At 73.5% G+C, this 114,792-nt stretch carries 95 protein-coding genes and 2 pseudogenes (1 of these 97 only partly in view); 42 read left to right on the top strand and 55 right to left on the bottom strand.

The window, feature by feature from the left end:
- From ACIQFX_RS27240 to ACIQFX_RS27230, 3 genes are all read left to right on the top strand, one after another.
- Positions 1–401, top strand: the 3' portion of a protein-coding gene (locus ACIQFX_RS27240; RefSeq protein ID WP_402468447.1) for a hypothetical protein. 4 nt of this gene lie to the left of the window's left edge; only the last 401 of its 405 coding nucleotides appear in the window; the start codon falls outside the window, past its left edge; its stop codon occupies positions 399–401.
- Positions 402–570: 169 nt separating this feature from the next.
- The gene (locus tag ACIQFX_RS27235; RefSeq protein ID WP_402468445.1) at positions 571–1,110 is read left to right on the top strand and encodes a winged helix-turn-helix domain-containing protein; all 540 of its coding nucleotides are present in this window, start codon (positions 571–573) and stop codon (positions 1,108–1,110) included.
- The gene (locus ACIQFX_RS27230; protein ID WP_402468442.1) at positions 1,107–1,634 is read left to right on the top strand and encodes a transposase; all 528 of its coding nucleotides are present in this window, start codon (positions 1,107–1,109) and stop codon (positions 1,632–1,634) included. The genes ACIQFX_RS27235 and ACIQFX_RS27230 overlap by 4 nt, the downstream gene beginning before the upstream one ends.
- Before the next feature lie 17 nt (positions 1,635–1,651).
- Here ACIQFX_RS27230 and ACIQFX_RS27225 read toward each other — a convergent pair whose 3' ends face one another.
- The 4 genes from ACIQFX_RS27225 to ACIQFX_RS27210 form a co-directional block, all read right to left on the bottom strand.
- Positions 1,652–2,065, bottom strand: coding sequence for a hypothetical protein (locus tag ACIQFX_RS27225; RefSeq protein WP_184931761.1), 414 nt, complete (start codon positions 2,063–2,065; stop codon positions 1,652–1,654).
- A 701-nt stretch (positions 2,066–2,766) separates the two neighbouring features.
- Positions 2,767–4,317, bottom strand: coding sequence for an MFS transporter (locus tag ACIQFX_RS27220; protein ID WP_402468439.1), 1,551 nt, complete (start codon positions 4,315–4,317; stop codon positions 2,767–2,769).
- A 91-nt stretch (positions 4,318–4,408) separates the two neighbouring features.
- A complete protein-coding gene (locus ACIQFX_RS27215; RefSeq protein ID WP_402468437.1) occupies positions 4,409–4,822 on the bottom strand; it encodes a RidA family protein in 414 nt (137 codons plus the stop codon).
- Complete coding sequence (locus tag ACIQFX_RS27210; RefSeq protein WP_402468434.1) at positions 4,819–6,018, bottom strand: acyl-CoA dehydrogenase family protein; 1,200 nt, start codon at positions 6,016–6,018, stop codon at positions 4,819–4,821. The genes ACIQFX_RS27215 and ACIQFX_RS27210 overlap by 4 nt, the downstream gene beginning before the upstream one ends.
- A gap of 138 nt (positions 6,019–6,156) precedes the next feature.
- Between ACIQFX_RS27210 and ACIQFX_RS27205 the strand changes: the two genes are divergently transcribed.
- Positions 6,157–7,779 (top strand): AMP-binding protein, encoded by a 1,623-nt coding sequence (locus ACIQFX_RS27205; RefSeq protein WP_402468431.1) that lies wholly within the window; start codon positions 6,157–6,159, stop codon positions 7,777–7,779.
- Between the two features lie 174 nt (positions 7,780–7,953).
- The gene (locus tag ACIQFX_RS27200; RefSeq protein WP_402468428.1) at positions 7,954–8,772 is read left to right on the top strand and encodes a PaaX family transcriptional regulator C-terminal domain-containing protein; all 819 of its coding nucleotides are present in this window, start codon (positions 7,954–7,956) and stop codon (positions 8,770–8,772) included.
- Here the strand turns inward: ACIQFX_RS27200 and ACIQFX_RS27195 are convergent.
- The 3 genes from ACIQFX_RS27195 to ACIQFX_RS27185 all read right to left on the bottom strand — a co-directional run bounded on the left by ACIQFX_RS27195 (position 8,769) and on the right by ACIQFX_RS27185 (position 12,470).
- Complete coding sequence (locus tag ACIQFX_RS27195; protein WP_402468426.1) at positions 8,769–9,260, bottom strand: DUF1772 domain-containing protein; 492 nt, start codon at positions 9,258–9,260, stop codon at positions 8,769–8,771. The genes ACIQFX_RS27200 and ACIQFX_RS27195 overlap by 4 nt on opposite strands.
- 103 nt (positions 9,261–9,363) lie before the next feature.
- On the bottom strand, positions 9,364–11,640 hold the full coding sequence (locus ACIQFX_RS27190; RefSeq protein ID WP_402468423.1) for a bifunctional salicylyl-CoA 5-hydroxylase/oxidoreductase: 2,277 nt from the start codon (positions 11,638–11,640) through the stop codon (positions 9,364–9,366).
- Between the two features lie 2 nt (positions 11,641–11,642).
- Positions 11,643–12,470, bottom strand: coding sequence for an enoyl-CoA hydratase family protein (locus ACIQFX_RS27185; protein ID WP_402468420.1), 828 nt, complete (start codon positions 12,468–12,470; stop codon positions 11,643–11,645).
- Between the two features lie 247 nt (positions 12,471–12,717).
- Here ACIQFX_RS27185 and ACIQFX_RS27180 point away from each other — a divergent pair, with 247 nt between their 5' ends.
- Positions 12,718–13,293, top strand: a complete 576-nt coding sequence (locus ACIQFX_RS27180; protein ID WP_402468418.1) for an ATP-binding protein — start codon at positions 12,718–12,720, stop codon at positions 13,291–13,293.
- Between the two features lie 118 nt (positions 13,294–13,411).
- Here ACIQFX_RS27180 and argF read toward each other — a convergent pair whose 3' ends face one another.
- The 16 genes from argF to ACIQFX_RS27100 all read right to left on the bottom strand — a co-directional run bounded on the left by argF (position 13,412) and on the right by ACIQFX_RS27100 (position 41,871).
- Positions 13,412–14,425 carry an ornithine carbamoyltransferase gene (argF, locus tag ACIQFX_RS27175; RefSeq protein WP_402468415.1) on the bottom strand — a complete coding sequence of 338 codons (1,014 nt, stop codon included), beginning with the start codon at positions 14,423–14,425 and terminating at the stop codon, positions 13,412–13,414.
- Between the two features lie 208 nt (positions 14,426–14,633).
- Positions 14,634–15,866 (bottom strand): arginine deiminase, encoded by a 1,233-nt coding sequence (locus ACIQFX_RS27170; RefSeq protein ID WP_376481964.1) that lies wholly within the window; start codon positions 15,864–15,866, stop codon positions 14,634–14,636.
- Between the two features lie 164 nt (positions 15,867–16,030).
- Positions 16,031–18,277, bottom strand: coding sequence for a hypothetical protein (locus tag ACIQFX_RS27165; protein WP_402468410.1), 2,247 nt, complete (start codon positions 18,275–18,277; stop codon positions 16,031–16,033).
- Positions 18,274–20,517 (bottom strand): hypothetical protein, encoded by a 2,244-nt coding sequence (locus tag ACIQFX_RS27160; protein ID WP_402468408.1) that lies wholly within the window; start codon positions 20,515–20,517, stop codon positions 18,274–18,276. Before ACIQFX_RS27160 ends, ACIQFX_RS27165 begins: the two co-directional genes overlap by 4 nt.
- Entirely contained in the window at positions 20,514–23,294 is a 2,781-nt protein-coding gene (locus tag ACIQFX_RS27155; RefSeq protein ID WP_402468405.1) for a hypothetical protein, read from the bottom strand. Before ACIQFX_RS27155 ends, ACIQFX_RS27160 begins: the two co-directional genes overlap by 4 nt.
- Positions 23,291–26,836 carry a tubulin-like doman-containing protein gene (locus ACIQFX_RS27150; protein ID WP_402468403.1) on the bottom strand — a complete coding sequence of 1,182 codons (3,546 nt, stop codon included), beginning with the start codon at positions 26,834–26,836 and terminating at the stop codon, positions 23,291–23,293. Before ACIQFX_RS27150 ends, ACIQFX_RS27155 begins: the two co-directional genes overlap by 4 nt.
- A gap of 21 nt (positions 26,837–26,857) precedes the next feature.
- On the bottom strand, positions 26,858–29,314 hold the full coding sequence (locus ACIQFX_RS27145) for a VWA domain-containing protein (protein ID WP_402468400.1): 2,457 nt from the start codon (positions 29,312–29,314) through the stop codon (positions 26,858–26,860).
- Complete coding sequence (locus ACIQFX_RS27140) at positions 29,311–29,757, bottom strand: Pycsar system effector family protein (RefSeq protein WP_402468397.1); 447 nt, start codon at positions 29,755–29,757, stop codon at positions 29,311–29,313. Before ACIQFX_RS27140 ends, ACIQFX_RS27145 begins: the two co-directional genes overlap by 4 nt.
- 230 nt (positions 29,758–29,987) lie before the next feature.
- Positions 29,988–31,460: a hypothetical protein gene (locus ACIQFX_RS27135; RefSeq protein ID WP_402468394.1), complete on the bottom strand. Its 1,473-nt coding sequence runs from the start codon at positions 31,458–31,460 to the stop codon at positions 29,988–29,990.
- Positions 31,457–33,904 carry a hypothetical protein gene (locus tag ACIQFX_RS27130; RefSeq protein ID WP_402468391.1) on the bottom strand — a complete coding sequence of 816 codons (2,448 nt, stop codon included), beginning with the start codon at positions 33,902–33,904 and terminating at the stop codon, positions 31,457–31,459. The genes ACIQFX_RS27135 and ACIQFX_RS27130 overlap by 4 nt, the downstream gene beginning before the upstream one ends.
- A complete protein-coding gene (locus ACIQFX_RS27125; RefSeq protein ID WP_402468388.1) occupies positions 33,901–34,731 on the bottom strand; it encodes a hypothetical protein in 831 nt (276 codons plus the stop codon). The genes ACIQFX_RS27130 and ACIQFX_RS27125 overlap by 4 nt, the downstream gene beginning before the upstream one ends.
- 194 nt (positions 34,732–34,925) lie before the next feature.
- Positions 34,926–35,651 carry a Crp/Fnr family transcriptional regulator gene (locus ACIQFX_RS27120; RefSeq protein WP_402468386.1) on the bottom strand — a complete coding sequence of 242 codons (726 nt, stop codon included), beginning with the start codon at positions 35,649–35,651 and terminating at the stop codon, positions 34,926–34,928.
- Between the two features lie 240 nt (positions 35,652–35,891).
- The gene (locus ACIQFX_RS27115; protein WP_402468383.1) at positions 35,892–38,420 is read right to left on the bottom strand and encodes a polynucleotide kinase-phosphatase; all 2,529 of its coding nucleotides are present in this window, start codon (positions 38,418–38,420) and stop codon (positions 35,892–35,894) included.
- Entirely contained in the window at positions 38,417–39,928 is a 1,512-nt protein-coding gene (locus ACIQFX_RS27110) for a 3' terminal RNA ribose 2'-O-methyltransferase Hen1 (RefSeq protein WP_402468380.1), read from the bottom strand. Before ACIQFX_RS27110 ends, ACIQFX_RS27115 begins: the two co-directional genes overlap by 4 nt.
- Before the next feature lie 88 nt (positions 39,929–40,016).
- A complete protein-coding gene (gene mmuM, locus ACIQFX_RS27105; protein ID WP_402468377.1) occupies positions 40,017–40,931 on the bottom strand; it encodes a homocysteine S-methyltransferase in 915 nt (304 codons plus the stop codon).
- A gap of 16 nt (positions 40,932–40,947) precedes the next feature.
- Positions 40,948–41,871, bottom strand: coding sequence for an LLM class F420-dependent oxidoreductase (locus ACIQFX_RS27100; protein WP_402468375.1), 924 nt, complete (start codon positions 41,869–41,871; stop codon positions 40,948–40,950).
- 249 nt (positions 41,872–42,120) lie between these two features.
- Between ACIQFX_RS27100 and ACIQFX_RS27095 the strand changes: the two genes are divergently transcribed.
- A complete protein-coding gene (locus ACIQFX_RS27095) occupies positions 42,121–42,450 on the top strand; it encodes a hypothetical protein (protein WP_402468821.1) in 330 nt (109 codons plus the stop codon).
- A 44-nt stretch (positions 42,451–42,494) separates the two neighbouring features.
- Here the strand turns inward: ACIQFX_RS27095 and ACIQFX_RS27090 are convergent, their stop codons facing one another.
- From ACIQFX_RS27090 to ACIQFX_RS27055, 8 genes and pseudogenes are all read right to left on the bottom strand, one after another.
- A complete protein-coding gene (locus tag ACIQFX_RS27090; RefSeq protein ID WP_402468372.1) occupies positions 42,495–42,980 on the bottom strand; it encodes a DUF6099 family protein in 486 nt (161 codons plus the stop codon).
- A 393-nt stretch (positions 42,981–43,373) separates the two neighbouring features.
- Positions 43,374–43,694, bottom strand: a pseudogene (locus ACIQFX_RS27085) (nucleotide pyrophosphohydrolase); the annotation flags it as partial.
- Positions 43,691–44,914 carry an ATP-binding protein gene (locus ACIQFX_RS27080; RefSeq protein WP_402468369.1) on the bottom strand — a complete coding sequence of 408 codons (1,224 nt, stop codon included), beginning with the start codon at positions 44,912–44,914 and terminating at the stop codon, positions 43,691–43,693. The gene ACIQFX_RS27080 and the pseudogene ACIQFX_RS27085, both read right to left, overlap by 4 nt.
- 55 nt (positions 44,915–44,969) lie before the next feature.
- Positions 44,970–45,401: a cell division protein SepF gene (locus ACIQFX_RS27075; protein WP_073906529.1), complete on the bottom strand. Its 432-nt coding sequence runs from the start codon at positions 45,399–45,401 to the stop codon at positions 44,970–44,972.
- Between the two features lie 212 nt (positions 45,402–45,613).
- Positions 45,614–46,837 carry a PLP-dependent aminotransferase family protein gene (locus ACIQFX_RS27070; RefSeq protein ID WP_402468367.1) on the bottom strand — a complete coding sequence of 408 codons (1,224 nt, stop codon included), beginning with the start codon at positions 46,835–46,837 and terminating at the stop codon, positions 45,614–45,616.
- Between the two features lie 112 nt (positions 46,838–46,949).
- A complete protein-coding gene (locus ACIQFX_RS27065; RefSeq protein ID WP_402468364.1) occupies positions 46,950–47,669 on the bottom strand; it encodes a GntR family transcriptional regulator in 720 nt (239 codons plus the stop codon).
- 125 nt (positions 47,670–47,794) lie between these two features.
- Positions 47,795–48,799: a proline racemase family protein gene (locus tag ACIQFX_RS27060; RefSeq protein ID WP_402468362.1), complete on the bottom strand. Its 1,005-nt coding sequence runs from the start codon at positions 48,797–48,799 to the stop codon at positions 47,795–47,797.
- A gap of 143 nt (positions 48,800–48,942) precedes the next feature.
- Entirely contained in the window at positions 48,943–49,857 is a 915-nt protein-coding gene (locus ACIQFX_RS27055) for a dihydrodipicolinate synthase family protein (RefSeq protein WP_402468359.1), read from the bottom strand.
- Between the two features lie 171 nt (positions 49,858–50,028).
- Here ACIQFX_RS27055 and ACIQFX_RS27050 point away from each other — a divergent pair, with 171 nt between their 5' ends.
- Positions 50,029–51,276, top strand: coding sequence for an arsenic transporter (locus ACIQFX_RS27050; RefSeq protein WP_402468357.1), 1,248 nt, complete (start codon positions 50,029–50,031; stop codon positions 51,274–51,276).
- A 404-nt stretch (positions 51,277–51,680) separates the two neighbouring features.
- Positions 51,681–52,610, top strand: a complete 930-nt coding sequence (locus tag ACIQFX_RS27045; protein WP_402468355.1) for a terpene synthase family protein — start codon at positions 51,681–51,683, stop codon at positions 52,608–52,610.
- A 63-nt stretch (positions 52,611–52,673) separates the two neighbouring features.
- On the opposite strand, the gene ACIQFX_RS27040 is transcribed toward ACIQFX_RS27045, so the two are convergent.
- Positions 52,674–53,942 carry a cation:proton antiporter gene (locus ACIQFX_RS27040; RefSeq protein ID WP_402468353.1) on the bottom strand — a complete coding sequence of 423 codons (1,269 nt, stop codon included), beginning with the start codon at positions 53,940–53,942 and terminating at the stop codon, positions 52,674–52,676.
- Positions 53,943–53,948: 6 nt separating this feature from the next.
- The gene (locus tag ACIQFX_RS27035; protein WP_402468350.1) at positions 53,949–54,419 is read right to left on the bottom strand and encodes a cation:proton antiporter regulatory subunit; all 471 of its coding nucleotides are present in this window, start codon (positions 54,417–54,419) and stop codon (positions 53,949–53,951) included.
- 252 nt (positions 54,420–54,671) lie between these two features.
- Here ACIQFX_RS27035 and ACIQFX_RS27030 point away from each other — a divergent pair, with 252 nt between their 5' ends.
- Both ACIQFX_RS27030 and ACIQFX_RS27025 read left to right on the top strand, forming a co-directional pair.
- A complete protein-coding gene (locus tag ACIQFX_RS27030; RefSeq protein ID WP_402468795.1) occupies positions 54,672–55,658 on the top strand; it encodes a HAMP domain-containing sensor histidine kinase in 987 nt (328 codons plus the stop codon).
- A gap of 38 nt (positions 55,659–55,696) precedes the next feature.
- Positions 55,697–56,368: a response regulator gene (locus ACIQFX_RS27025; protein ID WP_402468348.1), complete on the top strand. Its 672-nt coding sequence runs from the start codon at positions 55,697–55,699 to the stop codon at positions 56,366–56,368.
- Here ACIQFX_RS27025 and ACIQFX_RS27020 read toward each other — a convergent pair.
- The 3 genes from ACIQFX_RS27020 to ACIQFX_RS27010 all read right to left on the bottom strand — a co-directional run bounded on the left by ACIQFX_RS27020 (position 56,328) and on the right by ACIQFX_RS27010 (position 58,248).
- Positions 56,328–57,098 carry a hypothetical protein gene (locus ACIQFX_RS27020; protein WP_402468345.1) on the bottom strand — a complete coding sequence of 257 codons (771 nt, stop codon included), beginning with the start codon at positions 57,096–57,098 and terminating at the stop codon, positions 56,328–56,330. The genes ACIQFX_RS27025 and ACIQFX_RS27020 overlap by 41 nt on opposite strands.
- A 3-nt stretch (positions 57,099–57,101) precedes the next feature.
- Positions 57,102–57,674, bottom strand: a complete 573-nt coding sequence (locus ACIQFX_RS27015; RefSeq protein ID WP_402468342.1) for an RNA polymerase sigma factor — start codon at positions 57,672–57,674, stop codon at positions 57,102–57,104.
- Positions 57,675–57,822: 148 nt separating this feature from the next.
- A complete protein-coding gene (locus ACIQFX_RS27010) occupies positions 57,823–58,248 on the bottom strand; it encodes a hypothetical protein (protein WP_402468793.1) in 426 nt (141 codons plus the stop codon).
- A gap of 801 nt (positions 58,249–59,049) precedes the next feature.
- Here ACIQFX_RS27010 and ACIQFX_RS27005 point away from each other — a divergent pair.
- From ACIQFX_RS27005 to ACIQFX_RS26905, 21 genes are all read left to right on the top strand, one after another.
- Positions 59,050–60,528 carry a sugar transferase gene (locus tag ACIQFX_RS27005; protein ID WP_402468339.1) on the top strand — a complete coding sequence of 493 codons (1,479 nt, stop codon included), beginning with the start codon at positions 59,050–59,052 and terminating at the stop codon, positions 60,526–60,528.
- Between the two features lie 73 nt (positions 60,529–60,601).
- On the top strand, positions 60,602–61,918 hold the full coding sequence (locus tag ACIQFX_RS27000; protein WP_402468336.1) for a nucleotide sugar dehydrogenase: 1,317 nt from the start codon (positions 60,602–60,604) through the stop codon (positions 61,916–61,918).
- Positions 61,908–63,170, top strand: a complete 1,263-nt coding sequence (locus ACIQFX_RS26995; RefSeq protein WP_402468333.1) for a glycosyltransferase family 4 protein — start codon at positions 61,908–61,910, stop codon at positions 63,168–63,170. The genes ACIQFX_RS27000 and ACIQFX_RS26995 overlap by 11 nt, the downstream gene beginning before the upstream one ends.
- A complete protein-coding gene (locus tag ACIQFX_RS26990; RefSeq protein ID WP_402468331.1) occupies positions 63,167–64,585 on the top strand; it encodes a polysaccharide biosynthesis protein in 1,419 nt (472 codons plus the stop codon). The genes ACIQFX_RS26995 and ACIQFX_RS26990 overlap by 4 nt, the downstream gene beginning before the upstream one ends.
- Positions 64,582–66,102 (top strand): Wzz/FepE/Etk N-terminal domain-containing protein, encoded by a 1,521-nt coding sequence (locus ACIQFX_RS26985; RefSeq protein WP_402468328.1) that lies wholly within the window; start codon positions 64,582–64,584, stop codon positions 66,100–66,102. The genes ACIQFX_RS26990 and ACIQFX_RS26985 overlap by 4 nt, the downstream gene beginning before the upstream one ends.
- Positions 66,103–66,105: 3 nt before the next feature.
- On the top strand, positions 66,106–68,040 hold the full coding sequence (asnB, locus tag ACIQFX_RS26980) for an asparagine synthase (glutamine-hydrolyzing) (protein ID WP_402468325.1): 1,935 nt from the start codon (positions 66,106–66,108) through the stop codon (positions 68,038–68,040).
- A gap of 17 nt (positions 68,041–68,057) precedes the next feature.
- Positions 68,058–70,247, top strand: a complete 2,190-nt coding sequence (locus tag ACIQFX_RS26975; RefSeq protein ID WP_402468323.1) for a bi-domain-containing oxidoreductase — start codon at positions 68,058–68,060, stop codon at positions 70,245–70,247.
- Positions 70,244–72,208, top strand: coding sequence for an alginate lyase family protein (locus ACIQFX_RS26970; protein WP_402468320.1), 1,965 nt, complete (start codon positions 70,244–70,246; stop codon positions 72,206–72,208). The genes ACIQFX_RS26975 and ACIQFX_RS26970 overlap by 4 nt, the downstream gene beginning before the upstream one ends.
- Before the next feature lie 11 nt (positions 72,209–72,219).
- Complete coding sequence (locus tag ACIQFX_RS26965; protein ID WP_402468318.1) at positions 72,220–73,764, top strand: right-handed parallel beta-helix repeat-containing protein; 1,545 nt, start codon at positions 72,220–72,222, stop codon at positions 73,762–73,764.
- A gap of 1 nt (position 73,765) precedes the next feature.
- Positions 73,766–75,004: an O-antigen ligase domain-containing protein gene (locus ACIQFX_RS26960; RefSeq protein WP_402468316.1), complete on the top strand. Its 1,239-nt coding sequence runs from the start codon at positions 73,766–73,768 to the stop codon at positions 75,002–75,004.
- A gap of 7 nt (positions 75,005–75,011) precedes the next feature.
- Positions 75,012–76,223 (top strand): glycosyltransferase, encoded by a 1,212-nt coding sequence (locus ACIQFX_RS26955; RefSeq protein ID WP_402468313.1) that lies wholly within the window; start codon positions 75,012–75,014, stop codon positions 76,221–76,223.
- Positions 76,220–77,455 carry a class I SAM-dependent methyltransferase gene (locus ACIQFX_RS26950; RefSeq protein WP_402468309.1) on the top strand — a complete coding sequence of 412 codons (1,236 nt, stop codon included), beginning with the start codon at positions 76,220–76,222 and terminating at the stop codon, positions 77,453–77,455. Before ACIQFX_RS26955 ends, ACIQFX_RS26950 begins: the two co-directional genes overlap by 4 nt.
- A complete protein-coding gene (locus tag ACIQFX_RS26945) occupies positions 77,452–78,258 on the top strand; it encodes a glucose-1-phosphate cytidylyltransferase (protein WP_402468307.1) in 807 nt (268 codons plus the stop codon). Before ACIQFX_RS26950 ends, ACIQFX_RS26945 begins: the two co-directional genes overlap by 4 nt.
- On the top strand, positions 78,255–78,902 hold the full coding sequence (locus ACIQFX_RS26940; RefSeq protein WP_402468304.1) for a PIG-L deacetylase family protein: 648 nt from the start codon (positions 78,255–78,257) through the stop codon (positions 78,900–78,902). The genes ACIQFX_RS26945 and ACIQFX_RS26940 overlap by 4 nt, the downstream gene beginning before the upstream one ends.
- A gap of 3 nt (positions 78,903–78,905) precedes the next feature.
- Positions 78,906–79,931 (top strand): NAD-dependent epimerase/dehydratase family protein, encoded by a 1,026-nt coding sequence (locus ACIQFX_RS26935; RefSeq protein ID WP_402468301.1) that lies wholly within the window; start codon positions 78,906–78,908, stop codon positions 79,929–79,931.
- Positions 79,932–79,948: 17 nt separating this feature from the next.
- Positions 79,949–81,202 (top strand): DUF4910 domain-containing protein, encoded by a 1,254-nt coding sequence (locus tag ACIQFX_RS26930; RefSeq protein ID WP_402468790.1) that lies wholly within the window; start codon positions 79,949–79,951, stop codon positions 81,200–81,202.
- Between the two features lie 5 nt (positions 81,203–81,207).
- The gene (locus tag ACIQFX_RS26925) at positions 81,208–82,518 is read left to right on the top strand and encodes a hypothetical protein (RefSeq protein ID WP_402468299.1); all 1,311 of its coding nucleotides are present in this window, start codon (positions 81,208–81,210) and stop codon (positions 82,516–82,518) included.
- Entirely contained in the window at positions 82,515–83,462 is a 948-nt protein-coding gene (locus ACIQFX_RS26920; protein WP_402468297.1) for a glycosyltransferase family 2 protein, read from the top strand. The genes ACIQFX_RS26925 and ACIQFX_RS26920 overlap by 4 nt, the downstream gene beginning before the upstream one ends.
- Entirely contained in the window at positions 83,459–84,691 is a 1,233-nt protein-coding gene (locus tag ACIQFX_RS26915) for a polysaccharide pyruvyl transferase family protein (RefSeq protein WP_402468294.1), read from the top strand. The genes ACIQFX_RS26920 and ACIQFX_RS26915 overlap by 4 nt, the downstream gene beginning before the upstream one ends.
- Entirely contained in the window at positions 84,688–85,239 is a 552-nt protein-coding gene (gene rfbC / locus ACIQFX_RS26910) for a dTDP-4-dehydrorhamnose 3,5-epimerase (protein ID WP_402468291.1), read from the top strand. The genes ACIQFX_RS26915 and rfbC overlap by 4 nt, the downstream gene beginning before the upstream one ends.
- An 82-nt stretch (positions 85,240–85,321) precedes the next feature.
- Entirely contained in the window at positions 85,322–86,647 is a 1,326-nt protein-coding gene (locus ACIQFX_RS26905) for a glutamate-1-semialdehyde 2,1-aminomutase (RefSeq protein ID WP_402468788.1), read from the top strand.
- 12 nt (positions 86,648–86,659) lie between these two features.
- On the opposite strand, the gene ACIQFX_RS26900 is transcribed toward ACIQFX_RS26905, so the two are convergent.
- Positions 86,660–87,319: a phosphatase PAP2 family protein gene (locus ACIQFX_RS26900; RefSeq protein WP_402468288.1), complete on the bottom strand. Its 660-nt coding sequence runs from the start codon at positions 87,317–87,319 to the stop codon at positions 86,660–86,662.
- Positions 87,316–87,936 (bottom strand): TetR/AcrR family transcriptional regulator, encoded by a 621-nt coding sequence (locus tag ACIQFX_RS26895; protein WP_402468285.1) that lies wholly within the window; start codon positions 87,934–87,936, stop codon positions 87,316–87,318. The genes ACIQFX_RS26900 and ACIQFX_RS26895 overlap by 4 nt, the downstream gene beginning before the upstream one ends.
- Positions 87,937–88,036: 100 nt before the next feature.
- Between ACIQFX_RS26895 and ACIQFX_RS26890 the strand changes: the two genes are divergently transcribed.
- The 5 genes and pseudogenes from ACIQFX_RS26890 (at position 88,037) to ACIQFX_RS26870 (ending at position 93,035) form a co-directional block, all read left to right on the top strand.
- Positions 88,037–90,997: an AAA family ATPase gene (locus ACIQFX_RS26890; protein ID WP_402468283.1), complete on the top strand. Its 2,961-nt coding sequence runs from the start codon at positions 88,037–88,039 to the stop codon at positions 90,995–90,997.
- A gap of 145 nt (positions 90,998–91,142) precedes the next feature.
- Positions 91,143–91,694, top strand: a pseudogene (locus tag ACIQFX_RS26885) (NAD-dependent epimerase/dehydratase family protein); the annotation flags it as partial.
- Between the two features lie 223 nt (positions 91,695–91,917).
- Positions 91,918–92,055, top strand: coding sequence for a hypothetical protein (locus ACIQFX_RS26880; protein WP_402468280.1), 138 nt, complete (start codon positions 91,918–91,920; stop codon positions 92,053–92,055).
- Entirely contained in the window at positions 92,048–92,875 is an 828-nt protein-coding gene (locus tag ACIQFX_RS26875; protein ID WP_402468277.1) for an MBL fold metallo-hydrolase, read from the top strand. The genes ACIQFX_RS26880 and ACIQFX_RS26875 overlap by 8 nt, the downstream gene beginning before the upstream one ends.
- A gap of 19 nt (positions 92,876–92,894) precedes the next feature.
- The gene (locus tag ACIQFX_RS26870; RefSeq protein WP_402468818.1) at positions 92,895–93,035 is read left to right on the top strand and encodes a hypothetical protein; all 141 of its coding nucleotides are present in this window, start codon (positions 92,895–92,897) and stop codon (positions 93,033–93,035) included.
- Here the strand turns inward: ACIQFX_RS26870 and ACIQFX_RS26865 are convergent.
- From ACIQFX_RS26865 to ACIQFX_RS26855, 3 genes are all read right to left on the bottom strand, one after another.
- Positions 93,024–94,700 (bottom strand): SWIM zinc finger domain-containing protein, encoded by a 1,677-nt coding sequence (locus ACIQFX_RS26865; RefSeq protein ID WP_402468274.1) that lies wholly within the window; start codon positions 94,698–94,700, stop codon positions 93,024–93,026. The genes ACIQFX_RS26870 and ACIQFX_RS26865 overlap by 12 nt on opposite strands.
- A 477-nt stretch (positions 94,701–95,177) precedes the next feature.
- Entirely contained in the window at positions 95,178–96,497 is a 1,320-nt protein-coding gene (locus ACIQFX_RS26860) for a class I SAM-dependent RNA methyltransferase (RefSeq protein WP_402468272.1), read from the bottom strand.
- An 87-nt stretch (positions 96,498–96,584) separates the two neighbouring features.
- A complete protein-coding gene (locus ACIQFX_RS26855) occupies positions 96,585–98,636 on the bottom strand; it encodes an APC family permease (protein WP_402468269.1) in 2,052 nt (683 codons plus the stop codon).
- A 234-nt stretch (positions 98,637–98,870) separates the two neighbouring features.
- Between ACIQFX_RS26855 and ACIQFX_RS26850 the strand changes: the two genes are divergently transcribed.
- A complete protein-coding gene (locus ACIQFX_RS26850; protein ID WP_402468267.1) occupies positions 98,871–99,539 on the top strand; it encodes a potassium channel family protein in 669 nt (222 codons plus the stop codon).
- The gene (locus ACIQFX_RS26845) at positions 99,539–100,216 is read left to right on the top strand and encodes a potassium channel family protein (RefSeq protein ID WP_402468264.1); all 678 of its coding nucleotides are present in this window, start codon (positions 99,539–99,541) and stop codon (positions 100,214–100,216) included. The genes ACIQFX_RS26850 and ACIQFX_RS26845 overlap by 1 nt, the downstream gene beginning before the upstream one ends.
- A 137-nt stretch (positions 100,217–100,353) precedes the next feature.
- Here the strand turns inward: ACIQFX_RS26845 and ACIQFX_RS26840 are convergent, their stop codons facing one another.
- The 4 genes from ACIQFX_RS26840 to ACIQFX_RS26825 all read right to left on the bottom strand — a co-directional run bounded on the left by ACIQFX_RS26840 (position 100,354) and on the right by ACIQFX_RS26825 (position 104,939).
- Positions 100,354–101,100 carry a DUF3159 domain-containing protein gene (locus ACIQFX_RS26840; protein ID WP_402468261.1) on the bottom strand — a complete coding sequence of 249 codons (747 nt, stop codon included), beginning with the start codon at positions 101,098–101,100 and terminating at the stop codon, positions 100,354–100,356.
- A gap of 3 nt (positions 101,101–101,103) precedes the next feature.
- Complete coding sequence (locus ACIQFX_RS26835; protein ID WP_356905934.1) at positions 101,104–101,502, bottom strand: OB-fold nucleic acid binding domain-containing protein; 399 nt, start codon at positions 101,500–101,502, stop codon at positions 101,104–101,106.
- 57 nt (positions 101,503–101,559) lie between these two features.
- The gene (locus ACIQFX_RS26830) at positions 101,560–102,246 is read right to left on the bottom strand and encodes a response regulator (RefSeq protein WP_362566103.1); all 687 of its coding nucleotides are present in this window, start codon (positions 102,244–102,246) and stop codon (positions 101,560–101,562) included.
- A 146-nt stretch (positions 102,247–102,392) separates the two neighbouring features.
- Positions 102,393–104,939, bottom strand: a complete 2,547-nt coding sequence (locus ACIQFX_RS26825; RefSeq protein WP_402468256.1) for a DUF4118 domain-containing protein — start codon at positions 104,937–104,939, stop codon at positions 102,393–102,395.
- Between the two features lie 196 nt (positions 104,940–105,135).
- Between ACIQFX_RS26825 and ACIQFX_RS26820 the strand changes: the two genes are divergently transcribed.
- Complete coding sequence (locus tag ACIQFX_RS26820; RefSeq protein WP_402468786.1) at positions 105,136–105,540, top strand: YciI family protein; 405 nt, start codon at positions 105,136–105,138, stop codon at positions 105,538–105,540.
- A 193-nt stretch (positions 105,541–105,733) separates the two neighbouring features.
- On the opposite strand, the gene ACIQFX_RS26815 is transcribed toward ACIQFX_RS26820, so the two are convergent.
- The 4 genes from ACIQFX_RS26815 to ACIQFX_RS26800 form a co-directional block, all read right to left on the bottom strand.
- Positions 105,734–106,462: an ABC transporter ATP-binding protein gene (locus tag ACIQFX_RS26815; RefSeq protein WP_402468253.1), complete on the bottom strand. Its 729-nt coding sequence runs from the start codon at positions 106,460–106,462 to the stop codon at positions 105,734–105,736.
- A gap of 294 nt (positions 106,463–106,756) precedes the next feature.
- Entirely contained in the window at positions 106,757–107,521 is a 765-nt protein-coding gene (locus tag ACIQFX_RS26810; RefSeq protein ID WP_402468251.1) for a DUF3710 domain-containing protein, read from the bottom strand.
- A gap of 1 nt (position 107,522) precedes the next feature.
- Positions 107,523–108,035, bottom strand: coding sequence for a dUTP diphosphatase (gene dut, locus ACIQFX_RS26805; protein WP_366305517.1), 513 nt, complete (start codon positions 108,033–108,035; stop codon positions 107,523–107,525).
- The gene (locus ACIQFX_RS26800) at positions 108,035–108,619 is read right to left on the bottom strand and encodes a PaaI family thioesterase (RefSeq protein WP_367824398.1); all 585 of its coding nucleotides are present in this window, start codon (positions 108,617–108,619) and stop codon (positions 108,035–108,037) included. Before ACIQFX_RS26800 ends, dut begins: the two co-directional genes overlap by 1 nt.
- Positions 108,620–108,677: 58 nt before the next feature.
- On the opposite strand from ACIQFX_RS26800, the gene ACIQFX_RS26795 reads away from it, so the two are divergent.
- Positions 108,678–109,181 carry a DUF3093 domain-containing protein gene (locus ACIQFX_RS26795; RefSeq protein ID WP_402468246.1) on the top strand — a complete coding sequence of 168 codons (504 nt, stop codon included), beginning with the start codon at positions 108,678–108,680 and terminating at the stop codon, positions 109,179–109,181.
- A 113-nt stretch (positions 109,182–109,294) separates the two neighbouring features.
- Here the strand turns inward: ACIQFX_RS26795 and ACIQFX_RS26790 are convergent, their stop codons facing one another.
- The 4 genes from ACIQFX_RS26790 to ACIQFX_RS26775 all read right to left on the bottom strand — a co-directional run bounded on the left by ACIQFX_RS26790 (position 109,295) and on the right by ACIQFX_RS26775 (position 112,927).
- Positions 109,295–110,326 (bottom strand): hypothetical protein, encoded by a 1,032-nt coding sequence (locus ACIQFX_RS26790; RefSeq protein ID WP_402468243.1) that lies wholly within the window; start codon positions 110,324–110,326, stop codon positions 109,295–109,297.
- Positions 110,327–110,338: 12 nt separating this feature from the next.
- Positions 110,339–110,635, bottom strand: coding sequence for a DUF4193 domain-containing protein (locus ACIQFX_RS26785; RefSeq protein ID WP_003955561.1), 297 nt, complete (start codon positions 110,633–110,635; stop codon positions 110,339–110,341).
- Positions 110,636–111,030: 395 nt separating this feature from the next.
- On the bottom strand, positions 111,031–112,269 hold the full coding sequence (locus tag ACIQFX_RS26780) for a sensor histidine kinase (RefSeq protein ID WP_402468240.1): 1,239 nt from the start codon (positions 112,267–112,269) through the stop codon (positions 111,031–111,033).
- A 4-nt stretch (positions 112,270–112,273) separates the two neighbouring features.
- Positions 112,274–112,927, bottom strand: coding sequence for a response regulator transcription factor (locus tag ACIQFX_RS26775; RefSeq protein ID WP_017237674.1), 654 nt, complete (start codon positions 112,925–112,927; stop codon positions 112,274–112,276).
- Between the two features lie 366 nt (positions 112,928–113,293).
- Here ACIQFX_RS26775 and ACIQFX_RS26770 point away from each other — a divergent pair, with 366 nt between their 5' ends.
- Complete coding sequence (locus ACIQFX_RS26770; RefSeq protein WP_017237673.1) at positions 113,294–113,467, top strand: hypothetical protein; 174 nt, start codon at positions 113,294–113,296, stop codon at positions 113,465–113,467.
- 101 nt (positions 113,468–113,568) lie between these two features.
- Here the strand turns inward: ACIQFX_RS26770 and ACIQFX_RS26765 are convergent, their stop codons facing one another.
- Together ACIQFX_RS26765 and ACIQFX_RS26760 are read right to left on the bottom strand one after the other, a co-directional pair.
- Positions 113,569–114,369 (bottom strand): inositol monophosphatase family protein, encoded by an 801-nt coding sequence (locus ACIQFX_RS26765; protein ID WP_402468236.1) that lies wholly within the window; start codon positions 114,367–114,369, stop codon positions 113,569–113,571.
- A gap of 9 nt (positions 114,370–114,378) precedes the next feature.
- The coding region (locus ACIQFX_RS26760; RefSeq protein ID WP_402468233.1) for a ferrochelatase at positions 114,379–114,792 on the bottom strand (414 nt) is incomplete at its 5' end.

Raw genomic sequence — 114,792 nt, 5'->3', positions numbered from 1 at the left:
AGGACGAGGATCTAATTTCCCGAATCCGCGAACATCCCGGCGGCTTCGGACTCAATGGCACCTATCACTCAACGGCAATGTTCATTGCGGGATATGATCTTGCGCGTTCAGGTGGGATGCTGAGGGGATTTCACGAATGGCTTTCTGTTCGCGACGGTGAGCTATCCAGTCAACATTGGATAAGAAGGATTCTTTCTGAGGCGATCCCAGACTTCCGCTTCCAAGGATTCGAGCAGCTCCGACTGACCCAGGAGCAAGATCAGAGATCTGTGGAACATCTCCTCTCGTCTGTTCTCGAATTCCTCGCTGTGCGCGATGATCGCCGAGAGCTCCCGAAAATGTACGCCGCGTACCACTCTCTGATGTCCTCAGTGTATGACTATGAGGAAGAGCGCGAATAGGAAAATACTTGGGGCGTCGCCGTCTGGTGGCGCCCCTGCTGCCGTTTGATGACTTGGTATCGGTGGCGGTTCCCTGAGCCTTTTCCAACCTCACGCTACTGAACTTGATTGGGTGATGTCGGGGATGTTTGCCTGACATCGGCCTGTCGGCTGAGGTAGCTGTGGGGCTGTGAGGTACGCGCAGGGCGGCGGGCTGACCGACGCCGAGAGAGCCGCGCGGGAGCGGATCCGGCTGCAGGCCGTGGAACGCTTCGAGGGCGCGGAGAAGAACCGGGAAATCGCTGCCGCGCTGCGAGTGAGCGAGCGGTCGGTGGAGCGGTGGCGCCGGGCTTGGCGCGAGCGAGGCGAGGCCGGGATCCTGTCGAAGGGATCGCCCGGACGTCCCAGGCTCAGCTCCGTTCAGATCGCGCGGCTGGAGCGGGAGTTGGAGCGTGGACCATTGCCCCACGGCTGGGCCGATCAGCGGTGGACGCTGGCGCGAGTCAAGACGCTGATCGGTCGACTGTTCCACGTTTCCTACACGGTGGAAGGCACGTGGCGGCTACTGAAGCGGCACGGCTGGTCATGGCAGCAGCCCACCCGCCGGGCGATCGAGCGCGACGATGCGGCGGTTGACCTGTGGAAGAAAGAGGTCTGGCCACGGGTAAGAGCTGTGCGGCGGCGTGCAACGGCTGGATCGTCTTCGAGGATGAAGCCGGCCAGTCGATGACGCCGCCGCGCTCTCGCACCTGGGGACGGATCGGCCGAACCCCGGTCGTCCGGGTTCGCGGCCGAGGCTCTGGACGGGTGTCGATGGCGGGTATGACCTGCTACAAGCCGGGCGAGCGGTCCCGGCTGATCTACGCCATCCGCGAGTACCGAGGGCGCAAGGGCGAGCCGAAGGGCTTCGGCTGGCGGGACCTCCGCGACCTCTTGGTGCGTGCCCGCATCCAGCTCGGCGGACCGATCGTGCTGGTCTGGGACAACGTCCGCCTCCACCTGACCGCCGGGATGCGGGAGTTCATCGCCGCGAATGCCGCCTGGCTCACCGTGTTCCAACTCCCCACCTACACGCCAGACCTGAACCCGCAGGAGGGCATTTGGTCGCTGGTCAAACGCGACATCGGCAACCTCGCCGCAGCCGACCTGGGCCAGATCACCAGGGCCGTGAAGCGCAGGCTCAAGCAGATCCAGTACCGCCCGGATCTCGTCGACAGCTGCCTTGCGGGCACCGGCCTCATCACGGACGACTGACCGGCGCTGCGGATTCGTCAGTCGCCGTAGTACCGGTCGTAGGAGGCGGAGCGCTCCTCCACTGAGAAGCCCTCGAATTCACCGTCTGCCTCGAGCTCGCGCAGTCGATCCAGAGCCGCTGCCGCAGCAGGTGCACAGTTGGCCGAGAGGTGGGCCTTCGTCGCGTCGAGCCCGTGCCCGAGTAGGAATTCGATGTCGATCGAGCACGCTGCGTCGAAGCTGGCTTGCTTCGCACTCCAGATCAGGAGCACGTCGTCGACGTCGCCGCTGTTGAACAGATAGAAGCAGCAGAGCCTCATCAGCTCGGTGTCGCCCTCGCCCTGGGAGCGTCGCTCACGCGCCGTGTGCTCCCGGAGGAGTGTACGGATCTCGTCGAGGTCCGCGTCGACGGGACGCAGCCCATAGCGGCGCCAGCATTCCTCGACATCCATCACTGGTCTCCCTGATCGTCCGGCCCGGCCTGGTGCCTATCGGCCCCACCCATCGCCGGTCGGTCGGACGACGGCCCTCTGCCGGTCACAGTATGCACACCGAGGGCCGGCCCATGTGGGTCGGCGGTCACCGGCGCAGGTGACCGATGGCGCACGCCACCCGACATCACCCAATCAAGTTGAGCAGCGTGGATATGCGGTATCCGGACCAAATCGTCTCGGTCGTGGACACGAGCACCATCCTGCGGGCCAGCTGGGCCCTGGGCGGCGCGCAGCGGGACAAGGGCTCACGCCCCCGGCCCGACTTCCTCATCGAGGCGTGGAAGCCCCGTGAGCCGTCGAAGGTCACGTTCATGGTCTGCCGGGGCAACCGCCGGAAGCCGTCCAAACGCTCCGGCCGCACCCATAGCACCACGATCCAGCAGCTGGTCAAGGGATCAGAGCCGCGTCTGTACTCACCGCTCACGTGTGGGACTCCTCTGGGACTTTCCTGGGACTTTCGACTGCATCAAGCAGTACGACAGCGAAAGAAGGGAAAGAACGTTTTCCCAGGTCAGCCGCCTCACGCCGCGAATCTGCGCAGCTCACAGACCTCGCTGGTCCTTTCCGGGACATCTGAGTCCATTTCGCGGAGGTGTCACCGCCCTCGCGAGCGCCGGCCCCCGCCGACCCGTGCACGGGTCGGCGGGGGCCGGCTGCGTTCAGACGCCCGGTGGGCCCATGCCGCCCTTGAGGCGGTCGATGTCGGACTGGCGGACTTGGATGACGAAGAGGGCGACGAGGGCGCCGACGACGGCGAAGACGGCGGCGGTGACGAAGCCGGCGGAGACGCCGGAGGTGAGGACCTGGTCGGCGTAGGGGGGCGGGAGTTGGCCGGTCTTGGCGAACTGGGCCTTTTCGAGGGGGCCGGCCTGGGAGAGGAAGGCGGGGACCTGGACGTCGGCCTCGTTGCGGCTGGCGGTGCCGAAGACGGTGACCAGGATGGAGAGGCCGAGCGAACCGCCCACCTGCTGCATGGCGTTGAGGAGGCCGGAGGCGGCGCCGGATTCCTGGGGTTCGACGTTGGAGAGGGCCATGATGGTCAGGGAGACGAACATGAGGCCCATGCCGAGGCCGAAGACGAGGATGGGGCCGAGGATGCTGCCCAGGTAGGTGGAGTTCACGTCGGTGAGCGTGAGCCAGGAGAGGCCGGCCGCGGCGAGGATGGAGCCGGTCACCATGAAGGGCTTGGGGCCGTACCGGGGCAGGAGGTTGGAGGTGAGGCCGGCGCCGACGCCGATGATGGCGCTGACCGGGAGGAAGGCCAGACCCGTCGCCAGGGGGCTGAAGCCCAGGACCTGTTGGACGAACAGGGTGAGGAAGAAGAACATGCCGAAGATGGCGGCCGCCAGGCACAGCATGATGACGTAGGTGCCCGAGCGGTTGCGGTCGGCGAACATGTGCAGCGGTGTGATGGGCTGCTGGGAGCGGCGCTCGATCAGGATGAAGGCGGCCAGGAGGACGACGGCGGCGACGAACGAGCCGATCGTGTAGGGGTCGCTCCAGCCCTCCTGGGCGGCCCTGATGAAGCCGTACACCAACGCCACCATGCCGAGCGTCGAGGTGAGCGCGCCGGCGAGGTCGAAGTGGCCGGGGTGGCGCTCGGACTCCTTGACGTGGCGGGGCGTGAGGATCGCGATGACCAGGGCGATCGGGACGTTGACGAAGAAGATCCAGCGCCAGTCGAGCCATTGGACGAGCATGCCTCCGGCGACCAGGCCGATGGCGCCGCCGCCGGCCGAGACGCCGGCGAAGACGCCGAAGGCCCGGTTGCGTTCCGGGCCTTCGTCGAACGTCGTGGTGATGAGGGAGAGCGAGGTCGGTGAGGCTATCGCGCCGCCGACGCCCTGGAGGGCCCGGGCCGCGAGGAGTTGCCATTCGCTCTGTGCCAGTCCGCAGAAGAGCGAGGCGAGTCCGAAGAGCAGCACACCGAAGATGAAGACGCGTCGCCGGCCCAGGATGTCGCCGGCGCGTCCGCCGAGGAGCAGCAGGCCGCCGAAGGTGAGGGTGTAGGCGTTGACGACCCAGGACAGGCTGGTCGTGGAGAAGTCCAGGGCGCTCTGGATGTGCGGGAGCGCGATGTTCACGATCGTGATGTCGAGGACCACCATCAGCTGGCAGGACGCGATCACGAACAGGGCGATGCCCTTGCCGTCACCGCCCTTGCTCGGGGTGGCGGTCTGCGCCGGTGTCGTCGGCTTTGGTGTACTCATTGGGCGCCTCGGGCCTCGCCTGGTGAGTGAGCCGTGGGCCGGTCAGTCCACCTTTCGACACTAAGCCCGGCCCGTACGGGTCACCAGTTGATCAAGCGTGGGCGGGCTCGTCCAGGACGGCGAAGCCGTCGAGTTCGACGCGGGCCTGCTCGTCCCAGAGGCGTACGACTCCGATGACCGCCATCGCGGGGTAGTCGCGGCCGGCCAACCTGCGCCAGACGCGGCCGAGTTCGTGGGCGTGGGCGCGGTAGTCGTCGACGTCGGTGGTGTAGATCGTGACGCGGGCGAGGTCGGCGGGGGTGCCGCCGGCGTGGCGCAGGGCGGTGAGGAGGTTGCCGAGGGCGGTGGCGAACTGCTCGGGGAGCGTCTCCCCCACGACCTTGCCCTCGGTGTCGAGGGCCGTCTGTCCGGCGAGGAAGACGAACCGGGTGCCGGTGGCGGTGACGGCGTGGGTGAAGCCGGCGGGCGGGGCGAGTTCGGCGGGGTTGTGCCGGTGCAGGCTCATGCGGACGTGACCTCCTCGGTACGGGGAGCGGCGGCGCGGCGCGGTGCGGCGCCGGGTGCCCCGTCCCCATGGTCCTCCCGGTGGGACGCGTACAGCTCCTTGGCGATGATCGTGCGCTGGACCTCGGTGGCGCCTTCGTAGATGCGGGGGGCGCGGACCTCGCGGTAGAGGTGTTCGAGGAGGTGGCCGCGCTGGAGGGCAGCGGCGCCGTGCAGTTGGACGGCGGAGTCGACGACGTACTGGGCGGTCTCGGTGGCGAGGAGCTTGGCCATGGCGGAGCGTCGGGGCACGTCGGGGTCGCCGGTGTCGTAGGCGGTGGCGGCGGCGTAGACGAGGAGGCGGGCGGCCTCGGTGCGCGTGGCCATGTCGGCGATGCGGTGCGAGACGGCCTGGAGGTCGGCGAGGACGCCGCCGAAGGCGGGGCGGGCGGCGGTGTGGGCGAGGGCGGCGTCGAGGGCGGCCTGGGCCATGCCGACGGCGAAGGCGCCGACGCTGGGCCGGAAGAGGTTGAGGGTGTTCATGGCGACCCGGAAGCCCTGGTCCGGTGCGCCGAGGAGGTCGTCGGGGCCGACGGGGACGCCGTCGAAGGTGAGGGTGCCGAGGGCGTGCGGGGCGAGCATGTCGAGGGGTTCGCCGCCGAGTCCTGGGCGGTCGGCGGGGACGAGGAAGGCGGTGACGCCCCGGGCGCCGGCGCCGGGGGTGGTGCGGGCGAAGACGGTGGCGAAGTCGGCCTCGGGGGCGTTGGAGATCCAGCGTTTCTCGCCGTGCAGGTGCCAGCCGCCGTGTCCGTCGGGTACGGCGTCGAGGGCGAGGGCGGCGGCATCGGAGCCGGCGCCGGGCTCGGAGAGGGCGAAGGCGGCGACGGCGCGTCCCGAGGTGGCCTCGGGGAGCCAGCGGGCGCGCTGGGCGGGGGTGCCGAAGGCGGCGACGGGGTGGCTGCCGAGGCCCTGGAGGGCGAGGGCGGTCTCGGCCTCGGTGCAGGTGCGGGCGAGGGATTCGCGCAGGAGGCAGAGTTCGAGGGCGCCCGCGTCGAAGAGGCGGGCGAGGAGGCCGAGGTCGCCGAGGGCGGCGACGAGGGGGCGGTTGACCCGGCCGGGTTCGCCCTTCTCGGCGAGGGGCTTCAGGCGTTCGGCGGCGAGGGTGCGGAGCTCCGCACACCAGGTGGTCTGTTCCGGATCGAGCGAGAATGCGGGCATGTGGGCCCTCTCTGACGCCCTCGGGCGCCTTCGTCCCTGTGCCGTACGGCTTCCTTGTCGCGGACCGTTGACTGTCGTCACCAACACGATACGCTCGTGTGGCGTTGAGCGACCCCACCACGACAGGGGGACGGACTCATGGAGCTGACACCCTCGGCCCACCTCGACACCTTCGCCCGGGACCGGCTGCCACCGCCGGACCGCTGGCCTCGCCTCCTCTTCGACCTCCCGGAGCTCGCGTACCCCGACCGGCTCAACTGCGGGGCCGAGCTCCTCGACCGCACGGTGGAGCGGTTCGGCGCGGACCGGCCCGCCTTCCACGACGGCGAGGGCGGCGTCTGGAGCTACGGGGAGCTGCGGGACCGGGTCGACCGGATCGCCCACGTCCTCACCTCCGACCTGCGGGTCAGGCCCGGCAACCGGGTCCTGCTGCGCGGCCCCACGACCCCCTGGCTGGCCGCCTGCTGGCTCGCCGTGATGAAGGCCGGCGGGGTCGCCGTCACCGTCCTGGCCCAGCAGCGGCCGCCCGAGCTGGCGGTGATGGCGGACGCGGCCGGCTGCACCCACGCGCTCTGCGACGCCCAGGTCCTCGACGGCCTCCTCCAGGCCGGGATCCCCGGCCTCCGCGTCACCCCGTTCGGCGGCGACGGCCCGGACGACCTGCTGGCCCTCGCGGCCCGCCGCCCCGGCCCGTACGAGGCGGTGGCCACGGCCGCCGACGACGTCGCCCTCATCGCGTTCACCTCCGGCACCACCGGGCGGCCCAAGGGCTGCGTCCACTTCCACCGGGACGTCCTCGCCGTCGCCGACACCTTCTCCGCGCACGTCCTGCGCCCGCGGCCCGACGACGTGTTCGCCGGCTCGCCGCCGCTCGCCTTCACCTTCGGCCTCGGCGGGCTCGTGGTCTTCCCGCTGCGCGCCGGGGCGAGCGCGGTCCTGCTCCCCCAGGCCGGTCCCAAGCAGCTGCTGGCCGCGATCGAGCGGAACCGCGTCTCGGTGCTGTTCACCGCCCCGACGGCCTACCGGGTGATGCTCGACGAGCTGACCGACGGCACCGCCCCGGACGTGGGCTCGCTGCGCCGCTGCGTCTCGGCGGGCGAGAACCTGCCGGAGGCGACGTGGCGGGCCTGGTACGGACGCACGGGCCTGCGCCTGATCAACGGCATCGGCGCGACCGAACTGCTGCACATCTTCATCGCCGCCGCCGACGGCGACATCCGCCCCGGCACCACCGGCCGCCCGGTGCCCGGCTGGCAGGCCAGGGTCGTGGACCGGGAGGGCCGGGGCGTCCCGGACGGCACGGAGGGGCTGCTGGCGGTGCGCGGCCCGGTGGGCTGCCGCTATCTGGCCGACGCGCGGCAGGCCGAGTACGTGCGGGACGGCTGGAACGTCACGGGGGACACGTACGTCCGCGAACCCGACGGCTACTTCCGCTACGTCTCGCGCGCCGACGACATGATCATCTCGGCCGGCTACAACATCGCGGGCCCGCAGGTCGAGGAGGTCCTCCTCGACCACCCGGACGTGGTGGAGACGGCGGTGGTGGGCCGCCCGGACGACCTGCGCGGCCAGGTCGTCGTGGCGTACACGGTGGTACGGGCCGGGGTGCCGCACGACTCGGTCACCGCGGCCGCCCTGCGGGCCTTCGTGCGCGCCCGCCTCGCCCCGTACAAGTCGCCCCGGGAGATCGTCTTCCTCGACGCGCTGCCCCGCACGGCGACGGGCAAGCTCCAGCGCTACCGGCTGCGCGAGAAGGCGTGAGGCCGGCGAGGGAGTGAAGCCCGCGGGAGGGGGGTGAGCCCGTGCGAGAGGGGCGAGGCCGTGCGAGGGGGTGTGAGGCCGTGCGAGAGGGTGTGAGCCGTGCAAGAGGGGTGTCGGGGGTGCCGGGCGCCGCGCGCCCGTACCGATCGGCGGGACACCCCCTAAAGTGATCACGTGGCCGAGCAGCACACTCCCCGTTCCCTGATCGTCTCCCTCTACGGCGCGTACGGCCGTGGGCCCGACGGCTCGCCGATGCCGGTGGCCGGGCTCATCCGGCTGCTCGCGGCGGTCGGGGTGGACGCGCCCTCGGTGCGTTCCTCGGTGTCGCGGCTGAAGCGGCGCGGCCTGCTGCTGCCGGGCCGGACGGCGGACGGGGCGGCGGGGTACGCCCTGTCGGAGGACGCCCGGCGGCTCCTGGACGACGGCGACCGCCGCATCTACGCCCGTACGGAGCCGAAGCTGTCCGAGGGCTGGGTCCTGGCCGTCTTCTCGGTGCCCGAGGCCGAGCGGCACAAGCGGCACCTGCTGCGCTCCCGGCTCGCCCGGCTGGGCTTCGGCTCGGCCGCGCCGGGCGTCTGGATCGCGCCGGCGCGGCTGTACGACGAGACCCGCAACACCCTGGAGCGGCTCGGACTCTCCCCGTACGTGGACCTGTTCCGCGGCGACCACCTCGGGTACGCGGCGACGGCGGAGGCGGCGGCCCGCTGGTGGGACCTGCCGGCCATCGCGGGCCTCCACGAGGAGTTCCTCGCCGTCCACGAGCCGGTGCTGCGGGACTGGCGGACGGAACCGGGCGGCGCCGAGGAGGCCTACCGGGCCTACCTCCTCGCCCTGGACTCCTGGCGCCGCCTGCCGTACGCCGACCCCGTCCTCCCGGCCGAGCTGCTGCCCGACGACTGGCCCGGCCGTCGTTCGGCCGAGGTCTTCGCCGCCCTGCACGAGCTGCTGCGCGACCGGGGCGCGGAGTTCGTCCGGCCGATCGTGGCTCCCTAGGACGGCTGGGGCCGGTTCCGTACGGCCAGGGCCTTGAGCAGGCAGGCGAAGCACGCCGTCGTCAGGACGAAGCGGACGATGTTCCAGGTCACCCAGGGGCCTTCGAAGGCGTCGCGGGCGGCGGTGGGGTCGTGGGCGGCGGCGAGGGCGTCGTTGAGGGGGACGTTCGCGGCGGAGGTGACGAGGAAGACGGCGACGGCGAGGACGAGGGCGGCGAGCGTCCAGGGGCGGGCGCGGCCGGCGCGGTGCTGCCAGGCGGCGACCGCGGCGAGGACCACGGCCCCGAAGAACGGGGTGAAGAACAGCGGGTTCTGGATGACGTCGTTGATGTTCCGCATCACCTCGACGTAGACCTCGTCGTCGCTCCGCGCCAGCGCCGGCATCACCGAGCAGACGTACGCGAACCACGCTCCCGCGAGGAGTCCGGTCGCCGCCGTCGCCGTGCCGAGGACCGTCCCGGCACCCTTCCCGCCCCTGTTTTCTGTCATGCCCTCATTCAAGAGGCCGGTGGGCGCCCGCGCCATGCTCTCGCGTCGCACCGGCATGCGCGGGCGTCCATGCGCGGGCGTCCAGGCGGTCCGGCCGCCGGCGCTACTCGCGGCGCCCCGTGGGGGGTCGGCGGCTGCCGGCTCGGTACGGGGCGGGCCAGGGGGCGGCCGGGCCCTCGTAGCCCTGCTCGGCGGCCGCGTGGAGGGTCCAGTGGGGGTCGTAGAGGTGGGGGCGGGCGAGGGCGCAGAGGTCGGCGCGGCCGGCCAGGAGGAGGGAGTTGACGTCGTCCCACGACGAGATGGCGCCGACGGCGATGACGGGGACGCCGACGGCGGCGCGGATGCGGTCGGCGTACGGGGTCTGGTACGAGCGGCCGTAGGCGGGGGCCTCGTCGGGGACGACCTGGCCCGTGGAGACGTCGATGGCGTCGGCGCCGTGGGCGGCGAAGGCGCGGGCGATCGTGACGGCGTCCTCGGCGGTGGTGCCGCCGTCGGCCCAGTCGGTGGCCGAGACGCGGACGGTCATGGGGCGGTCGTCGGGCCACACCTCCCGTACGGCGTCGAAGACTTCGAGCGGGAAGCGCAGCCGCGCCTCGATCGGTCCGCCGTAGGCGTCGGTGCGCCGGTTGGTGAGCGGGGAGAGGAAGCCGGAGAGCAGGTAGCCGTGGGCGCAGTGCAGTTCGAGCAGGTCGAAGTCGCAGCGGGCGGCGCGGCGGGCCGCCGCGGCGAACTCCTCGCGCACGGCGGTGAGTCCGGCGCGGTCGAGGGCGCGGGGGGTCTGGTTGACGCCGGGCCGGTACGGGAGCGGGGAGGCGGCGACGAGCGGCCAGTTGCCGTCGGGGAGCGGCTGGTCGATGCCCTCCCACATGCGGCGGGTGGAGCCCTTGCGGCCGGAGTGGCCGAGCTGGACGCCGATCGCCGTGCCGGGCGCCTGGGCGTGCGCGAAGGCGGTGATCCGCCGCCAGGCGTCGGCCTGCTCGTCGGTCCAGAGGCCTGAGCAGCCGGGGGTGATGCGGCCTTCGGGGCTCACGCACACCATCTCGGTCATGACGAGTCCGGCGCCGCCGAGGGCCCTGGCGCCCAGGTGGACGAGGTGGAAGTCGCCGGGGACGCCGTCCTCGGCGACGTACAGGTCCATGGGCGAGACGACGATCCGGTTGCGGAGGGTGAGTCCGCGCAGGCGGAAGGGGGTGAACATGGGTGGTGTGCCGGGTGGGCAGCCGAAGTCGCGTTCGACGGCGTCGGTGAAGGCGGGGTCGCGCAGCCGCAGGTTGTCGTGGGTGACGCGGCGGCTGCGGGTGAGCAGGTCGAAGGCGAAGCGGCGGGGCGGCCGGTCGACGTGGTCGGCGAGTTCCTCGAACCAGCGGAGGCTGGCGGCCGCCGCGCGCTGGGTGGACTCGACGACGGGGCGGCGGGCGGTCTCGTAGGCGTGCAGCGCCTCGGTGAGGTCGGGGTGTTCGCCGACGGCCGTGGCGAGGGCGAGGGCGTCCTCGACGGCCAGTTTGGTGCCGGATCCGATGGAGAAGTGCGCGGTGTGGGCGGCGTCGCCGATGAGCACGGTGTTGCCGTACGACCAGCGCTCGTTGACGACGGTGCGGAAGGCGGTCCAGGCGGAGTTGTTCGTGCGCAGTTCACGGCCGCCGAGCGCCTCGGCGAAGATCTTGGCGCAGCGGGCGGTGGACTCGGCCTCGTCGAGTTCGTCGAAGCCGGCGGCCCGCCAGACCTCCTCGCGCATCTCGACGATGACGGTGGAGGAGTCGGTCGAGTAGGGGTAGGCGTGGAGCTGCATCACGCCGTGCTCGGTCTCGGCGATCTCGAAGCGGAAGGCGTCGAAGGGGACGTCGGCGGCGAGCCAGACGTAGCGGCAGCGGTGGGTGGTGATCCGCGGCCGGAAGTGCGCGGCGTGCGCCTCACGGGTGCGGCTGTGGACGCCGTCGGCGGCGACGACCAGGTCGTGGGTCGCGGCGAGTTCGGCGGCGGGCGGCGCCTCGGTGCGGAACCGGAGCCGTACGCCGAGCTCGGCACAGCGGGCGTGCAGCAGCTCCAGGAGCCTGCGGCGGCCGAGGGCGGCGAAGCCGTGGCCGGTGGAGGTGGTGCGGTGGCCCCGGTGGACGACGTCGATGTCCTCCCAGCGGACCAGCTCCCGGCCCAGCGCCTCGTACACGGCCGGGTCCGCGTCCCTGATGCCGCCGAGGGTCTCGTCGGACAGGACGACGCCGAAGCCGAAGGTATCCGAGGGCTCGTTCCGCTCCCAGACGGTGACCTCGCGGGCCGGGTCGAGCCGCTTGAGGAGGGCGGCGGCGTAGAGCCCGCCGGGGCCGCCCCCGATGACGGCGATGCGGGCGGGGGTCGGGGCGGCGGTGCCGGGCGCGGGGCGCATGGCTAGCGGCCCTGCCATTTCGGGGGGCGCTTGGCGGTGAAGGCGGCGTGGAACTCGGCGTAGTCCTCGCCGTGCATGAGGAGGGCCTGGGTGGCCGCGTCCAGTTCGACGGAGGCGGCGAGCGGCATGTCGAGTTCGGCGGTGAGGAGTGCCTTGGTCTGGGCGAGGGCGAGCGCGGGGCCGTCGGCGAGGCGGCGGGCGAGGGCGGCGGCGCGCTCGTCGGCGCCGCCCTCCTCGGTCAGCTCGCTGAGCAGGCCGATGCGTTCGGCCTCGGCGGCGTGCACGGGTTCGCCGAGCATGAGGAGCCGGGTGGCGTGGCCGAGGCCGACGACCCGGGGCAGCAGGTAGGCCGCGCCCATGTCCCCGCCGGAGAGGCCGACCCGGGTGAAGAGGAAGGCGAAGCGGGTGGTCGGGTCGGCGATGCGGAAGTCGGCGGCGAGGGCGAGGACGGCGCCGGCGCCGGCGGCGACGCCGTGCAGGGCGGCGACGACCGGGAAGGGGCACTCGCGCAGCGCCCGTACGACCTGTCCGGTCATCCGGTTGAAGTCGAGGAGTCCGGCGGTGTCGAGGGAGAGGGTGGCGCCGATGATCTCGTCGACGTCGCCGCCCGAGCAGAAGCCGCGCCCCTCGCCGCCGAGGACGAGCGCGCGGACGGTCCGTTCGCGGGAGAGCTCGGCGAGGAGGTCGCGCAGGTCGGCGTAGGCCCCGAAGGTGAGGGCGTTGAGTTTGGCCGGGCGGGCGAGGGTGACGGTGGCGACGCCTCGGTCGATCTCCAGGCGCAGGTGCTGCCAGCGGGGCGTGCGGGGCGCGGAGCCGGTAAAGGGGCTCATACGGAACGGCCTCCTTCCTCCGTTCGGAGGGTATCACCGTACTGTGACTGTCGTCACGAGTGCGCGATAAAGGAGGTGCGGGCACCGCCCTCACAAGGTCCCGGGACGTCGTGACCGAAGTCCCCGACGGAGAGGGAGGGGTGCCCTGGGAAGCAGATTTTTCTCCTCGTAAGGTTGAAAACAGGATGTCCAGGGACATCTCCACCCCCACTCGGCCACTCGCCCTCTCGGTGAAGGGAGCCCGCCCATGCCCGAAGCCACCGGACCCGCCGATCCCGGCCCCTCAGCTCCCGGCCCCTCAGGCCTCGACCCTTCGGACTCCGGCCTTTCAGACCCCGGCCCCGCCTTCGCCGGACCGGTCCCGGCCGGGCCCGCCGTCTCCTGGCGCATCCGGCTGCCGCACACGACCGCCGCCGTGCCGATCGCCCGCGCCCTGATCCGCGCCGCGCTCGACGACCTCGACCTCGAACCCGGCGGCGCCGACCGCCCCGACAGCGACACGGCCGAGCTGCTCACCGCCGAGCTCGTCGCCAACGCCGTCGAGCACACCGCCGGGCGGGGCCCCATCGAACTGGTCGTGGAACTGCTCGCGGCGCCCGGCGGCTGCCAGATCGAGGTCCACGACCCCGAGCCCGTCCGGCCCGGTCGGCTCGGCTGCCCCGCCCCGGACACGGAGGTCGACCCCTGGCAGGAGCACGGCCGCGGCCTCCTCCTGATCCGGGCACTCAGCAGCGACTGCGGCCACCGGCCCACCGCCCAGGGCAAGGCGGTCTGGTTCACGCTCCCGGGGATACCGGCGCAGGGCCGGCCCCGGGAGCCGTAGGAGCGGGGCGGGGTGGGGCGGCCCGGCCTCCCTCTGGAGCGCGCGCCCAGGGATTGCCCCTGGACCGCGACGGGGCGGGCCGGGGACACCCCTAGGCCGCGGCGGGGCGGGGACGCCCCTAGGCCGCGGCGGGGCGGGCCATGGTCGCGACGAGGACCGCCTTGATCGTGTGCATGCGGTTCTCGGCCTCGTCGAAGACGACCGAGTGCGCCGACTCGAAGACCTCGTCGGAGACCTCGAGTTCGGTCAGGCCGTGACGGGCGTGGATGTCCCGGCCGACGGCGGTGCCCAGGTCGTGGAAGGCGGGCAGGCAGTGCAGGAACTTGACGTCCGGGTTCCCGGTGGCGCGCAGCACGTCCATGGTGACGGCGTACGGGGCGAGGGCGGCGATCCGCTCGTCCCAGACCTCCTTGGGCTCGCCCATGGAGACCCAGACGTCGGTGGCGACGAAGTCGGCGCCGCGGACACCCTCCGCCACGTCCTCGGTGAGGGTGATGGTGGCACCGCTGGTCTCGGCGAGCGCGCGGGCGGCGGCGACGATCTCCTCGGCCGGCCAGTACGCCTCGGGGGCGACGATGCGGACGTCCATGCCGAGCAGGGCGCCGGTGACCAGGTAGGAGTTGCCCATGTTGAAGCGGGCGTCGCCGAGGTAGGCGAAGGTGATCCCGTCCAGCGGCTTGTCCGTGTGCTCGGTCATGGTGAGCACGTCGGCGAGCATCTGGGTGGGGTGCCAGTCGTCGGTGAGGCCGTTGAAGACGGGGACGCCCGCGTAGGCCGCGAGCTCCTCGACGGCGACCTGGCTGTCGCCCCGGTACTCGATGCCGTCGAACATCCGGCCGAGGACCCGCGCGGTGTCCCTGACCGACTCCTTGTGGCCGATCTGCGAGCCCGAGGGGTCCAGGTAGGTGGTGGAGGCGCCCTGGTCGGCGGCGGCGACCTCGAAGGCGCAGCGGGTGCGCGTCGAGGTCTTCTCGAAGATCAGCGCGATGTTCCTGCCGCGCAGCCGCTGGACCTCGGTGCCCGCCTTCTTCGCGGCCTTGAGCTCGGCGGAGAGCGCGATCAGGGCGCGGAACTCCTCGGCGGTGAAGTCCAGCTCCTTGAGGAAGTGGCGGCCGATGAGGTCTGTGGCCATGGGACGCGCTCCTGGGGTACGGGTCGGGGGTCGACGAAGGGACGACGGACGGGGACCCTGGAAGTCTATACGAGCTTCGACATTTCTATACAGCCCCCTCCTTGGGCCCCTCCATGGACCCCTCCGCCGGTTCCTCCGCGGGTTCCTCCCGGGCCCGCCCTCCGGCCCTACCTCCGGACCTTCCCTCCGGCCTTGCCCCGCCCGGCGCTCAGGCGGCGTCCCTCTCCACCGGACAGCTCATGCAGCGCGGGCCGCCCCTCCCCCGCCCCAGCTCGCTGCCGGGGATCTCGATGACCTCGATCCCCTGCTTGCGCAGGTGCGTGTTGGTCGTGACGTTCCGCTCGTACGCAACGACCACGCCCGGCTCCACCGCCAGCACGTTGCACCCGTCGTCCCACTGCTCGCGCTCGGCCGCGTGGACGTCCTGGGTCGCCGTGAGGACCCGGATGTCCTGGAGCCCCAGGGCCGCCGCGATGGCGCTGTGCATCTGCTCCGGCGGGTGGTCCGTCACCCGCAGGGACCGGCCCTCGTCGCCCGGCTCGATCGTGTACGAGCGGAGCATGCCGAGTCCCGCGTACTGGGTGAACGTGTCCTGGTCGACCATCGTCATCACCGTGTCCAGGTGCATGAACGCCCGCCGCTTCGGCATGTCGAGCGCGACGATCGTGCGCGCCGAACCGGCCGCGAACATCCCCCTGGCCAGCATCTCCACCGCCTGCGGCGTGGTGCGCTCGCTCATCCCGATCAGGACGGCGCCGTTGCCGATGACGAGGACGTCCCCGCCCTCGATCGTCGACGGGTAGTCGGACTGCCCCTCCGACCAGTGGTGGAAGGCGCCCGCCTCCGCGCCGGTGAAAAGCGGATGGTGCTTGTAGATCGCCTCGAAGTGCACCGTCTCGCGCTGCCGGGCCGGCCACCGCATCGCGTTGATGGACACGCCGTCGTAGATCCACGCCGAGGTGTCCCGGGTGAAGAGGTGGTTCGGCAGCGGGCCGAGGAGGAAGTCGTCCAGGTCGAGGGCGTGGAAGCGGACCGACGTCGGCTCCCGGTGCGCCGCCAGGAACTCCCGCTTCGTCATCCCGCCGACGAGCGCCTCGCCGAGCGCGACCGCGTCCAGCGAGTCGAACGCGGACCGCAGGTGATCGGCGGCCAGCGGCCCGTACTCCTTCTCGTCGAAGACCCGGTCGAGGACCAGGGCACGGGCGGCCGGCACCTCCAGGGCCTCGCTCAGCAGCTCCCCGAAGAGGTGCACCACCACCCCCCGGTCCCGCAGCACGTCCGCGAAGCCGTCGTGCTCCTGCCGGGCCCGCCGCACCCAGAGCACGTCGTCGAAGAGGAGGGCGTCCTTGTTGGACGGGGTGAGCCGCTTCAGCTCCAGATCGGGCCGATGGAGGATGACGCGGCGCAGCCGCCCGGTCTCGGAATCGACATGGAATCCCATGCGCCCATCCTGACGGAGCCCGGCGGCCCCGGCCTGCCTTTCGCGGCAGGCCGGGCCGGGGCGGGTCGCCCGGTGGGCGGGGCCGGGACGGCGGGTGGGGTCCGGGGATACGGGAGTTGCAGGGGTACGGGGGGATAGGGGTTCGGGGGTTCGGGGGTTCGGGGTCAGGTCAGCAGCCCCCACAGGCCGATCAGGACGATCGCCACCAGCAGGCCGCCGAGCAGCATGCCGGCGCGGGTCAGGAAGCGGCGGGTGTAGCCGTTGCCGGGATCGTCCGGGGGGACGGCGGCCGGGGACGCCGGCGACGCGGGCCTCGGCGGGGTGCGGGGCATGCCGTACGCCTCCTTCAGGAGCGTCAGCCAGACCGCGTCCGGCAGGCCGGGCCGGTCTCCGTCGACGATCAGCCAGAACGCCTGCCGGGCGGACGGCTCCGGGTCCGTCCGCAGGCGCGACAGCAGCTCGGCGACCGTGGCGATCCGGGCGTCCCCGCCGGCGAGCACGGGCCGGACCGCCCAGCGGTACAGCTCGGCCGCGTTCGCCGCGCGCTGCTCCTCCGACGGATCCGCGGGGTGCCGCACGCCGGGCCGCGGCACGGCCCACAGCTCCCGGTCGAGCACCACCTCGCACAGCTCACGGCGCAAGGGGTGCTCCCAGGACGGCAGCCTCCGGGCGATCTCCCCCAGCAGCACGGTGAGCACGGCGTGGTCCAGCGGGCGCCGCAGCACGTCGAGCAGCTCCCGGCTGCCGGCCCGCGTCACCATCCCCCGTGCCTCCTCCGGCCCCCGCGCCGTCGGCAGCTTGTGCACCAGCCCCGTCTCCGCCTCCCGTTCCTTCCCCCTCCCCCTCCCCCGCCCCCACGCCCGTCCCCGCTCCTTCTCCGGCCCGCCCCACTCCGCCGTCACGACGGGCAGGCCGAGGCGGAGGGAGTCACCGGCGTCGGCGCGCGGCGCCTGGTCGGGAGAGTGGTCACGCCTCGCGGAAGTGGTCGGGGTGGAGGGGCTGGAAGGGGCCACCGGGGCGGGGTCCGGCGGCCGGTTCGGCATCTCGGGGTGATCGGGCTCGCGAGGTGTCGGGGAGTACGGGTCCCCGGAGGACGGGGGATACGGGTCCCGGCCGGACGGAGGGTGGGGTTCCCCCGAGGTCGGGCGCGGCTGCGGAGGCGCGGTGGAGGCCGGAGGCTCGAAGGCCGGCGGGCGCGGGTCCCGGGTGGGCTGAGCGTGCGGATCCCGGGTGGACGCCGGGTGGAGGTCCCGGGTGGACGGAGCCTGCGTATCCCGGGTGGACGGCGAGTGGAGGTCCCGGGTGGACGGCGAGTGGAGGTCCCGGGTGGACGAAGCGTGCGGGTCACGGGAGGTCGGCGGGTGCGGGTCACGGGTGGACGGGCGTGGAGGTTGAGGGGTGGAGGTGCGGGGGTCGGCGGGGGCCGGGCGCGGGGTCGGGGTGGGTGGGGCGGCGGGCCGGGGTGCGGGTTTCCGGGTCGTGGGGGTGGGTTTCCGGGGCGCGGGGTCGGCGGTGCCGCGGTCGAGGGTGTCGAGGGCGCGGGCGGCGGTGTCGAGGAGGGAGGCGCGGCGGGCGGAGGCGGCGGCGTGGAGGGCGCTGCCGACGGCGTACTCGCGGCCTTCGCCCTCGACGGCGCCGCGGAGGTGGTGGCGGACGAGGCCGGTCGCGACCGCCTCCGCGCGGTCGCCGTAGCGGTCGAGCGGGTCGACGCGACGGCGTTCGGTGTTGCGGCTCGCCGCGCCCGACCATTGGCCGACGAAGACGAAGCGGAGCGCGGTGACCTCGGCGGTGTCGTGGGTGGCGAAGGTCCACCGGCGGTTGGTGGCCGCGCCGAACATGCTGTGCAGTCCCCAGAGGACGCCGAGGGCGGTGTCGCCGCGCTCGTCGAGGACGGTGAACCGCTCGTCGGGGTGGCGCAGCAACTCCGCGACGGTGCCGACCAGTTCCCGGGAGACGTCGGCGAGGGCCCGGTCGAGCTCCCACTGCCCCTGGCCGACGGCGGTCGGGGCGAGGGCCGATTCCGGAACGACGGGCAGCCGGCCGCGTGCCTCGGCGGCGTTCACGGCGGCGGCGCCCTCCCAGTCCCAGGCGTGGAGCCCGAGGCAGGTGGAGGGTTCGAGGAGGTCGGGCGAGCCGACGAGGGCGTGGCAGAGGACGGAGGTGCCGCCGCCGGCGTCGGTGAAGGGGGTGCGCCGGATCAGCATGACGCCGGCGTTCTGCTGGAGGCGGATCAGCGCGGGCCGGGTCTCGTCCCCGCTGGCCCGCAGGACGGGTCCGGAGATGCGGAAGAGGTTCTCCGCCTCCTCGCGGGGACCCGACCAGGCGACCGGTCCGAAGCCGGTGCTGCCGGACGGGTTCTCGCTGTCCCAGCGGAAGACGATCTGGTCGACCTCGTTCTCCGGCCGTGTCATCGGGCGATCCCCTCTCCGGACTCCGCCCCGGGCAGCAGCCCGCACATGGCGAAGAGCGACAGCAGTGGTGCGAGGACGCGGCGCGGCCGGGCCCCGTGCGGAAATCGGTCGCCGCGTGCCTGTCCGCCGGTCGCGGCGACGAAGTGCAGGGTGCAGTCCGCGCAGTCGTCGAAGGGCTTGAGCCAGGCGGCGCCGGCGTGGTGGGCGAGGAAGGCGTACGCGTCCCGGCTCTCGTCCCGGAGGGCCTCCGGGTCGTGGCGTCCGGGCAGGGCGCGGCCGAGCCAGCGGTCGACGGACGGTTCGAAGCGCACCAGGTCGCTCTTGTTGACGGCGAGCGCGGCCGGTGCGGCGACGAGTCCGCCGCGCTGCCGCGGGATGCGGTTGAGGACGGTGGTGAAGGCCTCGTCGCCGAGGTCGCGGCGCCGCAGCCCGCTCTGTTCGCGGACCGGGTCGAGGGAGGGCAGCCGGAGTGCGCGGAGCGGGTCGAGGACGAACACGAAGGCGTCGACGCCCATCAGGAAGCGGCCGACCTCCCCGTCCTGCGCGAGGTCCTCGCCCGCGAGGTCGAAGAAGACGACGGGCCGGGGGGTCGCCCCGCCGGCCGAGACGAGCAGCCCGTCGGCGAACCGCGCGAAGGTCTGCTGTCCGGTGCGGCCCAGCTGTCGCCCCTCCTTGAGGCTCTGCACCCGTTCGCGCAGATAGGTGCGGTGCGCCTCGGGGTTGAGGGGCCGGCACTTCAGTCCGTACGGTTCGAGGCCGCCGAGCTCGACCTCGCCGAGCATCGCGGCGAGGAGGTGGGTCTTGCCGACGGAGGAGCTGCCGACGAGGGCGACGGACAGCGGTTCTCCGGTGGTGAGGTAGGGGACGGGGAGTTCGTGCTCCTCGTCGCCGTCCGCCGTGTGCGGGCACAGGTGGTAGGCCTTGCGCAGTGCGTCGGCGACGTGGCCGGGGCGGCACTCGCCACTCAGGTCGAGGGGGATCCGGTTGCCCTTGGCGTCGATGGTGACGAGCAGCCGTTCGTCGTAGGCGACGGGCAGCAGGCAGTGCGGGCACGTCCGGCTCCGCGACGGCGGGTCCGGTACGGCGTCGGGCGACGGAGACGGGCCGGGTGCGGCGGCGCGGGGCGGCTCGTCCCCGCCGCCGAAGATCCGGCCGAGGAAGGTGCGCGGCGGGCGCGGCGCGGGGCCGTCCCGGTCCAAGCCCGCGGGGTCCGCCGCGCGGCCCTCCCCCGCCCCCGGGCCGGTCCCGTCGCGCAGGGCGCGTTTGCGGGCGAGCTGGAGGTCGTACTCGGCGCGCCGGCGGGAGAGCGGGTCCGCCGTGCCGACGCCGGTCGCGAGCGGGTCGGGCACGTGCAGGAGGCGCATGAGCTCGGCGGGGTGCGGCCGTTCCGCGGCGCGCGGGGAGTAGAGGCCGCTCTGCCCGAGGGCGGCGAGGCGCCGGTAGTCGGCCAGGTCGGCCGGGGGTCCCTCGCCCCGGTCGGGGCGGCCGGAGAGCAGGTAGTAGGCGAGTGCGGCGACGGACCACAGGTCGTCGCGCGGGTCGACGGCCCCGGCTCCGGCGCGCTGTTCGGGCGAGGCCCAGGGCGCGGTGCCGAAGGGTTCGCGCGCCTCGCCCGCGCGCAGTGCCGCGTACGGTTCGCAGAGCCGTACGCGTGTGCCGTCCCACCGCACGGTGTCGGGTGCGACGGCCCGGTGCACGAGGTCGATCTCGGCCATGAGCCTTACGGACATGGCGAGTTGGCCGGTGATCCGTTCCTGGTCCTCGGCGCCGAGGCGCCCCGCCCACTCGGTGAGCGGCCGGCCGGCGGGCGGCCGGTACAGCACGAAGGGTTCGGCGGCCGTCAGGTCGAACCCGATGATCCGGGCGAACACCGCGCCGAACTTCAGCTGCCCGTAACGTCGTTCGAGCGCGATGGCGGCCGACACCTCCCGTTCGAGGAGCCCGTACGCGTGCGGGTCGCCCTGCGCGGACGCCGTCAGCCGGTACTGGAGCACCGACCACCCCGCGCCGAGCACCGCCCGGCGCGCGACGACACCCGGACGGCCGGGCTGCCTGTGGTCCTCCCCGTACCGTACGGCGAAGCGGACCGGCACCTCCTCGTGCGTGCGGAACTCCAGCTCCTGGTAGTAGGGGTGGGGTGGCGGAGTGGGTTCGCTGAGGTGGTCCGGATGGTCGGGGTCGATCGGGGGGTCCGGGTCGGCCGGGCGGTCCGGTCGGTCCGGTCGGTTCGGGTCGGTCACGCTTCTCCCGCCTCCTCGGCGCGGACGGTGTTCACGACGTCCGCGCGCAGCGGTACGAGGCGGAGGATGCCGGCGTGCCGCCCCGCCCCCGTCCACACGACGTCCTCCGCGGTGCCGCGCCAGACGTCGTCGCCCGCCGCACCGCGGCGCATCGCCTCGGGCACGAACCGCACCTGCCGTGCGGCGAGCGGGTCGTGGGAGAGCAGCCGCAGGTGCTCGGGGCCGCAGAGCGCGACCGTACGGCCCGGGTCGTCCTCGGCCAGGAGCAACCGGGCGACCGCGTCCGGGGCCACCCCGGTGAGCCGGGCGGCGTCGGGCCGGTCCGAACGGTCGGTGAACGCGGCGAGCGCGGTGAGCGCCTCGCGGTCCCGCAGCCCGTCGTCGACGGCCGGCGGCGAGGCCGCCACATCGCGCTCCAGCCGCAGCCGCGTCTCGTCGAGCAGCTCCCCCAACCGCTGCTCGTACAGCGCCGTGGCGGTCGCGCCGGGGTCGCGCTCGATGCCCGCCCAGCACCGGTCGAGGATCAGCACGGTGCCGCCGACGAGGTCGCCGACGAGCGTGTCCACGAGTGCGGGCCCCCCGTCCCCGTACCGCCGCTCCAGCCAGCCGGGCACGGGCCCGGACTCGGACACGGACACGGACACCGGCGGGTACGGGGGCTGTGAGGTGGGCGGGGGCCCGCCTCCGGTCCGGTCGTACGCGCCGTCCGGATCGAAGGGGTCGGCCGGATCGCGCGGGTCGACCGGGCCGAAGGGGTCAGCCGGGCCGAACGGATCAGCGGGATCGCGCGGATCGACCGGGCCGAAGGGGTCAGCCGGGCCGAACGGATCAGCGGGATCGCGCGGATCGACCGGGCCGAAGGGGTCAGCCGGGCCGAACGGGTCGGCCGGATCGCGCGGGTCGGCCGGGCCGAAGGGGTCACCGAGCAACGTGGACCGGTACGGGGCGGAGGGCGAGACCGCGGTCGGGGGCTCGCCGTCCAGGTCGGACCAGGTGTCGGTCTCGTCGCCGTCGCCCCAGTCCTCCCAGCTCCAGGACGCCGCGCCGGCGGCGGGGGGCGGGGGCGGTGCGGTCGCCGTCCTCGCCGTCCCGCCGGTGGTCCGCTCCGGCGCGTACGGCCGGCCGTGCGCGTCGGCGGTCGCGGCGAGGGCGCGGAGGAGGCGGGCCACGGCGCCCGCGCCGGCCGAGCAGTGGTGGCGCACCTCGGCGAAGAGCCAGTCGTGGACGGCGGTCGTGACGACCAGGGCCTGGATCTCCCGGAGGATCCGGCCGGCCTCCTCGGGGTCGGCGCGCACCCACCAGTCGTCCACGGCCCGGGTCCACTCGCGCAGGGCGAGGAGGACGACCGCCGCCGCGGACACGGTGAAGGCGACGGCACCCGCCCAGGCCGGCGGGCCGAGGAGTTGGCCGAGGACCGCCCCGGCGACGCCGCCGACGAGACCGCCGGCGAGGCGGGGCGCCGCGCCGGTGGCACCGCCGCCGTCGATCCGGCCGTCGGGCGAGCGGTTCGGCCGGTGGCGTAGCGCCAGGCGGGCGAGGACGGCGGCGAGGACGGCGACGGCCGGGCCGAGGGCCCAGCCGAGGACCGGCCAGACCCCGGCGAGCAGGGCGAGGAGTCCCGTCACGGCGAAGGCGGCCGGGCGGGAGCCGCCGCCGGTGAAGGGGTGGCGGCCGCCGAGCCGCCGCAGCCGCTCGGAACTGCAGATCGCGTCGAGGCGGGCGAGCCGGGCGGCGCTGCCCACCGGGGCGGTGCGCGCGGAGAGCGCGGAGAGCCGGGCCGCGACGGACCGCAGCGGGAGGCCCTTGCCGATCAGGTCGTGGGTGTGGTCGCGCAGCGCGGGCACGATGCCGGTCCGCGAGATCTCCCGCGGCATCTCGGGGAGTTCGATCCCCCGGTCCCTGAGCAGGCCCCGGTGCTCGGCGGTGAGCCGGGTGCCGCCCGCGGCGCCGAACGCGTCCGCGACGGCGTCGCGGAACCGGGTCAGCTCCTCCGTCACCTTCTCGATGTCACCCGGCAGGTCCACGGTCCGGCCCACGCGGGTGAGGAGCCCGGCCGCGCCCCGTACGCGCTCGTAGCCGTCGACGGCGTCGCCGAGCGCCTCCTCGCAGGCGGCGAGCCGCGCGCCCGCCCTGCCCTGGGACGGCAGCCAGGGGTGGCCGGAGAGCGAGCGCGGCACGCCGTCGTCGAGGAGCAGCGCGAGCGCGCCGGGCACCTGGTCGGCGGAGACGCCCCCGGCCGGGACGTCCGGGCCGGTCAGCCCCTCCACCGCCTGCCGCCAGGCGCGTGCCCGCGCCTCGTCGGTGAGGTCGTGCTCCAGGACGCGGACGGCGGGCACGGCGACGCCGTGCACCACCTCGCCGAGCGCGCGGAGCACCGCGTCGAACACCTCGGGCGTGGACAGGACCTCGACCAGCGGCCGCAGCACGGCCTCGCCCGGGACGCCCTCCTCCGTGCCGTCGAACACCCACAGGACCCCGGCCGGCGGCGGGCGCAGCGTGAGGGAGCGGCCGAGGTTCCGCTCACCCCGCGCGCCGACGGCGACGCAGACGATGTGGGCGGGCCCGTAGGAGAAGAGGCGCTCGTACAGCAGCTGGTGGGCGACGAGCCGGTCGGCCGCGTCGACAACGAGGAAGCGCCGCTCACCGCGCGGCTGCGGGGCGTCCAGGGCCGCGCGCACGGCTGCGTCGGCGTCGGGGTCGTACGCCCCCGCCGTGCGCAGGTCGAGGCAGACGGCGTGGCCCGGCATCGGCCGTTCGGGGAGTACGCGGGAGCTCACTCCGCCTCACCGGCCCGGTCGCGGCGGCGCGGCTGGTCGCCGTAGCCGTCGTCGAATCCGTCGCGGAAGTCGTCGCCGTAGTCGCCCTCGTAGCGGTTGTCGAAGCCACCCTCGTCGTCGAGATCACCGTCGAGATCGCCGTCCGGGCCGTCGTCGAGGCCGTCGTACGGAGGCCCGAAGTCCGGCTCGGGGTCCAGTTCCCAGTCGCCTTCGTAGACGGACCCGCCGTTCGCGTACCCGTACCCGTTCCCGTACCCGTTCTCGTACCGGCCCCCGTTCGGGCGACCGTTCCGGCGTCCGTTCCGGTGCCCCGTGGCCGGTCGGGGCTCGTACCGGTCGCGGGGGACGCGGCCTTCGGGTCGGCCGCGCCCCGGGGGCGGGACCGGACCGGGGCGGGGTGCCGGGCGGCGGCCCTGGCGCGGGGCGTGGCGTTCGTACAGGGCGCGGAGGTGGGAGCGGGTGGCGCGGGACGCGCTGGGGAAGCGCATGTCGAGGGCGCCGGGGTAGGTGACCTCCCAGAAGTGGCGCAGGGGGGCGAGCCACTCGGTGTCCGACTCGCCGTACTCGGCGGCGAGTCGGTCGATGAGGGCGAGCTGGCGCGGGGCGATGTCCTCGACGAACCGGGTGAAGAGCGGCGAGGGGGGCGCGGGGACCTGGGCGAGGCCCTTGGGGAGGGTGCGCATGAGGCGTTCGCAGAACTGCTCGATGATCTGGCCCTCGTCGAGCAGCGCCCAGCGTTCGTACGCGCGGAGGAGTCCCGCCCAGCTGGAGAGCGAGCCGTCGAATCCCTCCAGGCGGAGCGACATGGTCGCGGACTCGCCCTCCTGGAGCCGGATGCGGACGAGGTGGGGGGAGGCGGCGGGGCCCTCGGTGGCGATGTGGTCGTTCCACATCGCGCAGAGCAGGCGGTGCAGGATGCGCTGGCGGTCCTGTTCGGTGGAGACGAGCCAGTCGTCCTGGTGGCCGAGGCGCTGGCGCCAGTGCAGGAAATCGCCCTCGCCGCCCGAGTCGCGGGCCTCGGACCAGAGGCTGAGGACGCTGCGGACCTCGGAGATGTCGGTGAGGTTCATGCCGCTGCGGAAGAGGACGACGGTGATGGAGTCGGTGTCGACGGCCCGGCACTCCGGGAACACCCGTGAGGGGAGGTTGAGTTCCTGGGAGAGGAAGTCGGCGGCGCGGCCGTCGGACTCGCTGGCGGGGTGCACGATGAGGATCTTGAGCGGGCCGCTGCCGTCCGGGATGAACCCCACCGGGAGCAGTCCGGCGAGCCGGGAGCGGAACTGGTCGAGCCAGCGGGGGTCGACCTTCGCCTCGGCGGTCTCGTCGCCCGAGGCGGCCCGCAGCAGGAGCTCCATGGAGGGCAGCAGGGGGCGGGCGAACACGTCCTCGTTGGCCTCGCCGAAGAGGCGCTTGACCCGCCGCTCGACGACCTGCTTGATCTCCTTGACGGCCGCCCCCGAGGAGCGGCGGACCGCGTCCAGGGCGCGCCGCCAGTCGTCGGGTCCGACGAGCCGGTCGAGGAGGGTCGCGGCGTCGGTGGTCTCGGGCAGGCCCTCGCTCTGGGCGAGCCGGTCGACGACGTCGTCGTAGAAGGCGCGCAGGGTGTTCTGCGGGGGCAGCAGGTAGGCGATGCCGGCGCGGTCGTCGCGGTAGAGCTCGCGGCGGCGGTCGGCGAAGACCTTGCGCTCGTCCTGTTCGTGGGCCCGGAGCACCTTGGCGAGTTCGGCGACCTCGCTGGTGACGCGGTTGAGGGACGGCCGCCACTGGGCCTCTCCGGCCTGCCAGCCGCGGTGCCACAGGACCCGGGCCCGCCACTGGTACCAGGCCTCCTGCGCGGCGAGCGCGTCCTGGACGTCGGGGTCGGCCCACCGGGCCGGTACGACCCCGCCGACGCTGCCCCTGATGCGGGGGATGGCGGGGGCCGACGTCTGGACGTGCGGGGGGCGTTCGGGTTCGTTGCGCCGGTTGTCGAGCATGCCGGTGAAGCCTTCCCTGGCGACCCGGTCGGGGTGGCCCGGCAGGCCGGCGAGGACGGTTTCGAGCTGGAACGGGCCGATGGCACCGAGGAGTTCGCGGGCGCCCGCGCCGGGCCTGAAGTCCTCGGTGAGGCGCGGGATCTCGCGGGAGAGGTGGACGTCGAGGCGGTGCAGGGACTCCTCCATGTCCTGCAGGCGCTGGCGGAGTTCCTGGGTGATGTCCCTGCTGCCCCTGGGGAGTTGCTCGGGCAGGGGCACGTCGGGTGCCTCGCGGCTCCAGAGCCGGCCGATGCCGGAGCGGGTGAACAACTCGCGGACCTGGTCCTGTCCTTCCCGGGCGGGGCGCCGGGCGCGCTCGGACATGCCGCGGACGGCCTGGGCGAGGAGCCGGGCGGCGACGATCTCGGCGAGGTCGTCGACGGGGACGGTGAGGGAGGCGGCGAGGCTGGTGGACATGCCCCGGTAGCCGATGCCGGTACGGGCGGGGGTGGCGCGTTCCACGCTCTTGTTGATGAAGCTGGCGGCGAACGACTGGTAGTCGTCCTCGGCGCGGTTCACCCCGCCGCTGTCCTCGCCGAGTTCGGTGCCGATCAGCGACATCACCATGGCGGTGATGGAGCGACGCAGGTCCTCGCTGCCGATGACGGCCGGCTTGGAGAAGAGGAAGGCGGTCTGCATGGTGGCGGGGCGCAGCGCGACGAGCCCGTCGCCGGGGTAGGTGACGCTGAGCCGGCCGTGTTCCTCGACGTCGCCGACGGTGTCGAGGGCGTCGGGCACGTTCTGGTCGTCGACGAGCCGTGACAGGTCCACGAGGGCGCGGGCGGCGTTGAGTTCGGCCTCGCGTCCGCCGCCCGCCTCGGGCGGGAAGGCGGAGGGCATGACGACGAGCGGGTAGATCTTCACGCCGGGGACCTTGGCATTGCGGAACTCGTGCCCGATGAGGTGGATGAAGTCGTAGAAGATTCCGGCGCCGGTGCCGCCGGCGACGGAGAAGGCGACGAAGACGTCGCAGCCGCGGATGCGGCCGCCGCCGACCCGCTTGAGGTCGCCGGCGGCCTGCCCGATGGCCCCGATGGCCTCGCGGAGCTGCCGGAGGACGGGTTCGAGGCCGGAGCGGACGGTCGCGAAGAACGCGGCGCGGCCGACGGTGGGCAGCTGCCCGGCGCCGCTGTTCAGGGGGGCGACCCGCGGCTGGCGGGCCTGCGGCGGCAGCCACAGCCGGGTCTCCTCGTGGACGGAGACCCGCAGCATGCGGGTCACCTCGGGCGAGGAGTCGAAGTCGGCGGGCAGCAGGTCGCGGACCATCCGGGAGGTGCGGGCGAAGGCGGCGCCCTCCGCGCCCCTGGCCCGGAACTGCGGCTGGCTCAGCAGCTCGCCCTCGCTGAAGTCGGCGTAGACGAACTGGAGGCAGTCGGGCAGCTGGAAGGGCAGTCGGCGGCCGCCGTCGACGAGGTCGGTGCCGTCGGGTCCGCACAGCTCCCGGCGCAGGCTGCGTTCGAGTTCGCTGCCGATGCGTCCGCCGGTGCCGCCGAGTCCCACGAAGAGCATGGGCTGGTAGATCTTCATGTCGTCTCCTCGGTGACCCGTTCAGAAGTTCTCGTCGTACGCGCCCGCGCCGGGTGCGGCCCCGCCGGATCCCGCGCCGGCGTCGAAGCCGCCGCCCGCTCCCGTACCGCCGGCGTCGAAGCCGGTGCCCGGCTCCGTACCCCCGCGCCGTCCCGAGCCGCCGCCGGGCCCCGCTCCGGTGCCGGGCCCGCGGGGGCGCCGGGGGCGGCGGGACCACGGGAGGTCGCGGGTGCGGCGCGGTTCCGCGCGCCCGCCGCGGACGACGAGTTCGTGGTCGCCGAGGGAGATCGGCTCGCCCGTCCTGACGGGGACCTGCGGGCCGCCGCGGGGGCGGAGGAGCAGTTCGCCGCCGCCGGTGCGGCGCAGGACGTGGGAGGCGGAGGCGGTGCCGCCGCGGATCCGGCGGAGGGTGGGCGGGGCGCCGTACGGCTCGTCGACGGTGAAGGCGAACACGCCGCCGGGGCTCTGGCCGCGCCGGATCGCCAGCGCGTAGAGGATCCTCTCCTCGTGGCCGAGTTCGAGGGTGAGGCCGGTGAGGTCGCGGCGGCGGCGCCGGGCGGCGAGCCGGACGGCCGCGAGGGCGGCGAGCAGCAGCAGTGCGCCGGCGCCGGCGGCCGCCTCCTTCCACCAGCGGTCCCACCAGGTCGGCGGCGCCACGACCCGGGCGTCCAGGTAGTCGGAGTCGAGGGCGACGTCGCCGTCGGTGTCCACGACCGTGACCTGGCCGCCCAGTTCGCCGAGGGGCGTGGATCCGCCGAGGGTGACCGTGAAGGGGACCCTGGTGCTGCCGCCCGGCGGCGCCGTGACGGTCGTCGGGGCGAGGGCGAGCTCGGTTCCGGGCGTCACGTCCTTCAGGGCGAGGCGCAGGGTGTGCGGGGCGGAGTCCTCGTTGGTGATGTCGAGGGTGCCGCGGACGGTGCCCCCGGGGTGCACGGTGGCCTGGTCGACGGCGAGCCCGGCGATCACGGGCCGCGGCCCCTCGGCGACCCGGGCGTACAGCGGGCGCAGGTCGGAGGTGATGCCGGGGGCGGCCATGCGGGTGACGAACTTCAGGTCGCCGGTCGCGCCGGCGGGCACGGTGAGGCGGCCGGTGAAGCGGACGTCGCCGGCCTTGCGGTCGGGCGCCCGGCCGTCGTCGGCGAGCCGGAACGTGACGGGCGGGAAGCCCGCGCCGCTCATCTCGGCGGTGACGGCGAGCCCCGCCAGCTGCCGGGGGTCGGAGATGACGACCCCGCGCCTGGTCTGCATCCGGGCCTGCACGGTGATCTCCTCGCCGGCGCGGGGCGAGGCCGGGTCGAGGGTGACGTCGGAGCGGAGACGGCCCTGCCAGATGGCGCGGACGGCGACCTCGCGGTCGCGGTGGCCCTCCGGTGCCTCGACGTGCACGCGCCAGCGGCCGGGCAGCGGGTTCTTCACGCGCAGCGCCTCGACCGGGCCGTCCTGCCCGCTCACCTCGAACAGCGAACCGTCGAACTCGCCCCGGGCGGGCACCTTGCGGCCCGCCGGGTCGAAGTACGTCACCCTCACCTTCGGGTCGTGCTTGGAGACCGTCAGGGAGCCGTCGGTCGCGATCGGCGGGATGGTGACGGTCAGGTCGGCGGGCGGCTTCCCCGCGGTGCCGTGCGCGATGCGGGCGCAGCGGGCGGCGGCGAAGGTCTCCTGGAGCGCCGTGTCGATCTCGGCGGACGTGCCGACGACCCGCATGCGCGGGGCGGAGCCGGGGACGTCGGAGCAGGCGCCCCGGTAGCCGCCGTCGGCCATCGCGGTGAGCGCGGCCCGGTCGATGGCGCTGCCGAAGCCGAGCGGCCAGATCTGCACGCCGGCGGCCCGCGCCCGGGCGAGCTCCTCGGTGAGCCTCCGCTGCCCGTTGGCCTGGCGGCTGTCGCGGTCGGTGCCGTACTCGGGGCTGTCCGCGACGTCCAGCTTGCCGTCGGTCAGCAGGAACACGACCTTGGGGACGGCCGGCGTCTTCGCCCCCGCCCCGTCGCCGCCCTGCGTCAGTCGGCTGACGGCCTGGCGGATCGCCGCCGGGAAGTCGGTGCCCGGGCCCATCTTCGTCTCGTCGCGGCGGCCCAGCCGCTGCACGCAGTCGCTGAGCCGCTCGCGGCCGGCCGCGTCGGCGACGGTGAGCGGGCACACCTCGCTCACGGGCGACTGGCCGGCCTTCTCCGAACTGCCGAAGCCGATCACCGCCGCCCGGGAGCGCTCCGATATCTCGCCCTGGCTCAGCAGTGCGGCCGCCTCGGTCTCCCGGGCCAGGTCCTTGTCCGCCAGGCTCTTCGACTGGTCCACGACGACGGCGAAGTCGATCGGCTCGGGGCCGTCGGAGGGCTCGGCGGCCGACCGCGCCGCCCGGAGGGCGCCGGGGGCCGCGCCGGCTCCCGAGGCGGGGACCGCGGTGAACGGGGAGAGCGCGAGGAGCGCCCCGGCGAGGAGCAGGGCGCTCCCCTTGTCGGTCCACTGCATCTTCTGTCTCACCACAGTTCGCTGAAGAGGGCCAGGAGGGCGCCGAGCGCGAGCGCGCACACGCCCAGGCGCAGCCACCGGTACTTCGCCGCGAGCACGAGCCCGTGCACGCTGGCCTGTTCGAGGAGCCAGCCGGTCGCGTCCGCCCCCGAGGCGGTGAGCCGCTCCCGCAGCACCGGCTCCGACGGGCCGGCCGTCAGCTCGCGCAGCAGCGTGCGGTCCGCCCCGATCCGGGTCCGGGGCAGCACCACCGAGACGAGCATCAGCACCCCCGCCGTCCACAGCACCCCCGCCACCAGTAGGAACGCGAGCCCCGCGCCTGCCTCGGGCAGCGGTCTTCGGTCCCCCGAGAACACCACCGCGAGGAAGGCGAGCGCTCCGGAGAGCAGGATCGCGGCCTTCGTGTCGGCCCGCCCGATGTCCTCGCGGACGGTGGCGAGGAGCCGCTCGGCCATGAAGCGGAGCTCTTCGGGCGGGGTGGGGGCGGGTCCGGGCGCGGGTCCGGCTCCGGGTCCGGGTCCGGGTCCGGCTCCGGGTCCGGGAGGGGTGGTCGACGTACGGTCCGGGCCCGGCGTACGGTCCGGCACCGGCGTACGGTCCGGCACCGGCGTCGGGCCCGGCGTCCGGTCCGGCAGCGGCGCACGGCTCGGCGCCGGCGTCTCGTCCGGGGCGCCGGTCGGGGGCGTCACGCGTCGTCCCAGTCGTCGAACTCGGCACTGGGCCGGGCGGGGCGGGTGGGCCGGGAGGTGCCCCGTTCCCGGTCGGGGCGCTCGCGGTCGTACGGGTCGTCGCGGTCGTACCGGTCGTAGCGCTCGTACCGGTCGTGGCCGCGGTCCCACTCCCGCTCGCCCGGCTCCCCCCGCCCGCCCCTCCGGTCGCGCTCGCGGTCCGAGCCGGACTCGACGCGGGTCGGCTCGTAGACCCGGGGCGCGGGAGGGGCGTCACCCCGCTCGCGGTGGGCCGCCCCTCCCGGGGCGTCGTCGTCCCAGTCGGGGCGGCCGGGTTCGGGGTGCCCTTCCTCGATGGCGCGCGGGGACCGCGGACCGGCGGAGCCGGAGGGGTTGAGGACGCGGTCCGTGATGCCGCCGACGATGGTGCCGGTCTGGGAGCGCAGGTACATCAGCACCTGGTACATCTGCTCGCCGATGTCGTGGCGTTCGAGGACGCCGGTGTCCAGGAGCTGGGTGAAGACGGCGAGGTAGTCCTCCTGGCCCTGGCGGCGCTCCTGTTGGAGCTGGTTGCGGATCTCCCACTGCTTGTCGGGGTGGACCGCCATGTGGTGGGCGATCTGGGCCAGGTCGCCGCGCCGGAAGAGGGCCTCGATCTCGCGGGCGCGGTCGGCGATGAGCACCCGCTCGGCCGCGTCCTTGCGGCGCACCGCCTCGGCCTCGCGCGCGTCGGCCTCCATGGTGATGTCGATCCGGTCCCGCCGCTGGACCTCGGCCTTGACCGACTCCTCCAGGTCGATGAAGACGTGGACCCTGGTCCGCAGCCCGATGTCCCTGCCGAAGCTGAGGCGGCCGGTGGTCAGCGCCTCGCGCACCGCCTCGTCGGCGCGCTGCGCGTCGGTGATCCGGAACCGCCGGGACAACCGGCGCAGCCCGTCGAGCAGTTCGTCGTGGAGCAGCTCGGCGACGTCCTCGACCTGTTCCCGGACGACGAGGTGCGGGTCGGTCACCATCCACTGGATGCGGGCGACGGCCTCGAAGAACACGCCGTCACCCGAGGCGGGCAGCTGGAGCCTGAACTCGGTCGTGTTCCGACCGAGTTGCACCTCGAAGACGGTGTACGGGGAGCCGAGCAGGGGCTTGTTGACGTCTTCCTTGCGGTCCGGCCAGACCACGCGGTGACCGCCGTTGCGGTAGAGCAGCACGGCGGCGATCCGGCCGCTGCGGCGGCGGTAGGGGGGCGCGTACTCCCGCAGCAGCGGGCCGCGCGGCCGTCCGGACGCGTCGGCGTTCCACGGCTCCCGCTCGCGGCCCTGCGGCCGGGCCTGCCCCCGGTCCTGTGCGCCGTCGTCGTACCGCTGCCGCGCCCGCCCGTCGGGGCCCTGGCGGTCCGGTCCCCGGCCGTCCGGGCCGGGTCCGCCGGGGTCCCGCCCGTCCCGGCGCGCCCGGTCGTCCGGCCGTGCGTTCCCGTTCTGCTCGGGCCCGGTCATCGGTTGGCTCCTTCCGTGACGGCGTCCCACATCCGCCGCGCCGCTCGTCGGTCCAGGGGCCGGTCGCGGTCCCGGACGAGTTCGTTCAGCAGTCCCCGGAGGCGGTCGCGGTCGCGGCGTTCCACCGCGAGGAGCGGGAGGAAGCCGCAGACGTGCCGGAGCGCCTCCGGGTCCTTCGCGGCCCGCCGGAGCAGGCCGCCGAGCGCTTCGAGGGCCACCTCGCCGGAGCGCGCCGTGGCGAGGGTGTGCCGCAGCAGCCGCGCCAGGTCGGGCGCGAGGCCGGGCCGGGTGGCGAGGAGCGCGACGAGCAGCGGCCGTGCCGCGTGCGGGTCGAGCTCGGGCACGTCCCGCAGTCCCCACAGGTGCGTGGTCCGGGTGTTCAGCGTGCGGATGACGGTGAGGAGGACCAGGTTGGCGAGGCCGAGCCGGCCGTCGTCGAGCCACTGGCGCAGCCGCAGGAGTACGGGTTCGGGTTCGCCGGAGGCGAGCAGCCGGGCGGCGCTGAAGGCGGCGTGCACGAGGACGTCGGTGTCGCCCGCCTCGCGGGCCCTGACGACCCGGGCGAGGGCGTCGAGCGAGCCGGGCACGTCCCCGGCCGCCAGGACGTAGCCGTGGGCGAGCAGGGCGGTCCCGACGAGCGTGTCCTGGTCGGACGCCGCCCATTCCTTGAGCACGTCGGCGACGGCCGGGCGGACGCGCGGGTCGCGGGCGGACTCGGCGAGGGCGGTCGCGGCGGCCATGCGGGCGACGGGTTCGTCCGTGGCGGCGAGGGGCGCGATCAGCTCGCGGAAGCCGTGGATCCAGTCCCAGGAGCACAGCACGCCCGCGGCGATGGAGGCCCGCACCCACACCTCGGACCGCGGGTCGTCGCAGAGCGAGCGCAGCCAGCGGGCCACCGGGCCGCGGACGTTGTGGTAGCCGTGCCAGACCTCTCCGAGGACGGCGCCGGCGAGCCCGCCGCCCTGGAAGCGGACGGCCCGCACCGGCACCTTGGCCGGGCCCAGGTCCAGTTCGCCGTCCTCCAGGACCGCCCGCGCGAGCACCGGCCGGTGCTCGGCGTGCGTCCCGAACAACCTTCTTCCCGGGGCGTGTTCGGGATCGAGGGTGACGGCGAGTTCCCAGGCGAGGAGCTCGGCGGCCTCGGCGGCCAGGCTGTAGGCGGAGCCGTCGAAGACGGCGACGGCGATGCGGAAGGCTCCGGCGTTCAGGGTCGGCAGGGCCTCGGGGAGGGTGCCGGGCCGGTCGGCGCCCGCGAACCACTCCCGGGCCTGTGCGGTCACGAACGTGGCGCAGTCCGCGAGGAGTTGCCCGTCGTCGAGCTCGCCGCGCCAGTGGCGGCCGAGGTGGTCGGCGAGCCGGGCGGCCTCGCGCGGCCGCAGCGCCTCCAGGCCGAGGGCGTCGACGACGTCGGGGCGCCGGGCGAGGGCCCGCGCGGTGTCGAGGGCCTCGCCGTTCAGCTGGAGCCGCAGGTGGCGGTGGAGGACCTCGTCGGCGGGCGGCGGGGCGCAGTAGGCCCCGTAGCGGCCGCGCAGGAGCCGGTCGGCGAGCTCGCCGTTCTCGACGAGGACGACGCCGTACGCGTTCCGGCCGCGCAGCAGGTCGCCGAAGCGGTCCAGGTGCAGTTCGGAGAGGCGGGTGGCGGGCCGGGGCGCTCCGGCCGCCCGGTCGCCGGGGCCCGAGCGGGGGTGCCGGGGCTCTCCCTCGGCCCCGAGGTCCTCCGTGAGCAGCTCCAGGAGGTGCCCGCCGCCGTCCTCGACGGCCTCTTCCGTGATCTCGTCGACGCCGTGGCGCGGGTCGAGGCGGAAGACCTTCCCGTGGGTGAGTTCGTCGAGGAGGGCGAGCGCGGTGGCCTGCCGGCCGCTGCCGGGTTCGCCGCACAGGACGAGGACCCGGTGGTCGCGGAGCCGGTCCTTCATCCGCTGGTAGCCGGCGGTCTCGCAGTACACCCGGCCGAGGTGGGCGAGGGTCTCGGGCGGGACGGGGCCCTGGACGAAGTGCGGCGCGCGGTCGGGGCCGTACAGGGCGAGGACCTGGGGGCCCTCGTAGATGGTGCCGTCGCCGTGGATGGTGGTGTGCCGGTCGCCGGGGCCGCCCGTCAGGGTGCGGACGGCCCGGCGTGCGGTGGCGGCGCCGCCGGTGCCGCTCTCGCCGCCGAGGGGGCCGCGGTCGGCGGACGCGAAGACGCTGGGTTCGCGCGGCTGGTCCCCGGTCCCGTCGCCCCGGTCGGCCCGGTCGGCGTCGCGGTCCCCCCGGCCGGCTCCCCGGTCCGCCCCTCGGCCGGGTCCCCGGTCGCCGCCCCTGCCGCCGCCGCGGTCCGCGCCTCGGCCGGGTCCCCGGTCGGAGCCCCGGTCCGAGCCCCGTTCGTGCCCGCCCGCCCGGTCGTCGGCGGCGCGGCCGGGGTCCTGGGGTTCGTTCCGGGACTCGCCGTCGTCCTGGTCGCTCACTCCGGCTCACCCGCCCCAGCCGACTTGCGGATGCCGGTGAAGTCGCCGTGGATCGTGTTGCCGTGGACGTCGAGCAGGTCGCCCCCGACGGTGTACGTACGGTTCCCGATCCCGTTCCGGGGCGTTGGGCCGTCCCCCCGCGACGGCCCAACGCCGGTCCGTGAACCCCCCGCCGGCGCCCGCTCCCCCTCGGGCGCCGGCTCCCCCTCGGCGCCGATGCCGGCGAGCGGCGGCGCGGTCCTGCGCGGCACGTGGAACCAGGCGGCCTCGTCGGTCTCCTTGGACCGGACGCGGACCTGGCGGTAGTGGTCCGGTTCCACGTAGCGGCCGCCGAGGGCGACCACGTTCTCGTACAGCCAGTCGGAGACCACGACGAGCAGGTCGACCTCGGGCGCCTCGGTCATGAGCCGCTTGGCCGGGGGACTGTCGCAGAGCCGGGCGGCGAGGTCCACCGCCCGTCCGACGAGCCCGTGCCGGTCCTGGACGACGAGGCCCGCGTTCATGCCGATCCGCATCCGCAGCCGCCGGCTCCGGCCGGTGTTGTGCTCGCGCAGGCTCTCGTAGAGGGTGTCGATCCACCGCCCGACCATGAGGGTCGGCGGCACGTCGGGGCGCAGGGCGGCGAGGATGCCGTCGCCCCGGTCCTCCTGGTGGAAGGTGCCGGGCTCGACGCCCACGGAGCTGTACGCCTCGTCGAAAGCGCTGTACATCGCGGCGCGGTGCAGCTCCTTCTCGGCCATGTCCATGGCCCCGGAACCCACGATGTCGCCGAAGACGACGAACCGGTGGATCCCGCCCGCCACCCCGCTCGCTCCCGCACTGCCCACTCGGACTCCCTGTGTGATGCCTGGTGCCGCTCGATGCCGTGGTGCCGCTTCGGTGCCGTGGCGCCGCTTCGGTGCCGTGGTCCCGCTGTTCGGTGCCGTGGTCCCGCTGTTCGGTTCGGTGGTGCCGTTCCTCGGTTCGGTGTCGGTGGCGCATGTCCAGAGTGGTCGCGTTCCGCGACCGGCGATGTAGCCGTTTACACATCCGGCGGAGATTCGCCCGCCCGTCCCGCGCCGGGGCGCGCACGCCCCTCGGCGAGCAGCACGAGGACCCGCATGTCGAGGACGACGACGGTGCGGTGCGCGGTGCGGACGACGTCCTGCTCCCGCAGCAGGCGCAGCGCCTTGGCCACCGCCTCCCGGGTGGCGCCGATGGCGGCGGCCAGGTCGTGCTGGGGCAGCGGGAGTTCGAGTACGGTCCCGGCGTCGCCGCGCCGGCCCGCGCGCTCGGCGAGTTCGACGAGCCGGGCCGCGAGGCGCTGGAGGACGGTCTCGGAGGCGAGCGACCGGCGTTCGACGTCGGCGCTGCGGAGCCGGGTGGCGAGCTGCCGCATGATCAGCGCGGTGGCGTGGGGCCGGGCGGCGAGGAAGCGCCGGAAGCGGTCGCCGGAGACGGCCACCGCCTCGACGGTGCCGAGCGCGGTGACGCTGGCGCTGCGTGGGCGCAGGTCGACGGCGGCGAGGTCGCCGACGACCTCGCCGGCGCCGCGCAGGGCGAGGATGAGCCGGGCCCCGCGCTCGGTGCCGACGGAGACGACGGACCAGCCGGAGAGCAGCGCGAGGACGTAGGCGCTGGTGTCGCGTTCGCGGATCATCACCTCCCCGGGCTCGTAGACGCGCCGGGCGCCTTCGGCGAGCAGGATCCGCCGGTCGGCCGCCGGCAGGGCGTGGAGGAAGGAGCGGTCCTGGCCGAAGAGACTCATGGCCCGCTCACCCCCCGTACCGTCCGCCGGCCTTCCGGGGAAGACCGGCCACCGATGGCCGTCCGGCTTCTTTCGCGCGCTTGTTCCCACCTCATGTGACCATCTCTGCCACAGAGTTGACGCTGTGTCACGTCGCGGGGTGAAGAACGCTAGAGGGTGCGGAAGAAACGCGTCAACGAGCACGAGGGGCGCAGGGGAGCGCCGTTCCCGGTGCCCCTGCGCCCCCCGTCCGCGACCAGGTCAGAGCCTGGGGTCGACCGGCTCGGACTCCAGTGCGAGGACCGCGAAGACGGCCTCGTGGACCCGCCAGAGCGGCTCCCCGTCCGCGAGCCGGTCGAGGGCCTCCAGGCCGAGGGCGTACTCGCGCAGCGCCAGCGACCGCTTGTGGCCGAGGAAGCGCTGCCGCAGCCGCTCCAGGTTCTCCGGCCGGGTGTACTCGGGGCCGTAGATGATCCGCAGGTACTCCCGGCCGCGCACCTTGACGCCCGGCTGGCCGAGCCGGCCCTTGGCGTCGCGGACGAGCGCCGCCAGCGGCTTGACGACCATGCCCTCGCCGCCGGCGCCGGTCAGGTCGAGCCACCAGTCGGTGCCGGCCCGGACCGAGGCCTCGTCGCCGGTGTCGACGACGAGCCTGCGGGTGACCTGGAGCAGCCCGGTCGGGTCGTGCTCCACCAGCCGGTCGAGCCAGGCGAGCTGCGTGTCGTGCGGGACGGCGGCGAGCGAGCGGCCGCGTGCCGCCAGGAGCTGGAACGGCGCGAAGCGCACCCCGTCCAGGCCCTCGGTCGGCCAGCAGTACCTGCGGTACGCCTCCGTGAACGCCGCCGCGTCCACGGCCCGTTCCCGCTGCCGGGCGAGCAGCCCGTCGATCCCCTCGACCCCGCGGCCCACCGCCCGCTCCAGGGCGTCGACCGCCCCGGGGAACACGGCGCCGGAGGCCGCGCCGACCGCCGCGTACTGCGCGCGCAGCAGCCCGGTCGACTTGAGCGACCACGGCATCAGCTCGCCGTCGAGCAGCAGCCAGTCGGTGTCGAGCTCCTCCCAGAGCCCGGCGGCGCCGATCGCGGTCCGCAGTCGGCCGAGCACCTCCTCGGTGACGGCCCCGTCGTCGAAGAACGGCCGTCCGGTACGGGTGTGCAGCGCGCCGGTCACCCCGGTGACGCCGAAGCGCTCGCGGGCCGCCTCCTCGTCGCGGCAGACCAGGGCGACCGCCCGGGAGCCCATGTGCTTCTCCTCGCACACGACCCGTTCGACGCCGTCCGCCCGGTACTGGGCGAAGGCCTCGGCCGGGTGCTCCAGGTACCCCTCGGCGCGCGAGGCGGCGGTCGGTGCCATCGTCGGCGGCAGGTAGGCGAGCAGCCGGGGGTCGACGGCGAAGCGGCTCATGACCTCCAGGGCCGCCGCCGCGTTCTCCTCCCGTACGGCGACGTTGCCGAGCTGCCGGGTCTCCACGATCCGCCGGCCCTGCACGTCGGCCAGGTCCAGGGGGCGTCCCTGGTGCCCGCCGGGCGCCTCGGTCGCGAGCGGCCGGGCCGGCTCGTACCAGACCCGCTCGGCCGGTACGTCGACGAGTTCGCGCTCCGGCCAGCGCAGCGCGGTCATCCTCCCGCCGAACACGGCGCCGGTGTCGAGGCAGAGGGTGTTGTTGACCCAGGAGGTGTTCGGCACGGGCGTGTGCCCGTAGACGACGGTGGCGCGGCCCCGGTACTCCTCGGCCCACGGGTAGCGCACCGGCAGCCCGAACTCGTCGGTCTCGCCGGTGGTGTCCCCGTACAGCGCGTGCGAGCGGACCCGGCCCGAGGTGCGGCCGTGGTACTTCTCCGGCAGGCCCGCGTGGCAGACGACGAGGTTGCCGCCGTCGAGGACGTAGTGGCTGACGAGCCCGTCGATGAACTCCGCGACCTCGGCGCGGAACGCCTCGCTCTCGCCCGCCAGCTGCTCGATGGTCTCGGCCAGTCCGTGCGTCTCCTGGACCTTCCGGCCCTTCAGCCAGCGGCCGAGCTTGTTCTCGTGGTTTCCGGGCACGCACAGGGCGTCGCCCGAGGCGACCATGGCCATCACGCGGCGCAGGACGCCCGGCGAGTCGGGGCCCCGGTCGACGAGGTCGCCGACGAAGACCGCCGTCCGCCCCTCGGGGTGGTGGCCGTCGACGTAGCCCAGCTTCGCGAGCAGGGCCTCCAGCTCGGAGCGGCAGCCGTGGACGTCGCCGATGACGTCGAAGGGGCCGGTGAGGTGGCGCAGGTCGTTGAAGCGGCGCTCCAGGACGATCCCGGCGTCCTCCACCTCCTCGACGGAGCGCAGGACGTGGACCTTGCGGAAGCCCTCGCGCTCCAGGCCGCGCAGCGAGCGGCGCAGCTCGCGGCGGTGGCGCGGGATGACGTGCGCGGGCATGTCCGCCCGGTCGGGGCGCCCGGCGTTGCGGCTGCGGCACACCTCCTCGGGCAGGTCGAGGACGATCGCGATCGGCAGCACGTCGTGGGTCCTGGCCAGCTGGACGAGCTGGCGCCGGGCCTCCTGCTGCACGTTGGTGGCGTCGACGACGGTCAGCCGCCCCGCCGCCAGGCGCTTGCCCACGATGTAGTGGAGGACGTCGAAGGCGTCCTTGCTCGCGGACTGGTCGTTCTCGTCGTCGGCGACGAGCCCCCGGCAGAAGTCGGACGAGACGATCTCGGTCGGCTTGAAGTGGCGCCGGGCGAAGGTGGACTTGCCGGAGCCGGTGGCGCCGACGAGCACGACGAGGGACAGGTCGGTGACGGGCAGGGTACGGGTCATGCCGTGGCCTCCTTCGAGGTCTCGTCGGTCGGGGCGGCGGCGTGCGCGGCGCCCCCGGCGGGGGTGTCGTCGGCTCGGGTGAAGACGGCCATCTGGGTGGGCGGGCCGACGTCCGGGTCGTCGGGGCCGACGGGGGTGAACGCGACGCCGTACCCGTACGTCCCGGCGACCTCGGCCGCCCAGCCGCGGAACTCCTCGCGGGTCCATTCGAAACGGTGGTCGCCGTGCCGGACGTGCCCGGCCGGGAGCGACTCCCAGCGCACGTTGTACTCGACGTTCGGCGTGGTCACCAGCACCGTGCGGGGCCGCGCCGAGCCGAACACCGCGTACGCGAGGGCCGGCAGCCTCGGCAGGTCGAGGTGCTCGATCACCTCGCTGAGCACGGCCGCGTCGTAGCCGGTCAGCCGCTTGTCGGTGTACGCGAGCGAGCCCTGCACCAGCTTCACCCGGGCGGCCTGCCGCTCGCCCATCCGGTCCAGCCGGAGGCGGCGCGCGGCGACGGTCAGGGCGCGGACGGACACGTCGACGCCGACGACCTCGGTGTACCGGGGATCCTTGAGCAGGGCCTGCACCAACTGCCCCTGTCCGCAGCCGAGATCGAGCACACGGGCCGCTCCGGCCGCGTCGAGCGCGGCGAGGATCGCCTCGCGGCGCCGCTCGGCGAGCGGCACCGGCCGCTCCTCCGTGTCGGTCGTCTCGTCGACGGCGTTGTCGACCTCGTCGACGTCGACGCCCTCGGCCTCGGCGAGCCGCACCAGTTCGAGCCGCTCCGTCGCCTCGCGGGCCAGGCCCCAGCGGCGGGAGAGGTAGCGGGCGGTGATCAGCTTCCGCTCGGGGTGTCCGGCCAGCCAGCCGTCACCGGCGCGCAGCAGCTTGTCGACCTCGTCGGGGGCGACCCAGTAGTGCTTGGCGTCGTCGAGGACGGGCAGCAGCACGTACAGGTGGTTGAGGGCGTCCGCGAGCCGCAGCTCGCCCTCCAGGACCAGCCGCACGTACCGGGAGTCGCCCCACTCGGGGAACTCCGCGTCCAGGGGCACCGGTTCGGCCTCCACCGTCTCCCAGCCCAGCGGCTCGAACAACGCCCGCACCAGGGCCGCGCCGCCCCGCGCGGGAAGCGCGGGGACCTCGACGCGCAGCGGCAGCGGCGCGGCGGCCCGCTCGGGCATCGTCCGGCAGACGCCGTGCAGCGCCGTCTTGAAGACCTTGGCGAGCGCGACGGCGAGCAGCGAGGACGCCGCGTAGGGCCGGTCGTTCACGTACTGGGCGAGCGCGGAGTCCGGGGCGCCGCCCCGGCCCTTGCCCTTGCCGCGGCGCACCAGCGCCACGGGGTCCACCTCCAGGAGGAGTGCAGCCGTGCACCGCTCGGCGGTCGCCTCGGGGTAGAGGACGTGCGCCGTGCCGTGCGAAGTCGAGAACGCCTGCGCCCGCTCGGGATGCTTGTGCAGCAGAAAGCCGAGATCGGTCGCGGGTCGCTCCTGGTTGCCGGTTGTACTGATCGTCAGGAACACACTTCCGAGTATGTTCGCCCGGGCCCCCCGCCGACCAGGCATTTTCCGCGCCCCGGCGCCGGGGCGCGGCCCGGCGCCGGGCCGCGCCTCAGCGCGGCCGGTCGGCGGACAGGGCCGCCGCGACGGCCGTGATCGTGGCCGGCCCCACGCGGCAGCAGCCGCCGACGAGCCGGGCGCCCGCGGCGGCCCAGGATCCGGCCCCGGCCGGGTCGAAGGCGAGGTCGCCCCGCCAGCCGCGCGCCCGGGCGTCCCACCGCTCCCCGCTGTTGGGGTAGGCCACGACGGGCCCGCCGGTCACGGCCGCGGCGAGCTCCACGGCGTCCGCCACCCCGGCCGGGTCGCAGCAGTTGACGCCGACCGCCACGACCTGGTCGTTCCCGGTGGCGACCGCGAACGCCTCCGCCAGGTCCTGCCCGGCCCGGGTCCGCCCGCCCTCGACCGTGTAGGAGAGCCACACGGGCGTCCCCGACCCCGCGGCCGCCCGCAGCAGCGCCTCCGCCTCGTCCGCGTCCGGGACCGTCTCCAGCGCCAGGACGTCCGGCTCCGCCGCGGCGAGCGCCTCGATCCGCGGCCGGTGGAACGCCTCCAGCTCCCGCACCGACAGCCCGTACCGTCCCCGGTACTCGCTGCCGTCCGCGAGCATCGCCCCGTAGGGCCCGACGGACGCGGCGACCCAGACCTCCTCCCCTACCCGCTCCGCCGCCGCCCGCGCGAGCTCCACGCTCCGACCCAGCAGCCCCGCCGCCGCCTCCCGGCCCAGGCCCCGCCGGGCGAAGCCCTGGAAGGTGGCCTGGTAGCTGGAGGTGATGAGCACGCGGGCGCCGGCCCGTACGTAGGCCGCGTGGGCCGCCTCGATCTGCTCGGGGCCGTCGGCGAGGAGCCGCGCGGACCAGAGCGCGTCCGAGAGGTCGCAGCCCTGCGCCTCCAGCTGGTTGGAGAGACCGCCGTCGAGGACGACCGCCCCCGCCCGGAGGGCCTCGGCGAGCGTGCGGACCGGTTTCATCGGGTCGCCCGTCCCCTCATCCCAGCTGCGCCTGGACCTGCGCGGAGATCAGCTCCAGGTGGTCCAGGTCGTCCAGGTCGAGGACCTGGAGGTAGACCCGCGAGGAGCCGATCGCCGCGTACCGCCCGATCTTGTCGACGACCTCGGCGGGCGAGCCCGCGAGGCCGTTCGCCTTCAGCTCGTCCACGTCCCGCCCGATGGCGGCGGCGCGGCGGGCCACCTCGGCGTCGTCCTTGCCGACGCAGACGACCAGCGCGTTGGAGTACACCAGGTCGTCCGGCGCCCGCCCGGCCGCCTCCGCGGCGGCCCGGACCCGGCCGAACTGGAGCTCGGTCTCCTCCAGGGACGCGAACGGGATGTTGAACTCGTCCGCGTACCGCGCGGCCAGCCGCGGCGTGCGGCTCGCGCCGTGCCCGCCGATGAGCACCGGGATCCTGTCCTGCGCGGGCTTGGGCAGCGCGGGCGAGTCGGTGAGCCGGTAGAACTTCCCCTCGTGGTCGAAGGTCTTCCCGACCTCGGTCCCCCACAGCCCGGTGACGATCGCCAGCTGCTCCTCCAGCCGGCCGAACCTCTCCTTCGGGAACGGAATGCCGTACGCCGTGTGCTCCTCCTCGAACCAGCCTGCCCCCAGGCCCAGTTCGATCCGTCCACCGGACATCCGGTCGACCTGGGCCACCTGGATGGCCAGGACCCCGGGGAGCCGGAAGGTGCCGGCCGTCATCAGGGTGCCCAGCCGGATCCGCTTCGTCTCCCGGGCCAGGCCCGCAAGGGTGATCCAGGCGTCCGTCGGGCCGGGCAGCCCGTCGGCGGACCCCATGCTCAGATAGTGGTCGGAGCGGAAGAAGGCGTCGAAACCGAGGTCCTCGGTGGCCCGGGCCACCCTGAGGAGGGTGTCGTAGTCGGCCCCCTGCTGGGGTTCCGTGAAGATGCGAAGATCCATACCTCCATCCTGCACCGTCGGGTGCGTGTCAACCTCTCCGTCACCCCGCCGTCCGCACCGGCACGGCCGGGTGAATATCCCACCCCCTGGCGGGGCGCGTCCGCCCTGGCCAGTGACCGGGGCCGGGCACCCGTCGTTGGCTCGGGCGGAGCCGGACCGCCCGGCCCTCGTGCCGGCGGCCGCTGCCGGTGCGTCGCTCTCTCTCGTGGCCCCGTCCTCGGCGGTGGGGTCCCGGTCGAGGAGGCCGCCATGTCCCAGGAAGCCGTGCCGGAGCGGGCCGTTCCCGAGCAGCCGGTGCCGCAGTCCGTACCCGAGCAGAAGGCCGCCGGCGCCCCCAAGGGTCTGCTCCAGCAGATGGAGGAGCTCATGGCGGCCCTCTCCGCCGACCTCTCCCAGCTGGACGCCGACCTCCAGTCCTCGGCCGACCGCCACGAGCCCGACCAGCACGAGCCCCACCGCCACGAGCCCGACCAGCACGAACACCACCGCCACGAGCCCCACCGGCACCAGCCCGACCGCCACCAGCCCGACCGGCACGAACACCAGGACCGCCCCGGCGACGCCCGGCCGCTCCGCTAGGCCCGCCGCCGCCCTCGCACCCCCGGCCGCTCGCCGGGTGCCGTTCACGTCGGGCCCCGCCCGGGGCCCGCGCGACCGCGGGCGGGGTCGGGCGGGCGGGCCCGCTCCCCGTCCCGTACGGCCAGGCGCCGGAGCATCCCGCGCACCCGGTCGCTCGACTCGTCGGCGGCGTCGATGGCCTCGATGCACTGCCAGTAGAGCCCCTCCTCGTCGGTGGCGCAGGCCACCCCGACGAGCGCGATCCCCACTTCGCCGAGCAGCGCGCCCAGCGCGGTCAACGCCCCGCGCGGGTCGCCCACTTCGGTCAGCTGGGCCGCCCGGGGGCCGCCCGCTCCCCACACCGGGTACTCCCCGATCTCACTCAACCCCCGTGCGTCGCCCCGCAGTTCCATCGGTCCGCAGAGCGCGAGGTGACTTCCTATCGCCTGGGCGAGGGCCTGGGCCTGCCAGGCCTCCGCCACGATGTGCTGTGCCGTTCCGCTCTCCGCCAGCGCGCGCCGGCCGAGTGTGATGAGTCGCTCCGCGTCCATCAACGCAGCCCCCGTTCGTACGACTTACTGCCCACTCATTCCACTACCCAGAGTGAGGCGGCCTGAGCCTCTACACCAGGGGAATTCGGAAATCTGTGGACAGGAGGCTCGACGGGGAAAAGCCGATCACTCCGAAGAGTGACGATCTCCGTCCGCATCACCTCCCTAGCCGCCGTCCGCACTCCCTTCCGCGCCCGCGTAGCCGTCCGTGCGCCCGGCCTCGCGCCCGGCCGCACCTTCGCCCTCGCTCTCGCCCCCGGCCGCACCTCCGTCCTCGCCCTTGTCCTCGCTCCCACCCGCACCTCCGCCCACGCTCTCGCCCTCGCCCCCGGCCGCACCTCCGTCCTGGCTCACGTCCGCATCCTCCTTCTCGCTCCCGCCGGGCCGTCGCCGGGCGGGAAAGCGGACCTCGTTGCGGTCGATCTTGGCCGCGAGGGCGGCCAGGGGGTCGACCCCGAGCACCTCGCAGAACTGGAGGAGATAGGCGAGCACGTCCGCCACCTCGTCGGCGACGCGGTGCGCCGACTCGGGGTCGTCCATCACCCGCTCCGCCTGCTCGGGCGTCAACCACTGGAAGATCTCCAGGAGTTCGGCGGCCTCCACGCTGAGCGCAGCCACCAGGTTCTTGGGCGTGTGGTAGGGCTGCCAGTCACGGGCGGCCGCGAACTCGGCCAGCCTGCGCTGCAGTCCCGCCACGTCAAGGTTGTTCGTCATCCGGTCAGGTCTACCACCGTCACCCCGGATGTCCGCCGGGCCTCCCCCGCCGCTCGCTCCCCGACCGTCCCGGCGACCCTGATGTGGCCGTCGGCGGCGATGCCCGCCGCGAGCCGGAGGAGTTCGCCCAGCTGGCGGCCGTCGAGCCCGCGGTCCAGGCCGTCGGCGAGCAGGGTCAGGCTCTGCATGGCGTCGGGCACTTCGGCGAGCCGGTCCATCGCCAGCACACCGGGCCCGGTGAGCAGGGTGAGTGCGAGTGCCAGATAGCGGAGTTCGCCGTCGCCGAGCCGGCCGAGCGGGGTCGCGGGCCGGCCGCCCCGCTCCAGGAACGCCCGTACGGTGCCCTCCGGGAGCGCCTGCACCCCGACGCCGGTGACGGGTCCCGCGCAGCCGGCCCCGGCGACGGCCGCGAGGCGGAGATGGCGGCGCGGGCAGTCGGTGTGGGTGCGGTGCAGGACCTCGGCGAGGTTGTCGCAGCCGCGCCGGAGTCGCCCCTCGCCCGGGGGGACGGGCGCCCGCATCCGCTCGGGCCGGGGGTCGCAGGCGAAGGCGGACCTCAGTCCGATGATCACCTGCTCGGCGGCGGCCAGGACGTGCAGCTGCCCCGCCGTCTTGCCCGCCACGCGCAGCGGCAGCAGGGCCGTGCCGAGCAGGTCGTCGGGGAGCGGGGCGCGGGTGACGGGGGTGGCTCCGGCCGTGTGCCACTCGGCCTGGACGGTGCTGCGGCCCGGGTCCCGCAGGGCGGTGGCGAGCAGGGTGCGGCCGCGGCCGGTGAGCCGTTCGCCGACGATCCGCAGCCGGGGCTCGGCCTGGACGGCGAGGTCGAGGCGGACGGGGCCGGCCGGTCCGTCGACCGTGCACCCGATCCGGAAGCCGCGGCGGCCCTGGGCGTCGGGCCGGGCCCGCTCGGGGACGCAGTCGGCGGCGTCGGGGAACACCTCGTCGAGCGGGTCGCCGGCGCCGAGCCTGGCCAGCGCCTCGTACGCCCGCAGGGTGGTCGACTTCCCGCTGCCGCTGGGACCGGCGAAGAGGGTGACCGGGCCGAGCGGGTGCGTGGCGCCGCGGTGGCCGGCGAACGCCGACAGGCGCAGCTCGGTGACGGCGGGCCGGGCGGCGATCCGCCCGGCCCCGACCGCACCGCCGGACGGCCCCCGGGCTTCGGGGACGGAGAGGCGTGCGTCTGACGTGCTGGCGAGCGTGGCGCCGCCGGTGAGGTCCATGCCCGGACCGTACGCAGGCTCTTCCGTGACGAACCGTTACGGCGAGATGACCTTCCTACGATCGGGGGACGCCGGCGGTCCGGCCGCCCACGACACCCTCCTCGTCCTCGCCCTCCGAACCCTCGACCTCGGTGCCCGCGGGGGCGAGGAGGAAGACGTTCCGGTCGACGCGGTGCATGCCGCTGCCGAGCCCGAAGACGACGCCGCTGCTGAAGTCGAGGATCCGCTTCGCGACCTCGGTGTCGGCGCTCGTCAGATCGAGGAGCACCGGGATCTGGGCGATGAGGTACTCGGCGACCTCGCGGGCGTCGGCGAACACCTGCACCCGGAGCACCACCATGCGGCGCTGCTCGGCGGACTCGTACTGCTCGGGGATCGTGCGGTGATCGACCCTGGACGGCCATTCGTCACGTCCGCGCAGGGGCACGACCTGCGCCAGGCCCTCCCACTGCTCGTCGGTGACGTCGTACCTCTCGTACCTACTCATGGGCACATCCTCCCGCCCCTCACCCGTTCGGCCCAACAACGACACGAGGTCGTGACCGGGCCGTGGCATGCGCGGACCCGAAGTCACCCGGTCGGCCCATGCCACGCGGGAGGGGAAACTCCTCCGGGGAGACCCCGGGACGACCCCGGCCGCCCCGGGGCGGCCCTGGGGAGTCCGGGGGCTCCGGGGGCTCCGGGAATCCGGGGAGTCCGTCAGGTGAAGCTCTTGGCCAGTCTGCGCAGCCCGTCCCTGATCTCGTCCGCCGAGTGGGTCGTGAAGGAGAGGCGCATGGAGCCCGGGTCGGGCTCGCCGCTGAAGAACGGCGCGCCCGGCACGTACGCCACCTCGTGACCGATCGCGGTCTTCAGGAGGGCGGTGGCGTCGTGCCCCTCGGGCAGGGTGGCCCAGATGAACATGCCGCCCTCGGGCCGGTTCCAGCGGGAGCCCTCGGGCAGGGCCGCCGGGAGGCCTTCGAGCATCGCGTCCCGGCGCTCCCGGTAGGCGGCCCGCATGACGGCGACGTGCGCGTCGAGGTCGCTGTCGCGCAGATAGCGGGCGGCGGCTGCCTGGTCGATGGTCGAGGTGTGCAGGTCGGCGGCCTGCTTGGCGATCACGCAGGCGCGGCGCAGCGCGGCGGGGGCGCGGAGGTGACCCAGGCGGAGGCCGGGGGCCATGACCTTGGAGAACGAGCCGAGGAGGACGGTGCGGTCGGCGGCCGCGGGGTGGGCGGCGATCCAGGGCACGTGCTCGCCCTCGAAACGCAGCTCGCCGTACGGGTCGTCCTCGACGATCCAGAACCCGTGCCGGGCGGCGGCCTCGGCGACGGCGGCGCGGCGCTCGGCGGGCAGGGTGCGGCCCGTGGGGTTCTGGAAGGTGGGGATGACGTAGAGGAGGGTGGGCTTCTCGCGTGCCGCGATCTCGTCCAGGGCGGCCGGGAGGATGCCCTGGTCGTCGGTGGGCACGGGGACGACCCGGGCGCCGGCGAAGCCGAAGGTCTGCAGGGCCGCGAGGTAGCAGGGGTCCTCGACGAGGACGACGGAGCCCGGCTCGACGAGGGCGGTGTTGAGGAGCGTGAGGGCCTGCTGCGAACCGGTGGTGACGAGCAGGTCGTCGGGGTCCGTGGCCAGTCCGCGGGCGGTGAGCCGCGCGGCGACGGCCGTCCGCAGCTCGGGGTCGCCCTCGGTGGTCGAGTACTGGAGCGCGTGCTGCGGGTTCTCCGCCAGGACCCGGTCGTACGCCGCCCGGATCCCCTGGACGTCGAACAGTTCGGGGGCGGGCAGGCCCCCGGCGAAGGAGATCACCTCGGGCCGCGCGGTGAGCGCCAGGATCTCGCGCACCGGCGACGACCCGACGTTCGCCAGCCGGCCTGCGGTCGCGGGAGGGGGCACGGAGGCGGCGCCGGCGGCGTGCGCGGGCGTCGGGGAGGCGGAAAGCATGGCCACAGCATATAGATGCGGCCGATGCTGTCCAGGTGTCTCGATTCTCCTTGCACGAAGCCGAGTTGGGGCTATTCCCCCGTAGCCGCAGCGGCCGGCCGACCCGTCGGGGCTACTCCTCCCTGGCAGCGACGGCCCGGCCGACCGCCTTCCGGACGGCCGGTTCGTCGGCGGCGTCGGCCCAGAGCGAGCGGACGTGGCCGAGGTGGCGGCGCATGCAGTCCTCGGCGCCGCGCACGTCCCCGGCGATCATCAGGTCGAGGAGTTCGAGGTGCTCCTCTGCGGAGGAGACGAGCTTGCCCGCCTCGTCCAGGCCGGTCAGTCCGTAGAGCCGGGAGCGCTTGCGCAGGTCCCCCACGGTCTCCACGAGCCGTTCGTTGCCGGAGAGGGCGAGCAGCGCGAGGTGGAAGCGGCGGTCCGCCTCCAGATAGCCGATGAGGTCGTGCCGCCGGGCGCAGGAGACGATCTCCTCTGCGTTCGGGCGGAGCGCCTCCAGCTGCCCCCGGTCGGCCGTCCGCGCGATGCGGCCGACCGTGGGGACCTCGATGAGGGTGCGCAGTTCGGTGTACTGGTCGAGGTCCCGCTCGCTGACCTCGGTGATGCGGAACCCCTTGTTTCGGACGGGTTCGACGAGGCCCTCCCGGGCCAGGTCGAGCATCGCCTCGCGGACCGGGGTCGCGGAGACGCCGAGGTCGGCCGCGAGCCCGGGGGCCGAATAGACCTGGCCGGGGCGCAGTTCACCGGCGATCAGGGCCGCGCGGAGGGCGTGCCCGACCTGGTCGCGGAGCCGTTCCTGCGCCCTGACAAGACCGTACTGTTTCAGGTCACCCATCGTGCGTCCTCCGAGAAGTCACGGAGGAGCATCGTACAATGTCACGTTTCTCCGGCCGGGCCGGAGCCCGGAGTCGGAGCTCGGGGTCAACGCCCGGAGCCTGAACCCCGGGCCAGGAACCGGAGTCAGAGCAGGAACCCCGCGGGGAAGGGGTCGTCGGGGTCGAGGAAGTACTGTGCGGTGCCGGTGATCCAGGCGCGGCCGGTGACGGTGGGGATGACGGCGGGTCGGTCGCCGACACGGGTTTCGGCGGTGATGCGGCCGGTGAACCGGGTGCCGATGAAGGATTCGTTGACGAAGTCGGTGTGCAGGGGGAGTTCGCCGCGGGCGTGGAGTTGGGCCATGCGGGCGCTGGTTCCGGTGCCGCAGGGTGAGCGGTCGAACCAGCCGGGGTGGATGGCCATCGCGTGGCGTGAGTGGGCGGCGGTGGAGCCGGGTGCGGTGAGGTGGACGTGTTTGAGTCCGGAGATCTCGGGCCGGGTGGGGTGGACGGGTCGGTGGGGTGAGGCGTTGATCGCGTCCATGACGGCCAGGCCGGCCGTGAGGAGGTCGTCCTTGCGGGTGCGGTCGAAGGGCAGGCCCAGGGTGTCGAGGTCGACGAAGGCGTAGAAGTTGCCGCCGTAGGCGAGGTCGTAGGTGATGGTGCCGTGGCCGGGGACGTGGGTCTTGAGGTCGAGTCCGGCGCTGAAGGCGGGGACGTTGGTGAGGGTGACGGCCTTGGCGGCGCCGTCGTGGACGTGGACGTCGACGGCGACCAGGCCGGCGGGGGTGTCGAGGCGGACGGTGGTGACGGGTTCGACGACGGGCACCATGCCGGTCTCGACCAGGACGGTGGCGACGCCGATGGTGCCGTGGCCGCACATCGGCAGGAGTCCCGAGACCTCGATGTACAGGACGCCGTAGTCGGCGTCGGGCCGGGTGGGGGGTTGCAGGATCGCGCCGCTCATCGCCGCGTGCCCGCGCGGTTCGTACATCAGCAGGGTCCGCAGGTGGTCCATGTGCGCGAGGAAGTGCGTCCTGCGCTCGGCCATGGTGGCGCCGGGGATCACCCCGACACCCCCGGTGATCACCCGGGTGGGCATGCCCTCGGTGTGCGAATCGACGGCGTGGAAGACATGACGCGTGCGCATGGGGTCGTCCCCTTCGGGCGTACGGACGGAGGGATGAGTGGATGGTGAGGGAGAGGGAGAGGCAGGGAGGGGCGGCGGGGAGGGGTTGGGAGCCTTTACTCGTACCCCTACGAGTGCCCTTACGAATGCCCTCACGAAAGCCCTTACGCGTGCCCCTCCGCGAGGGCCTTCTCCGTGGCGGCGCGGACGACCGCCTCCTGCTCGGGCGTGAGGGGGTGGCGGGGCGGGCGGGTGGCGCCGCCCTGGCGGCCGGCGAGGTCCATGGAGAGCTTGATGGACTGGACGAACTCGGTCTTGGAGTCCCAGCGCAGCAGCGGGTGCAGGGACCTGTAGAGGGGAAGCGCGGTGGCGAGGTCGCCGGCGACGGCGGCGTGGTACAGCTCGGCACAGCTGCGCGGGAGGGCGTTGGGGTAGCCGGCGATCCAGCCGACCGCACCCGCCACGGCCAGTTCCAGGAGGACGTCGTCGGCGCCGATCAGCAGGTCGAGTTCCGGGGCGAGTTCGGCGATCTCGTAGGCGCGGCGGACATCACCGCTGAACTCCTTGACGGCGACGATGCTGCCGTCGGCGTGCAGGCTCGCCAGGAGCGCGGGCGTGAGGTCGACCTTGGTGTCGATCGGGTTGTTGTACGCGACGACGGGCAGTCCGGCGGCGGCGACCTCGGCGTAGTGGGCGCGGACGGCGCGCTCGTCGGCGCGGTAGGCGTTGGGCGGCAGGAGCAGGACGGATCCGGCGCCGGCCTCGGCGGCCTGCTCGGCCCAGCGCCGGGACTCGGCACTGCCGTACGCGGCGACACCCGGCATCACCCGCGCCCCGTCCCCCGCCGCCGCGACGGCCGTACGGACGACCTGGGCCCGCTCCTCGTCGGTGAGGGTCTGGTACTCCCCCAGGGAACCGTTGGGGACGACGCCGTCGCAGCCGTTCGCGACCAGCCACGCCACGTGCTCGGCGTACGCGTCGTGGTCGACGGAGAGGTCCTCGCGGAAGGGGAGGGTGGTGGCGACCATGATCCCGTGCCAGGGGTGGGTGCGGCGCGCGGGGACGTGCTCGTGGACCATGAATGGACTCCCTTGTATGGTGTGTGACATTTTATTGATGAATGCGGAGGCCACAAGGCTTTCGCGGCCGCCCCCTTCTGACGCGGAGTCAGCGCCGTGGGGAGGCAGAGCCTCCCGAAGGCCCCGACCCCGAAGGCCCCGACCCCGAGGCCGACCTGGATCATCGAACACATGCTCGTTGCGTCCGTGTCCGTGCTCGCCCTGGCCGTGGTGCTGATCTGCGCCGTCGTCCGACCGTTCCGCCTGCCCGAGGCGGTCTTCGCGGTGCCCGCCGCCGGGGTCGTCCTGGCCGTGGGCGCGGTCACGCCCGCGGCCGTACGCGAGGAGGCGGAGCGACTGGGGCCGGTGATCGGATTCCTGGCGGCGGTGCTCGTCCTCGCCGCGCTCTGCGACGCCGAGGGACTCTTCCGCGCCTGCGGGGCCTGGATGGCGCGCCGGGCGGGGCGCCGCCCACAGCGGCTGCTCGGGGCCGTGTTCGCGCTCGCGTCGCTGATCACCGCCGTGCTGAGCCTGGACGCGACGGTCGTGCTGCTGACCCCGGTGGTCTTCGCGACCACCGCCCGGATGGGAGCCCGCCCCGGACCTCACGTGTACGCGAGCGCGCACCTGTCCAACACGGCCTCGCTGCTGCTGCCGGTCTCGAACCTGACCAATCTGCTCGCGTTCACGGCCGCCGGGGTCGGCTTCACGCGGTTCGCGCTGCTGATGCTGCTCCCCTGGCTCGCCGCCGTCGCGGTCGAGTACGCGGTGTTCCGCCGCTTCTTCGCGCGCGACCTCGCCGCACCGGGGGCCCCGGTCGATCCGCCGGCGCCCACCCCGTTCCCGGTGTTCGCGCTCTGCACGGTGGCGGCGACGCTCGCCGGGTTCGGCGTCGCCTCGGCGACCGGCCTCGACCCGGCCTGGGCCGCGGCGGCGGGCGCCGCCGTCCTGGCCGTGCACTCCCTGGCCCACCGTCGCACCACCCCGCGCGCCCTCGTCCGCTCGGCGTCGCTGCCGTTCCTCGCTTTTGTCCTGGGGCTCGGCGTCGTGGTCCGGGCGGTCGTCGACAACGGCCTCGGGTCCGCCCTGGCCCACGTCCTCCCCGACGGCACCTCGCTCCCCGCCCTGCTCGGCACCGCCGTGCTCGCCGCCGTCCTGGCCAACCTGATCAACAACCTGCCCGCCACCCTGGCCCTGGTGCCGCTGGCGGCCGCCTCCGGTCCGGGCTCGGTGCTCGCGGTGCTGCTCGGCGTGAACATCGGCCCCAACCTCACGTACGCCGGCTCCCTCGCCACCCTCCTCTGGCGCCGCGTCGCCCACGACCACGGACACCCGGTGGCGCTCGGCGAGTTCACCCGGCTCGGACTGCTGACGGTGCCCGCCGCCCTGGTCGCCTCGACGGTCGCCCTGTGGGCCTCGCTGCTCCTGACGGGCACGTGACGGGCGGCGGCCCGATGCAGGTTCCGGCCACACGCCTTCTCGAACACCTGCGTCGCCGACGGGCGCGTGCGGCCGGAGCGTCCGGCTTGAACACGACCACCAGCAGACCCTCCTTCCCCCGCTCGTACGCGACCCCGCCACGGGTCCACCCGCCTCCACCAGGCGTGGGAGGAACTCACCGAAAGGCAGGGGTGCACGGCTGTCGATCCGGACGCCGATCTCGCTTAGGCTGGATTACGACTCCCTTTATGTCAGTGGCAGTTGATGATCAGGTCAAGTACTGTTCGATTGCGCCGGGGGCGTTGGGGGTTCACCCGGGATCAAACCCAGGGGGTCCAGTGTTCGACACAGCGGTACTCGATCTGCCGATTCCCTTGCGGGGCAATCCGAACCGGGCGCACATAGTGGAGCGCCACCATGCGTGGCTGCTCGGCCATGCGGGCCTTGCCGGAGCCATCGAGCGGACGGCGTACGAGAAGTGGGACGTTCCCCGTCTCGCCGCGTTCACCAGCCCTGACTGCGCCACCGACGACCTCGCCCTCGCCGCGGACCTGATCGGCTTCTACTTCCTCTTCGACGACCGGTTCGACACGGATCTCGGCCGGGCCCCGGCACGCGTGGCCGAGGTGTGCACCCGCCTGACGGCCCTCCTGCACGGGGAGGGTCCCGAGCCCGGTGACCGCACCCCCGTCGAGCGGGCCTTCGCCGACCTCTGGCAGCGCAGCGCGGACGGCATGTCCGCCCGGTGGCGGGCCCGTTCGGCCTACAACTGGGAGTGGTACTTCGCCTGCCACCCCGCCGAGGCCGCCGGCCGGCTCTCCGGCCGCCTACCGGACCGGGAGGGCTATCTGGCGCTCCGTCGGGGCACGGCCGCCATGGAGACCCTCTTCGACATGGTCGAGCGGCTCAACCGGTTCGAGCTGCCGCAAGAGGTGCTGCACCACCCGGACTTCCGCCTGATGCGCCAACTGGCGGCGGACATACCGTCGTTCACCAACGACGTGCACTCCTACGCCCAGGAGCTCGCCCGGGGCGACGTCGCCAACCTGGTGATGATCGTCCGCGAGGAGCGCGGCGGCACCGCCGAGGAGGCCGCCGCCGAGGTGATGCGCCAGGCCCAGGCGATGGTCGACCGCTTCGCGGAGCTGTCGTCCCGGACCCCCGCGACCTGCGAGCTCCTCGGCCTCGCCCCGGCCGCACGCGAGGCGGCCCGCCGGTACGTCGACGGCCTCGCCTCCTGGATCGTCGGCTACCACCGCTGGGAGATCGACACCGGGCGCTACGGCGACCTGCGCCGCTACGACGACAACCCCGGTCCGGACAACGGCTCGTGAGCCCGGCGGGGTCCCTTTCACCGGTCCCCGTCGCGTTCGCCGGTGATGGCACCACCCGTACCGCTACCGCCTACCGCTGTCCTCCATGACGTCCGTGCCGCCCGCGTCCTCCGCCCCGTCGGACGGCCTCGGGCGTACGTGTGCGGAAGCGGCCGGTCCGGCCGCGGGCTTCGGCGTGCGGAGCCGGGTGAGGGCGGCGGCGACCGGTTCGGTGAAGCGGGCGGTGAGCGGGCCCATCACGACGAGGATCAGCACGTAGGCGGTGGCGAAGGGGCCCAGCTGCGGCTGCACTCCCGCGGTGACGGCGAGTCCGGCGATGACGATGGAGAACTCGCCGCGCGCCACCAGGGTGCCGCCGGCCCGCCAGCGGCCCTTCACGCCGATGCCCGCGCGGCGCGCCGCCCAGTACCCGGTGGCGACCTTGGTGAGGGCGGTGACGACGGCCAGCGCGAACGCGGGAAGGATCACCGGCGGGATGCTGGCCGGGTCGGTGTGCAGTCCGAAGAAGACGAAGAACACCGCGGCGAACAGGTCGCGCAGCGGGCTGAGCAGCGCGTGCGCGCCCTCGGCGACCTCGCCGGACAGGGCGATGCCGACGAGGAACGCCCCGACGGCGGCCGAGACTTGGAGCTGCTGGGCGACGCCGGCGACGAGCAGGGTCAGACCGAGGACCACGAGGAGCAGCTTCTCGGGGTCGTCGCTGGAGACGAAGCGGGAGATCAGGCGGCCGTAGCGGACGGCGACGAAGAGGACCGCACCGGCGACGCCCAGGGCGACGGCGAGCGTGGCGCTGCCGGCCGCGAGCCCGACGCCGGCGAGCAGGGCCGTGATGATGGGCAGGTAGACGGCCATGGCCAGGTCTTCGAGGACCAGGATGCTGAGGATGACCGGAGTCTCGCGGTTGCCGAGGCGCCCGAGGTCGCCGAGGACCTTGGCGATCACGCCGGAGGAGGAGATCCAGGTGACGCCGGCCAGGACGACGGCGGCGACGGGTCCCCAGCCGAGCAGCAGCGCGGCGACCGCGCCGGGCACCGCGTTGAGGGCGAAGTCGACGAGTCCGGCCGGGTACTGGGTCTTGAGGTTGGAGACGAGATCGCTGGCCGTGTATTCGAGGCCCAGCATCAGCAGCAGGAGTATCACCCCGATCTCGGCGCCGATGGCGACGAACTCCTCGCTCGCGCCGAGCGGCAGCAGTCCGCCCTTGCCGAAGGCGAGCCCCGCGAGGAGGTACAGCGGGATCGGGGAGAAGCTGAAGCGGCCGGCGAGCCGCCCGAGCAGGCCGAGACCGAGGATGATGGCGCCGAATTCGATCAGGAAGACCGCGGAGTGCACCCGCCCTCACTCCTGTCCGAGGATCGCGGCGGCCGCGTCGACGCCCTCGCGGGTGCCGATCACGATGAGCGTGTCGCCACCGGCGAGCCGGAACGCCGGCGTGGGGGACGGTATCGCCCCGGAGCGGCGCAGCACGGCGACGACGGAGGCGCCCGCCTCCGTGCGCATCCGCGTCTCGCCGAGCACCCGCCCGTTCCAGTACGAGTGGGCCGACAGCTCGATCCGCTCGGCGACCAGGCCGAGGTCGGTGGTGTGCAGCACGTTCGGGCTGTGGTGCGCGGGCATCAGCGCGTCGATCAGCGAGGCCGTCTCCCCTTCGGTGAGGTGCAGCGACTGGGCGCAGGCGTCGGGGTCGTCGGCCCGGTAGACGTTCACGGTCCGGGTGCCGTCGCGGTGCGCGATGACCGACAGCTCGCGGTGCTCCCGCGTCGTGAAGTCGTACTGGACCCCGATGCCGGGCAAAGGTGTCGTTCTCATCCGCGGAGCAGGCACGAGCCCGTCCCTCCCATGTGTTCGTGAGCGGCTCGCACCCGGTTCCGGGTCCGGTGGGGGCCGGTGGTGTCCGGCGGCAACGCGGGTCATGGTGCCATCTCCCGGAGGCCCGGGACATGGGTGTCGGCACGGATGGACAAGCCCCCGGGAAGCTGGTCAGGATGGGGCGGGGACATGGGTCCCGCCGCAGGTCGGAGGGCGTGTGCGGAGCGACGTGAGGAGAGGAGGGGCGGAGTGGTGTCGTTGTACTGGCGCATCTTCCTGCTGAACGCCTCGGTCCTCGTCGTGGCCGTGCTGCTGCTGTTCGGCCCCGTCACGGTCTCCACCCCGGTGCTCCTCGGCGAGGCGCTCGTCCTGCTGGCCGGGCTGCTCGCCATGCTCGTCGCCAACGCCTTCCTCCTGCGGCTCGGCCTCGCGCCGCTCCAGCGCCTCACCCGCGCGATGCGGACGGCGGACCTGCTGAGGCCGGAGCGGCGCGCGACGGCCGCGGGACGGGGCGAGATCGCCGACCTGACCCGTACGTTCAACACCATGCTCGACCGGCTCGAAGCCGAGCGGGCCGCCAGCAGCGCGCGCGTGCTGTCCGCGCAGGAGGCGGAGCGCCGCCGCATCGCGCAGGAGCTGCACGACGAGGTCGGACAGACCCTCACCGCCGTACTCCTCCAGCTGAAGATCGCCGCCGACCACGCCCCCGAGGAGCTGCGGCCGGAGCTCCGGCAGGCCCAGGAGACCACCCGCGGAAGCCTGGACGAGATCCGGCGCATCGCGCGCCGCCTCCGGCCCGGCGTCCTGGAGGAGCTCGGGCTGCACAGCGCCCTCCGCTCCCTCGCCTCCGAGTTCTCCACGCGCGGCCTGTCCGTGCGGCCCCGCATCGACCCCGGCCTCCCGCAGCTCGACCCGGAGACCGAACTCGTGCTGTACCGCGTGGCCCAGGAAGGCCTCACCAACACGGCCCGCCACGCGGGCGCGAGCCACGTCGACCTGTGCCTGCGCCTCCTGCCCGACGGCGGGGCCGGCCTCCTCGTCCGCGACGACGGCCGGGGCATGCGCGGGGCCGCCGAAGGCGCCGGCCTGCGCGGGATGCGCGAACGCGCCCTGCTCGTCGGTGCCCGCCTCACCGTCCGCGACGCCGACGGCGGCGGCACGGAGGTCCGTCTGGACACGGCGGGCGGCACGCGCCCGAAAGCGGACACGGACACCCGGGCGGAGGCCACGGCACCATGACGGAACCGTCGAACGCCCCGTCCCCCACGCACGGCACCATGACGGAACCGTCAAGCGCCCACGCCCCCACGCGCATCCTGCTCGCCGACGACCACGCGCTCGTGCGCGGCGGAGTGCGCCTCATCCTCGACGCCGAGCCGGACCTCACCGTCGTCGCCGAGGCCGCGGACGGGGCCGAGGCGGTCGCCCTGGCCCGCTCGGAGCGGATCGACCTCGCCGTCCTCGACATCTCCATGCCCCGCCGCACCGGCCTCCAGGCCGCGCGCGAACTCAGCCGGCTCCGGCCGGAACTCCGGATACTGATCCTGACCATGTACGACAACGAGCAGTACTTCTTCGAAGCGCTCAAGGCCGGCGCGAGCGGCTACGTCCTCAAGTCCGTCGCCGACCGCGACCTCGTCGAGGCCTGCCGCGCGGCCGTACGCGACGAACCGTTCATCTACCCGGGCGCCGAGACCGCCCTCGTCCGCACGTACCTCGACCACGCGGCCCGGGGCAGGCCCCTGCCCGCCAAGGCCGTCACCGAGCGCGAGGAGGAGATCCTCAAGCTGGTCGCCGAGGGCCACAGCTCGAAGGAGATAGCGGACCTCCTCGTCATCAGCCCCAAGACCGTCGAACGCCACCGCGCCAACCTCCTCCACAAGCTCGGCATGCGCGACCGCCTCGAACTCACCCGTTACGCGATCCGGGTAGGCCTGATCGAGCCGTAGCGCCGGCGTCGCGGCCGCTCGGCCCCCGTCCGCCCGGGGCCGACTTGCCCGGGCCCGGGCCGTAGCCCTTGCCGATGCCCTCGCGGTAGTACTCGCTGCCGTACGCGCCGTCGTCCTTGCCGCCGCCCTTGCCGTTGTCCCTCCCCTTGCCGCGCCCCGGCTTGCCGTCCTTCCCGGTCCCGCGGCACGGGGGCTCGTGGCGGCAGTCGGGAGACGCCGGGGGGTGGCCCTCCGGGTAGATGGGGGTACCGGTCTCCGGCCGTGCGGGGGGCGTCGACCCCGTCGGCGTGGGAGCGGGGGTGGGCGTCGACGCGTTCCCCGGGTCGGAGGTGTCCGGGACGAGGGTCGCCGGCACCTCGTCGGGGAGGCCACCGGTGGCGACGGCCACCCCGCCCAGCGTGGCGCTGGCGAACAGCATGGCCACCGCCGTCCTGAGGGAACGCCTCGGGCGCCGCCGGTCGGCGGCGGGCGTCCAGTCGTCGCGGCGCCGCGTCGGCCGGGAGGCGTGCAGGCCCGCGTCACGGGCGGCCCGGAACGCGGCGAGGACACTCGCCTCGACGTCCTCGGCGTTCTGGGCGCCCCCGGCGCCCTGGATGCCCTCAACGTCCTGGGTGCCCTCGGCGTCCGCGCGGTTCCCGCTCGGAGTGGGGTCGCCGGTGGTGCGGGTCCGCCCGCTCAGCGCGGCCCGCAGGGAATCCTCCAGCGCGCGGTTCAGCCGGTCGTCGGACACGGGTCACCTCCCCCTCTCCCGGAGTTGTCTTTCGAGTCGCTTCAATCCCCGGTGTGCGGCGGACCGTACCGCACCGGGACGTTTGCCGAGAACTCGGGCGGAGGTCGGTCCGTCGAGACCGACGACGACCCGCAGCAGCACGGCCTCGGCCTGGTCCCGCGGCAGCCCGGCGATCAGGGCGAGCGCGCGCTCGGTCGACAGGGCGTCCAGGGCTTCGCCGGCCGTGTCCCCGGAGGTCGGGAGGTCGAGGACGTCCTGCTCGATCACGCCGGGACGGGGTCGTGACCGCACGCGGCGGAGGTGGTCGAGGGCGCGGTGGCGGGCGATGGTCGCGGTCCAGCCGCGGAATCCCGCGCTGTCGCCGCGGAAGCGGCCGAGGTCGCGGGCTATCTCGAGCCACGCGTCGGAGGCCACGTCCTCGGCGTCCTCTCCGACCATGCCCCTCAGATATCCGAGCAGTCCCGGGTTGACGATCCGGTAGGCCTGCGCGAAGGCGTCCTCGTCGCCGTGACGGGCCCGCTCGACGGCCGCGCCGAGTTCCGCGTCGCGGTCCCGGCCGGGTGCCGCGGCGGGCACGCGCCCCGTTCCCTCGCCCACACGACCCTCTTCACACCCCGTACGCCCTCGGACTCCCGGTCCCGACGCGGAACCGGAGAGCGCTCATCCTTTCAGACCGTCAGCAGACCCGTCCCGACCGCCCTGTCGGATCGTCGGGGGACGGTGCCTACGGTCGGCCCGACCCCCGCCCCGGGCCCCGGCGCGCGCGGGGCGGCCGTCTGCCGTGCAGGGTGAGGAAGAACGTCTGGAGCGACTCCGCCGGTCCTCGCTCGAAGCGGTTCACGGTGCGGCCGAGCGGGTTCCAGACCCGCCCGTCCGGCATCCTCACGCCCACCGGGTGGGCGAACAGGGACCGCAGGGGATGGCCGGGTGGCAGGTCCACCCACACCGCCCCGGCCTGCCGCACCAGCACCTCGCCGACGTACGCCCCGAGGCCCGTCAGCGGTCCCGTCACCTCCTCCCGGGCCGCGCCGCCCCGCCGGAGCCCGTCGATCAGCCGGTCCACCAGGCGCAGGCTCCCCGCCGAGTAGTCCAGCGGCAGCCGCCCTCTCGCGGCGACGCCCTCGACGAACTCGGACGCGTGCCTCCCCATGTCGGCCGCGCGTAACGTCACGCACTCGTGGTCCGTCACCGAGCCCCCCTTCCCCATCGAAGTGGCGGGATCCGCCGGATGATCAAGCGGATGCGGCCTCTCGACCATCACGGGTGGACGGAGTGACGCTGGTCACAGCGGGAAGGAGGAGCGGTCGGGGAACGCCCTCGACGTCCGTTCACAGGACGTCGATTTCCGGTCGGTATCCCGAACTTGCAGAAGGGGCGCACGCCGGGGTGGTGAGATGGGCACATCGGAGGGGCGCGCGTTTTGCGCGCCCCCGCGTGACGTGCGCCGTCACGGGGCGCGCGGACACATCCGGAATGAACGCTTCAGATATCAACAAGCGCTGTTTCTTTACCAGTTGGTCAACGCTTGGACCAGACCGCGACCGGACGATGGATCAAGTCTCAAAGCTTACGCACAAATTGCACACACCCCCTCTCCATACCCGCCGCGATGGTCTAGATTGACCGTGCTTCAGCTGATCGGACACGAGGCGACCAACAATGATCTTTAGGTCCGACACGGGGAGGGCCTGCAGTCGCGCCCCCGGCGTCGACCGCGGGTGGATCAACTCGTGCAGCCCGGGGGGGCTTTGGGTGCGGGGAGCACCCAGGGTTTCGACGGGTCGCCGCACGCGTCGAGAGTCCGACCGGACGGGTGAGCCCGCCGCCGCCAGGGCGGGGTGCTCGGCCGCGTCCGGATGAACCGGCATCCGTGTACGGAGGGGATGGGGGCCTTCCGGAGGAGGAACGGTGCGGGGCGAACACGTCGAACCACTGGGACCTGGGGGGTTCTGTGCGGCAGGGGGGACTAGTCAGCCCGATTCCGTCGGCGCGCGGGCGTCTGGCGAACGGGACGATCGACCGGACCGCGAGTGATTGGGAGCAGCGTTACCGCCGTACCGTCATCATCAGCGACACGGTGGCCACCGCTTTCGTGGTGGTCTCGATAGGCGAGTTCTTCGGGGCGCGGGACGCGGCCAACTGGCACGAGAAGTGGGGCATTCTCGCGTTCGGCACCGAACTGCTGGTGCTGGGGGCGCTCGCGGTGAGCCGCGCGTGGGCCCCGGCCGTGCTCGGCCAGGGTGCCGAGGAGTTCCGCCGGCTCGGCCGCTCCCTCTTCATGGCGACCGTCGTACTTGCGCTCGGCGGCATCGCCCTGACCTCGCGCAACATCAAGCTCTGGATCTTCGTCGCGATCCCCGCGATCGCGGTGATCACGATGACCACGCGGTACCTGCTCCGCCTCTGGCTGCACAAGCAGCGCAAGGAGGGACGGTGCCTGCGACCGGTGCTCGCCGCCGGCAGCCCGGCCACGGTGCGCGATCTGATCAGCCGGACCCGCAAGTTCCCGCACCTCGGGTGGCGGGTGGACGCGGTGTGCACCGCGGACGGCCTCGGGACCGAGGGCGACCAGCTGGACGGGGTGCCGGTCGTCGGCCGCCTGACGGAGGTCGCCACCCACATCAGCCGCGACGGCTACCGGGTCGTCGCGGTCACGCCCGACCCGCACTGGTCACCGGACCGGCTGCAGCGGCTGGCGTGGAACCTCGAAGGCAGCGACGCCGAGATGGTCGTGGCACCCGTGCTGATGGAGGTGGCCGGCCCGCGGCTGCACGTCGACGCGGTGCTCGGGATCCCGCTGCTGCGGGTCAGCATGCCGACCTTCACCGGCGGTCGGCGGGCGGTCAAGGAGGTCGTCGACCGGCTGGGAGCGGCGGTCCTGCTGCTGCTGTTCGCGCCGCTGATGCTGCTGGTCGCGCTGCTCGTGACGGCGGAGAGCCGGGGCGGCGCGGTCTACCGCCAGCGCCGGGTCGGCAAGGACGGCAACGAGTTCACCATCCTCAAGTTCCGCACCATGGTCGCCGGGGCGGACCGGGCGCGTGACGAGCTGGCCGACCTCAACGAGGGCGCCGGCCTGCTGTTCAAGATGCGCCAGGACCCCCGGGTGACCCGGGTCGGCTCCGTACTGCGCCGCTACTCGATCGACGAGCTCCCGCAGCTGTTCAACGTGCTCACCGGATCGATGTCGCTCGTCGGCCCGCGGCCGCCGTTACCGGAGGAGAGTGCCGCGTACGGCCCGGACATCAGGCGGCGGCTGCTGGTCAAGCCCGGACTCACCGGCCTGTGGCAGATCAGCGGACGCAGCGACCTGCCGTGGGAGGAAGCGGTCCGGCTCGACCTGCGGTACGTGGAGGACTGGTCGCTCGCGCTGGACACGGTGATCTTGTGGAAGACGCTGCGCGCGGTGCTCTACGGCCAGGGGGCCTACTGATGTGCGGGGGACGTCGTCCGGTGGATGTGCGGACCGCAGGCCGAGAGGGCCTGCCTGGGGGGAGGAACGCGTCATGAAGGTCAGCGTTTTCGGGCTCGGCTACGTGGGCTGCGTGTCGGCCGCGTGCCTGGCGAGCATGGGTCACGAGGTCATCGGCGTCGACGTGAACCAGGTGAAGGTGGACCTGGTCAACGACGGCAAGGCCCCGGTGGTCGAGGAGGGGATCGGCGAGCTCGTCGCCGAGGTCGTGCGGAGCGGGGCCTTACACGCCACCACCGACGTCCGCGAGGCGATCATGGACAGCGAGGTGTCGCTGATCTGCGTCGGCACGCCGTCGGAGCCCAACGGCAGCCTGTGCACGACGTACTTGGAGCGGGTCACCGAGGAGATCGGCGTCGCGCTCGCCGAGCGGGGCGGGCGGCACACCGTCGTGTTCCGCAGCACCATGCTCCCCGGCACCTGCCTCAACCTGCTGGTGCCGATCCTGGAGAAGTACGTCGGCGGCACGGCCGGCGTGGACGTCGGGGTCGCGGTCAACCCGGAGTTCCTGCGCGAGGGCACGAGCGTGCGGGACTTCTTCGACCCGCCCAAGACCGTCATCGGCGAGCTCGACGCGGCCAGCGGCGACGTGGTGCTCTCGCTGTACGAGGGCCTGCCCGGCGAGGTGTTCCGGGTGCCGGTGCCGACCGCCGAGGCGATCAAGTACGCGGACAACGCGTTCCACGGCCTGAAGATCGGCTTCGCGAACGAGCTGGGCTCGGTCTGCCAGGCGCTCGGCGTGGACTCGCACCAGGTGATGGACGTGTTCCTCGCCGACCGCAAGCTGAACATCAGCCCCGCCTACCTGCGGCCCGGCTTCGCCTTCGGCGGCTCCTGCCTGCCCAAGGACCTGCGCAGCCTGGTCCACGCGGCGCAGCGGGCCGACGTCTCGGTGCCGATCCTCTCCCACGTGCTGGCGTCCAACGCCGACCACCTGCAGCGCGCGGTGGACCTGGTCGAGCGCACCGGAAAGCGCCGGGTGGGCCTGTTCGGGCTGTCGTTCAAGCCCGGCACCGACGACCTGCGCGAAAGTCCGCTCGTCGAGCTGGCGGAGCGGCTCTTCGGCAAGGGCTACGAGCTGAAGATCCACGACGCCAACGTCAGCCTCTCCCGGCTGCTCGGCGCGAACCGCGAGTACATCGAGACCCGGCTGCCGCACCTCGGGCAGCTGCTCGCGGACTCCGTCGAGGAGGTGCTCGACCACGCCGAGGTGTGCCTCGTCGGCACCAGGGATCCGGCCGTGCTCGCGGCGCTCCCCCATGGCGACGGGCCGCTGATCGTCGACCTCATCCATCTTCCCGACGCCGACGCGCGCCGGGCCGAACCTGGGTACGTGGGCCTTGCTTGGTGAAAAGACCAGTGGCGACCGGAAGAACCGGCGCGCGCTGATCCTGGTGGAAAACCTGTCGGTGCCGTTCGACCGGCGGGTGTGGCAGGAATGCACGACCCTGCGCGACGCGGGCTGGGAGGTCCACGTCATCTGTCCGCAGGGCAGCAAGAGGGACACCGAGCGGGAGGTGGAGATCGACGGGGTGCGGATCCACCGCTACCCGCTGCGCGCCGCCACCGGAGGTCCGGCCGGCTACCTGAAGGAGTACGGCTCCGCGCTGTGGCACACCTTCCGGCTGGCCCGGAAGGTGGGCCCGGTCGACGTGGTCCACGCCTGCAACCCGCCGGACCTGCTGTTCCTGCCGGCCCTGTGGATGAAGCGGAGCGGGGCGCGGTTCGTCTTCGACCAGCACGACCTGGTGCCCGAGCTGTACCTCTCGCGGTTCGACCGCGGCGAGGACCTGCTCTACCGCGCCGTGTGCGCGCTGGAGCGGCGGACCTACCGGGCCGCCGACGTCGTGCTCGCCACGAACGAGAGCTACCGGGACGTCGCGGTGCGCCGCGGCGGCCGCCGGCCGGAGGACGTGTTCGTGGTGCGCAGCGCGCCCGACGTCGACCGGTTCCACCCCGTGCCGGCGGAGCCCGAGCTCAAGCGCGGCAAGCCCCATCTGCTGTGCTACCTCGGCGTGATGGGGCCGCAGGACGGTGTCGACTACGCCCTGCGGGCCCTCGCGAAGCTGCGCGACGAGGTCGGGCGGAGCGACTGGCACGCGGTGTTCGTCGGCGGCGGCGACACCTTCGACGCGATGGTGGAGCTGGCAGGGCGGCTCGGGCTCTCGGACCAGGTGCAGTTCACCGGTCGGGTGCCGGACGCCGATCTGGCGCGCTACCTGTCCACCGCGGACGTGTGCCTCTCCCCCGACCCGCGCAATCCGCTGAACGACGTGTCGACCATGAACAAGGTCCTGGAGTACATGGTGATGGGCCGTCCGGTCGTCTCGTTCGACCTGCGGGAGGCGCGCGTCTCCGCCGGCGACGCCGCCGTCTACGCGCCGGCCAACGACGAGTCGCAGTTCGCCGAGCTCATCGCGATGCTCCTCGACGATCCCGAACAGCGGGCGCGGATGGGCGAGATCGGCCGGGAGCGGATCAGCGGGCCGCTGTCCTGGCGGAACTCCCAGAAGTCGCTGCTCGCCGCCTACGACGCCGCCTGCCGTGACCGGGATCCGGCGTCGTCCGACCCGAACCGGGCAGGGACGAGGCCCCGTCGTTGAGCGATGACACGATACGCCTGGTCACGTTCGGGCGGATTATCCGTCGGCGCGGACGGTTCCTCGCCCTCGTCACCGTGGCGGGCGCGCTCGTCGGCTACGGCACCTCCACCCTGGTCCCGCCGCGGTACACGACGTCGGCGTCGGTGCTGCTGCCGGGTGCCTGGGAGGAGCGCGAGCTGCTCACCCAGGCGGAGATCGCGACCAGCTCGGTCGTCGTCGACCGCGCGGCCACCACGCTCGCCTGGCGCGGGGTCGACGGCACCGAGCTGCGGGAACAGGTGAGCGCCAAGGCCGCCAACGGGAACATCATCAAGATCTCGGGCACGGCCGACACCCCGGAGCGCGCCCAGCAGCTCGCCGACCAGCTGGCACGCCAGTTCGTCGCCTTCGCCACGCGGATCGTGGGCGACAACACGGACCCCGAGGCGGCGGCGCGGCTGGAGACGCTGCGGCAGGCGGTCGTGCAGGCCAACCGCCGCATCACCGAACTGGCCGACGCGACCGATCCCGGGCGGACCGTGGAGAGCGTGCAGACCCGCACCGAGCTGGAGAAGCTGCGCACCGCGCTGCGGGAGGCCATCGAGAAGCTGGACCGGGCCGACCCCGCTTCCGGCAAGTCCAGCAAGGCCAACATGGTCGTCATGGGTCCGGCGGCACGGCCGACCGGCGAGGCTCCGCCGACGAAGGAGCAGCTGATCGCCGGCGGGGCGCTGCTGTCGTTCCTGCTCGCGGTCATCGGTCACCTCACCGCGGCGCGGATGAGTCGCCGGCTGCGCGGCGAGCCGGAGATCACGGCGGCGCTGGGCACGGCGCTGATCGGCACCGTCGACGTGGCCGTCGAGCGTGCCGCGCACCGTTCGCAGGGCCGCGGCCCGCGGACCTGGCTCCGCCGACTGCTCGGCATCGACACCCGGTGGGACATTCCGGCCCCGCGGGCGTCCGGCGACGAGGCCAGCAGGCGGCTCCGCTTCCGGCGGGTGTGCGTGCGCCTCCGGGACCTGCTGCCGGCGCCGCGCCGGCTCCTCGTCGTCGTCCCGGAGGGCGACGGGATCGCCCTCCGGGCGGCGGAGCAGCTCGTCGCCGAGGCCCACGGCGATCCCTCCACCGGTCCTTCGGGCGGCTCTTCGGGCGGCGGGTACCCCCGGTTGCAGGTGGTGACGGTGTCGGTGTCGCAGCCGATGGTGCCGGACGGCGACGACCTGTCGGGGGCTCTGGTCGTGCTCAGCGCGGGCAGCCGGACCGCGGCGGAGCTCGCGGGCATCGCCGAGGCGTGTGCGGACGCCCGGCACGAGATCGTCGGCGTCGTCCTCGCCGGCCCGGTCGTGGCCCGGACGGCACGATCCGCCGGTCAGCGCCGGCATGCCGCGTCACCGGCGCTCGCCGTGGGCGACGGTGCGACGGGAGGTTCGGTGTGACGACGCGTACGACGTCGGAGCCGTCGGCCGCGGCTCCGCTCCTCGACCTGCACGCGCTGGTGGTGGCGGTGCGGCGGAGGCGCCGGCTGTGGGGCTCCATGGCGCTCCTCGGGCTGCTCGTCGGCGCGGCGGTGGCGATCCTGCTGCCGCCGCCGCCCACCGCGACGACCAAGGTGCTGGTGGCGCGTCAGGAGGACCAGCCGAACGACCCCGGGACGCTGATCCGCACCGACGTCGAGCTGCTGCAGACCACGCGGATCGCCGACAACGCCCTGAAGGCCCTCAAGTCCCCGGAGAAGCCGGAGGACTTCATGAAGGACTACCTGGGTGTCGGCCTGACGAACAACGTGCTGCGGATCGACGTGACGGGTGAGACCGACGCGGAGGCGGTGGCCCGCGCCCAGGCGCTGGCCGACGCGTTCGTCGCGGACCACGTGCGGCGGATCAAGGAGGCTTCGAACGCCGAGGCCAAGGCCCTGCTCGACCAGCGCGACCGGATGCGCGAGGAGCTCAAGCAGGTCAACGCGACGATCGGGGGCGCGTCGGAACAGGGCGGGCCGAAGGCGTCGGCGGACCTGGAGTCGCTGTTCGCCCGCCGGGCCGAACTGACCTCGCGGATCGCCGACTTCGACCAGCGGGCCGCCGAGGCGCGCATCGGCACCCCCCGGCTCGTGACCGGCACGCAGATCGTGGACGCGCCGCGCCCGGTGCGGCAGTCGCTGGCGAAGGCGACCGCCACCCACGCCGGGCTCGGGCTCGTCCTGGGGCTCGTCCTCGGGCTGGCGGTGGCCGCGGTCGGCACGGTGGTGGCGGACCGCCCCGTGCTGCGCCGGGACATCGCGGCGAACCTCGGTGCCTCGATCGTCTCGGAGCTGCCGCGCAGGCCGGCCGGGCCGTGGCGGCGGCGCCGTGTGCGGGCGGCGCGCGAGCGGCTCGTCACGTCGCTGGCCCGCGCCGTGCGCGACTCGGCGGAGCCGGTGTCGCTGCTGGAGCTGGGCAGCGAGGGCGCGACGAGCGTGATCGCCCTGGACCTCGCCGCGGCGCTGGCCGCGGACGGCCCGGTGGTCGTCGTCGACGGGCTGCCGGGCCAGGGGCTCGTCAACCGCCGCCCGCGGCCGGGGGATCCGACCGTGGTGGGCGGGGACCGCGCCGACGCGCTGTCGCCGCAGGAGCGCCGGATCGGCGTCGGCTCGGTGGCGCCCGGCGCGGCGTGGACCGACCTGCGGTACCTGGGCGACCGGACGGTGCTCGTCGTACGGGCCGGGCACGGCAGCGCCGCATGGCTGCACACCGTGGCGCGGCAACTCGCGGACCAGCACATCCAGGTGATCGGTGTCGTGCTGATCGACCCCGATCCGCGGGACCGCACCGACGGCACCCTGTGGGACGGGACGCAGACCGCGCTGCGCGGCCAGAACGAGCGGCGGGCCCGGCAGAACGGGTCGGGCCGGCCACGGACGGAGCGGCTGCCCCTGTGGGCGGCGCGGGTCCCGGACAGCGACCAGGAGGCGCGGTAAGACATGTGTGGCATCGCAGGGACGTACCGATGGCCGGACGGGAAGGCGGTGGCCGACCGGCTCACCGACACCCTCGCCCATCGCGGTCCGGACGCGGCGGGGCGCTACAGCCACGCCGTCGGTGACGGCGAGGTGCACCTCGGGCACCGCCGGCTGGCCATCGTCGACCTGTCGGAGACGGGCGCCCAGCCGATGGTCTCGGACGGCCTGGTCCTGACGTACAACGGCGAGTTGTACAACGCGCCCGAGCTGCGGGCCGAACTGGCCGCCGCCGGGGTGCGGTTCCGCGGCACCTCCGACACCGAGGTGCTGCTGGAGGCCTGGCGGCGCTGGGGCACGGACTGCCTGCCCCGGTTGCGCGGCATGTTCGCGTTCGGGATCTTCGACGAGCGCACCGGTGACCTGGTGCTCGCCCGCGACCAGCTCGGCATCAAGCCGCTGTTCGTGCTGCGGCGCGGCGAGGGGCTGGTGTTCACGTCGGAGCTCAAGGCGCTCGCCGCCGTGACCGGCGGTTCGCTGGAGGTGGATCCGGGCGCCCTGGTGGCCTCGCTCCTCTACTACTGGGTGCCGGACTCGCGGTGCGCGTACCGCGAGGCGGAGAAGCTGCCGCCGGGCAGCTGGCTGCGGTGCCGGGCCGACGGCCGGGTGGAACGCGGTCGCTACTGGAACCTGAAGGACGTCGCGGCGGAGGGCCGGGAGCGGGCCCTGAGCGGTGACGTGCCGGACCTGGCCGCGATCGTGGAGGAGTCGACCCGGCGCCACCTGCTGGCCGACGTGCCGGTGGCGACGTTCCTGTCCGGCGGCCTCGACTCCAGCTATCTGACCGCGCTGGCGGCCCGCGAAAGGCCCGGGATCTCCGCCTACACGATCGGGTTCCGTGCCGAGGACGCCAAGTTCGAGGCGATGCCGGACGATCTGCGGTACGCCCGGCAGGTGGCCGAGCGGTTCGGCGTCGACCTGCACGAGATCGAGATCGCCCCGAACGTGCTCGACCTGCTGCCGCAGATGACGTACCACCTGGACGAGCCGATCGGCGACCCGGCCGCGATCAACACGTTCCTGATCTGCTCGGCCGCCCGGGAGGCCGGGGTCAAGGTGATGCTCTCGGGGATGGGAGCCGACGAGCTGTTCGCCGGCTACCGCAAGCACCTGGCCAACCTGCTCGCGCTGCGCTACCAGCGCGTCCCGGGGCCGCTGCGGCGCGGCCTGTCCGCGACCGTGGACCGGCTGCCGGTCGCGACGGCCCGCCGGGGGTACCGGTCGGTGCGGTTCGCGAAGCGGTTCCTGTCCTTCGCCGACCTGCCGGAGGAGACCGCGTTCCGGCGCAGCTACACCATGTACGACCAGGAGGAGCTGCTCGCCCTGGTCGACCCGGACCTGGCCGGGACGGTCACGGACGTGCTGACCGAGCACGCGGACGTCTACGAGGACAACGACCTCGACGACTTCGTCAACCGCATGTGCCTGGGCGACGCGCGCATGTTCCTGCCGGGCCTGAACCTCGCGTACACGGACCGGTCGAGCATGGCCGCGTCGACCGAGGTGCGGGTGCCGTACGTGGACGTCGAGGTGGTCAAGGCGGCGTTCGCCGTGCCCGGTGACCGCAAGATCGTCGGGCGGCAGGGCAAGGCCGTCCTCAAGGAGGCGGCCGCCTCGGTCCTGCCCCGGGAGATCGTGTACCGGCCGAAGGGCCTGTTCAGCGCCCCGCTGCGGGCCTGGATGAGCCGGGACCTGGCGCCGCTGGTGCGCGAGGTGGTCAACGACGGCGTGCTCGTGGGTTCCGGTCTGCTGCGCCGCGACGCGCTGGCGCGCATGGTCGCCGAGGACGCCGCCGGGCACCGGGACTTCTCCAAGCATCTGTGGCACGTGCTGACCCTCGAGTACTGGTACCGCGGCGCGACCTCAGGGTCCGGCCAGAACTCCCCCGCGACGGCGTAGAGAGCAAGAGGACTTCGGTGAAACAGGTCGTACAGAACTACAAGAGCGGCGAACTGGCGGTGCTCGACGTGCCGGTGCCCGGATGCAAGCCGGGCGGTGTGCTGGTCCGCACCGCCTACTCGCTGATCTCCACCGGGACCGAGCTCATGAAGGTGTCCGAGGCGGGCATGTCGATGCTCGGCAAGGCCCGCTCCCGCCCGGACCAGGTGGCCAAGGTCATGCAGAGCGTGGCCACCAACGGGGTGCCCGCGACCTACCGCAAGGTGATGGGCAAGCTGGACTCCTACACGCCGCTGGGCTACTCCCTGTGCGGTGTCGTCGAGCAGGTCGGCGCCGGGATCGACGACGTGGCCGTCGGCGACCTCGTGGCCTGCGCCGGCAACGAGCACGCGCTGCACGCCGAGCTGAACTGGGTGCCGAAGAACCTCTACACGCCCGTGCCGGACGGCCTGGCCCCGCGGCACGCGGCCTTCGGCACGGTCGGGTCGATCGCGCTGCAGGGCGTCCGCCAGGGCGAGCCGCAGCTCGGCGAGTCGGCGCTGGTCATCGGCCTCGGGCTGATCGGGCAGCTGGTGGTGCAGCTCCTCGCCGCCGCGGGCGTCCGCGTCATCGGCGTCGACCCCGATCCGGCGCGCTGCGAGCTCGCCGAGCGCCTGGGCGCCACGGCCTGCGCCGACCCGGGCTCGGCGGCCGTGGAGACCGCCGTCGCCGAACTCACCGGCGGCCACGGCGTGGACCAGGTGTACCTGGCCGCAGGCGGCGGCAGCAACCAGCCGGTCGAGCTGGCCGCCCGGATGAGCCGGGACCGGGGCCGGGTCGTCGACATCGGCAAGTGCCGCCTGGACCTGCCGTGGAACGCGTACTACGAGAAGGAGCTCGACGTCCGGTTCTCCCGCTCGTACGGCCCCGGGCGCTACGACCCGGAGTACGAGCTGGAGGGTCGGGACTACCCGATCGGCTACGTGCGCTGGACCGAGCGCCGCAACCTGGCGTGCTTCCTCGACCTCGTCGCGCGCGGCAGCGTCGACGTGGAGCCCCTGGTCTCCCACGTCGCCGACTTCGAGGACGCCGTCGAGACGTACCGGTCGCTGAAGGACGGCGACCTGAAGGCCGTGGCCGTGCTGTTCCGCTACCCCGTGCACGAGGGCGCCGCGGAGGCGGCGGCGCCGGAGGTGGCCGTGCCCGCGGTGAAGCGGCCCGCCGCCGGCACCACCGCCGCGGTCCGCCCGGCCGGCACGCCGGTGCGGCTGGCGTTCGTCGGCGCCGGGAACTACGCGACGTCGATGCTGCTGCCGCACCTGGCGCAGCGCGAGGGCGTCGAGCTGTCGAAGGTCGTCACCACGACGGCGCTGTCCGCGGCCAACGCGCAGCGGAAGTTCGGCTTCGCCGAGGCGACCACCGACCTGGACTCCGTGCTCGACGACCCGTCCGTCGACGCGGTGTTCGTGGTCACCCGGCACAGCTCGCACGCCGAACTGACCCAGCGGGCGCTGCTCGCCGGCAAGGCCGTGTTCGTGGAGAAGCCGCTGGCGCTCACCGAGGACGAGCTGGCGGGCGTGCTCGCCGCGGTGGAGAAGTCCGGAAACGACCGGCTCCAGGTGGGCTTCAACCGCCGGTTCTCGCCGCTGCTCCAGGAGGCGAGGAAGCGCTTCGGCGCCCGGACCGGTCCGGCGAACCTCCGCTACCTGGTCAACGCCGGCTCGCTGCAGCACGGCAGCTGGTACCTCCAGCAGGGCACCGAGGGCTCGCGGTTCGCCGGCGAGGGCGGGCACTTCGTCGACACGGCGAGCTGGCTGCTCGGGGCCGACCCGGTCTCCGTGTACGCGGTCGCCACGCCCGGCAACGAGGACCTGCAGGTGCTGCTGCGCTACCCGGACGGGTCCACCGCCACCATCAGCTACGTGACGACCGGCGCCCCCGGCTTCCCCAAGGAGACGCTGGACCTGGTCGCCGACGGCAAGGTGCTGCGGCTCGACGACTTCGTGCGCGCGTCGGTGTACGGCCCCGGGAAGTGGGTCAGTTCGCGGCTGCCGAAGGCCCGCGACAAGGGCCAGGAGGCGGAGCTGGCCTCGTTCGTCAGGGCCGTGCGGACCGGCGGGCCGATGCCGGTGCCGCTGGAGTCGCTGGTCGCCACCACGGCGGCCACCCTCGCCGTACAGGCCGGTCTGGCCGCCGGTGTGCCGGTGAAGCTGGCGGGGGCGCGATGACGATGAGCACGGGCTGGTACCTGCGGCGGCTGTCCCGGATGGGGCCGCGGGAGGTCGGCGGCCGGGTGTCCGACGCGGTGCGCAGGCGGCGGTGGCGGTCGGCGCCGCCGGAGTGCCCGGCCGTGACCGGCGCCCGGTTCACGGCGGTGCTGCCCGCGGGGACGGTCGACGCGGTGCCCTCGGACGCCGCGAAGCGGCTCGTCGCCGAGGCGGACCGGCTGATGGCCGGGCACGCCGAGTTCTTCGGGGTGGAGCGGGACGACATGGTCGACCCGGACTGGTGCCGCGACCCGAAGACGGGGCGCCGGGCCCCGTGGGGCTACGCCTTCGACGTGCCGTACCGGGACGAGGAGGCGGTCGGCGACATCAAGCAGATCTGGGAGCCGTCCCGGCACCAGTACCTCACCGTGCTCGCCGCCGCCTACGCGGTCACCGGGGACGAGCGGTACGCGGAGCGGGTGGCCGAGCACCTGCGGTCGTGGTGGGCGGCCAACACGCCGCTGCGCGGGGTGCACTGGACCAGCGGCATCGAGCTGGGCATCCGGCTGCTGTCCTGGGTGTGGGTGCGCCGGCTGCTCGACGGCTGGCCGGGCGCGGCCGGTCTCTTCGAGGACAACCCGGTGGCACGCCGGCAGATCTGGCACCACCAGCGCTGGCTGGCCGGGTTCCCCAGCCGGGGGTCCTCGGCGAACAACCACGTCATCGCGGAGGCCGCCGGGCAGTTCGCCGCGGCCTGCGCGTTCGGCTGGTTCCCTTCGTCGGCGCGCTGGCGGGCCGACGCGATGCGGTCGCTGGACCGGCACCTGCGCGCCAACACCTTCCTCTCCGGCCTCAACCGCGAGCTGGCCACCGAGTACCACGGTCTGGTCCTCGAACTCGGCCTGGCCGCGGTGGCCGAGGCGGACGCCGCCGGCGTGCCGGTGCCCGCGACGGTCCGGCTGGTCCTGCTGCGGATGACGGACGCGCTCGCCGCCGTCGTGGACGACCGGCTGCGGCCGCCGCGGCAGGGCGACGCGGACGACGGGCACGGTCTGGTCGTGGACGGCGCCGGCACCGAGCGGTGGGGCTCGCTGCTCGCCACCGGGGAGGCCGTGTTCGGGCGGCTCCCCTGGTGGCCCGCGGTGACCGGCACCGACGTGCGCACGCCGCTGCTCGCCGCGCTCCTGCGGCCGTACGCCGAGGTCGGAGGCGCGCCCGCCGTGTCCCGCCCGGCGAGCCGGCCGGACCACTTCGCCGACGCGGGCATGACCATCCTGCGCGGCCCGGACGGCATCTGGTGCCGCTGCGACGCCGGTCCGCACGGTTTCCTGTCCATCGCCGCGCACGCCCACGCGGACGCGCTGTCCGTGGAGGTCCGGCACGACGGGGTCGACGTGCTCGCCGACCCGGGGACCTTCTGCTACCACGGGCAGCCCGAGTGGCGGCGGTACTTCCGGTCGACCCTCGGCCACAACACCCTGTCCCTGGACGGCGCCGACCAGTCCGTCTCCGGCGGCCCGTTCCTGTGGACCCGGCACGCCCGCAGCCGCGTCCTGGTCGCGGACACGTCCGGCACCTCCGGCGGAGCGGCCCGCTGGTCCGCCGCGCACGACGGCTACCAGCCCTCCGTGCACCGCCGCACGGTGGAGCTGGCGGCCGAGAGCGGCGAACTGACCGTCGTCGACGAGGTCGAGGGACCGCCCCGGGCCGTGTCGCTGGCCTTCCACCTCGGCCCGGCGATCACCGCGGACCTGGTGGGCAGCCGGGCGGTGCTCAGCTGGACCCGGGACGGCGAGGACCGCTCCGCGGTGCTCGACCTGCCCGGGGAGCTGACCTGGCGGGCCCATCGCGGCGCGAGCGAACCGCCGCTGGGCTGGTACTCCGCCGGCTTCGGGCGCAAGGAGCCCGCCACCACGCTGGTCGGCACCGGATTCAGCGACGGCGCGCGGGGTTTCACGACCGTGCTCGGGTTCCGCGGCTAGTGGGGGAAGGCTTGGGGATCAAGTGGCGGCACCGGGTGCTGCCCGCGGCACCGCTCGTACTGGCGCTGCTCGCGGCGACCGGCTGCGAGGGCGGCACGCCGGACACGCCCGACGCGCGGCCGGCGCCGACCGCCGCGCCGACCGCAGCTCCGTCCACGTCGGTGGCCCGGGTGTGCGCGGCGCGCGCGTCCGGGCCGGCGACGGCACCGGCGGGCGCGGTGACGGTCGACCCGTCGGTGGTCGGCGACCTGGCCGCCAAGACCGAGAGCAGTCCGCCGCGCACCACGTTCTGGCTGCGGCCGGGCCGGCACCGGCTCGAACCGGGCCCGTACGACCAGGTCCTCCCGAAGGAGGGGAACCGCTACCTCGGCGCGCCGGGCGCGGTCCTCGACGGCGGGCGGACCAACCAGTACGCGTTCGGCGGCACGGCCCGTGACGTCACCCTCAGCCATCTGACCGTGCAGGGCTTCGTCGCGCCGCAGAACGAGGGCGTGATCAACCACGACTCGGCCGACGGGTGGGTGATCGAGCACTCGACGGTCCAGGACAACTCCGGCGCCGGGATGATGGCCGGTGCCCGCCAGCGGGTCCGCGCCAACTGCCTGCGCCGCAACGGGCAGTACGCGATGAACGCGTACAAGGCCGGCGACTCCGTCAAGGGCCTCGTCGTCGAGGGCAACGAGATCACGGGCAACAACACCGACGACTGGGAGCGGCGGCAGCCGGGCTGCGGCTGCAGCGCCGGCATCAAGTTCTGGGCCGTCGACGGCGCCGACGTCCGCGGCAACTGGGTGCACGACAACCGCGGGACCGGGCTGTGGGCGGACAACAACAACAACGACTTCCGCTTCGAGGACAACGTCCTGGAGGCCAACGACGGCGCCGCCCTCATCTACGAGACCAGCTACAACGCGGTGATCAGGAACAACACGATCCGGCGGAACAACTGGGTCGAGGGCCGCAGGGCCGCCGCCGACGGCGACGACTTCCCGTACGGCACGGTCTACGTGTCCGAGGCCGGCGGCGAACCGCGGATCCCGGCCCGCACGGACCGGATCGAGATCCACCGGAACGTGCTGGAGGACAACTGGTCCGGGATCACCCTGTGGGAGAACGCCGACCGCTTCTGCAACAGCCCGGCCAACACCTCCACCGGGTACTGCACGCTGCTGGTGAAGGACACGGAGCGCTGCGCGCGGCCCGCCATCGCCACCGCGCCGCTCTACGCCGACTGCCGGTGGAAGACCCAGCGCGTCGACGTCCACGGCAACCGCTTCTCCCTCGACAAGTCCGTCGTCGGCTGCGAGGAGCTGTGCGACCGGATGGCGGTGCTGTCCAACGAGGGCACGTCCCCCGACTGGTCGCCGTACCTGGGCGACCGGGTGGCCCGGGCGATCACCGGCGAGCAGCACAACCGCTGGTACGACAACGTCTACGTCGGGCCCTGGAGGTTCGTCGCCCACGACACGGGCCGGGTCCTCGGCTTCCGGCAGTGGCAGGGCGCGCCGTACCGGCAGGACGCCGGCAGCACCCTCCGCGCACGGGACGGGGGGTGAGATGACCACCGACCACACGCCGAGGCTCGTCGCGACGGTCTGGGGGCTCCTCGTCCTCAACACGCTGGGCTCCGCCGGGGCGAAGACCATCGTCACGCTGCCCCGCTCCCTGATCCAGATGGCCACGATGGGTGCGCTGGTCGCCGCGTTCGCGCTGGCGCTCCTCGTCAACCTGCGGCTGCGCGTCCGGCCCAGCGCGTTCGTGTTCCTGCTCAGCCTCCTGGTGGCGGTGAGCGTGATCTCCAGCGTGCACCTGGAGACCGGCTTCGGCGCGCTGTTCCGCTGCGCCCGGCTGGCCCTCTTCGTCGCCACGCTGTGGCTGCTCAGCCGCTGGTGGGACGGCGGCCTGACGTTCGTCCGCCACCACATCCGGCTGTACTTCGCGGTGCTCGTGCTCGTGGCCGCCGGGCTGGTCGCCTCACCGGGCACCGCCATGCCCGAGTACTACGGCGGACGGCTCGTCGGCGCGCTGTGGCCGCTCACCCCGCCGCAGATCGGCCAGTACGCCGCGGTGATCATCGGACTCACCGTGCTGCTCGTGCTCGGCCGCAGGACCAGCGCGGCCCACGCGGCGGTGGTGATCGTGCCGGCCCTCGTCCTGCTCGCGATGACCCACACCCGGACGGCCACGCTCGGCCTGCTCATCGGTCTCGTCCTGGCCATCGGCTCGCTCGTGCTGACCAGCGCGGCGGCCCGCCGCTTCTTCGCCTGGGCGGTGCTGTGCGCCACGGTGGCCGCGGTGGTGTTCAGCTCGGCGCTGCAGGCGTGGTTCCTGCGCGGGCAGAGCCAGGAGAACTTCGCCAACCTCACCGGCCGCGCCAAGGTCTGGGACGCCCTGCTCGACGCGCCCCGGACGACCGGCGAGAAGCTGCTCGGCACGGGGCTCGGCGACAAGTCGTTCGGCGGGCTGCCGATCGACAACAGCTGGCTGGCCGTCTACCACGAGCAGGGCCTGGTCGGCGTCACCATCGTGGCCGCGATGATCATCGTGCTCGGCGGCGTCGCGCTGTTCCGGCCTCCGTCGCTGTCGAGGGCCTGCGCGATCTACCTGATCGGCTACTGCGCGATCTCGTCGTACACCGAGGTCGGCCTCGGCGACGCCTCCGCCTACCTGCTGCACCTGACCCTGGCCGCCTCGCTGCTCGTGGCACCCGCCGCGGCGACCACCGCGACGCCCACGACGCCCGTACCGGCGGCCGAAGTTCCTCAACGACGCGTCCCGAGATGGGCCCGGAGGTGACCTGAGCATGCATGTCCTCGTAGTGCACAACCGCTACTCCTCGGCGCAGCCGAGCGGGGAGAACCGAGTCGTCGACGAAGAGGTGGGGCTGCTGCGCGCGGCCGGCCACCGCGTCGAGCTGTTCGAACGGCGCAGCGACACCATCGCCGCCCGCTCCCTCCTCTCCAAGGCCGCGGTGCCGCTCCTCGTGCCGTGGAACCCGGCGGTCCGCACCGAACTCGCGGCCCGGCTCCGCGCCGACCGGCCGGACGTGGTGCACGTCCACAACGTGTTCCCGCTCCTGTCGCCCGCGGTGCTCGCCGCCTGCGCCGACGTCGGCGTGCCCGTCGTCGCCACGCTGCACAACTACACCCAGATCTGCCCGCCGGGCACGCTGCACCGGAACGGCCGGCCGTGCACCGACTGCGTCGGCTCGCCGACCTCGCTGCCCGCCGTCCGGCACGGCTGCTACCGGGACTCGCGCCTCGCGACGGTCCCGCTCGCGGTCAGCCTGTCGGTCAACCGACGGCGGTGGTGGTCCGGCGTGGAGCGGTTCCTCTGCATCTCCTCGGCGCAGCGCGACATCCTCGTCCGGTCCGGCATGCCGCCCGAGCGGCTGGTCGTGAAGCACAACTTCGTGCCCGACCCGGGGGCCGTCCGGACGGGCGACGGCGAGCACCTGCTCTTCCTCGGCCGGCTCGCGGACACCAAGGGCGTAGGGCTGCTCATGGCCGCGTGGGACGAGATCACGGCCGGCGGCGGTGTGGGCGTGCCGCTGGTGCTCGCCGGCGCGGGGCCGCTGGAGCGGGACGTGACCGCGTGGGCGGCGGGCCGGGACGACGTCCGGTACGTCGGCCTGTACGACCCGGCCCAGTGCCGGGAGGCCGTCGCGCGGTCGGTCGCCGTGGTGGCCCCGTCGATGGCCCTGGAGACGTTCGGCCTGGTGGTCGCGGAGGCGATGGCGGCGGGGGTCCCGGCCGTCGCCGCCGGTCACGGCTCCTTCACCGAACTCGTCGAGGACGGGGTGACCGGGCTGCTGCACCGGCCGGGCGAGGCCTCCTCGCTCGCGTCCTGCCTGCGCCGGGTCACGGCGGACCCGGCCGGCAACCGGGAGATGGGTGCGGCGGCCCGGCGCCGGTACGACCAGGGCTTCAGCCCGGCCGTCGGGCTGGAGCGCCTGCTGGAGGAGTACCGCACCGCGATCGCGGTGCGGTCGGAATCAATGGGGGGCAGTAAATGACACGATGCCGACTCTGCGGCTCGGCGACGCTGGCGAGCGTCGTCGATCTCGGGGCGACGCCACCGTGCGAGAGCTTTCTCGCCGCGGACGAACTGGACCGGCCGGAACCCGCGTACCCGCTGCACCTGCGGGTCTGCACCGACTGCTGGCTGGCGCAGATCCCGCCGCTGATCACACCCGAGGAGACGTTCAAGGAGTACGCGTACTTCTCCTCGTTCTCGACGTCCTGGGTGGAGCACGCGCGCACCTTCGTCGACGGTGCCGTGGAGCGCCTCGGTCTCGACGCCGACGCCTTCGTGGTGGAGGTCGCGAGCAACGACGGGTACCTGCTGCGGCACGTGGTGGACCGGGGGATCCGCTGCCTCGGGATCGAGCCGTCGGTGAACGTCGGTGCGACCGCGCGGGACGCGGGCGTGCCCACGCTCACGGAGTTCCTGAGCCCGGAGACCGGTGCGGCCGTCCGCGCGGAGCACGGCCCGGCGAACCTGGTCGTGGCGAACAACGTGTACGCGCACATCCCCGACGTCGTCGGGTTCACCCAGGGGCTGCGCGCCCTGGTCGCCGACGACGGCTGGGTCTCCATCGAGGTGCAGCACCTGCTGACCCTCATCGAGGACAACCAGTACGACACCATCTACCACGAGCACTTCCAGTACTACACGGTCGCGTCCGCGATCCGGGCCCTCGCGAGCGGCGGACTGGCGCTCGTGGACGTCGAGTTGCTTCCCACGCACGGCGGCTCCATCCGGCTGTGGGCCCGCCCCGCCGAGGTGGCCGGCGAGCCGTCCGCCCGCGTGGCCGAGGTCCTCGACCGGGAGAAGGCCGCCGGGCTCCAGGAGCTGTCCGGGTACGCCGAGTTCTCCGCCCGGGTCGCCAAGGTGCGCCGGGACCTGCTGCGGTTCCTCGTCGAGGCGGCCGAGCGCGGTGAGACGGTCGTCGGCTACGGCGCCCCGGGCAAGGGCAACACCCTGCTCAACCACTGCGGCATCCGGCCCGACCTGCTCGCGTACACGGTCGACCGGAACCCGTACAAGCACGGCAGGTTCACCCCCGGCACCCGCATCCCGATCCTGCCGCCCGAGCGGATCGCCGCCGACAAGCCGGACTACGTCCTCGTCCTCCCGTGGAACCTGCGGGCCGAGCTGACCGAGCAGTTGTCCTTCGTCCACGAGTGGGGCGGCCGGCTCGTCTTCCCCATCCCGGAACTCAGCATTGTCGAGGTGACGTCATGAAGGTCGTCCTGTTCTGCGGCGGCTACGGCATGCGCATGCGCAACGGAGCCTCCGACGACGTGCCCAAGCCGATGGCGATGGTCGGCCCGCGCCCGCTGATCTGGCACGTCATGCGCTACTACGCGCACTTCGGGCACCGGGAGTTCATTCTGTGCCTCGGCTACGGCGCGGACCACATCAAGAACTTCTTCCTCGACTACAAGGAGACGACGTCCAACGACTTCGTGCTCCGCGGCGGGAGGACCGAGCTGCTGTCCACCGACATATCGGACTGGACCATCACGTTCGCGCAGACCGGCATGGAGTCGCCGATCGGCGAGCGGCTGCGCCGGGTGCGCCACCACCTGGACGGCGACGAGATGTTCCTCGCCAACTACGCCGACGTGCTCACCGACGCCCCGCTCGACGAGATGATCGACCGGTTCTCCGCCCGCGACGCCGGCGCCTCGATGATGGTGGTGCCGCCGCAGTCCTCGTTCCACTGCGTGGACCTGGGCGAGGACGGCCTGGTCGGGGGCATCACCGCGGTGAGCGACCTGCCGCTGTGGGAGAACGGCGGCTACTTCGTCCTCCGCCAGGAGGTCTTCGACCACATTCCGGAGAACGGCGACCTGGTCGCCGACGGCTGCGCCGGCCTCGCCAAGGAAGGCCGGCTGGTGGCGCACCAGCACCGCGGCTTCTGGAAGCCGACCGACACCGTGAAGGAGCGGGCCGCACTCGACGCCGCCTACGCCGCGGGCGACCGCCCGTGGGCCGTGTGGGAGCGGGACGGCGCGGGGGCGGGCACCGGGGTGCGCGCGTGATCCGGCTCGGGGCCGGTTCCCTGGACCGGATCGTCGCGGTGGGCGCCCACTGCGACGACATCGCCATCGGCGCGGGCGGCACGCTGCTCACGCTGTGCCGGGCGCGGCCCGGCCTCCGGGTCGACGCGCTGGTGCTCTCGGGCGGCGGCGGCGAGCGCGAGGACGAGGAGCGGGCCGCGCTCGCCGCCTTCTGTCCGGGCGCCGACCTGCGGCTGACCGTGCTCAAGCTGCCGGACGGCCGGCTGCCGGCGCACTGGGAGGAGGCCAAGAACGCCGTCGAGGAACTGCGCGGGCGGACCGAGCCCGACCTCGTCCTGGCCCCGCGCACCGAGGACGCGCACCAGGACCACCGCGGCCTGGCGAAGCTGATCCCCACCTCGTTCCGCGACCACCTCGTGCTCGGCTACGAGATCGTCAAGTGGGACGGCGACCTCGGCCGTCCCACCGCGTACCAGCCGCTCTCGCCGGAGACCGCCGAACAGAAGGTGCGGCTGCTGCAGGAGCACTACGCCTCGCAGCGGCACCGTCCCTGGTACGACCGCGAGGCCTTCCTCGGCCTCGCGCGGATCCGCGGCATCGAATGCCACGCGCGCTACGCCGAGGCCTTCGCCGTCACCAAACTCACTCTCGACCTGGGGGAATGAACCTTGCGCGTACTGCTCACCGGACACCAGGGCTACCTGGGCACCGTGATGGCCCCCGTCCTCACGGCCGCCGGACACGAGGTCGTCGGCCTCGACTCCGGCCTGTTCGCCGACTGCGTCCTCGGCCCGACGCCCGCGGACCCCCAGGGGCACCGGGTCGACCTGCGCGACGTCACGGCCGAGCACGTGGCCGGGGTGGACGCCGTGATCCACCTGGCCGCGCTGTCCAACGACCCGCTGGGATCCCTGGCGCCGCAGCTCACCTACGACATCAACCACCACGCCTCCGTGCGGCTCGCCGAGCTGGCCCGCGACGCCGGAGTGGGACGCTTCCTGTACGCGTCGACGTGCTCGGTGTACGGCGCCGCGGGCGGCGACGACCTGGTCTCCGAGGACGCCCCGCTGCGCCCGGTGACGCCGTACGCGGAGTCCAAGGTGCGGGTGGAGGACGACCTGCACGCGCTGGCCGACGGCGACTTCAGCCCGGTGTACATGCGCAACGCCACCGCGTTCGGCTACTCCCCCCGGCTGCGCGCCGACATCGTGCTGAACAACCTGGTGGGCCACGCCCTGCTGTCCGGTGAGGTCCTCGTCCTCTCCGACGGCACCCCCTGGCGGCCGCTCGTGCACGCCGCCGACATCGCCCAGGCCTTCGCGGCCGCGCTGACCGCGCCCCGCGAGGCCGTGCACGACCGGGCGTTCAACATCGGCAGCGAGGTCAACAACGTCACGGTCGCCGAGATCGCCGAGCAGGTCGCCGAGGCGGTGTCCGGCTCGAAGGTGCGGATCACCGGCGAGAACGGCGCCGACCCGCGGTCGTACCGGGTGGACTTCTCCCGGTTCCGCGCGGCGATCCCCGGCTTCGACTGCGCGTGGACGGTCGAGCAGGGCGCGCACGAACTCGCCGACGCCTACCGGGAGCACGGGCTCACCGGCGAGGACTTCGAGCGGCGCTTCACCCGGCTGGCCGTGCTGCGCGCGGCGTCCGAGGCCGGCACCGTCGACGACACCCTGCGGCGGAGCCGGTGACCGAGCTCGGCGAACAGATGCACCGGCTGGTGGAGCGGCTCCACCCGCTGTGCCGGAGCATCACCGGCGACGGGGTGCGCGCCACCCTGGAGATCGTCGACGAGTACGTCCCGCTGCGGGTGCACGAGGTGCCGACCGGAACCCGGGTGCTCGACTGGACGGTGCCGCAGGAGTGGAACATCCGCGACGCGTACGTCGCGGACTCCACCGGCAACCGGGTCGTCGACTTCGCCGCGTCCAGCCTGCACGTGCTCGGCTACAGCGTGCCGGTGTCGGCGACCATGCCGCTCGCCGAGCTGCGCGAACACCTGCACACGCTGCCCGACCAGCCGTCCTGGGTGCCGTACCGCACCAGCTACTACAAGCCGGACTGGGGGTTCTGCCTGGCCCAGGACACCCTGGACGCGCTGCCGGACGGCGACTACGAGGTGTGCGTCGACTCCACGCTCGCCGACGGCCACCTCACCTACGCCGAGCACGTGGTCCCGGGGCGGGTCACCGACGAGGTGATCGTGTCCTGCCACATCTGCCACCCGGCGCTGGCCAACGACAACATGGCCGGCGTGGCGGTGGCGGTGTTCCTGGCCCGGGCGCTGGCGGAGACGACGCCGTACTACACGTACCGCTTCGTCTTCGCGCCCGGCACCATCGGGGCGATCACCTGGCTGGCCCGGAACGCGGAGCGGATCGAGCAGGTCAAGCACGGTCTCGTGCTGGCCTGCGCGGGCGACCCGGGCGATCTGACGTACAAGCAGAGCAGGCGCGGGGACGCGGAGATCGACCGGGTGATGCGGTACGTGCTCGCCGCTTCCGAACGCCCGCACACCGTCAACGAGTTCACGCCGTACGGCTACGACGAGCGGCAGTACTGCTCGCCCGGTTTCGATCTCGGCGTGGGCTCGCTCAGCCGGACCCCGTACGCGGGCTACCCCGAGTACCACACCTCGGCGGACAACCCGGACTTCGTCTCCCCGGAGGCGCTGGCGGACACGCTCGCCGTCTGCCGCGAGGCGTTCGGCGTCCTCGACCGCAACCGGCGGTACGTCAACCTCAGCCCTTACGGCGAACCGCAGTTGGGACGGCGCGGCTTGTACGACGCGCTGGGTGGCCGCAGCGACACCAAGCAGGCCCAGATGGCCATGCTCTGGGTGCTCAGCCTCTCCGACGGCGAGCACGGTCTGCTCGACGTCGCCGAGCGGTCCGGGCTGCCGTTCGACACCGTCGCCGCCGCGGCCGACGCCCTGCACGGCGCCGGACTGATCAAGGCATGAGGAGGATGACCACCGAGGGGAAGCGGACGGCGGGACCGGAGGCCCCGGCCGAACCGGCCGGGCGGTCCGCCAAGCGGGCCATGGTCGGCCGACTGTCCTGGGGGCTCGCCGACCAGGCGGCGTCGAGCATGACCAACTTCGCGGTGGGCATCTACGTGGCCCGCTCGCTGGGGCCGGCCGCGTTCGGCGCGTTCAGCCTGGCGTGGGTGACCTACGGCGTGGTGCTCAACGTCTCCCGCGGGCTCGCCACCGACCCGCTCATGGTGCGCTTCAGCGGCGTGTCGGTGGCGTCCTGGCGCGGGGCGGCGGCCCGCGCGTCGGGGACCGCGCTGGGCGTCGGCGCCGTCCTCGGCGCGGTGTGCGCCGTGGCCGGCCTGCTCGTCGGCGGCGGTGTGGGGTCCGCGTTCGCCGTCCTCGGCGTCGTGCTGCCCGCGCTGCTGCTGCAGGACGCCTGGCGGTTCGCCTTCTTCGCCGCCGGCACCGGGCGGAAGGCGTTCGTCAACGACGTCGTGTGGGGCGTCGCGCTCGTCCCGGCCCTGGTGGTGGCGGCCCACGTGGGCAGCGTGGCCGCCTTCGTGCTCGCCTGGGGCGCGTCCGCCGCCGTGGCCGCGGTCCACGGCTGCTTCCAGTCCGGCATCCGGCCCCGGGTCACGGAAGCGCGCGGCTGGCTCCGCGAGCAGCGCGACCTCGGCTACCGGTACCTCGTCGAGAACGTCGGCCTCAGCGGCGCGAGCCAGCTGCGGGCGTACGGGCTCGGCGCGATCGTCGGGGTCGGCGCGGTGGGCACGGTCCGGGGCGCCGAGCTGCTCCTCGGGCCGTTCCTCGCCGTGCTCATGGGCCTGTCGCTGGTCACCGTCGCGGAGGCGGCACGGGTCCTGCGGCGGGCCCCCGACCGGCTCAGCAGGTTCTGCCTCCTCCTCGGCGGCGGGCAGGCCGCCGCCGCCCTGCTCTGGGGCGCGGCGCTGCTGCTCGTGCCGGAACGGCTCGGCGAGCTCGTGCTCGGCGGGGTCTGGCACTCCGCCGCGGAGCTCATCGTGCCGGCCACCCTCGGCGTCGCCGGCGCCAGCCTCGGCACCGGCGCGGCGTCCGGGCTGCGCGCGCTCGGCGCGGCCCGGCGCAGTCTGCGCTGCCAGATGTTCGCCTCCGCCTGCTACGTCGGCGGCGGGCTCGGCGGGGCCGTCGTCGCCGGCACGGTCGGCTCGGCCTGGGGCGTCGCCGCCGCGACCTTCGGCAGCTCGGCCGTGTGGTGGCTGCAGCTGCGCGCCGCCCTGCGGGAGCACCACCAAGAACCGAACCCCGAAGTGAGGACGTCATGACAACCCATCCCCGGTTGAGCATCGGCCTGCCCGTGTACAACGGCGAGGAGTACCTCGCCGAGTCGTTCGACGCCCTGCTCGGCCAGACCTACGAGGACTTCGAGCTGGTCGTCTCCGACAACGCCTCGACCGACGGGACCCAGGAGATCTGCCGCAAGTACGCGGCGCTCGACTCGCGCATCCGGTACATCCGGCTGCCCCGGAACATCGGCGCCGCACCGAACCACAACTACGTGTTCACCCAGTGCGGCGGCGAGCTGTTCAAGTGGGCCTCGCACGACGACCTGTACGCCCGTGACCTGCTGCGCCGCTGCGTGGAGGCGCTGGACGAGCGGCCGGAGGTGATCCTCGCCCACGCCGACCAGGCGGTCATCGACGAGGACGGCCGGGTGAAGGTCCCGTACGAGTACGGGCTCGCCACCGCCTCCCCGCACGCGCCGGAGCGGTTCCGCAGCATGCTGTTCGAGCCCGGCGGCGACGACTTCTACGGGGTGATGCGGGCCGACGTGCTGCGCCGGGTGCGGCCGCACGACAGCTACCACCACGCGGACCGCACGTTCGTCGCCGAGATCGGCCTCAACGGGCCCTTCCACCAGGTGCCGGAACTGCTGTACTTCCGCCGCGACCACCCCACCCGCGCCGAGCGGGCCAACCCCTCCAAGCGCTCCCGCTGCGTCAATCTCGACCCCCGGCGGGCGGGAGCGCTGCACCCGACGCCCCGGCTCCTCGCCGAGTACGTCCTGGGCTTCGTCTCGGCGATCCGGCGGGCTCCGCTGTCCGCCGCCGACCGGCGCGCCTGCTACGGCCACCTGGCCGCCTGGATGACCAGCCGGGCCCGGCCGGGCGCCGGCGAGCGCGTCGAGGACCGCGCCCCGGTCGACCCGAACCGGTTCGCCGTCTCCGTCGACGACCTCGTCGCCGGCCGCGAAGGGAAGCGGACGTGACGCACGCGCGCGAATCCCCCTTACACATAGGCCTGTTCGGACTGCTCGGCTCGGGCAACCTCGGCAACGACGGATCGCTGGAGGCCATCCTCGGATACCTCGCCGCCGAGCACCCCGACGCGGTCGTGGACGCGCTGTGCGGCGGCCCCGAGGCCGTCACCGCCCGGTACGGGATCCCCGCGACACGGCTGCACTGGAACCGCGGGGAGTACCGGACGGCGTCGCGCGCCGGCGCGATCGTGTCGAAGGGCCTGGGCAAGCTCGTCGACGTCGCCCGCACCGCCGCCTGGGTCCGCCGGCACGACGTGGTGATCGTCCCCGGCATGGGCGTCCTGGAGGCCACGCTGCCGCTGCGGCCCTGGGGCTTCCCGTACTCCCTGTTCCTCCTCTGCGCGGCCGGCCGGCTGTCCGGCACCCGGGTCGCGCTGGTCGGCGTCGGCGCCGGCCCGATCGGCGACCGGGCGACCCGGGCCCTGGTCCGCTGGTCGGCGCGGCTCGCCGCCTACCGGTCGTACCGCGACACCCCGTCCCGCGACGCGATGCGCGCGATGGGCGTCGACACGGTGCGCGACGAGGTCCATCCTGACCTCGCGTTCGCCCTGCCGACGCCGGCGTCCCCCGGTCCGTCGGGAGCGGTCTGCGTCGGCGTCATGGACTTCCACGGCGGCAACGACGACCGGGCCAGGGCCGAGGAGATCCACCGGCGCTACGTCGACGGCACCACCCGCTTCGTCCGCGCGCTGGTCGAGGAAGGCCGGCCGGTCCGGCTCCTGACCGGCGACGCGCACGACGCGACGGTGGTCGATTCGATCCTCGCCGCGGTGGACTCACCGCTGGTCACCGCGTCCGACGCGGCCTCGCTGACCGGCCTGATGAAGGAGGCGGCGGCCGCCGACGCCGTCGTCGCGACCCGGTACCACAACCTGGTCTGCGCGCTGAAGGCCGGCACGCCGACCCTCGCCGTCAGCTACGCGTCGAAGAGCGACACGCTCATGGCCGAGATGGGCCTGGACGCGTACTGCCACCCGGCACGCGAGGTCGACGCCGACCGCCTGCTCGAACAGTTCCGCACGCTGGAGAAGCACTCGGCCGAGCTGCGGCAGACCCTCGCCGAGCGGAACCGGGACGCCGACCGTCGACTCGACCGCTTCTTCACCACCCTGACGACCGCCCTGTTCCCGGCGGCCGCCCCCACCCACCACGTCCCCACCTCGCGGAAGGCTCCATGAAAGCGACCGAAGTCCAGGCCATCGCCGGCGCGTACCTCTTCGAGCCGACCCCGTACGCCGACGAACGCGGCTTCTTCTGCCGCACCTTCGACGCCGACGTGGTCCGCTCGGTGGGCCTCGACCCGGACGCCTTCGTCCAGGACAGCCTGTCCCGCTCCGTCCGGGGCGTCCTCCGCGGCCTCCACCTGCGCTCCGGCGCCGGCGAGGCCAAGCTGGTGCGCTGCTCGTACGGGAAGATCTTCGACGTCGTCGTGGACCTGCGCCCGGACTCGCCGACGTACCTGAACCAGGCCCACTTCGAGCTGTCCGACGACACCCAGGCGACCCTCTACATCCCGGCGGGCTGCGCCCACGGCTTCCAGGCGCTCACCGGGACCACGGACGTCTCGTACCGCATCGACCGCCCGCACGACCCGTCCGAGGACGTGACCATCGCCTTCGACGACCCCGAACTCGCCATCCCCTGGCCGCTGCCCCCCACGTCGGTCTCCCAGCGGGACCGCGAGGCCCCGAGCCTCGCCGACGTCCTCAAGCGGAACGGGAGTTGAGGCAGGCGTGCACACCGAAGGCAGCACGGCCGACGCGGCCACCGCGAACGGCACGGACACGGCACCGAGCGAAGGCACCGAAGTGACGACCGAAGAACTCCCCCTCCCCCGGTCGCGGAGGGCCAACGAGCGGCTCCACACCCTGATCCCCGGAGGCGCGCACACCTACGCCAAGGGCGACGACCAGTACCCCGAGCACCTGGCCCCCGTCATCAGCCACGGCCGGGGCGCCCACGTGTGGGACGTCGACGGCAACCGCTACGTCGAGTACGGCTCCGGCCTGCGGTCCGTCAGCCTCGGCCACGCCCACCCGCGCGTGACCGAGGCGGTGCGCCGGGAACTCGACCGCGGCGCCAACTTCGTCCGGCCCTCCATCCTGGAGGTCGAGGCGGCCGAACGCTTCCTGGCCACGGTGCCCACCGCCGAGATGGTGAAGTTCGCGAAGAACGGCTCCGACGCCACCACCGCCGCGGTCCGCCTCGCCCGCGCCGCCACCGGCCGCAACCGCGTCGCCCTCTGCGCCGACCACCCGTTCTTCTCCACCGACGACTGGTTCATCGGCACCACCCCGATGTCCGCCGGCATCCCGTCCGCGACCGACGGCCTCACCGTGACCTTCCCGTACGGGGACCTGGCCGCCACGGAGGAGCTCCTCGACCGGCACCCGGGCGAGATCGCCTGCCTCATCCTCGAACCGGCCACCCACACCGAGCCCCCGGCCGGCTACCTGGCCGGCCTCCGCGAGCTGGCCGACCGCCACGGCTGCGTCCTCGTCTTCGACGAGATGATCACCGGCTTCCGCTGGTCCGAGGCCGGCGCCCAGGGCCTCTACGGCGTCACCCCCGACCTCTCCACCTTCGGCAAGGCCCTGGGCAACGGCTTCGCCGTCTCCGCCCTCGCGGGCCGCCGCGAGCTCATGGAGCTGGGCGGCCTCCGGGCCTCCGCCGACCGGGTCTTCCTGCTGTCGACCACGCACGGCGCGGAGACCCACTCCCTCGCCGCCGCCATGGCCGTCCAGGCCACCTACACCGAGGAGGGCGTCACCGCCCGTCTCCACGCCCTCGGCACCCGCCTGGCCGCCGGTGTCCGCGAGGCCGCCGCCGCGGCGGGCGTCGCCGACCACCTCGTCGTCCGCGGCCGCCCCAGCAACCTGGTCTTCGCCACCCTCGACGACCTCGGGCAGCCCTCGCAGGAATACCGCACGCTCTTCCTCCGCCAGTTGCTGAACGGCGGCGTCCTGGCGCCTTCGTTCGTCGTCAGCAGCGCCCTCACCGACACCGACATCGACCGCACCGTCGACGTCGTCGCCCAGGCCTGCGCCGTCTACCGCAAGGCCCTCGACGCCGGCGACCCCGCCCCGTGGCTCGCCGGACGGCCGGTCAAGCCCGTCTTCCGCCGCCGGGCCTGACCCGCGCCGTCGTCAACTCCGCGCGCCCCGACCGGCGTCCGCCGCCCGGTGGACCAGCCGGGCGGTCACCGGCACCACCGCCATCGCGGTGCACCAGCCGCCCACCACGTCGGTCGGGTAGTGCGCGCCCGTGACGACCTGCGCCCATCCCATGACACCGCCGGCGACCAGCCCCGCGGCGACCGCGAGCGCCGTGCCCGCCGCCCTTCCCAGGCCGAGCCGGCCGGTCGCCACGAGCACCACCGCGAGGGCGAACGCGGTGAGGAAGGCGGTGTGCCCGCTCGGGAACGACAGGTTCTCGGGGCCGTGGATCGTCCTCCCCACCACGGACTTGAGCAGCCTCGCCACCGCCACGGACGCCCCGACGGCGGCCACGACGAGCACGGCCGCACGGGGCCGCCGCACCAGCAGACAGCCCGCGGCCGTCCCCGCCACCAGCAGCGCCGCCCCCACCGGCTCCCCCAGGAGGTCCACGGCGTCGGCGACGTCCCACCACGGCTGCCCCGTCTCGCCCAGGGCCGCCCAGACCCGCACGTCCGCCTCCGTCGGCCCGCTGTCGCCCGCGAACACGATCCCGAGCACGGCGAGCACCAGCGCGGCGAGGCCCGCGGCCACGCCGAGCCGGTCGCGCACCGCCGCGCGCGCCTCCGCACCCGCCGTCCGGCCGGTCACCCGCACACCTCCCCCGGTCGACGGGTCCGCGCCCGACTGCCGTACGCGGCCATGAACATGTCCAGCAGCCCGTCGATCGCGGTCTCGTCGACCGGACGGTCCGTCAGGAGGTGGCGGTAGTACAGGCTCCCGCACAGCACCTCCGCCGCGAGCGCGAGATCCACGTCCGCGCGCAGCTCCCCCGTGTCCTGGGCGCGGGTGATCCGCTGCAAGGTGCTCCGCTCGACACCGCGCAGGAACCGCTCGTCCAGCGTCGCCCGCGCCGCGGGGTCGGACTGTGCCTCGGCGATGACGGCCCGGTAGACCGGACCGATCGGCGGCCGGACCAGCGCGGCGACGGACCGCACGAACTGCTCGCGCAGGTCGGCGTGCACGTCGCCGGTGTCGCGGTAGTCGAGGTCGGCGGCCCACACCCGGTGGAGCGCGTCCAGGAGCAGGGCCGCCTTGGTCGGCCAGCGCCGGTAGACGGTGTGCTTCCCGACCTCGGCCCGCCGGGCGATGGCCTCGATGCTGAGACCGGCGTACCCGACCTCGCCGGCCAGGTCGAGCGTCACCTGGAGCAGGGCTTCGGTGCGCACGGCGCCCCGGCGCCGGGGCTCCGACGATTCGTTCGGCATGCGCGGGATCCTAGCGGCACGGTCCATGCCGTTGACAGTGCGCGGCACGGCGACCATGATCAGCACGCAGCGTGCCGTTCTGGGGGGAGGGGAAGCGCCGATGACCGACGCGATCCGGGCAGGCGCCGTCGACCGGAAGACCACCGCCCTCAGCGGCCGGAACCACGAACAGGCCTACCTCGACGGGCTCTTGGCGGACACCCGGAGCGGCCGCGGCGGAGCCGTGATGATCCTCGGCGAGGCCGGTTCGGGCAAGACGGCACTCCTCGACCGGTGCGCCTCGACGACCGCCGGAGAGGCCCGGCTGCTGCGGTGCACCGGCGTCCAGTCCGAGGCGGCACTCCCGTACGCCGGCCTCCAGGTGCTCCTCCGGGGCGCCCTGGACCGGGCCACCAATCTGCCGGACCGTCAGTTACGCGCCCTGCACGGGGTGATCGCGGCGGACGACGCCCCCACCGGGGACCGCTTCCAGGTCGGGGCCGCGACCCTCGGCCTGCTCGACGACCTGGCCGAGGAACGCCCGGTCGTGGTCCTCGTCGACGACGCCCACTGGCTCGACCTGGAGACCGTGGACGCGCTGCTGTTCACGGCCCGCCGCCTCGGCATGGGGCGGGTGGCCGTGGTGTTCGCCGCACGGGACGACGCGGCGGCCCGCGAGGGCGCGCCGGGCCTCCCGGTGCTGCACCTCGGCCCGCTGGGCGACACGGAGGCCGCGGCGCTGCTCGCCGCCCGCGCACCCGACCTGCACGCCGCCGTCAGCAGCCGGATCATCGGGCTCGCACAGGGCAATCCGCTCGCCCTGGTCGAGCTCGCGGGGGCCCTGACGGCGGCCCAACGGGACGGGAGCGAGCCGCTGGACGCCCGGGAGATCGCCGTCCTGCCGGCCTCCTGGCGGGTGCGGCGGATCTTCGACGAGCGGATCCGCGCCCTGCCCGCGCCGACCCGCCTGCTCCTCACCGTCGCCGCGGCCGACGACACCGGCGACGTGGCGCTCGTCCTGGCAGCCGGCGAACGGATCGGCGCGACCGCCGGAGACCTCGGCCCGGCCGAAGCCGCGGACCTCGTACGGGTGTCAGGGCGCCGCCTCGTCTTCCGGCACCCGCTCGTACGGGCCGCCGCCTACCAGGGCGCGGTGCTGGCCGAGCGGACGGCCGCCCATCGCGCGCTCGCCGAAGCCGCGCCCCCCGGCGGCGACATGGGCCGCCGGGCCTGGCACCTGGCCGCGGCGACCGTCGGCTACGACGAGGAGGTCGCCGCCGAACTGGCGGGCAGCGCCGAGCTGTTCCGCTCCCGGGGCGGCCGCGCCGCCGTCGCCGCCGCCTACCGGCGGGCCGCACGACTGACCGAGGACCAGGAAGCCAGGTCCCTGCGACTCGCCGCCGCCTCCACCGCCGCGGCCGAGGCCGGCCAGGCCGAACTCGCCGGAACGCTCGCCGACGAGGCGGGCCCGGTCAGCAGCCCCCCGGCCGTCGCCCGGCTCGCCAGCGTCCGCGCCGCACTCGAACACCGCCAGGGCCGCGCCGAATCGGCCCGCCTGCTGCTCGTCGAAGCGACGTCCGAGGTCACGGCAGACCGTCCCGCCATGGGCGCATGGCTCCTCTTCGAGTCGGCCGCCATGGCCTGGGACGCCCCCGACCCGGTCGCGGCGGCCCACGACACCCGGGCCCGGATGGCCGGCCTGGACTTCGGCGGCCACCCCGTGCACCGGGGCGCCGCCGGCGTCCTCGACGCCCTGACGGGCGACCCGGCACGCGGAGCCCCCGCCGTCCGGGAGTTCGCCGCCCACGTCGTCCGCACCCGGCACGAACGCGGCCTCATCGACCACGTACGCCTGCACGGCTGGGACATGATCCTCGGCGAGTACCGCACGGTCCACGACGAAGCCGTCGCCCTCGAACTCGAATGCCGCACGGAGGGCGCCGTCGGCGTCCTCCCCCGCGTACTCCTCCGCCTCGCCCGCCTCCGCCTCTTCCTCGGCCGCCACCGCGACGCGTACACCACGGCCGTCGAAGGCCTCGAAATCGCCTGCGACACCGGCCAGCACCACCTCGCCACCATGCTCAGCGGCGTCCTCGCGGTACTGGCGGCCCTCGACGGGGAGGAACCGGGGGACGCGGTGGCGCCGGGGGGTGCCGACGGGGCGGGTGCGCCGGGCGGGGCCGACGGGCCGGGTCACGGGCTCCAGCCGGGTCACGGGGGCCAGCCGGGTGACGGGGTCCAGCCGGGTGACGCCCCGGAGCGGGCAGCAGGGCCGGAACGGAACCGGGCAGGACGGCCGGACCGGCACCCGGCCCCGTACCCCGGCATCCCACGGACCCCGTACCCCGGCGTCCCGCCGATCCCGATCTGGCTGACCAGGGCGCAGGGCCTGCTCGACCTCGGACTCGGCCGCTACGAACGCGCCCTCCAGCGCTTCGCCGTCCTGACCGGCGGGCCGCACCGCCACCTCATGGTCTCCGTGCACAGCCTGCCCGACCAGGTCGAGGCCGCCGTACGGATCGACCGCGCCGCCGAAGCCGGTCCGGCCGCCGAGCGCTTCACGCTCTGGGCCGAGGCCACCGGAACCGCGTGGGCGGAGGCGGTGGAACTCCGCTGCCGCGCCCTGCTCGCCCCCGACGACACGGAGGCGGAGGAACTCTACGAGCGGGCCCTCGCCGCCCACGAGGGGGACGGCCGCCCGTTCGAGGAGGCCCGCACCCGGCTGCTGTACGGGGAGTGGCTGCGCCGCGCGAAACGCCGGGCCGCCGCCCGGGACGCCCTGACCACGGCGCTGGAGTCCTTCGAGCGCATGCCGGCGGCCGCCTGGGCCGACCGGGCGCGCACGGAGCTGCGGGCCGTCGGTGCCGCCCCGGCGACCCCGTCGCCGAACGCGGACCTCGTGACCCGCCTGACCGCGCAGGAACTGCGGGTGGTCCGGCTCGCGGCGACGGGCCTCAGCAACCGTGACATCGGCGCCCGCCTGTTCCTGAGCCCCCGCACGGTCGGCTACCACCTGTCCAACGCCTACCCGAAGCTCGGCGTGACGTCCCGGGCCGCACTGGGAGCACTGGACCTGACCTGACTCCACGGGCCCGGCCGCACACCCCTCCCCGGCGTCCCACCAGCACCCAGGTACGGCACCCAGGTCATTCGACGGATCCGCCACCCCACCCCCCGTTCGTACGGTTCCCCTGTCCGAGGAACACCTGAACCGAACGGGAGGACTCATGAAGGTCCTGGTACTGGGTGCCACCGGCTACATCGGCTCCGCCGCGGTGTCACGCCTGACCCTGGAGGGCCACGCCGTGGTGCCCCTGGTGAAGAACGCGGCCTCGCTGCACCCGGACGTACCGGTGCGGGTCGGCGACCTGACGGACCCGGCGTCCCTGAGCGCCGCGGTGACCGACGACGTGGACGCGGTGGTGAACCTGGCCACGCCGACCGGCGACGAGGCGGTGGACACCGCGGCCCTCGACGCGCTGCTCGCGCCGCTGCGCGGCACGGGCCGGGCGTTCGTCTACACCAGCGGCGTGTGGGTGCTCGGCGCCACCGGCGACACCCCGGCGACCGAGGACACCGACACCGACCCGATCGCGATCGTCGGCTACCGGCCGAGGATCGAACAGCGGGTCCTGGCCGCCGCCGGGGACGACGTACGGTCCGTGGTCGTACGCCCCGGCATCGCGTACGGCCGGGACGGCGGCATCCCCGGCCTGATGACCGGCTGGGCCCGGGAGCACGGCACGGGCCGCTACGTGGGCCCCGTCTCGACCCGCTGGCCGATGGTCCACGTCGACGACCTCGCCGAGCTGTACGCCCTCGCCCTGACGAAGGCCCAGCCGGGCGACCTCCTCCACGGCGTGGCCTGGGAGTCCGTCCCGGCCGCTGCCGTCGCCGCGGCCGCCGACATCGCCGCCGGCGGCCCCGGCCGAGCCGTGGCCGTACGCCGAAGCCGCCGAGGCGCTCGGATCCCCCTTCGCCGAGGCCCTCGCCCTCGACCAGGTGGTCTCCGGCCGCCGCGCCGTCGAAGAACTCGGCTGGCAACCGACCCGTCCCCACGTCCTCACCGAACTCACCACACCCACCGCCCCCACCGAACTCACCGAACTCACCGAACTCACCGGAGGAACCCGTGCCTGACACCACCGCCCCGACGCCCCCGACGCCCCCGATCTGCCGCGGCTGCGGCACTCAGTACACCGCCCCGCGCCCGGACTGCCCCGTCTGCCTGGACGAGCGCCAGTACGTGGGCCCGGCCGGCCAGCAGTGGACGACCCTCACCGAGCTGCGCGAAGCCGGCCACACCGGCCGCTTCGAGGAGGAGGGCCCCGGCGTCCTCGGCGTCGGCGTCACCCCCCAGTTCGCCATCGGCCAGCGCGCCCTCCTCATCCGCACCGCCGCCGGCAACGTCCTCTGGGACTGCGTGCCCTACCTCGACGACGCCATGGTCCGCGCCGTCGAGGACCTCGGCGGCATCGACCACATCGCCATCAGCCACCCCCACTTCTACTCCTCGATGGTCGAGTGGGCCCACGCCTTCGACGCCCCCGTCCACCTCCACGAAGCCGACCGCTCCTGGGTCGGCCGCCCCGACCCCTCCCTCCACTTCTGGTCCGGCACCACCCACCGCCTCACCGACGAACTCACCCTCATCAACCCCGGCATCCACTTCCCCGGCAGCGCCGTCCTCCACTGGAGCACCGGCGACGGCGCCCTCTTCACCGGCGACGTCATCAACGTCTGCCCGGACAACAACTGGGTCACCTCCATGTACAGCTACCCCAACCACATCCCCGAACGCCCCACCGCCGTCCGCGCCGCCTCCACCCTCCTCTCCACCTACCACTTCGACCGCATCTACGGCGCCTGGTGGCACCGCGTCGTCCCCACCCACGCCAACAAGACCCTCACCCGCTCCCTCGACCGCTACCTCGCTTTCGAGGAATCCCCCACTCCCTGACCCCCTCCCCGGGGGCCTCGTGACACCTGACGACGAGATGGGCCGACTCCACGAGGTGCGTTCCGCCCAGGAGCACCTGGCCTACGTCACCGGAGCCGATCCGGCACACGAGGGCGAAACCCCCGATCTCCTCGGGGTCGTCACGTCGTCACGAGCCTGACAGGCCGTGGGCGTCCATCAAGCGCATCAGGTTCCGTTTCCGCTTCTGGGTGGCGCGCAGGTCGGTGATGTAAGCGGTGAAGTCGTCCGCTGTGCCGAGACGGTGGTGACAGTCGCGGATGCCCAGGAGCAGGCTGACGAGCTGTTCGTAGGCGTGGTTGCCGGTCTCGCGGGTGAGGCGGGCGACCAGGCGGAGGTAGACGGCGAGGGCGTCCGCGGGCCGGGTCGGGCGGGACCGGTCCGCGAGGGTGAGCCACTGGCCGTCGTGGGCGCCGTAATCGTCGGCTGTCCGCCAGGCGGCGTCGACGTCCCCGTCGGCCAGCAGGATGTCGACAAGGACCCGGCCGCCGCACGTGTCCGCCCGTTCGGCATCGGCGCGGAGAGCCGCCAGTGCCTTCTCGCGCTCGGTCGGCCAGCACGCGGCGGCAATGGCCGCGGCACGCAGCTGCTGGTAGGCGAGCAGGGTGCGGCGGGCTGCGAAATGGTCCCGGCGCAGGGTGACGGCGTCGGCGGGCCGGCCGGTCCGGGTGTAGCGGTCGGCGAGGTGGTCGATCAGAGCGGTGTCGACGGTGGCGAGGTCCTCGGTCTCCCGGATGCCGCGCTCGGCCCATTCCAGAGCTTCGACGGTACGGCCGGCGGTGTCGAGCTCGCGGGCGATGAGCAGATGGGTGTGACCGTTCGGCGCGAGGTCGGCGGCGTGCACGGCGATCACCGTGTCGATGTCCCGCCCCGACCTCGCGAGGCGCCGCATCAGGTGCTTCTCGGCCCAACCGGTACGGTTCGCCTGCCACGCCTCGACCGCGTACCGACGCAGGGCGGCCATCCCCCGCTCGCCGAGCAGGTCCTCGTAGTCGAGCGGGTCGACGTCCGTCAGGTCGGCCGCGGCGTCCAGCGCGTGCGTCACCAGCCAGTGCGCGAGTTCCACCAGGTCGGGGCGGGCCGCATGGCAGGCCTCGTGGTGGGCGTCGGCCAGGCCTGCGCCGATCTCCCCAAGTCGGCCGTCGGAGTCATCGACGCTTTCGACCACGGCGGCCAGCATCCCGATCGCCTCCCGGGCCAGAGCCATCGCGTCGGCCGCCCGGCCGGACGCCGTCAGTGACCGGATCGCGCTGACCGCCTGCACGGCCTGGTCGGCATAGGCGCGAACATCGGCGTACTCGACGTAGCCGTACCGGGCAAAAGGGCCACTGTCGAGCAACTCGCGGATACGCGAACGGATACCGGCCACGTCGCCGAGGGCGCTCGCCGCCCGCAGTTCCAGACGCCCCCGCAGGTTCCGGTCCTCGGCCACCTCTTCCCGTACAAGAGCAAGTAGATCGTCCCGTGACATGCCGGCCAGCCAGGCGTCGAGGCCCCGGGTCCGGTCCCGGGCAGCCTTCCGCCGGCGAGGCAGGTCGGCCTCCTGGGCGATCACCGTCAGACCGAGCGCGACCAGGTGCTTGCAGAAGTTGCCCTCCTGCCCGTACGGGCAATCGCACGTGCCCGCCGGCTTTCTGCGCCCGCCCAGAAGCAGCTCCACCTCGTACCGCTCCGTGCCGCGCACCGACGCCCTGACCCAGCCGTCACCGAACTCGACCCCGAACACCGCATCGACGTAAGCGAGTCCACGCTCGAACGAGCGCTCCCCGGCCAGCGCCCTCAACTCCGCTTCCGTAAGACCGCCCACGCCTCTCCGCGCTCCGCTCCGGTTCCGACTCCCCCAACGACCCTCACTCTAAAGGCCGCTCGGCCGACGGGCCCATCCTCGCGTCAGACCGTCAACAACCGATTCTCCGCGGTGCCTCGTGGTGACTCTGACCTCCGACCGCGGCGACCGCTTCCGGGTGGTTCTGGACGAATGCCCTCCGCAGGCACACGCATGCGCCATCGCCCTCATCAAGCGCCAAAAGGGCGAACTCGTCATCGGACGCGAGGTGCGATGGTTCACCCCGGCCGACGGTCCCGGCGTCCAAGACGTCATCTCCCGCGCATACCGACTCGGCACGAAATGGCCCCCGGCCACGTACACCCTCAGGCGCACTCAGCACTCAGCACTCGACCCGCATACGGCCCTACGGCTACTGGGGGGCCACCGTGTCAAGGCATCGCCCGTACACACATAACGCCCATCACGCCCACCCGGAGAAACACCAGGCCAGCGCCCCTACTTCGCCGGCTCCAGAATCGCCACGCACTCCACGTGGTGGGTCATCGGGAAGAGGTCGAAGGCGCGGAGGGTGCGGACCTTGTAGCCGCGGGCGGAGAAGTAGGAGAGGTCGCGGGCGAGGGCGGCGGGGTCGCAGGCGACGTAGGCGATGCGGCGGGCGCCGAGGGCGGCGAGGTGGTGGACGGTCTGCTGGCCGGCGCCGGCGCGCGGGGGGTCGAGGACGATGAGGTCGACCTCGGTGATGCCGGTGCGGGGGAGGACGGACTCGACCTTGCCCTGTTCGACGCGGACGCGGGGGAAGCCGGCGAGGTTGTGGCGGGCGTCCTCGACGGCGCGCTTGCCGGATTCGATGCCGAGGACGGCGCCCTGCTCGCCGACGCGGTCGGCGAGGGCGCCGGCGAAGAGGCCGACGCCGCAGTAGAGGTCGAGGGCGGTGTCGCCCTTGCGCGGGAGGAGGCCCTGCATGACGGCCTTCATGAGGGTGTCGGCGGCCTTGGGGTGGACCTGCCAGAAGCCGCCGTTGCCGACGCGGTGGGTGCGCTCGTCGGCGCGCTCGCGGACGAAGGCGCGGCCGTGGACGCGGTGGACGCCGCCGTCCTTCTCGTCGACGCGGAGGACCGAGACCGGCTTGTCCAGCTCCACCAGGGGGAGGCGGCCGCCGGGCTTCGGGGTCAGGATGACCTGGCGGTCGTTCGAGCCGGAGGCGGCGATGGCCTCGACGGAGGCCATGCCCTCCCAGGTGCGCTTCTCGATGCCGAGCTCGGAGACGCCCTCGGCGGCGATCATGCAGTGGTCGATGACCTCGACCTCGTGGGAGCGGTGCTTGCGCAGGCCGGCGTGCCCCTCGGCGTCGATGGCGTACTGGACGCGGGTGCGCCACTGCGGGACCTCGCCGGCGGGGAGCTTGTCGCCCTCGGCGGGCATGACGGTGCCGTCCCAGCCGGCCTGCTCGGGGGTGAGGCCGGCGAGGCGCAGGAGCTGTTCGGCGATGACCTCGCCCTTGAGGCGGCGCTGGGCGCCGGGCTTGGCGTGCTGCCAGTCGCAGCCGCCGCACTTGCCGGGGCCGGCGAAGGGGCAGGGGGCCTCGACGCGGTCCTTGGAGGGGTCGAGGATGGTGACGGCGTCGGCGCGCAGGAAGCGGGAGGTCTCCTCGCCCTCGGTGACGCGGGCGACGACCCGCTCGCCGGGCAGTGCGTGGCGCACGAAGAGGACGCGGCCGGCGTCCGTACGGGCGATGCAGTGGCCGCCGTGGGCGACCGGGCCGACCTCTACCTCGTACTCCGCCCCGACCAGCGACGTAACAGGGGTGTTCTGCATGACCGGGGACTCCAGAGGAAGTAAGGAGAGGAAGTGAGGAGGGAAGAAGAAGCGAGTGGGCTGCCGTGTGCACGGCAGCCCACCAGTCTAGTTGTTCTTGGCGGCTGGTTCCTTCTGCCGCTTCTCGACGGGGCCGCGGCGGACCGAGCCGGGCGCGTTCCACTCCTGGCGCTTCCTCGCCCGCTTCCTGGCGGCCTCGGAGGACTGGAGCTGGTACGGGACCGAGGTCACCATGACGCCGGGGGTGAAGAGGAGCCGGCCCTTGAGGCGCAGGGCGCTCTGGTTGTGGAGCAGGTGCTCGTACCAGTGGCCGACGACGTACTCGGGGATGTAGACGGAGACGGCGTCGCGCGGGCTCTCGCGGCGGATGTTCTTCACGTACTCGATCACCGGTCGGGTGATCTCGCGGTACGGGGAGTCGAGGATCTTGAGAGGGACGTTGATGCCGCGCTGCTCCCACTCCGCCTTGAGCGCCTTCGTCTCGACCGGGTCGACGTTGACGGTCAGCGCCTCCAGCTCGTTGGCGTGCATGAGCTTGGCGTAGGCGAGGGCGCGCAGGGTGGGCTTGTGGAGCTTGGAGACGAGGACGATGGAGCGGACCCGGGAGGGGCGCACGTACTCGTCGGGGCGTTCCTCGGCGGCGGCGATCTCCGCGGAGACCGAGTCGTAGTGCCGGCGGATCGCGGTCATCGTGCCGTAGAAGATCACCATGCCGAGCAGGGCGACCCAGGCGCCGTGGGTGAACTTGGTGGCGAGGACGACGACGAGGACGAGGCCGGTGAAGAAGGCGCCGAAGGCGTTGATCGCGCGGGATCGGATCATGTGGCGGCGCTTGGCGGGTTCGCGTTCCGTCTTCAGGTGCCGGTTCCAGTGCCGGACCATGCCGATCTGGCTGAGGGTGAAGGAGACGAAGACGCCGACGATGTACAGCTGGATCAGCCGGGTCGAGTCCGCTCCGTAGACCCAGACGAGGAGGGCGGCGGCGCCGGCGAGGAGCACGATGCCGTTGGAGAAGGCGAGGCGGTCGCCGCGGGTGTGCAGCTGGCGCGGCAGGTAGCGGTCCTGGGCGAGGATCGAGCCGAGGAGCGGGAAGCCGTTGTACGCGGTGTTGGCGGCCAGGAAGAGGACGAGCGCGGTGGCGGCGGCGAGGACGACGAAGAAGAACGTTCCGTCGCCGAAGACGGCGGCTGCGACCTGGGAGATGACGGGGTCCTGGACGTAGCTCTCGCCGACCGGCACGCCGTTGTTCAGCAGGTCCTCGGCGGGCTTCTCGGCCATGCGCACGTCGGTGGCCATGGCGAGGAAGATGATGCCGCAGAACATGGTGACGGCCAGGCCGCCCATGAGGGCGAGCGTGGTGGCGGCGTTCTTCGACTTCGGCTTGCGGAAGGCCGGGACGCCGTTGGAGATGGCCTCGACGCCGGTGAGGGCCGCACAGCCGGAGGAGAACGCGCGCAGCAGCAGGAAGACGAGTGCGAAGCCGGCCAGTCCCTGGTGCTCGGGCTTGATCTCGAAGTCGGCGGTGGGCGCCTTCATGGTGTCGCCGAGGACGATGCCCCGGTACGCGCCCCAGAGGATCATGATGAAGACGCCGGCGACGAAGACGTACGTCGGGATTGCGAAGAGGGAGCCCGACTCCTTCACACCGCGCAGGTTCATCACGGTGAGCAGCACGATGACGCCGACCGCGCAGGCCACCTTGTGCTCGACGACGAAGGGGACGGCCGAGCCGAGGTTCTCGATGCCCGAGGAGATCGACACCGCGACGGTCAGGACGTAGTCGACGAGCAGGGCGCTCGCCACGGTGAGTCCGGCCTTCGGCCCCAGGTTGGTGTTGGCGACCTCGTAGTCGCCGCCGCCGCTGGGGTACGCGTGCACGTTCTGTCGGTAGGACGCGACCACCGTGAACATCAGCACGACGACCGCGAGCGCGATCCACGGGCTGAAGTGGTAGGCCGACAGACCGGCGACGGAGAGGACGAGCAGCACCTCGCCGGGTGCGTACGCCACCGAGGACAGCGGGTCGGAGGCGAAGACGGGGAGGGCGATGCGCTTGGAGAGAAGGGTCTCTCCGAGCTTGTCGCTGCGCAGGGCCCGCCCGATCAGGATCCGTTTGGGCACGTCGGTCAGTTTGGACACGGAGAGGATCGTAAGCGTTCGAAAAGAGCCACGCGCACCGGCACCCCCGATCGGCACCGAATCTCCCTGAGTACCACCTCGGATGCGGTCCCGGCCAGCGTTGCCGCATAAGCTCGGACCGGGCAACCCGGCAGGGCGTTGCCCGCCGCGGCCCGGGCGTGTCGGGCGAGGAAAGTTGTGAGCAGGGTGTTTTCGCAGGTCAGCAAGGCGATCAGGAGTGCGGGGTAAGGGGACGTGCACATCGTCATCATGGGCTGCGGGCGAGTGGGAGCCGCTCTCGCGCAGACCCTCGAACAGCAGGGGCACACCGTCGCGGTCGTGGACCAGGACCCGACGGCTTTCCGTCGTCTGGGGTCGGGTTTCGGCGGTCGGCGCGTCACGGGCGTGGGCTTCGACCAGGACACGCTGCGTGAGGCCGGGATCGAGGAGGCCGGTGCCTTCGCCGCGGTGAGCAGCGGCGACAACTCGAACATCATCGCGGCGCGGGTCGCGCGCGAGATGTTCGGCATCGAGAACGTGGCGGCGCGGATCTACGACCCGCGCCGCGCCGAGGTCTACCAGCGCCTCGGGATCCCGACGGTCGCGACGGTCCGCTGGACCGCCGACCAGATGCTGCGCCGGCTGCTGCCCTCCGGCGCGGAGCCGCTGTGGCGTGATCCGAGCGGTGGCGTGCAGCTCGCGGAGGTGCACACCTCTCCGGCGTGGATCGGCCACAAGGTGAGCCGGCTCCAGGAGGAGACGGGCGTCCGCGTCGCCTTCCTCACCCGGCTGGGCGAAGCGGTTCTGCCGACCTCGCAGACGGTGCTCCAGGAAGGTGACCTGGTGCACGTGATGATGCGTACGGACGAGATCGCGAAGGTCGAGGAGGCCTTCGCCGAGGGTCCCGAGGAGGGCGGTCACTGATGCGTGTCGCTATTGCGGGCGCGGGTGCGGTGGGCCGTTCCATCGCGGGCGAGCTGCTGGAGAACGGGCACGAGGTCCTGCTCATCGACAAGGCGCCGACCGCCATCTCGGTGGAGCGGGTGCCGCAGGCGGAGTGGCTGCTCGCCGACGCCTGTGAGATCACCTCGCTCGACGAGGCGGCGCTGCAGCGCTGCAACGTGGTGATCGCGGCGACCGGCGACGACAAGGTGAACCTGGTCGTCTCGCTGCTCGCCAAGACGGAGTACGGCGTGCCGCGCGTGGTCGCCCGGGTGAACAACCCGAAGAACGAGTGGCTGTTCAACGAGTCCTGGGGCGTGGACGTCGCCGTCTCGACGCCGCGTCTCATGTCGGCCCTGGTGGAGGAGGCGGTGAGCGTCGGCGACCTGGTCCGGCTGCTCCGCTTCAGCCACGGCGACGCGAACCTGGTCGAGCTGACGCTCCCGCCGGAGTCGGCCGTCGCCGGTACCGCCGTCGGGGACGTGGCCTGGCCGCAGGACACCTCGCTCGTGACGATCATCCGCGGTTCGCGGGTGCTGACGCCGAGCCCCGAGGAGACCCTGGAGGCCGGCGACGAGCTGCTGTTCGTGGCCGCGCAGGCCCGTGAGGAGCAGCTGGAGGACCTGCTCCAGGTCCGCCGGGAGACTCCCGAGTCCTGATCCGCGCGTACGGGCGTGGTACGTGGAAGGGCCCGGAACCCCTCGGGGTTCCGGGCCCTTCCACGTGCCGGGGCTCAGGCTCCGGGTGGCTCTGCGCACCGGGGCTCAGACCTCCGGGCAGCTCCGCGTGCCGGGGCTCAGGCCTCCGGGTGGCTCTGCGCGGCGGCGGCCTTGCGCTCCTTCTCGGCGCGCTCCTCGGCCTCCATCTCGGCGAAGACGTCGATCGGCGGCGGGGCCTTCGCGAGGAAGACCCAGGTGAGGTAGACCGCGAGCAGGAACGGCGGGATCTTCAGGGCGACGAGGACCCAGCCGAACTTGGTGGTGTCGGCCCACCAGTACATCGGGAAGAGGATCGCGCACTTGCCGAGCAGGATCAGGCCCCAGGCCCAACTGGCCTTGGTGTAGGCCTTCTTGCGGCCCGGGTTGCGGGTGCGCCAGGAGAGGTTCTCCTTGAAGACCGGGCCGAGGATCAGGCCGATCAGGGGCACCCCGGCGAGCGCGGTGACGATGTACGCGAGGGCGAGGCCCAGGGTGTACAGCATGCCCGGCAGGTAGAAGTCCTTGGCGTTGCCCGTCATCATCGCGAAGACGACGCCGAAGGCGACCCCGAAGACGCCGCTGAACGCGTGCTTGACGGTGTCGCGGCGGATCAGCCGGACGGCGACCAGGACCAGCGAGACCGCGAGCGCGGCGATCGCCGAGACGTGCAGGTTCTTGTTGATCGTGAAGATCGTGACGAACAGCAGGCCGGGCACGACCGTCTCGACCATGCCGCGCACGCCGCCGAAGGCCTCGAAGAGCGCGGCCTCGGTCACGGCCCTGTCGGCCTGGGTGTCCTGGTCCGGGGTCGACTGGGCCGCCGTCGGCTTGTCGAGGGACGTCACCGGCTACTCCTGTCCGAGCGGTCGCAGCTCGTATTTGGGGTTGAAGAGGACCCGCCGGCCGTGGCTCATCGAGATCCGGCCGGAGGCGATCAGCTTGCGGCCGGGTTCGATGCCCACGATGGAGCGGCGGCCGAGCCAGACGACGTCGAGCGGTGCCGTGCCGTCGAAGAGTTCGGCCTCCAGCGCGGGTACACCGGCCCGGGGACGCAGCGTGACCGTGCGCAAGGTACCAGTCACCTTGACTATCTGGCGGTCGGAGCAGTCGGAGATACGTGTGCACCCCGACGCTTCGGCGTCCTCCTGGAGCTCCTCCGACTCCAGGTCCTCCGGGGAGGAGGAGAGCCGGTCGAGCATCCGGCGGAACCTGCCGACCGGCTTCTCTGTACGTGGTGCAGCACTCATACAGAAAGCGTACCGGCCACCGCTGCCACCGAGGTCGGGCCCGGACGACCGGTCCGTTCACCGTTCGAAGCGGTACCCCATGCCCGGTTCGGTGACGAAGTGGCGCGGGTGCGAGGGGTCGGCCTCCAGCTTGCGGCGCAGCTGCGCCATGTACACCCGGAGGTAGTTGGTCTCGGTGCCGTACGACGGTCCCCAGACCTCCTGGAGCAGCTGCTTCTGGCTGACCAGGCGGCCGCTGTTGCGGACGAGCACTTCGAGGAGGTGCCACTCGGTGGGGGTGAGCCGGACGTCCCGCCCGTCGCGGTGGACCTTCTTCGCCGCGAGGTCGACGGTGAAGCCGGCGGCCTCGACCACGACGACGCCGTCCTCGGCGCCGCCGACCGGCTCGGCCCTGCGCACGGCCGCGCGCAGCCGGGCGAGGAGCTCGTCCATGCCGAAGGGCTTGGTGACGTAGTCGTCGGCGCCCGCGTCGAGCGCCTCGACCTTCTCGTCGGAGGTCTGGCGGGCCGAGAGGACCAGGATCGGCACCCTCGTCCAGCCGCGCAGGCCCTTGATGACCTCGACTCCGTCCATGTCGGGCAGGCCGAGGTCGAGGACGACGACGTCGGGGTGGCGCTCGGCGGCGAGCTTGAGGGCGGTGGCGCCGTCGGGCGCGGCGTCGACCTCGTACTTCCGCGCCTTGAGGTTGATCACCAGGGCACGGACGATCTGCGGCTCGTCGTCGACCACGAGGACCCGGGTCATGGAGGGGGCCTACCTTCTGCAGAGACCTGCTGTACGGGAACGGGCGCGGGGACGGGGTGTGGTGCGGGGGCGGGGTGGTGCGGATACGGGGACGGGCGCGGGAGCGGATACGGATACGTGCGAGCGGCAGTGGCGCCGGCGCGGGTTCAGGTCACGGCGTGCGCCGGGAGGTCGGCGGGCGGGGCCGGGGGCCCGCCGGGCGCGGCCCGGAGGGTGAGGACCATGGTGAGGCCGCCACCGGGGGTGTCCTCGGCGCCGAGCGTGCCGCCCATGGACTCCACGAAACCGCGGGCCACCGCGAGCCCGAGGCCGACGCCGGAGCCGCGCGGGGCGTCGCCGAAGCGCTGGAAGGGCTCGAAGATGCCGTCCTTGGCCTCGTCGGGCACGCCGGGACCGCGGTCCACGACCCGCAGTTCGACCCGGTCGCCCAGGGTGCTGGCGGCGACGGCGACGGGCACGCCCTCGGGGCTGTACTTGACGGCGTTCTCGACGATGTTGGCGACGGCCCGCTCCAGGAGTCCCTTGTCGACGGCGACCATGGGCAGCGACTCGGGGATGTCGAGCTCGGCGCTGCCGTCGGGGACTCCCCCGAGGGCCATGGGGACGACCTCGTCGAGGTCGACGGTCCGGATCAGGGGGGTGACGGTGCCGGTCTGGAGGCGGGACATGTCGAGGAGGTTGCCGACGAGGTGGTCGAGGCGGTCGGCGCCGGCCTCGATGCCCTCCAGGAGTTCGGCCCGGTCCTGCTCCGACCATTCGACGTCGTCGGAGCGGAGCGAGGAGACGGAGGCCTTGATGCTCGCGAGGGGGGTCCGCAGGTCGTGGCTGACGGCGGCGAGCAGCGACGTGCGGATCTTGTTGCCCTCGGCCTGTTTCCTGGCCTCCTCGGCCTCGCCGACCAGGCGCTGCCGGTCGAGGACTACGGCGGCCTGGGCGGCGAAGGCGCCGAGCACCCGCCGGTCCTCCGCGGGCAGCACCCGGCCGCTGAGGGCGAGGGCCAGGTGGTCGCCGACGGGCATGTCGACGTCGGCGTCATCCGGCCGCGCCGCCGGGTGGGGCCCCACGCTCGCCGCCCGTGTCCACGGCTCGACCTCGTCGACGCGCTCCAGGAGGGCCACCGACTCCATGGAGAAGGTCTCGCGGACCCGTTCGAGGAGGGCGTCCAGGCTGGTCTCGCCGCGCAGCACACTGCCCGCGAGGTAGGAGAGGACCTCGGACTCGGCGCGCAGCCGGGCCGCCTGGTGGGTGCGGCGGGCGGCGAGGTCGACGACCGAGGCGACCGCCATCGCGACGCCGAGGAAGACGGCGATGGCGACGATGTTCTTGGGGTCGGCGACGGTGAGCCGGTGGATCGGCGGGGTGAAGAACCAGTTGAGGAGCAGCGAGCCCGCGACGGCCGAGGCGAGCGCCGGCGCGAACCCGCCGAGGAGGGCCGCGGAGACCGTCAGGGCGAGGAAGAGCAGCATGTCGTTGGCGAGCCCGAGATCGGCGTCGACATGGGTGAGGAGCAGGGCGAGGGCGGCGGGTCCCGCGACGCCGACGACCCAGCCGCCGAGGATGCGGGAGCGGCCGAGCCGGGCGCCGCGCGCGACCGGCAGGCCCCGCCCCTTGGCCACCTCGCCGTGGGTGACGATGTGGACGTCGAGGTCGGTCCCGGAGTCCCGGGCGACGGTCTGGCCGACGCCGGGCCCGAACACGTACTGCCAGGAGTGGCGGCGGCTGGAGCCCAGCACGATCTGGGTGGCGTTGACCCCGCGGGCGAACTCCAGGAGCGCGGAGGGAATGTCGTCGCCGATGACGTGGTGGAACGTGCCGCCGAGGTCCTCGACCAGGGTCCGCTGGACGGCGAGCTCCTTCGGCGAGGCCGAGGTGAGTCCGTCGCTGCGGGCTATGTAGACGGCGAGGACCTCGCCTCCGGCGCCCTTCTCGGCCAGCCGGGTGGCCCGTCTTATCAGGGTGCGTCCCTCGGGTCCGCCGGTCAGGCCGACGACGATCCGCTCCCGTGCCTGCCAGGTCGAGCGGATGTTGTGCTCGCCCCGGTACTGCTGGAGGTACTCGTCGACCCGGTCGGCGGTCCAGAGCAGCGCCAGCTCGCGCAGGGCGGTGAGGTTGCCGGGGCGGAAGTAGTTGGAGAGGGCCGCGTCGACCTTGTCCGAGGTGTAGACGTTGCCGTGGGCCATGCGGCGCCGCAGTGCCTCCGGGCTCATGTCGACCAGCTCGATCTGGTCCGCCCGGCGCACGATCTCGTCGGGGACGGTCTCCCGCTGCCGCACCCCGGTGATCGACTCGACGACGTCCCCGAGCGATTCCAGGTGCTGGATGTTGACCGTCGACACCACGTCGATGCCGGCGGCGAGGAGCTCGGCGACGTCCTGCCACCGCTTGGGGTTCCTGGACCCCGGCACGTTCGTGTGGGCGAGCTCGTCCACCAGGGCGACGGCGGGCCGGCGTGCCAGGACCGCGTCGATGTCCATCTCGGGGAAGGCCGTCCCCCGGTACGCCAGGGTGCGGCGCGGCACCTGCTCCAGGCCGTGCAGCATGACCTCCGTGCGCGGCCGTCCGTGGTGTTCCACGAAGGCCACCACGCAGTCCGTGCCGCGCTCCACCCGCCGGTGCCCCTCGGAGAGCATCGCGTAGGTCTTGCCGACGCCCGGCGCAGCGCCGAGGTAGATCCGAAGCTTGCCGCGTCCCATGGCTCGACCATACGTCCAGCCAAACGGACATTCCGCGCACGGGGAGGGGCCCCGGTGCGGTATTGACGTGATTCTGATGTCGATTCCGTCGGCCCCGGATGTCGAGAACGCCGGACCGGCTCCGACCTCACCGTGACAGTGACCCCGGGCGCCGCCCGGGACGTGACGCGCATCCGAGGAGCACCCCGTGAAGTACATGCTGTTGATGCAGTTCAACGCGCAGAGCCTCGACGTCCCCTCGATCGGGGAGTGGCAGCCGGAGGAGGTCCGGGCGCACATCGCGTTCATGCGGACCACGAACGAGAAGCTGGCGGCGGCGGGCGAGCTGGTCGACGCGCAGGGGCTCGCGATGCCGGAGACGGCGCGGATCGTCCGGGCGGCCGCGGACGGCTCGGCCCTGGTGACCGACGGCCCCTTCGCCGAGACGAAGGAGTTCCTGGCCGGCTGGTGGATCGTCGAGGTCCCCTCCCAGGAGCGGGCCCTGGCCATCGCGGCCGAGGTCTCGGCGGCGCCCGGCCCCGGCGGCGCCCCGATCAACATGCCCATCGAGGTACGCGAGGTCATGTCCGAGCCCCCGGCGGAGCTGGGCGCGGAGGGCTGATCCTCACGGGGCGGGCCCCTCGGGCGGAGGGCTGATCCTCACGGGGCGGACCCTTCGTCCCGGAGGGCTGAGCCTCCCCGGGGCGGACCCCTCGCGCGGAGGGCTGATCCTCCCGGGGCGGGCCCCTCGACGCGGAGGGCTTCCCAGGGCGGGCGGCCCCATCCGGGCCCGCCCGCCCGCCGCGCACGGTCCCTCAGAGCTCGACGATCTCGCCGTCGCTCAGCTCCAGGACCCGGTCGGCCAGGACCAGGAGCTGGGGGTCGTGGGTGGCGACCAGGGCCGTACAGCCCTCGCTGCGGACCACGGCGCGCAGCAGCTGCATGACGGCGAGGCCGGTCTCGGCGTCCAGCTGTCCCGTGGGTTCGTCGGCTATCAGCAGGGCCGGCTTGTTGGCGAGGGCGCGGGCGATGGCGACGCGCTGCTGCTGACCGCCGGAGAGCTCGCCGGGCCGCTGCTCGGCGTGGTCGGCGAGCCCGACGAGGCCGAGGAGCAGGGCGACCCGCTCCTCGCGCTCCTTGGGGTCCGCCTTCCGCAGGCGCATCGGCACGCCGACGTTCTCGGCGGCGGAGAGGATGGGGAGCAGTCCGAAGGACTGGAAGATGAAGCCGATCCGGTCGCGGCGCAGTTCCAGGAGCCCGCTCTCGCCGAGCGTGGAGAGGTCGGTGCCGTCGATGACGATCCGGCCGCCGTCGGCGCTGTCGAGGCCGCCCACCAGGTTGAGCAGGGTCGTCTTGCCGGAGCCCGAGCGGCCCTTGAGCGCGACGAGCTCGCCGCGCGGGATCTCGAAGGAGACACCGCGCAGGGCGTGGACGGCCGCCTCGCCCGTGCCGTACGAACGGCGCAGGTCCTCGACGCGGACCATCGGCAGGGCGGCCGGGTCCTCGGCCACGGCCGTCGCGGACCCCGTGCTGCTCTCACTCACCTGAGTTCCCCCTCCTCGAACATGTGCGCCCGCCAGTATGGTCCGCGGTCGCCCCCACGGCCAGAGCCGGAGGCCGGCCCTGTGGAAAACGCTTGCCGGAACGGCCGGTGGGCCGTTTCCCGTACGAAGGCGTACGGGAAACGGCCCACCGGGCGAAGCAGGGGTGCCCGGCGGAGTCGGGGTGGACTCAGCCGGTCTGAACGAACATGCCCACGGAGTCGGGGTGGACTCCGCCGGTGCGAACGAGCGTGCCCGGCGGAGTCTGGGGAACTCCGCCGTTCGAAACGAGGGTGCTCAGCGGATCTCGGAGATCTCCGGGCCGCGCTGGAGCTGTCCCATGCCGCCGGAGAAGCGGGAGTTCTCCTGCTCCTCCTGCTGCACGCCGTCCGGCACCATCTGCGCGTCGTTCGGCAGCTTGAGCACGATCGGGTCGCGCGGGGCCATCGGGCCGTCGCCGCGGACGACGACGGTGTCCCGGACGATCTGCTCCAGGAGTCCGGCGGCCTCGGGCTGCACGGCGCCCTGCCCGGAGATCACTCCGCGCAGGAACCAGCGGGGTCCGTCGACGCCCACGAAGCGGACCAGCTGCACACCGCGGTTGCCGTCCGGCAGCTGTACGGGCACCTGGGCCCGCAGTTCCCAGCCCAGGGGACCCTCGACCTCATCGATGACACCGCCCTGCTGGACGATGCCCGTGGCGATCTCGTCGCGGACCTCGCCCCAGATGCCCTCGTTCTTGGGGGCGGCGAAGGCCTGCAGCTGTACGGCGCTGTCGCGCAGCACGACGGTGGCGGCGACGATCGCGTCACCGGCCACCTCCACCCGCAGCTCCATGCCCTCGACTCCGGGCACGAACACGCCGCCGAGGTCCACGCGGCCCTCGTCGGGCTTGGCCACCTCGGAGATGTCCCAGGGCCCGTCGGGCCGGGGCGCCGGCGGAAGGTTCACACGGCGCGGGGCCGCGTCGTCCGCGTCCTCGCCGTCCACCGCGTCGACGACCTGCTCGGCCTCGCCCGCCGCGTCCTCGGCGGCACCGCTCTTCTTGCGACGTCCGAACACGTCACTGTCCTTCCCGGTCGGATACGACCGAAGCGTATCGATTCCCACCCGTAGTGCCGTCCACGGCGGCATGACCGCCGGTGGACCCGAAGCCCCCCTCGGCCCGCGCCGAGCCGGGAAGTTCCGCCACCTCGTGGAAGCGCACCTTCTCGACCTGTTGGACGACAAGTTGGGCGATCCTGTCGAATCGTTCGAACCGCACGGTCTCGCGCGGGTCGAGATTGACCACGATCACCTTGATCTCTCCACGGTACCCGGCATCCACCGTCCCCGGGGCATTCACCAGCGCCACTCCGCAGCGGGCCGCGAGACCGGAGCGCGGGTGCACGAAGGCCGCGTACCCGTCCGGCAGGGCGATGGAGACCCCGGTGGGCAGCACGGCGCGCTCGCCGGGGGCGAGCTCGGCGGCCTCGGTGGTCACCAGGTCCGCCCCGGCGTCGCCGGGGTGCCCGTAGGCCGGGATCGGCACCTCCGGGTCCACGCGGCGGATCAGTACGTCGACAGGGTTGCGCATCAGGGGTTCACCTCGAAGGCGCGGGCGCGCCGGACCTGGTCGGGGTCGGACATGGCGGCCTGGATCTCCTCCGGGCGGCCGTTGTCGATGAAGTGGTCGACCTTGACCTCGACGAAGAGGGCGTCGGCGCGGACGGCGACGGGGCCCTCGGGCCCGCCGATCCGGCCGACCGCGGTCGAGAAGATCTTGCGGCCGTGCACGGCGGTGACCGCGGCCTCCAGGTGGAGCACGGTGCCGACGGGGACGGGCCGGACGAAGTCGGTCTCCAGGCGTCCGGTCACGGCGATGACCCGCAGCAGCCAGTTCAGGGAGCCGAGGGTCTCGTCGAGCGCGGTGGCGAGCACGCCGCCGTGCGCGAGGCCGGGGGCGCCCTGGTGGTCGGGGGTCACCGTGAACTCGGCGGTGACGGTCACGCCCTCGCCCGCCCGCGCCTCCAGGTGCAGGCCGTGGGGCTGCCCGCCGCCGCACCCGAAGCAGTACTCGTAGTGCGCACCGAGCAGCTCGCCGGGGGCCGGCGCGTCGGGGTGGCGTACCGGCGGTATGGCGTCGGCCGGCGGGGTGAGGGCGGCAGATGTTGCAGTCACAGGCGCAGACCTTACCCGCGCGGATGGGCGCCGGTCGCGCCGTGCCAAGCTTGGGCGCATGCAGCCTTCCGCACCGTCCCCGACCCCCTCCCCCGCGCCCTCCGCCGCGCCGCGCTTCGACGAGCGGTTGACGGCGCCCCGCTCGTGGTGGGTGATCGCGGGTCTGATCGGTCTCTCCGGCGGCCTGATCATGTTCCCGCTGGGTACGGTCCCGATGCTGGGCGGCCTGATCGTGGCGACGGTCCTCGCCGGGATGGGCGTCTCCTCGTACGGCTCCGCCCGGATCCGGGTGGTGGCCGGTTCGCTGGTGGCGGGCGACGCGCGGATCCCGGTCGCGGCGCTCGGGGCGGCCGAGGCGCTCGACGCGGAGGAGGCGCGCGCCTGGCGCACGCACAAGGCCGACCCGCGCGCCTTCATGCTGATGCGCAGCTACGTGCCCGGGGCGGTACGGGTCGAGGTGACGGACCCGGCGGACCCGACGCCGTACGTGTACCTGTCCAGCCGCGAGCCGGAGGCGCTGGTCGCGGCCCTGGAGGCCGAACGGTCCGGCGCCGAGGACTGACGGCCGGCGGCGTCTCGACCCCAGGGGCCCTTCGGGGCCCCTGGGTCGTCCGTGCCGTCGTCGGGGGCCGTTGCCGACCCGATCGACAACCGGCCCGATCGGCAGGGCGCCCCCTAGAAGCCCAGTTCCTTGGGGTTCTCGGGCTGCTCCAGGGGAGGCAGGTCGCGGAGGGCGTCCCAGGGGATCTGGCGGGCGCGCAGGTCCTTGCGGATGCGGGCGGCGAGCTTCTTGGTGTCGCGGCGGTTCATGACCGCGCCGACGGCGGCGCCGACCATGAAGGGCATCAGGTTCGGCAGGTTGCGCACCATGCGTTTCATGATCTGCTGGCGCAGCTCGCGCTTGAGCTGGCCGCCGAGGGCCGCGTTGACGGTGGTGGGCTTGGTGGGGTCGATGCCCCGCTCCTCGGCCCAGGAGGCCAGGTAGGCCGCCGAGCGCTGGGTGATCCGGCCGGGGGGCCGCAGTCCGTAGACCTCGTGCAGCTCGGCGATGAGCTTGAGTTCCACGGCGGCGACGCCGGTGATCTCGGCCGCCAGTTCGGCCGGCATGGCCGGGGGGACCGGGAGCATGGCCGCGGCGCCGATGCCGGCGCCCACGGTGGAGCTCGCGTTCGCGGCGCCCGTGACGAGCTTGTCCGCGAGCCGTTCGGGGTCGAGCCCGGGGAACTGCTTGCGCAGGGTCGCCAGGTCGCGGACGGGGATCCGCGGGGCGAGGTCGATCAGCCGGTCGGCGAGATAGCCGATGCCGGCCTTGGCGCTGTCGCCGCTGCGTCGCACGCCCTGTGCGACGCCGCGCCGGACGGCGTCGATCCGTTCGGAATCGATCCTGATCTTGTCGAGCCGGGCCCGCGCGGGGTCGGCGAGGCGCTTGACGGCGCCGAGGCGTCCGTCCTGCCGCGCCACGTCGTGCCCGCCGGTCCGTCCCGCCTCCTGCTCCGCCGGCGCTGCCGGGTCGGACTCGGCCGCCGCCTCGAGCGAGGCCGCGAGGCCTCGCTCGTCGTCACGTGCGCCGAGGGAGGGCAGGGATGCGGCCTGCACGGCTTCGGGAGCCTCCTGGGCACCCTCTGCCGGGCCTGAGCCGCCCTTGTACGCCTCACGGCTCCCGGGGAGCCGCAGACGCCGCTTCCGGGACGGGGTGTCGCCTGCCACGGCCGGGCGACCTCAGTCGCAGTCGCGGCAGATCGGCTGGCCGTTCTTCTCCCTGGCCAGCTGGCTGCGGTGGTGCACGAGGAAGCAGCTCATGCAGGTGAACTCGTCGGCCTGCTTGGGCAGGACCCGGACGGCCAGCTCCTCGTTCGAGAGGTCGGCGCCGGGAAGCTCCAGGCCTTCGGCGGCCTCGAACTCGTCGACGTCGACGGTCGAGGTCGACTTGTCGTTCCGGCGGGCCTTCAGTTCCTCAAGGCTGTCCGAGTCGACGTCGTCGTCGGTCTTGCGTGGGGTGTCGTAATCCGTTGCCATGTCGCTCTCCCCCTCTGGGTGGTTGCGGTGTCTCCAGCGCACGTAACGCGTGAGAGGTCGGACTTGTGCCCGACCTGAGGCGGAGATTTTGCCTCACATCAAGGTCTGTTACTCAATCGACACCCGTCGCACGCTCTCGCGAGTGATCGGCTTCGGGTGGCGAACCGGACCGTACACGGTCCTCCGGGCGCCCTACACAGGCGCCACCCCGTGTACTTCCCGTCATTCCGGGCCCCGGAAACCCGGACTTTTCCTGGTTTTCCGAGGGATTTCTCGGTCACGGAGAGTGGAGGTCCGGACACCCCCTCCTGTGATCGATCACACATGAGCGTCTCAGAATCAGGGCCCCGGAATTCCGCGCAAAGCGAACGGAACCGGTCGGCTCGTGCAGTGTGTCAGATCGGCAGAGTGACACGCATCACGAGACCTCCGCCCTCGCGGGGCTCCGCGATGATACGGCCGCCGTGGGCGCGGGCCACGGATCTGGCGATCGACAGGCCGAGACCGACCCCCTTGTCGCTGCCGGTCCGCTCCTGGCGGAGCCTGCGGAACGGCTCGAAGAGGTTGTCGATCTCGTACGCGGGAACGATCGGCCCCGTGTTCGAGATGACCAGGACCGCCTGGCCGTGCTCGGTCTCCGTCGAGACCTCCACCCAGCCGTCGTCCGGCACGTTGTACCGCACGGCGTTCTGGAGCAGGTTCAGCGCGATCCGCTCCAGCAGGACGCCGTTGCCCTGGACGACCGCGGGACCCAGCTCGCGCCGGATCTCCACGCCCTTGGCCACGGCCTCGGCGTGCGTCTGGTCGATCGCCCGGGAGGCGACCTCGGCGAGGTCGACCGCCTTGCGCTCGATGATCTGGTTGTCGCTCCGGGCGAGCAGCAGCAGGCCCTCGACGAGCTGCTCGCTGCGCTCGTTGGTGGCGAGCAGCGTCTTGCCCAGCTGCTGGAGCGCCACGGGCGCCTCGGGGTCCGAGACGTGGATCTCCAGCAGGGTGCGGTTGATCGCGAGCGGGGTCCGCAGCTCGTGCGAGGCGTTGGCGACGAACCGCTGCTGCGCGGTGAAGGCCCGCTCCAGGCGCTCCAGCATCTCGTCGAAGGTGTCGGCGAGCTCCTTGAGCTCGTCGTCGGGGCCGTCCAGCTCGATCCGCCGGGCCAGGTCGGAGCCGGCCACCTGGCGGGCGGTGCGGGTGATCCGGCCGAGCGGCGAGAGCACCCGTCCCGCCATGGCGTAGCCGAAGGCGAAGGCGATGATGCTCAGGCCGAGCAGGGCGAACAGGGAGCGGCGCAGGAGGTCGTCGAGGGCCAGGTCGCTCTGGTGGCGCAGGCAGACCGAGACGGCGTCGTTAAACTGCTCGCCGGTGCCCGTGTTGGGCAGCTGGCACCAGGAGGTGGTCGGCTGCACCTCACCCTTGACGATCTTGAACGGCAGCTGGGCCGCGCTGTCGCTGAGCGCCTGCGCCGTGAAGAGGTAGATGATCGACAGCAGCAGGATGCCCGCGATGAGGAACATCCCGCCGTACAGCAGCGTGAGCCGTATCCGGATGGTCGGGCGCAGCAGCGGCCTGACCGGGTCCCGGGGGTCCCAGGTCGGTTTCGGTGGCGCCTGCGGGTGGGGCGCCGGTGTGGTGGCCATCAGGTCAGATCCGGTACCCGGAGCCGGGCACGGTGACGATGACCGGCGGCTCGCCGAGCTTGCGGCGCAGGGTCATGACGGTGACGCGCACCACGTTGGTGAAGGGGTCGGTGTTCTCGTCCCAGGCCTTCTCCAGGAGCTGCTCGGCCGAGACGACGGCGCCCTCGCTGCGCATGAGGACCTCCAGGACGGCGAACTCCTTGGGCGCGAGCTGGACCTCCTTGCCCTCGCGGAAGACCTCGCGGCGGTTCGGGTCGAGCTTGATGCCGGCGCGCTCCAGGACGGGCGGGAGCGGCACGGTCGTCCGCCGGCCGAGGGCGCGCACGCGCGCGGTGAGCTCGGTGAAGGCGAAGGGCTTGGGGAGGTAGTCGTCCGCGCCGAGCTCCAGGCCCTCCACGCGGTCGCTGACGTCGCCGGAGGCGGTGAGCATCAGGACGCGGGTGGGCATGCCCAGCTCGACGATCTTGCGGCAGACGTCGTCGCCGTGGACGAGCGGGAGGTCGCGGTCGAGGACGACGACGTCATAGTCGTTGACGCCGACCCGCTCCAGGGCGGCGGCGCCGTCGTACACGACGTCGACGGCCATGGCCTCCCGGCGCAGTCCGGTGGCCACCGCATCGGCGAGCAGCTGCTCGTCCTCGACGACGAGTACGCGCACGTCGTTCTTCCTTCCCGTCGAGCCGCTGTCCGGGGTGGGGACCGGCTGGATTCCGCGCACTGACTGTGCGTGTCCATCCTGCCCCGTACGCGCGTAAACCGGCTGTAAGGCGGTCGTGCGGGCGCCGGGGGCGGGTGGGTGGTGAGCGGGGGGCGCGCGGCAGGGCGCGAAGAATTCACCTGATTCACGGGCCAGTTGAGGTTTCTGTGAGGAAGGGGCTGGGGAGGACGACTGCACACCCCGTGATCACGCCCTGTATGTGGCGCGCGCCACCTGACGCTCCCTGTCCCCCAGGGGCCACAGTGTGTGATCCACCCACCCTCGGCACACCCCCGTGCCACCGGACCCACGACGAGGGGGCGCACGATGGACGCTTTCACCGCAGGACTGCTGCACCGCATCAGGACCACGCAGACGGACCTCACGCGAGCTCGTGAGACGGGCGACGACTACCTGGCGGACGTCGAGCAGGCGGAGCTGGACGACCTGCACCGCCTGGCCGCCGAGCACGGCGTGGAGGTCGCCGCGCCGGGCGTCTGACCCGTCTCCACCGACCGACCCGCAATCACGCCCGTGCACGCACGAGGGCCCCGGCGCCGCTCCCGGCTCCGGGGCCCTCGTGCGTCCGCCTCGCGGCCGCGCTAGTCGTGCCAGGCCCCCAGCTCCTCCAGGAGCTCCTGGAGGAGCCCGAAGAGCCCGGGGGAGGCCGCGAGGGTCAGTTCCCCGGACGCCGGCTCCCCGGGGCGGCCGCCGGTCAGGGCGCCCGCCTCGCGGGCGATGAGCGCCCCGGCGGCGAGGTCCCAGGGGTTGAGCCCGCGCTCGTAGTACGCGTCGAGGCGGCCGGCCGCGACGTCGCAGAGGTCGATGGCGGCCGAGCCGCCGCGGCGGATGTCGCGGACCATCGGGATCACGTGCCGGGCGACGTCCGCCTGGTGGGCGCGGCGGGCCTGGACGTACCCGAAGCCGGTGCCGAGGAGGGCCTGGTCGAGCGTGGGCGAGGGGCGCGCGGCGAGGCGCCGGTCCCCCTCGTACGCCCCGCCGCCGAGGACCGCGCGGTAGGTCTCGCCGCGCATCGGTGCCTCGACCACGCCGACCACGGTCTCGCCGTCGCGTTCGGCGGCGATGGAGACGGCCCAGGTGGGCAGGCCGTACAGGTAGTTCACGGTGCCGTCGAGCGGGTCGATGACCCAGCGGATCCCGCTGGTGCCGGGGGTGGCGGCGCCCTCCTCGCCGAGGAGACCGTCCTGGGGCCGGTGCTCGGCGAGGAAGCCGGTGATCAGCTTCTCGGCGGCGATGTCCATCTCGGTGACCACGTCGATGGCGCTGGACTTGGTCTTCGCCACCGCGAGGTCGTCCGGGCGGCCGTCGCGCAGGAGGGCGCCGGCCCGCCGCGCGGCCTCCAGGGCGAGGTCGAGCAGTTCGGTGAGCAGGGGGTCGGTCACGCTGTCTCCTTACGCGTACGGGCTGTCGGCTCCGGCGGCGGCCGGCCGTTCGGCCCTGGCGGGGCAGCAGCCGATCGGGCACAGGTCGTGGGAGGCCCCGAGGGCGCCGAGGGCGCACCGCTCGGTGCGGATCCCCCGCTCGCGGGCGGCCCGCTCCAGGACGAGCTCGCGGACGGCCGCGGCGAAGCGGGGGTCGGCGCCGACGGTGGCGGAGCGCCGGACGGGCAGGCCGAGCTCGGCCGCCTTCGCCGTGGCCTCGGTGTCGAGGTCGTACAGGACCTCCATGTGGTCCGAGACGAAGCCGATCGGGACCATGACGGCGGCGGGAACCCCGGCGCCGTGCAGCTCCTCCAGGTGGTCGCAGATGTCGGGCTCCAGCCACGGGACGTGGGGGGCGCCGCTGCGGGACTGGTAGACGAGCCT

Origin of the sequence: Streptomyces sp. NPDC093089 (assembly GCF_044754405.1) — a bacterium.
In the GTDB taxonomy this organism is placed as follows: domain Bacteria; phylum Actinomycetota; class Actinomycetes; order Streptomycetales; family Streptomycetaceae; genus Streptomyces.
This window is presented reverse-complemented; position numbering and strand designations above follow the sequence as displayed.

Bases quoted from the DNA above. Each gene is read 5' to 3' on its own strand.
- ACIQFX_RS26890 (WP_402468283.1), top strand. From the start codon at position 88,037: ATGACCGACGCGATCCGGGCAGGCGCCGTCGACCGGAAGACCACCGCC.
- ACIQFX_RS27180 (WP_402468418.1), top strand. From the start codon at position 12,718: ATGCCCGAAGCCACCGGACCCGCCGATCCCGGCCCCTCAGCTCCCGGC.
- ACIQFX_RS27120 (WP_402468386.1), bottom strand. From the start codon at position 35,651: ATGAGTCTCTTCGGCCAGGACCGCTCCTTCCTCCACGCCCTGCCGGCG.
- ACIQFX_RS27140 (WP_402468397.1), bottom strand. From the start codon at position 29,757: ATGGCCGAGCGGCTCCTCGCCACCGTCCGCGAGGACATCGGGCGGGCC.
- ACIQFX_RS27060 (WP_402468362.1), bottom strand. From the start codon at position 48,799: ATGCGCACGCGTCATGTCTTCCACGCCGTCGATTCGCACACCGAGGGC.
- mmuM (WP_402468377.1), bottom strand. From the start codon at position 40,931: ATGAAACCGGTCCGCACGCTCGCCGAGGCCCTCCGGGCGGGGGCGGTC.
- ACIQFX_RS27190 (WP_402468423.1), bottom strand. From the start codon at position 11,640: ATGCGCCCCGCGCCCGGCACCGCCGCCCCGACCCCCGCCCGCATCGCC.
- ACIQFX_RS27080 (WP_402468369.1), bottom strand. From the start codon at position 44,914: ATGGACCTCACCGGCGGCGCCACGCTCGCCAGCACGTCAGACGCACGC.
- argF (WP_402468415.1), bottom strand. From the start codon at position 14,425: ATGGCCACAGACCTCATCGGCCGCCACTTCCTCAAGGAGCTGGACTTC.
- ACIQFX_RS27115 (WP_402468383.1), bottom strand. From the start codon at position 38,420: ATGACCCGTACCCTGCCCGTCACCGACCTGTCCCTCGTCGTGCTCGTC.
- ACIQFX_RS26930 (WP_402468790.1), top strand. From the start codon at position 79,949: ATGCACCGGCTGGTGGAGCGGCTCCACCCGCTGTGCCGGAGCATCACC.
- ACIQFX_RS27055 (WP_402468359.1), bottom strand. From the start codon at position 49,857: ATGGTCCACGAGCACGTCCCCGCGCGCCGCACCCACCCCTGGCACGGG.
- ACIQFX_RS26825 (WP_402468256.1), bottom strand. From the start codon at position 104,939: ATGGGACGCGGCAAGCTTCGGATCTACCTCGGCGCTGCGCCGGGCGTC.
- ACIQFX_RS27195 (WP_402468426.1), bottom strand. From the start codon at position 9,260: ATGACAGAAAACAGGGGCGGGAAGGGTGCCGGGACGGTCCTCGGCACG.
- ACIQFX_RS26860 (WP_402468272.1), bottom strand. From the start codon at position 96,497: ATGCAGAACACCCCTGTTACGTCGCTGGTCGGGGCGGAGTACGAGGTA.
- ACIQFX_RS27095 (WP_402468821.1), top strand. From the start codon at position 42,121: ATGTCCCAGGAAGCCGTGCCGGAGCGGGCCGTTCCCGAGCAGCCGGTG.
- ACIQFX_RS26785 (WP_003955561.1), bottom strand. From the start codon at position 110,635: ATGGCAACGGATTACGACACCCCACGCAAGACCGACGACGACGTCGAC.
- ACIQFX_RS27065 (WP_402468364.1), bottom strand. From the start codon at position 47,669: ATGGGTGACCTGAAACAGTACGGTCTTGTCAGGGCGCAGGAACGGCTC.
- ACIQFX_RS27185 (WP_402468420.1), bottom strand. From the start codon at position 12,470: ATGAGCCCCTTTACCGGCTCCGCGCCCCGCACGCCCCGCTGGCAGCAC.
- ACIQFX_RS26960 (WP_402468316.1), top strand. From the start codon at position 73,766: ATGACCACCGACCACACGCCGAGGCTCGTCGCGACGGTCTGGGGGCTC.
- ACIQFX_RS27215 (WP_402468437.1), bottom strand. From the start codon at position 4,822: ATGAGCCTGCACCGGCACAACCCCGCCGAACTCGCCCCGCCCGCCGGC.
- rfbC (WP_402468291.1), top strand. From the start codon at position 84,688: ATGAAAGCGACCGAAGTCCAGGCCATCGCCGGCGCGTACCTCTTCGAG.
- ACIQFX_RS26795 (WP_402468246.1), top strand. From the start codon at position 108,678: ATGCAGCCTTCCGCACCGTCCCCGACCCCCTCCCCCGCGCCCTCCGCC.
- ACIQFX_RS27090 (WP_402468372.1), bottom strand. From the start codon at position 42,980: ATGGACGCGGAGCGACTCATCACACTCGGCCGGCGCGCGCTGGCGGAG.
- ACIQFX_RS26820 (WP_402468786.1), top strand. From the start codon at position 105,136: ATGCTGTTGATGCAGTTCAACGCGCAGAGCCTCGACGTCCCCTCGATC.
- ACIQFX_RS27135 (WP_402468394.1), bottom strand. From the start codon at position 31,460: ATGACCGGGCCCGAGCAGAACGGGAACGCACGGCCGGACGACCGGGCG.
- ACIQFX_RS26780 (WP_402468240.1), bottom strand. From the start codon at position 112,269: ATGGCCACCACACCGGCGCCCCACCCGCAGGCGCCACCGAAACCGACC.
- ACIQFX_RS27070 (WP_402468367.1), bottom strand. From the start codon at position 46,837: ATGCTTTCCGCCTCCCCGACGCCCGCGCACGCCGCCGGCGCCGCCTCC.
- ACIQFX_RS27165 (WP_402468410.1), bottom strand. From the start codon at position 18,277: ATGACACGGCCGGAGAACGAGGTCGACCAGATCGTCTTCCGCTGGGAC.
- ACIQFX_RS26835 (WP_356905934.1), bottom strand. From the start codon at position 101,502: ATGAGTGCTGCACCACGTACAGAGAAGCCGGTCGGCAGGTTCCGCCGG.
- ACIQFX_RS27100 (WP_402468375.1), bottom strand. From the start codon at position 41,871: ATGGATCTTCGCATCTTCACGGAACCCCAGCAGGGGGCCGACTACGAC.
- asnB (WP_402468325.1), top strand. From the start codon at position 66,106: ATGTGTGGCATCGCAGGGACGTACCGATGGCCGGACGGGAAGGCGGTG.
- ACIQFX_RS26955 (WP_402468313.1), top strand. From the start codon at position 75,012: ATGCATGTCCTCGTAGTGCACAACCGCTACTCCTCGGCGCAGCCGAGC.
- ACIQFX_RS27050 (WP_402468357.1), top strand. From the start codon at position 50,029: ATGCTCGTTGCGTCCGTGTCCGTGCTCGCCCTGGCCGTGGTGCTGATC.
- ACIQFX_RS26970 (WP_402468320.1), top strand. From the start codon at position 70,244: ATGACGATGAGCACGGGCTGGTACCTGCGGCGGCTGTCCCGGATGGGG.
- ACIQFX_RS27220 (WP_402468439.1), bottom strand. From the start codon at position 4,317: ATGAGTACACCAAAGCCGACGACACCGGCGCAGACCGCCACCCCGAGC.
- ACIQFX_RS26950 (WP_402468309.1), top strand. From the start codon at position 76,220: ATGACACGATGCCGACTCTGCGGCTCGGCGACGCTGGCGAGCGTCGTC.
- ACIQFX_RS27035 (WP_402468350.1), bottom strand. From the start codon at position 54,419: ATGAGAACGACACCTTTGCCCGGCATCGGGGTCCAGTACGACTTCACG.
- ACIQFX_RS27025 (WP_402468348.1), top strand. From the start codon at position 55,697: ATGACGGAACCGTCAAGCGCCCACGCCCCCACGCGCATCCTGCTCGCC.
- ACIQFX_RS27230 (WP_402468442.1), top strand. From the start codon at position 1,107: ATGACGCCGCCGCGCTCTCGCACCTGGGGACGGATCGGCCGAACCCCG.
- ACIQFX_RS27000 (WP_402468336.1), top strand. From the start codon at position 60,602: ATGAAGGTCAGCGTTTTCGGGCTCGGCTACGTGGGCTGCGTGTCGGCC.
- ACIQFX_RS26770 (WP_017237673.1), top strand. From the start codon at position 113,294: ATGGACGCTTTCACCGCAGGACTGCTGCACCGCATCAGGACCACGCAG.
- ACIQFX_RS27170 (WP_376481964.1), bottom strand. From the start codon at position 15,866: ATGGGATTCCATGTCGATTCCGAGACCGGGCGGCTGCGCCGCGTCATC.
- ACIQFX_RS26945 (WP_402468307.1), top strand. From the start codon at position 77,452: ATGAAGGTCGTCCTGTTCTGCGGCGGCTACGGCATGCGCATGCGCAAC.
- dut (WP_366305517.1), bottom strand. From the start codon at position 108,035: ATGCGCAACCCTGTCGACGTACTGATCCGCCGCGTGGACCCGGAGGTG.
- ACIQFX_RS27205 (WP_402468431.1), top strand. From the start codon at position 6,157: ATGGAGCTGACACCCTCGGCCCACCTCGACACCTTCGCCCGGGACCGG.
- ACIQFX_RS26830 (WP_362566103.1), bottom strand. From the start codon at position 102,246: ATGACCCGGGTCCTCGTGGTCGACGACGAGCCGCAGATCGTCCGTGCC.
- ACIQFX_RS26895 (WP_402468285.1), bottom strand. From the start codon at position 87,936: ATGCCGAACGAATCGTCGGAGCCCCGGCGCCGGGGCGCCGTGCGCACC.
- ACIQFX_RS27010 (WP_402468793.1), bottom strand. From the start codon at position 58,248: ATGGGGAGGCACGCGTCCGAGTTCGTCGAGGGCGTCGCCGCGAGAGGG.
- ACIQFX_RS26920 (WP_402468297.1), top strand. From the start codon at position 82,515: ATGACAACCCATCCCCGGTTGAGCATCGGCCTGCCCGTGTACAACGGC.
- ACIQFX_RS26845 (WP_402468264.1), top strand. From the start codon at position 99,539: ATGCGTGTCGCTATTGCGGGCGCGGGTGCGGTGGGCCGTTCCATCGCG.
- ACIQFX_RS27210 (WP_402468434.1), bottom strand. From the start codon at position 6,018: ATGCCCGCATTCTCGCTCGATCCGGAACAGACCACCTGGTGTGCGGAG.
- ACIQFX_RS27150 (WP_402468403.1), bottom strand. From the start codon at position 26,836: ATGAAGATCTACCAGCCCATGCTCTTCGTGGGACTCGGCGGCACCGGC.
- ACIQFX_RS26925 (WP_402468299.1), top strand. From the start codon at position 81,208: ATGACCACCGAGGGGAAGCGGACGGCGGGACCGGAGGCCCCGGCCGAA.
- ACIQFX_RS27225 (WP_184931761.1), bottom strand. From the start codon at position 2,065: ATGGATGTCGAGGAATGCTGGCGCCGCTATGGGCTGCGTCCCGTCGAC.
- ACIQFX_RS27075 (WP_073906529.1), bottom strand. From the start codon at position 45,401: ATGAGTAGGTACGAGAGGTACGACGTCACCGACGAGCAGTGGGAGGGC.